The following is a 97,461-nucleotide window of genomic DNA, read 5'->3' on the forward strand; positions in this document are numbered from 1 at the left end:
GGTTTTAAAACAAGAATTTTAGCCAAAATAACAGCATTAACATTGGTTCAATATATCAATAAATTCATTTTTGATAGACCAATAAACAATATTAAAAATCAAATAATTTAATTACACCCAACGGGTTCTTTTTATAATAATTGTACTTATTTTGGTTCTATATTTACTAAGAAACCAAATCATCGGAGTGTTTTTCAACTTAAAAGAAAAGCAAACTATTGAAACTGTTTTAAAAAAATATAGTTCAAAGGTAAAAGTTTCATTAAAAAACAATTTTGAAATAAATAGTATCACCTTTGATCATTTTGAAATGGCAATTCTAGCATTTAAAAAAGAACAAGTTGTTGAGTTGTATGTTAGAAAAAATGAAACTGACAATTGGAAATTATTAAAAAAATATCCCTTTACGGCTTTCAGCGGAACAATGGGTCCAAAATTAAAAAATGGCGATAAACAAATCCCCGAAGGTATTTATAAAATGGAATATTTAAACCCAAATAGTTCGTATCACCTTTCTATCAAAGTAAATTACCCAAACACTTTTGACAAAGAAAAAGCCAATTTAGAGCAACGAACTGACTTAGGTGGCGATATCATGATACATGGAAAAAGTGTAACCATTGGTTGTATTCCTGTTGGCGATGATACTATTGAAGAAATTTTTGTTTTGGCTTCTAAAGCTAAAAATGTTAACTTCCCGATTATCATTGCACCACATGACTTTAGAACTAACAAGCTATTTCCTCAAATTGAAACTATTTCGTGGGAAAAAGAACTGTATACATCAATTTCAAAAGAACTAGCTAACTTTAAAATTTAAATTATTTTTTTAATTACTGATAATATTTTCTTAGTCACACTATCCACTCCAAACTCGAAACCACCAACTTTTCTCCTATTCTTTTTGCACATCTCAATAGTAATTCCTAATTTTAGGGAATTGTTAAAAATGCTATGACAGAAGTAGATTTAGATAAAGAAAAAAAAGCCATTGCTCAGGAGTACAAAGAGTTACTTCGCATTAGTTATCAAACCCTAACCGATGCCGATAAAAAAATCATTCGGAAAGCTTTTGACGTAGCCGTTGATGCACATAAAGACCAACGAAGAAAATCAGGTGAAGCCTATATTTTTCATCCTATAGGTGTGGCTAAAATTGTTGCTTCCGAAATTGGACTCGGCGCAACGAGCATTGCCGCTGCTTTGATGCATGATGTGGTGGAAGACACGGATATCACTTTGCAAGATATTGAAAGAATGTTCAATCCTAAAATCGCTCATTTAGTAGAAGGATTGACAAAAATTGCTCAAGTAAAAAAGGACATGAACATCTCGATGCAAGCGGAAAACTTCCGGAAAATGCTATTGACCTTGAATGACGATGTTCGTGTAATTCTTATAAAATTAGCTGATCGTTTGCACAATATGCAAACCATGGACTCCATGCCCGATTACAAACAAGTAAAAATTGCTTCTGAAACCTTATACATTTATGCTCCATTAGCGCATCGTTTGGGATTATACAACATAAAAACTAAATTAGAAGATTTAGGATTAAAATATACTGAACCCGAAGTTTATACAGAAATAGTAAGCAAAATTAAAGAAACCAAAGAAGAACAAGACGCTTACATTGCTACTATTTCGGATGTTTTAAAAAAGTCTTTGAATGAAGAAGGTGTTGACTATGTGATGAAAGGCCGACCAAAATCTATTTATTCCATACGACGAAAAATGGCGGCACAAAACGTGACTTTTGATGAAGTGTATGACAAATTTGCCTTGCGAATTATCTATAAATCTAATCTTCATGACGAAAAGTTTTTAGCCTGGAAAATCTATTCCATTGTAACCGACCATTATCGCCCAAGTCCAAGTCGCTTGCGTGATTGGATTTCATCACCAAAATCAACAGGTTATGAAGCCCTACACATCACGGTAATGGGACCAAAAGGACGATGGGTTGAAATTCAAGTGCGCAGTGAACGTATGGATGAAATTGCCGAAAAAGGATATGCGGCACATTATAAATACAAACAAGGTGCAACAGAAGAAAGTGGCTTAGACACGTGGCTCAACTTACTAAAAGAAGCATTAGAAAGTTCAGAAACCAATGCAGTAGATTTTGTAGAAGATTTCAAAATGAATCTTTATGCTAAGGAGATTTTCGTTTTTACACCTAAAGGAGAAATCAAATCTTTACCTAAAGGCGCCACTTCACTGGATTTTGCATTCAGTATTCATAGTGAAATAGGAATCAAAACACGTGGAACTCGGGTAAATGGAAAGTTAGTACCATTGAACCATGAATTAAAAAGTGGTGATCAAATAGAAATTATTACCTCTGTTCATCAAAAACCCACCATCAACTGGCTTGACTATGTAACGACTTCGAGGGCAAAGAATAAAATTAGAAACGTTCTTAACGAGGACACGAAGAAAATAGCTGAAGACGGCCGTGAACTTTTAACCCGAAAATTGAAACATTTAAAAATTACATTAAATGAAAATGTAATTAATGAAATGGTTAACTTTTTTAAACTGAAAACCAGTTTAGATTTATTTTACCGAGTAGGAATTGGCTCGATTGAAAATCAGCAGCTCAAAGATTTTGCCGCTCAAAAAAGCAATACTTTGATGAATTTCTTTAAAAGTAAAATCAAACGCTCGCCAAGCTCAAACCAAGAAGACATAAATAAACAAGAGCTCAACAAGAACTTTGATATGCTTGTTTTTGGTACAGAACAAGACAAGTTAGACTATAAATTATCGTCTTGCTGCAACCCTATTCCAGGAGATGATGTTTTTGGTTTTATCACTATTAACGAAGGAATAAAGGTTCATAAAAAAGACTGTCCTAATGCCATAACGCTGCAATCCAATTATGCCTATCGCATCATGCCAGCCAAGTGGATTGACTCTTCACAACAGGAGTTCAAAGCTATTTTGAAAATTACAGGCATGGATAGTTTGGGATTAACCAATGAATTGACCAAAGTTATTTCGAATAATATGCACGTTAATATTCAAAGTATTTCCTTGAGTGGCGAAGCAGGAATTTTTAATGGTCAAGTAGCGGTAGTAGTTCAAAATAACACCATTTTAAAAAAGCTGATTGACAATATTAAAAAAATTGATGGTGTTGATAAAGTAACAAGAGTATATACCAATTAGTTGCGGGTTGCGGATTATTGGAAAGAATAAAATGAAATTTAAAGTTAGAATTTTGACATATCAACACTTGGTGTAAAACTTTAAACTTTTAAACTTTTAAACCTTAAACAAAAAAATTACATTTGTCCTATGACACTAATTGCTACTGATAATTCAAAAAATCAAGAAACGGTAAAAAATGTTTTTACATTATATCTTGAAAACAATGGCCATAGAAAAACGCCAGAGCGTTATGCCATCTTACAAGAAATTTACGACAGCGAAGAACATTTTGATATTGAAAATTTGTATATCAAAATGAAGAATAAGAACTATCGGGTTTCTCGTGCCACGTTGTACAACACTATCGAACTTTTGTTGGATTGTGGATTAGTGCGCAAACACCAGTTTGGTCAAAATCAAGCGCATTATGAAAAATCGTATTTCGACAAGCAACACGACCACATCATCATGACTGACACAGGCGAAGTAATTGAGTTTTGTGACCCAAGAATTCAAACCATCAAACAAACTATTGAAGAAATTTTTGGAATAGAAATACACAATCATTCTTTATATTTTTATGCGACTAAAAAGCAATAGAAAATACAACAATACAACAAATACAAGACAACAAATACAACACACAATAAAATGACTGTAGATTTACTACTCGGATTACAATGGGGAGATGAAGGAAAAGGAAAAATAGTAGACGTACTTACTTCAAAATATGATATCATTGCTCGATTTCAAGGCGGACCAAACGCAGGACACACATTAGAATTTGATGGAATTAAGCACGTTTTGAGAACTATTCCATCTGGGATTTTTCATCGTAATAGTATTAATATCATTGGAAATGGGGTTGTGATTGACCCTGTAGTTTTCAAAAGTGAAATTGATGGTTTGGCCAAATTCAATCTAGATCTAAAATCAAAATTAATTATTTCGCGTAAAGCGCATCTAATATTGCCAACTCATCGTTTACTTGATGCCGCATCGGAAGCGTCAAAAGGAAAAGCAAAAATTGGTTCCACGCTAAAAGGAATTGGCCCAACTTATATGGACAAAACGGGTAGAAACGGACTTCGTGTAGGAGATATTGAATTGGCAGATTTCAAGGAACGTTACCGCACTTTGGCAGACAAACATGAAGCCATGATTGCCTTTTATGATGTAAATATTCAATATAATTTACCTGAATTAGAGTCGGAATTTTTTGAAGCCATTGAAGATTTGAAAAAACTACATTTTATTGACAGCGAAGAATATTTGGCTCAAGCTCAAAAAGCAGGAAAATCTATCCTTTGTGAAGGCGCACAAGGTTCGTTACTCGATGTTGATTTTGGAACTTATCCTTTTGTAACTTCTTCTAACACAACTGCTGCTGGTGCTTGTACAGGTTTAGGAATTGCACCCAACAAAATCAAAGAAGTATACGGAATTTTCAAAGCCTATACCACACGTGTAGGTTCGGGACCATTTCCTACTGAAGATTTTACCGAAGCCGGCGATTTAATGGCAAGTGTGGGGAATGAATTTGGAAGCGTTACAGGAAGAAAACGCCGTTGCGGTTGGTTGGATTTAGTGGCGTTGAAATATGCTATTCAAATTAATGGAGTAACCCAACTGATGATGATGAAAGGCGATGTCCTTTCGGGGTTTGCAACGTTGAAAGTTGCTACAGCTTATAACTACAAAGGAGAGGTAATCAAACACTTGCCCTACAATATTGAAGAAGAAAACGTAACTCCTATCTACACCGAACTTAAAGGATGGCAAGCTGATTTAACTGGCATGACAACTTATGAGACTTTACCAAAGGAACTTAAAGATTACATCGAATTCATTGAAAAAGAAGTCGAAGTTCCAATTAAAATTGTTTCAGTTGGACCCGATAGAAAACAAACGATAACTCGATGATTAATAAAGGCCAAACTAAAAAAGTTTGGCCTTTTACTCTTATTTTAAATCAATTTTATCAAGCAGCAATTGAAAGCTTTCCTCTTTTTTGTTTCCAATTAAGAAAGCCATTTCAGACAATCGTTCTCCATCATAGTTAGGAATATCCAACGTCCTTCCTCTGAATGAGGCATACATTTCAGAAATAGGAATTTCAATTGTCTGCCAATCGGTTGTGGTTTGAAATTCATAGATGTAGTTATAATAATCACGGCTATTGGCTTTTACTCTAAACTGGTATTTTTTACCATCTCCTTTTAAACGCAAGGTAAAGCTTTTTTTTCCTTTTAGCGAAAGTGGTTTCATATCGTGTCTTACAGAACAAAATCCGCCATAATTTTCCGTCGATACCGTGCCCTTGAACACACCATGACCCGAAGCATTGATTGTAAATCGGCTAGAAGACAAGCCACCCATAACACCATCGTCTACAATATTCCATGCGCTGTTATTAGTTTTGTCATTAAAATCAAAAAGCAATTCGGAATTCATCATACACGAAAATAAAAATAGTAGAAACATAGAACATAATTTAGAAGTCTAAAATTAACACGATTACTATTTTCACATTACAACTTTAACAAATTATAGTGAATAAATAACGATTGTTTAAGTGTTTAAAATTGTCAATCTAAATCATCTTTGCAACTAAAAAACCCATTTCAATAGAAATAGGTCTTTAAGGCTAAAATTGAATTTATAACTTAAAAATAAAACTTTCACTTGGTTTTATACTAAGCTTTATAGTCCCAATACCGTTTGCAACAATGAGCTGTGCCGTGCTTCCATAAAGTTGCTCTTCTAACGGGTATTGTCCTTCTTTCAAATTCCATTTTGCAATGATATCCGCAGGTACTTTCAACTCAATATTACTAGTCGTTACCCATGAAAAATTAACCACCACAATTAGTTTTTCGGTAGCACTGTACCGCACATAAGAATACAACCCAGGATCATAGTCTTTCGTTTCGTTCCGATTGATGGTTTGAATTTCTTGGTATTTGCCCATCAAAGCATCACTATTTAAAGTAAAATTGAGCAATCGAGAATAGAAATCGCGCAGGTCTTTTTCTTTTGGTGTTAATTGTCCACCATCAAATTTTCCACCATTCATCCAGCGTTGATGACTAGGAACGCCCACATAATCAAAAATTGACGTGCGAGTTGGTTTGCCAAAACCACCGTCTTCATGACCTGCTTCACCCACTTCTTGACCAAAATAAATCATCGTTGGCGAGGAACTAATTGTAGCAGAAAGCACTATCAAGGGTTTTCCTTTTTCGGGTGTACCGGCAAAATCTTTGCTAGCCAAGCGCTGCTCATCATGATTGTCTAAAAAGTGTAACATGTGGTGTTCAATATCCATCATGCTATTTTGAATATCAGAGAGTGGATCGGGCAACGCATTGCCTTGTATCACAGCTTTCAAATGGTCGTAGGTTTCTACTTTGTCATACAAATAATCCATTTTTCCCAGCTTGATGTAATTGCGATACTCTTTTGGGTTATAGACTTCTGCAAGTAAAAAAGCATTGGGATTTTTCATTTTGATGGCCGAGTTCATATAACTCCAAAACTCATGTGGCACCATTTCTGCCATGTCATATCTAAAACCGTCAACACCTTTTGCAATCCAATACAAAGCAATTTCACGGAACTTTTTCCAGGAATCGGGCACGTCTTTATCCTTCCAAAATGCAAAGTGTTCTTTATAATCTTTAGTGTCATAACCTGCTGGCAGTTCAGGAAAATCTTTGGTACCATCGGGTTTAATACCATAGTTTACTTTCACAGTTTCATACCAATCATTAATATCGGGTTTGGCTTCACGCGAACCATTGCCCGTCCATTTTGCAGGAAATTCAGCAAATTTGCCATCAGCCATCGGATGTTTTTCGCCACCAAGTGGTCTGTAACTGTCAGATGTTGGCACTTCAAAAGCTTTGCCTGGTATGTAATAAAAATTGTTGTCACGAGCATATTCCACCGAAGTATTATCATCGGCACCAAAATCTTTTACACCTTTTGGATTGCTCAAACTCTGATAATTGCGCGCAATATGATTAGGAACTATATCAATTATAACTTTCAGACCATTCTTATGCGAACGCGCAATAAGTGCTTCAAACTCTTCCAATCTTTTACTAACATCAACAGCCAAATCGGGATTAACATTGTAGTAATCCTTCACAGCATAAGGTGAACCTGCGCGACCTTTCACCACATCGGGGTCATCATTAGAAATACCATATTTAGTGTAATCTCTAATCACATCATGATGCGGAACGCCAGTGTACCAAATGTGGGTTACGCCCAATTTCTTAATTTCTTGTAACGCTTTGTCGGTAAAATCGTTGAATTTGCCCACGCCATTTTCTTCGATGGTTCCCCAAGGTTTGTTAGTAGAATTTTTATTACCAAACAATCTTGTAAAAACTTGATAAACAACAGCTTTTTTGGGTTGTGTAACCGCTTCGGTTTTATTCTTCATGGGCGTTTTTGATTTTTTTTGGGCAAATGTGATGCAGGAAAGGCAACTAAAAGCCACTACTATTAAAATTATTCTTTTCATAGGATATTCATTTGCCGATTTAGTCGACAACATGCTTTGACAAATATAAAGATTTGATTGAGAAATGGCGTAACATAAAATATTCTTAATAACGATTTTGGTTGTTGCTAATTTCCTAAATTTGACGAAAATTAAACCATTTGAAAAAGTTCCTTTTTTCCATCGGATTATTGTTTTTTATCTTGACACATCTTCAAGCACAAAAATCCTCCAAAATACACGTGGAATACTCCGATTTTGCAGACAGAAATCAGGATGAAGTTCCCGATGCGTTGCTTTTGCGTGGCAATGTTCGAGTAACCCACGAAGGGATTTTATTTACGTGTAATAAAGCCTATTTTTTTGAAAAAGAAAATTATTTAAAAGCATTTGGCGAAGTACAAATGGTGCAAGGCGACACGCTTTTCTTGAACAGTAAATATGCAGAATATAGTGGCGAAGTAAAAAAAGCATATGCGACAGGCAATGTCATTATGCGTTCTCCCGAGTCAACTTTGGTTACTGATACTATTAATTTTGATAGAAATACACAAGAAGCCTATTATAATTCATTGGGAGTAATTACCAATAAAGAGAACATTTTAAAAAGTAAAGCAGGGAAATATTATGCCAATGAAAAAAAGTTCAAATTCACCACAGCCGTTACCATTACCAATCCAAAATATGTGATCAAGTCCAATCATTTAGATTATTATACTAATTCGGGTCACTCCTATTTATTTGGTCCATCAACAATAACGAGTAAAGAAAATTTCATCTACACCGAAAAAGGGTTTTATGACACTAAGAAAAACTTATCTTATTTTAAAAAAAACTCCTATATAAAATACAAAGACCGACGCATTGAAGGTGATAGTTTATTTTATGACAGAAATAGAGAATATGCCTCGGCAACCAATAATGTAAAGATAACCGACACAATTAACAAAGGAATTATCAAAGGGCATTATGCCGAAATCTATCGAAATCTGAAAACGCAAAAAGACTCTATGATGATAACCAAAAGAGCGGTTGCCATCACACTTGTGGAAAACGATTCGATGTATATTCACGGAAAGCGGATGCTAATTACAGGTAAATCGGGCGAAAGAATTATTCGTGCCTATAATAATGTGCGTTTCTACAAAACAGACATGAGTGGAAAATGTGACTCAATCCATTCTGATCAAAAAACGGGTTTAACAAAAATGATTAAAAATCCTATTTTGTGGAACTACGATAATCAAATGACGGGTGATATCATGCATTTAATTTCTAATAAAGAAACCGAAAAACTCGACTCGCTCAAAGTGCTAAACAATTCGTTCATCATCTCGAAAGACACATTGAGCACAGGATATAATCAGGTTAAAGGTCAAAATCTGTACGGAAAATTTAAAGATAACAAGCTGAGAGAAGTGGATATTATCAAAAACACCGAAGTTATTTATTACATGCGGAACGACAACCAAGAATTGATAGGTATTAACAAAAGTGTAAGTAGCAAAATCAACATGGTTTTAGATAAAAACACTATCGAAACTATTACCACTTATAATCAAATCGATGGCGATATTTATCCAGAAACGGAATTACCCGAAAACGCAAGGAAATTGCGGGGTTTTATTTGGCGCGGCGATGAACGAATAAAAACCAAGGAAGATATTTTTTCTCCAGAAGAAAACGAACTCGAAGCTAAAATTCAAGAAAAAAGAAAAAAAGATAAAGAAAAAGATAACCAACCGTTACTTCCGAGCGCAGCAACCTTGAATTACGATAAGAAAAATCCAAAGCCCAAAGTAAAAAGTAAAGAAGTAAGTTCTAAACCTATGGTAAAATAATGGTTACGCAAATTTGCCCCAAATGCAAAAAAGACGCGTTCACCTGGCATGAAAGTGATGTCTTATCTAACTTTACTGTGTGGAGTTGTAATGCGTGTCCGCTTCAAATATTTGAAGACGATAGCGATGAGGAACCATGCGAACATTGTGGTGAAGTAACTAAAACTTTCCTACAAAGTCAAGAAGAGCAATTCAACTGGTGTGCCAATTGCAATGCTGTTACCAATTACCAAAAAAACGAATAAAACGATTGTCTATCAGTGGATAAAAAATGAAAGAAGATTTTTTAAAATATCAAGCACAAACCTCACCATATCCTCTTGGAATGAGTGTTTTTTATGCTTTGGGTTCTTATATTTATAGTTGCGATAGTAAAAAATATTTAGATTTTGTGGCAGGCGTTTCAGCTTGCTCATTAGGTCATCAACATCCAAGAGTAAATCAAGCCATCAAAGACCAATTGGATAAATATTCACACGTGATGGTGTATGGCGAATATGCGCAACATCCGGCAGTAGAATATTGCAAATTACTGGTTGAAAATTTACATCCGAGTTTAAATAAAGTGTACTTGGTCAATTCAGGAACCGAAGCTTGTGAAGGTGCATTAAAACTAGTTCGCCGTGTTACTGGAAGAAGTCAGTTAATTTCATGTCATAATGCATATCATGGCAATACCATGGGTTCGATGAGCGTTATGGGTTTTGAGGAACGCAAACAGGTTTTTCGACCATTAATTCCTGATGTTGACTTCATTACTTTTAACAACGAAGCCGATTTAGAAAAAATAACTACAAAAACAGCTGGAATAATTCTAGAAAGCATTCAAGGTGGTGCAGGATTTATTGAACCTCAGCATGATTTTTTAGCGAAAGTAAAAAAACGTTGCGAAGAAGTAGGCGCATTGATGATTGTTGACGAAATCCAACCAGGTTTTGGTAGAACCGGCAAACTGTTTGGCTACGAAAATTATAATGTTGTTCCCGATGTGGTTATCATCGGAAAAGGAATGGCAGGCGGAATGCCCGTTGGCGGATTTATTGCCAACAATAAATACATGGATTTACTCAGTCATGACCCAAAACTGGGACACATTACCACTTTTGGCGGTCATCCTGTCATTGCGGCAGCGTGTTTGGCTACTTTGCAAGAAATTCTTGAAAAAGATTATGCCGCGCAATCGTTGGCAAAAGAAAAACTATTCAGAGAACTTTTAGTCCATCCATTGATTAAGGAAGTTAGAGGAAAAGGATTGATGCTTGCTGCTATGACTGAAAGCGCAGACATTACAAACCAAGTTATTTTTAAATGTCAAGACAAAGGTTTAATACTTTTTTGGTTACTTTTTGAACCTAATGCCATCCGAATTACGCCACCATTAACTATTTCTGAGGATGAAATTAGAGAAGGTTGTGGCATTATTATTGAGGCTATGGATGAAGTAGTTAGGAGTGGGAAATTGGGAGATAGAAGTTGAAAATTTAAAGTTACTAACAAGTCGCGACCTTCAACCCGCAACTCGTATCTCGACACCCAATTAGTTGTTAATTAAATTGTTTACAACAATAAAATCAACAATTCAATAAAAGCCATCATTTAGCTACTTTTATTAAGGATAATTTTAAACCTACTATTATGCACTTGGATTATAACGAAGAAGACCAAAACTTATCCTTGTCGAAGTTTGAATCGATGTTGAAAACCAACAAAGTGTTTTTCTTTGACTCGGAGGAATTCGAAGATATCATTTTGCATTATCTTGATATGGGCAAAGCCACTTTGGCCAAAAAAGCATTGAAGTTAGGATTAGAACAACACCCAAAATCAACGGGATTAAAACTCGTTCAAGTTGAAATATTGGTTTATGATGATAAATTGGATCAAGCAGAAAAGTTGTTAAACGAACTATATGCGATCGAACCGACAAACGAAGAAATCTACATCCAAAAGGCTAGTATTTATTCAAAAAGAGATGAGCACGAAAAAGCTGTTGAATTTTTAAAAACCGCACTAAAATATACTGAAGACCTTGCTGGTGTCTACAACTTAATTGGAATGGAATACCTCTTTATGGATAGTTTAGAATTGGCAAAAGAAAACTTTATCAAATGTCTTGAGGAAGATATTGAAGACCAATCGGCTTTATATAATGTGGTGTATTGCTACGAATTTTTAGATCAAAATCTTGAAGCGATTGACTATCTAAAAACATATATCGATAAAAATCCATATAGTGAAATCGCTTGGCATCAAATGGGTAGATTATATTATGGCGTTAAAGACTATAAGAACGCAGTAGAAGCTTTTGATTATGCTACCTTAATAGATGATGAGTTTATTGGCGCTTTTATGGAAAAAGGGAAAGCTTTGGAACGATTAAAACGCTATGAGGAAGCCATTGAAAGCTATCAAACTACTATTGACTTAGATGATCCAACTTCCTATGCTTTACTTCGCATTGGTAAATGCCACGAAAAATTAGGTCGAAAAGCTGAAGCATTAAAATATTACAATAAAACAGTGCACGAAGACCCGCTTTTAGACAAAGGCTGGATTGCAATTACTGATTATTACATAGGTCAAAAAAGCTTTCAAAAAGCACTATATTTTGTCAATAAAGCATTAGCAATCGATGACCAAAATCGCTTGTATTGGAAACGATTTGGAGCAATAAATAAAGCCATCAACAATTATGAAGAAGCTGAGTTTGGCTACCGTAAAGCAGTCGAATATGGAGATATTCAGTTAGACACTTGGTTGTTTTGGGTAGATATGATGCATCAAATGGGTGAATACAATAATGCCATTTTAACTTTAATTCAAGCGTCGGAGTATTTCCCTGAAGAAGCCGAAATCGAATACCGTTTGGCTGGTTTACACTTATCGTTACACGAAGATGAAAAAGGAAATTTTCATCTAAGCAACGGACTTCGATTGAATGTAAAACACCTATCACTCTTAAAGGAAATGTTTCCAATGATTTGGGAGTTGAAATCAGTTCAAGAATTTATTTCGAAAAATAAAAAATAACATGAAAATAAAAATTTTATTAGCTAGCATTTTCTTTTTTGTTGTTTACAAAGCACAATCTATTGTATCAAATATTAGAAATGAAAAATCCGGAACAGAAATTTATTGGAAAACAAATCAAATTGTCAATAAGAAGACTGTTCTTATCGAAGAACAAACAAAAAACAACGATACCATAGTTTATACCGATAATAGCGTAACAGTAAAACCTGAATTTCCCGGAGGAAATGAGACCTTTAACGCTCATGTGAATATTTTTGTTAAAAAAGAAAATAATATAAAACATGATGTTTTTGTCAGCTTTATTGTTGAAAAAACTGGCGAAGTATCTAACATCAAAATCTTTAGAAGTGTCGATACAACTACCAGTGAAGAAACTGATAAAGAGATAATCGAAATAATAAAAAATTCTCCAAGATGGAAACCGGGCGAACTTTTAGGTAAAAAAGTTCGATGCATGGTTCCGTTATTTTTAACCATTGATGGAAAATATTAATAGACTGTATGGCCTTGTTGGAAAAAACATTTCCTATTCGTTTTCTAAAAAATATTTCACCGAAAAGTTTATCTCAGGTAATTTTGAAGGTTTTGTTTACGAAAATTTCGATATACAATCCATTGAAGAATTTCCAAAAATCATTACTGAAAATCCCGATTTAAAAGGACTGAACGTAACCATTCCATATAAAGAAGAAATAATTCCTTATCTAAATAAATTATCAAAAAAAGCAGCGCAAATTGGTGCCGTAAATGTTATACGTTTTACTAAAAAAGGTAAACTAAAAGGTTACAATTCAGATTATTATGGATTTAAGAAATCATTACAACCTTTATTGCAATCCCATCATAAAAAAGCGTTAATTCTCGGAACTGGTGGCGCAGCCAAAGCAGTGGCTTTTGCACTCAACGAACTCGGAATTATTTACACCTTTGTTTCTCGCCAAGATAAAGAAGGCATGATCGATTATGATAGAATAAACGCGACCACTTTTGATAACTATCATATTATTATCAATTGTACACCTTTGGGAACAAGTCCTGAAACAGCCGAATTTCCTCCACTTCCTTATAATTTCTTCACTAAAAAACATATCGCTTTTGACCTGATTTACAATCCGGAGGAAACACAATTTCTGAAAAAAGCTAAAAAAAATGGTGCGATAACAAAAAACGGTTATGAAATGTTGGTTTTTCAAGCAGAAAAAGCGTGGAAAATTTGGAATAAATAAGTAACCATGAACATCAAACTAATCGCCATAGGGAAAACCGATAACAAATCGTTACAAACTTTGATTGACGATTATACTAAACGTTTATCTTTTTACATCAAATTTGATTTGGAAATCATTCCTGATATAAAAAACGTAAAAAACTTATCGGAAAGCCAACAAAAAGAAAAAGAAGGCGAACTGATTTTAGCCAAACTGAATCCTACTGATCAATTGATTTTGTTAGACGAAAATGGAAATTCCTTTTCTAGTATCCAATTTGCTGATTATTTACAAAAGAAGATGAATTCGGGAGTAAAAACTCTGGTTTTTGTAATTGGTGGACCATACGGATTTAGTGAACAAGTCTACAAAAAATCAGCAGGAAAAATTTCATTATCTGCGATGACTTTTTCGCATCAAATGGTACGATTATTTTTTATTGAACAATTGTATCGAGGCTTTACCATTTTAAGAAACGAACCCTACCATCATCAATAAATATATTCCAAATTATTATTGATGACAATTCCTTTTTTGGTAATGGCCATTTGCTTCAAAAAGAATTCATATTCTATGTATTTCCCAAAAGACATTCCTTTATCAAAAGAAAAGAAAATCTTTGATTTATTGTCAACACTCAAATTATTGATAAAATCTCCTAGTTCATTCTTAGAAAAAACTTGATCTCTAAAGTGCACTAAATCATTTCTGTCTAAATAAAAATGTGTAACAAATACATCTGGCTTTTCGAGCTTGTATTTCACTTTTGTAAAGGGTAAAAAAGCTAAAGTTTTCTTTACTGTGTCCGTATAGGTAAAATAATTTTCGGAAGATTCGCTTTTATGCATACTTCCCTCCTTTTTATTCTGCAACTTCTTTATTTCTAAAATTACCTTTCGAAGTGGCAATCTTTTATCAATATTGAACAACCAATTGGTAGAACTTATCGTATTTTTTCTATTAACATCAACAATGGTGTCTTGTTCTTGTATTTTAAAAAAGAAATAAACAGGCGAATGATCTTTCACGTCTGCTAGAACGGTTTCTTTTGCCATAGGTAAAAGTACTTCTTTATCTTGGCAGGAAAACAGTAAACTACAAAATCCTAATAAAGCTATTTTTTTCATAATTGTGATACCAATTTTATACATTCGACAGCTTCTTTTACATCGTGAACTCTTAAAATAGAAGCGCCTTTTTGAAGTGCAATTGTGTTGAGGACAGAAGTTCCATTTAGAGCAAATTCTGGCGTGGTTTCTAACGTCTTGTAAATCATTGATTTTCTTGAAACACCAATTAATATCGGCAATTCTACCATTTGAAATAGTTCCAAATTATTCAAAACTTGAAAATTTTGTTCAAGCGTTTTTGCAAATCCAAAACCCGGATCAATTATTAAATCGTTGATGCCAAAACTACGAGCCAAAGCTACTTTCTCTGAAAAATAAAAAAGCATTTCTTTGGTAATATTTTCATAATGCGCCAGACTTTGCATCGTTTTTGGATTGCCCTTCATGTGCATCATAATGTACGGCACTTGGAGTTGAGCAACAGTTTCCATCATGTTTGCATCTAAACTTCCAGCAGCAATATCATTCACCATACAAGCGCCATTTTGTATTGCCTCTTTTGCAACATTGGCACGAAAAGTATCGACCGATATTAGTGTATCAGGAAAATTTTTCAAAACTAAATCTACTATCGGAATTAAACGGCTTATCTCTTCTTGTTCCGAAACAAATTCGGCACTAGGTTTGCTGGAATAGCCACCAATATCAATAAAAGTTGCACCTTCAACCAGCATTTTTTCTACTTGTGAAAGCACACTTTTTCCATCTTGGTATTTACCACCATCGTAAAAAGAATTGGGTGTAACATTTACTATTCCCATTACTTTTGGAACTGATAAATCAATAAGATTTCCTAAACAATTGATGGTCATTTTAATTCTTAACTGAGTTATAGGATTTTGTACTTTGTACTTCAATCTTTATTCTTTACTTTTGACACGACAGCATCAAGTAATCAAATAAAATGCTGTAAAATTTGATACAAATATACACTGAAATGAGTAATACTTCTCAAGAATATGACAAGGTTATCGCGATTTGTCGCGAACTTTATATCAATAAAATGAAAGATTATGGAAGTGCTTGGCGCATCTTGAGATTACCTTCATTAACCGACCAGATATTCATTAAAGCACAACGCATTAGAAGTTTACAACAAAACGAAATTCGAAAAGTAGACGAAGATGAAACAGGTGAATTCATTGGTATTATTAATTATGCAATCATGGCTTTAATTCAAATAGAACTTGGTGTTGTGGATCAACCTGATTTAGACGTAGTTTCAGCAATAACATTATACAACGAAAAAGTAGCATTGACCAAATCATTAATGGAAGTAAAAAATCACGATTATGGTGAAGCGTGGCGCGAAATGCGTGTGAGTTCACTAACTGATTTGATACTGCAAAAATTACTTCGTGTAAAACAAATTGAAGACAATAAAGGTAAAACTCTAGTATCAGAAGGTATTGACGCCAATTACCAAGACATGATAAACTATGCTATATTCGCATTGATTTTAATGAAATTTGGACAATAACACTTGTCCCAAAACCTCGGGATTGCTCAGGGTTACAAAAAAAATAAAGTATGACAACATCTAAAAACAACATTACTTGGGGAATTAGAATTCTAATTTCATTTTTGTTCTTGCTATCAGCAGTTGCAAAATTATATCCTTCGCCTTACTTCGCCATTTCCACTTTTGAAGTAAAACAATTGTATCCAATGGGATTTTCAGAGAGTTTTGCTCCGTATTTTTCAAGAATTCTTATTGGAATTGAGCTTGCATTGGGCATTTTAATTCTACAAAAAAACTTTCTACGAAGTTTAATTATTCCGTCAACAATACTGATTTTAGCGGTTTTTACAGCACATTTAACAATTGAAACCATACAAAATGGCGGTAATGCCGGAAATTGTGGCTGTTTTGGAAGTTTATTGCCAATGACGCCTATTGAAGCCATCATAAAAAATGTAATTGCTATGGTTTTTCTTGTTGGGCTATTTATCATTATGCAAAAAACGAATGAAAGAAAAGATAATTTTTGGGTACTGACTACCATAACTTTTGCATCAATTTTATTGTTATTCATGATTGCACCAATCCAACCAATAGAAAGTAAGTTTACCGTTTCTATGCCTGAAGAAACAATAAATGACACTCTTACGGAAACGAGTATTGATACTATCGCAGTTAAAAAAATAACAGATACAATAGAAAAAGTGAAAGTTGTTACTGAAATTGCAAAAGCAGAACCAACTGAACCCGAAAAAAAGAAATCAGGTTATGCGCAATATTTTTCATCAATAGATAAAGGTCGAAAAACCCTTTGTTTCTTTGTTCCTGGATGCGACCATTGTCGCGTTGCAGCAAAAGAGTTGACAGAATTGAAAAAAACAACAAAAAACTTTCCTGAAATTTCTATCATTTTTATGAATGAAGAAGCCGATTTAATTCCTGCTTTTTTCAAAGAAGCGGGTGCAGAGTATCCATATAAAATAATTGAAGTGATTCCTTTTTGGAATGTATTAGGCTCAAAAAGAGACACGCCTGGTATCAAATATCTGTGGAACGGGAATGAATTAAAATATTATGATGGTATTAACGCAAATAAATTTGATATCACTGATTATCAAAAACTAATAAATAAACCTTATTCTGAGTTAAAGAAATAACTTTTTTTTCCTACATTTATAAGTAATTAAGACTTTTCTATTATGATTAAATATATAATGTCAAAAAGTTTGTATCAACGAGCATTCATAGGGATTGTTGCCTGCATACTTATTTTTATTTTCGGCTATTTCGTTTTGAATCATATTTCAACTATGGAAGACCCACCGTTGGGTAATACTATTTATATTTTAATTGGCAGCGCTCTAACTTTTTTACCTGTTTTGGGCGTTATCTTAATTTTTAAATATTTATACGATACTAAAAAGAAAAAAGAAAGACGCTTACGTAGAAGAAAAAAGCACAGACTGTTCTTTTTAAAAGATACTACGAAGGGTCAAAATATTTAAATTAACATCTTGAATTTTATAAAAATGAAAAAAATAACACTATGTCTCGTTGTTGCGATTATCAGTCTATCATGTACTAATGCACAAAAAAAAGAGTTTTCAAAAGAAAGCTTATCAAAAAAAATGATTACACCAGCCAATACTGAAATCACATTTAAAGAAGTAGTAAAAAAACACCAAGGAAAAGTTACTGTAATCGAAGTTTGGGCTTCATGGTGCAGTGATTGCGTGAAAGCAATGCCCAAAGTAAAAGAAATGCAAGCTAATAACCCAAGTGTTGACTACGTTTTTATTTCTATGGATAAAGCTTTTGACAAATGGCAAGCCGGAATGGAAAAACACGAACTAAAAGGAGATCATTATTGGGTAACAGATGGAATGAAAGGCGAATTTGGAAAATCGATAGATTTAGACTGGATTCCTCGCTATATTATTTTGGATAAAAAGGGTGACATAATTACTTATAGAGCTATTGAAACAGATTTTGAACAAATTAATGAGACTTTAAAAAAATTAGAATAATGAGACAAAAAATTGTTGCTGGAAATTGGAAAATGCACAAAAATGCCGAAGAAACGGAAGATTTATTAAATGATTTAATTGATAAATTACCAAACGATATCGAGGCACAAATTATTGTAGCACCAACATTTGTAAACCTTTCATCGGCTGTTGATCATTTAGAATTTACCAATATTGGCGTTGCTGCACAAAATATGCATCAAAATGAAAGTGGCGCTTACACAGGTGAAATATCAGCAGCTATGTTAAAAAGTATTGGTGTAAATATTGTAATCCTCGGACATTCAGAACGTCGTGCCTATTTTCACGAAACAGATACCATTTTGGCACAAAAAGTAACCACTGCTTTAAAACACGATATGACTATAATATTTTGTTTTGGTGAAGAATTAAAAGACAGGCAAAACAAACAACACTTCAATGTAGTAGAAAATCAACTTCGCGATGGTTTATTCCATATTGAAAATAAAGATTGGGAACAAATTGTTTTAGCCTACGAACCGGTTTGGGCAATTGGAACGGGAGAAACTGCGTCGCCAGATCAAGCGCAAGAAATGCACGAATTTATCAGAGAAACTATCCGAAAAAGATTTGGAAGTGACGTTGCCGAAGATGTTTCTATTTTATATGGCGGAAGTGTCAAACCAGATAATGCCAAAGAAATATTCTCAAAACCCGATGTTGATGGTGGATTAATTGGTGGTGCAGCATTAAAAGCTGATGATTTTGCAGCCATCGTAAATTCGATTTAAGAAAAATCTCTTCAATAAAGAAACCTTTCATTAATTTGAAAGGTTTTTTTTATATATTTTATAAATAATACGCATTTCATCAATAATATTTGCTTTTAGTCGGACTAATATACTACTTTAGCAACTATAAATGTCAACAAATCAGATGAAAACAACCTGCACTATTTTATTCCTATGCTTATTCAGCATCGGCATGCGAGCCCAAATCGATATTCAAAAACGTTTCCAATCCGACTCACGGAAATACTACGTCTGGAATAATGAATATGAAAAATATGAACTTCAAGAAACCGAATATGAGAACTCTGTAATTGACATTCGAGAAATTGGGTCAAAAACAAATGGATACATCGTTATCTCGATGATTGATAACGGACAAAGTAGATTGCACCACGGTTCGATTTATAACTTTACTAAGGACAGCGAAACCGAAGGTTCGTGGTCGATAAAATCAAAGTTTATGAAAGCAAAACTTACGTATAATCCAAAAGATAACACCATCACGTATTTATATGATGCTGATAATAAACGCTATCTAAAATTGATGATTTTCAGTGTTGCACCTGATGAGTTACCAAATGCAAGTTTGAAAGCGATAGTGAAATCAGATTAAATTTCTCTTTATAATCTGCTTTTTGCAAGCTTTCGAATGTTACCTTTGCAAAAACAATTGTTGATGTCAAATAGTTATTTAGGGTATCATTTTTCAGTAGAACCCAAAGAGTTAGGATCAGAAATTCTCATTGCTGAATTGGGAGAGAAACCGTTTGAAAGTTTTATTGAAACCGATAATGGTTTTATTGCCTATATTCAAAAAGACCTTTGGACCGAAGATATGCTGAACGATATTTATCTTTTAACATCTCCAGAGTTTACCATTTCATACACTATTGAAGAAATAGAACAAGTGAACTGGAATGAAGAATGGGAAAAAAACTTTGAACCGATTGATGTAGATGGAAAATGCCATGTTCGTGCACCATTTCATCCTAAAACTGATGCTGAATTTGATATTGTTATAGAGCCCAAAATGAGTTTTGGAACAGGTCATCATGAAACTACTCACATGATGATACAACACCTTTTAGAAACCGATGTTAAGAATTTAAAAACACTCGATATGGGTTGTGGCACGGCAATTTTAGCTATTCTTGCCGAGATGAAAGGCGCACAACCGATCGATGCCATCGATATTGACAACTGGTGTTATCTAAACTCTATTGAAAATGCAGAACGCAATAATTGCCATAAAATTACTGTTTATGAAGGCGATGCCACTTTATTAAAAAATAAAAAATACGACTTGATTATTGCTAATATCAACCGAAACATATTGTTAAATGATATGCAACACTATGTGGAGTGTTTAAACAAAAATGGCATTCTTTTATTAAGTGGTTTTTATAACGAAGACATTCCGTTTATAGAGGCTTCTTGTACCGAAAAAGGACTAACTTTTGTTAAAAAATTTGAAAGAAACAATTGGGTTTCTTTAAAATATGTAAATTAGCTTTTGAATTTTTAGAATTTAAATCCTTTGCAAATGAGCACAATAGAAAAAATTAAAGAAGATTTTTTAGTTGAAGAACAAATCGGAATAAACAACGAGATAGTTTTGTTTAATGATGATGTAAACACATTTGACCACGTTATTGACACTTTAATTCGTGTTTGTAATCATACATCGGAACAGGCAGAACAGTGCGCAATTCTTGTTCATTATAAAGGAAAATGCACGGTAAAAACAGGAAGTTTTGATGAGTTAAAACCACAATGCACACAGTTATTGGAAGCCGGTTTAAGCGCGGAGATAGTTTAACAAGTTTATAATGTTTATAAAGTTTAATTTTGTTTGACTGAACACTAATCGCTGAATACTGAACACTAACCCTTAAACTTCCAGTCAAATTCGTCGTTATCTTTTATAATCGCTCCGATTTCTACTCGAATGACTACTCCAAATTCCGATTGAAGAATTAACCAATTACTTTCATTAAAATGATTCACAGTAGAATCAAAATCTTCTTGTTCCCATGACTTAAAAGGCAATTCGTTTTTTAACTCTTCTACATTTATCCCAACGACTTTTTTATCCAGAAGTGTTGCTTCGGGATTAGATGTAATGATATAACCCAAACGAAATCCTTCATCTTCATAAAACGTTAATCGTAACTTTTCCGCAAAGTACAGATAAATACAATTGCCGTCATCGTCATTAAACTGCTTGTTTGGTTTGCCATAAATAGCTTCAACATGGTTTTGTTTCATGCCAAAAAGCAATTTATCGATACCGTTTTTTGGATTAATTTTCATAGTTGTGATAATCTAATACTCAAATTTCCCAAACTCACTTTCAATAGTGAGCTTTTTAGTCTTGTTCTGATGACTATCAGAATCTATCGCTTCTACTCTACCTACAATGTGCGCATCCACACCAAAAGATTTTGAGATGGCAATAATATCATTGGCAATCTCATTGGGAACATACAATTCCATTCGGTGTCCGCAGTTGAAAACCTGATACATTTCTTTCCAATCTGTTGCTGATTGTTCCTGTATTAATTTAAACAAAGGTGGAATTGGAAATAAATTATCTTTTATCACATGAACATTATCTACAAAATGCAACACTTTTGTTTGTGCGCCACCAGAACAATGCACCATTCCGTGAATTTCGCTCGGAGTGTATTTATCAAGAATTGTTTTGATGATTGGTGCATAAGTCCGTGTTGGAGAAAGTACTAATTTTCCAGCGTCAATTGGAGCATTTTCAACTTCGTCAGTCAATTTCACCTTTCCAGAATACACCAAATTATTTGGCACAGAAGCATCAAAACTTTCAGGATATTTGGTAGCTAAATAATTGGCAAAAACATCATGCCTTGCCGATGTCAAACCATTACTTCCCATGCCACCGTTATATCCTTTTTCATATTTGGCTTGACCAAAAGAAGCTAAACCAACAATCACATCGCCAGCTTTGATATTGGCATTGTCAATCACTTTGCTGCGTTTCATTCGAGCGGTAACGGTGGAATCTACAATAATGGTTCGCACTAAATCACCCACATCCGCAGTTTCACCGCCAGTAGAATGAATGGTAACGCCAAAGGTTTTCAACTCAGCAATCAACTCTTCTGTTCCGTTGATAATGGCTGAAATCACTTCAGCTGGAATGAGGTTTTTATTTCTTCCAATGGTTGAGGAAAGCAAGATATTATCAGTAGCACCAACACATAATAAATCGTCGATATTCATAATCAATGCATCTTGTGCAATGCCTTTCCAAACCGATAAATCACCCGTTTCTTTCCAATACATATAAGCCAAAGACGATTTTGTTCCTGCGCCATCAGCATGCATAATGAGGCAATATTCATCATCATTGGTCAAATAATCGGGAACGATTTTACAAAAAGCTTTGGGGAATAATCCTTTATCGATGTTTTTGATGGCGTTGTGCACATCTTCTTTCGAAGCAGAAACGCCGCGAAGGTTGTAACGTTGGCTGTTATCAGAGCTCATTTTTAGTAGTAACTGCTATTAAAATCATACTTCTTGTTTTTTAAGATTTTCTCAGGACTATTAGTAGATAGTTATTTGCCAATAGGTTTCTGTTTGCTATCTGTTATTTGATTTTTTAAATATGATTTTAACTCTTCAAAACTCATATTTTGAGTTTCTGCACTTATTTTGTCTCTAATTTCACGCATCATTTTTACTGCATCAAATTTTTTTTCTATTTTTTTAGTCGTTTTCATTTTCAAAGTTTATTAAATCTTTTGGACTTCTAATTTCAATCATTTGATAACCTAATTTTAAATTTACTGAATTATATCCTTTTATTCTGTCTAAGTTCACAATATGTTTAAAATTCCAACTTGCTAAAACATCAACTTTACTAATTGTTGCTATCGCAATATGCCTGCAATCTTCCAAAGAAGTTTTCCCAACAACTTTTTCTTCAATATATCTGTTTGCAAGTTTAACGGCATCTTCGGTTAATTCTATTCTTTCAAATTTCTCGGTAGAATAATTATGGAGCAATTCCTTGACGTTTTTTGGTGCTCTTATTAATTCAACGTCAAGTAAATCCGAAATCACAAAAACAATCTCATTGTTTTCAAATCTTTTAAAAAAACTTCTTGTCGCATCTTTAAATTCTTCATCAAAATATCCGCCTATTACTGATGTATCTATGTATATCCTCTGCTTCACAAATACAAAAGTACATATAAAGTTTAAATTAATGATACTGATTATTGTTTAGTTAGAATGCAGATTTTTGAATTTAGTTTTCCAAAATTAAAATCTCCACTCTTCGGTTTTCATCGGCTTCGGTTTCGTTTCTTTCCGGAATTTTATGAACGGGTCTTGATGTTCCAAATCCTTTAAAAGTCATTCGCTTTCTATCGATTTTATTTCTAATCAAATAGGAATAGATAGCTTTAGCTCTTGCGGTAGAAACATCATTTATATCAGTATTAAATTGACAACAAATGTGTCCTTGAATTTCAATTTTTAACTTAGGATTTTCTTCCATGGCACAAAGTAAGTCATACAATGTAGATTGTGATTTGGGTACTATTCTAGCTGAATTATTAAAAAAATAAATATTAGGCAATTTTATGATTTCGCCCACTTTGGAATTTCTGATGAGCTTTGTCAACTCACTTTCAATGGGTTTTGATTGCTCTTCGCTATAAAAAATGGTGACTTTTCTATTCTCTGCTTGAATTTTTGATTGTTTGAAATCTTTTCCAAATGCTATCTTTTCTAGATTTTTATTGAATTTCAATCCGCTTTTTTCTAATAAATCTCGAACATTTTCGATGCGTCTTTCGGCTAATTTTTTGTTGTAATTTTTGGTATCAACACTATCACAATACCCTAAAAGTTTGACAATTTCAATATTCTTATTGGCAGCTATCCATTCGTTTGTAGCGAGAATAGAACTTTGGTTTGGAAAGTCCTTATTGAAATCAAAGAACACTTCAAATTGTTTTTGGCTTAACGATTTGATAGAAATCAGAAAAAAACATATGATGATTTTCAGTTTCATTGTTTAGCAACAATTAAAATTTCAACTCTACGATTAGCAGCGCGTTCTTTTTCATTTCTTTCGGGCAAACGATAAATTGGGTCATTGCTACCATATCCTTTAAAATTCATTCTGTTCACTGGAATTCCTTTTTTTGTCAAATATTTCAAAATAACAAGCGCTCTTCGGTAAGATAACTTGGTGTCATTAGGGTTTGGATTACAACAAATATGTCCGTGAATTTCTATTCTCAATTTTGGATTAGCTACCATAATTTGATATAACTCTTCCAAAATGGGTTCCGATTGTTGCATCACTTTTTCGGAATTGAAATAAAAACTGATGTTATTAATCCTAATCAAATCACCTTTTTTTGCCTTATCAAATTTTGATGCTAAAGTTGATTTTTCTTCAGCTACCAAGGTTGACAATTGCGTCAATTGAAAATCACTTTCAACAGTGACATCTTTCGGAATTATAACTTCTACTTCTGTATAAAAAACAACTACTTTCCTGTTTTCACTTTGATTTTTAGAATAGTCAAAATCTTTTCCAAACGCTTTCAATTCTACTTTATCGCTTATTTTGACAGCATTGTCTTTAAAAAAAGTAATCATGGTGTTTATCCTTCGCATGGCCAATTCTTTGTTATATTCACTATCATCAACACTATCGCAATAACCTAGAACTCGGATTATTTCAGCATTTTTATGCTCCAAAACCCACTGATTAATTTTAATTTGAGACAACTCATTGGGAACATCTTTATTAAAATCAAAGAAGACTTCCAGTTTGTTTTGACTGAAAACAGTAACCGAAAACAGGTAAAATAAACATAAAAGATAGTTCCGCATCATTAGTTTTGAACGATTAATATTTCAACTCTTCTATTAGCAGCGCGCTCTTTTTCATCCTTTTCGGGTAAAGGGAAAACGGGTTGTGTGCTTCCAAAACCTTTGTAGGACAATCGGCTTTTATCGATTTCATTTTGTATCAAAAAATTGTAAATGGCTTTGGCACGTTGGGTTGACAAATCAGTTCTATCCACTGGCATACAACATAAATGACCGTGAATTTCGATTTTCATTTGCGGATTTTTTTGTAAAACTAATAGCAATTCAAAAAGCTTTCCACGAGATTCATTGACAACCGCAAAAGTATTTATGACAAAATTGAGGTTTTCAATTTTCAGTTTTTCACCTGGCTTTGCTTCACTCACTTTCTTCATAAAAGCGCGATCAAGTTTAAATTCGGACTGGGTTCCATTGGGATTTTCAAAAACTAGTTTTTCGGGGTAAACTATTTCGGGTTTAGGTTCTTTGGGTATAATCTCGTTTTTTATTCCAAGGATTTCATCTTCTCTTGAAATGTCTTTTTCTAAAATGTAATAAATAGATACTTTTCTATTCTCCGCTTTGTTAGCCGATTGTGTAAAATTTTCACCAAAACTTCTCGATTTAAAATCTTCCCTAATCTTGACAAACTTTTTAACCTGATTAAAAATAAAATCAACTCTTTTTTTGGCAAGTGTATCATTAAAACCCGAAGTTCCATCTTCGTCAGTATAACCATTTATCGCTACAATTTTGGAATTTGCGTTTTCTAGAATCCACCTATTTAGCTTTGAAGTCTCGCTTGAATTTAAATCAAACTTATTGCTATCGAAGAACAAAACCATTTTTTCCTGAGCGGTAGAAGTGAAAACAGAAAACAAAAATAGAATGTAGGCAGAATAGATTTTCATACTAAAAAAATATAGGGAAAGTTACGCAAAATTTGTTTCTTACCATCTAAAAGCAAGACCATTTTAAATATATCATGGGAAATGTGGTACTTCGTTTAGATAGAAACAGTTATATTTGCTCACTAAAAATTATGCCAATGAAACAATTATTTATTTTATTTTGTTTGTTTTTAAGTAGTAATGGAATTGCACAAGCAGTGATTCAATCTATAAATTCAGGAAGTATTATCGGTGGTAGTGGTTCAATAGCTGTAGGTGAAATTGTTGTTGTTCCTCAAAATCAAACGCAATCCGCTTCGGGAATATTGGGTCTTTTATCGCAAGTAAATCAGACTTTAGAAGTGCCGCAATTAACTCTTAATGAAAAAATTGTAGTTTATCCTAATCCTACAATGGCTGCCATTTATTTTCAAACGAACACAAATCTTGTAGACGAAAAGGTCGCTGTTTACAACATGTCGGGGAAATTAATTTCAGAAAAGAACATTTCGACCGATAATTCTTTGGATTTATCACAACTTCCATCGGGTGTTTATCTTATTACATTTGCAAACCAAAAAATTGCATCTTTTAAAATAATTAAACGATAAAATTCAATCCCGAAATTTCGGGACAAAACTCAATTCAAGATTTAAATTCAATACAATAACTATATGAAAAAAATAATTACACTTAGCTTACTTTTTATCACTTTTTTATCATTTGCTCAAGTGCCACAAGGTATTTCTTATCAAGCCATTGCGCTTAATTCGTCGGGGAATCCGGTGATTAGTTCCAATGTTCAAGTAAGACTTTCGATACTAGATTCTTCGATTTCGGGAACGGTTTTATATTCAGAAACGCAACTGCGAACAACCAATGCACAAGGCTTATTTAATTTAGTAATTGGGCAAGGAACTGTTGTTTCTGGCGTGTTTAACACTATTAACTGGGCAACCAATGCTAAGTTTTTGAGAGTTGAAATGGATGCTACAGGTGGAACTAATTATGCTTTAGTTGGAACCACACAATTGCTGAGTGTTCCTTATGCATTGGCTGCCGACAGTTTGATTACTTCTCCAGGTGAAGGAATTACATTGGTTTCGCCAAATGGAACGCCTTATCAATTAACCGTTAGTGACAGCGGACAATTATCTTTACCTACAACTGGAAGTGCATCGCCAAGCACACCAAACAACTTTTTCATGTATGGAACGTTTAATTCGTTTAATCCAACAACAGCATTGTTAATGGCTAGTCTTAGTAGTGGTGGCAACTTAAATAGATTTGGTTACCGGTATTTAACAGCGGGTACAGAATTAAAGTTTTTAGCCACTAACACGGCAAGTTCTCCTATATATGGTGTTAATTTATCGAATAACCTTCAAGTAAATGGGGCAAGTTTTTTAGTAAATACTACAGGCTATTATTTAATTGATTTAGTGAATGGTTCTGGTCCAACTTATCCTTTAAATGATTTTTCATTGGGTCTAAGATCGCTAAGTCCAATAATAGACTACGATTTAACATCATCATTTATTAATAGCACCTATTCAGTAGCGACAAATACATTTATATTTAATCTTACTATATCCGCTAATAACAATGCCCGTTTCAAATTTGTTTATGATGACCCTAGAGGAAGTTTTCACGGCGATAATCTAGCAGATGGCACCCTCGAAAGTGACGGTACAGGGATAACTGTTACAAATACCGCAGCAGTGCCAAGAAATTACAGAGTAGAATTGACCATCAACTTTAATGGCTCAGCTACATACACGGTCACACCATTGTAACTGGGAAATATTGCACTAAAATCTCGCTCAATGAGCGGGATTTTTTTTTATTTGAATACCTGTAGTTCTATCCTTTCAACTTCATAATAATATCCAATTGCGCTTTCAGAATTTTGTTTTCTTCTTCAAGCTCGGTAATGCGTTGTTCTTGCGCTGATTTTTGCGTTTCGACATTGATATTTCTAAATTCTTCGGGCAACTGATTGGCCACTACTTGAAAAATATTGTATTTCATAGCATAACACAAATCAATCAATATATCAGTTTGAATGCTTTCGTTTCTATAGTATTTAAACATGGCACTCCCTTTTCTGCCAATGGCTGTTTGAATTTCAGAGTTGGATAAATTCAATTCTTTCATCAAATTTTTAATGATGACGCCTGTATTGATGCTGTGTTTACTTTTTTTCATTGCTTTAAAAAAATTTACTTCCCACAAAAATAATAAATTATAGGTTCAAATTTAGTAAAATTACACTTTAATGATGTTAAATATTACTTTTTACAAGTATAAAGATACTTTTTATATTTTATTAATTATTTACTAGTATTTAAAAGATACTTTTTACTATTTTGTAAACACTTTGTAGCTGTCCTAAGATACTTTGTAGCTGTCCGATGACGATTTGCAGGCATACGAAGATACTTTGTAGTTATTTAAAGATGCTTTTTAATTGTACGAAGCTACTTTATAGCTCTCCGAAGCTACTTTGTAGCTGTCTGAAGCTACTTTCAGGGCATAAAAACATATTCTGAATAAAAGTTACACCTTTTTACCTTAAAAAATCAATTTATAAAACAAAAAAAACCTGCTTTTATCAAGCAGGTTTAGTCTTTATTCTGGCTGTTTTCTATATTCTGAAAAAACTATCTCGTAAACAACAACTCTCTATATTTAGTTAACGTCCAAATTTCGTCATCCACCAAAAGTTCTAATTTATCACAGTGTTCTCTGATGACTTCAAAATAGGGTTTTACTTTATCGCAATACATTTCGGCCATTTTTTGAGCATCGGTTAAAGCATTGGCTTTTTTGCGAGCTTCGGTCATCGCTTCTACATTAGAATTGATGCCTTCAATGTGGAGTGAAATATCTTTGATTAAGGAAATTTGCTCTTTAGCTATTTTCTCAAAATCTTTTCCGAAGATTTCTTTTAATCCACGAACGTTTTCAATCAAGGTATTTTGATAACGAATAGCTGTTGGAATGACATGATTACGAGCTATATCGCCCAAAACTCTACCTTCAATTTGGATTTTCTTAGTGTATTCTTCCAATTCGATTTCGTAACGCGCTTCTACTTCAACGTGGTTCATTACGTTCAAATCTTTGAATAACTCTAATGCTTTTTTAGAAACTTTAGCTTTCAAAGCTGCTGGAGTTGTTTTATGATTACTCAAGCCACGCTTTTTAGCTTCTTTTTCCCATGCATCGCTATAACCGTCGCCTTCAAAAAGGATGTTTTTAGTTTCCTTGATATATTCTCTCAATACATTGAAAATGGCTTCGTCTTTTTTCAAATCGTTTTTCTCGATTAAAGCATCTACTTCTTTTTTGAACGCTTTCAATTGTTTGGCCACAATAGAATTGAGCGTTGTCATGGCATTAGCACAGTTTGCAGACGAACCAACGGCTCTGAACTCAAACTTATTTCCAGTGAAAGCAAACGGCGATGTTCTGTTTCTATCGGTATTATCCAACATCACATCTGGAATTTTACCTACAACGTTCAGTTTCAAATCGGTCTTTTCTTCTGGCGATAATTTTCCTTTAGAAACACCTTCTAATTCAGCTAACACTTTGGTCAATTGTGCTCCAATAAATACAGAAATTATGGCTGGTGGCGCTTCATTGGCACCCAATCTATGGTCATTACTTGCCGTTGCAATTGAAGCTCTTAATAATTCTTCATATTCATTTACCGCTTTAATAGTATTGATAAAGAAAGATAAAAATTGAAGGTTACTCATAGGCGTTTTTCCTGGCGAAAGTAAATTCACACCAGTATCTGTTGCCATCGACCAGTTATTGTGTTTCCCTGAACCATTCACTCCTTTAAAGGGTTTTTCGTGAAATAATACTTTAAAATCATGACGTTCGCCCACTTTTGACATTACATCCATTAACAGAGAATTGTGGTCAACCGCTAAATTAGTTTCCTCAAAAATTGGAGCCAGCTCAAATTGATTTGGCGCTACTTCATTGTGACGTGTTTTTACTGGAATTCCCAATAACATACATTCCTCTTCTAACTCTCGCATATAGTTCAAAGCACGAGAAGGAATAGAACCAAAATAATGGTCATCTAATTGTTGTCCTTTGGCAGAAGTGTGTCCAAGCAATGTTCTTCCTGTCATCACTAAATCAGGACGCGAATTAGCTAAAGATGCATCAACTAAAAAGTATTCTTGTTCCCAACCTAAAGTGGCAGTTACTTTTTTAACGTTTTTGTCAAAATATTTACAAACCTCAGTTGCCGCTTCATCCACTGCATTCAAGGCACGTAACAAAGGTGTTTTATAATCTAAAGCTTCACCAGTATATGAAATGAAAACCGTAGGAATACATAAAGTTGTTCCAAAAATAAATGCAGGAGAAGTTGGATCCCACGCAGTATAGCCACGAGCTTCAAAAGTGTTTCTAATTCCACCATTTGGAAAAGAAGAAGCGTCTGGCTCTTGTTGAACTAATTGTCCACCGCCAAATTTTTCTACCGGATCAGAACCATCATAAGAGGTTTCGAAGAAAGCGTCATGCTTTTCGGCAGTTGTTCCTGTTAATGGTTGAAACCAATGCGTATAGTGAGTTACGCCTTTGGACAAAGCCCATTCTTTCATACCCATTGCGATATAATCGGACAATTTTCTATCTATTTTTGTTCCGTGCTGCACCGCATCTTTTACTCCTTTATAAGCATCCGAAGTCAAAAATTGCTTCATGGCTTTATCGTTAAACACATTCGAACCAAAAAGTGCTGATTTTTTACCAGCTTCTTCAAATTTTACAGGTTTTCTACCTGCTGCATCTTTTAATGCTTGAAAACGTAAAGTTGACATAAAATTTTATTTTTTATAATTATACCCTATTATTTTGTTGCAAATATAGTATTAATTTTAATTTATATTAAATATACCCTATTTATTTAGGGGCAAAAATGATTTATTGACAATATTTGTGTGGTTTAAAAAATCACAACATTTGTTAATTATTACTATTTGAAAAACCAAACTGCTATATTTGCACGAATTAAATCAAACATCATGCTTGTCTGGATTGTCTTTTTGACCTTAATATTTTTATTTTTGGCGCTTGACTTGGGCGTTTTTAACAAAAACCCACATATAATAAAACCTAAAGAAGCCGGAATATGGACAGGTATATGGGTTACACTTTCGTTTGCCTTTTCATTTGTAGTCAAATGGATTTATGCCAATGGTTACATCGATAATCCAACAAATTTAACTCCAGCAGTAGCCACTTTAAAATTCATTACTGGCTACTTAATTGAGTTGTCATTAAGCATTGATAATATTTTTATTATTGCTGTAATTTTTGCTTCATTTAAAATTCCTCAAAAATACCAGCATCGTGTTTTATTTTGGGGAATCTTGGGTGCAATTGCCTTTAGAGGTTTGATGATTTATTTTGGTGTGATACTGATTAATAAATTCAGCTGGATGACCTATATTTTTGGTGCCTTTTTACTTTTTACCGCCATCAAAATGATATTCAAAGGCGAAGAAGAAGAATTCAATCCAAAAAAATCTTTTGTTTATAGAAATCTACGAAAGATAATTCCCATTACTTCTCATACAGATGGTGAGCACTTTTTTGTAAAGAGAAGGCATATCACGGCAGCTACACCTTTGTTTGTAGCTCTTATTGTAATTGAAGTTATGGATATGCTATTTGCACTAGATAGTGTACCAGCAATATTAGCTATAACATCTGATCCGTTTTTAGTTTTTAGTTCCAATATTTTTGCAATTTTAGGATTACGCTCTATGTACTTTTTCTTGGCTAATATGCTAGAAAAATTTAGTTATCTCGAATACAGTTTAATTGCCATTTTAACCTTTGTTGGAATAAAAATGTTGATTGTACACCATTACAAATTCCCCGAATGGATTTCATTAGGCTTTATTGCTTTATCGTTAACACTTGGCGTTCTGGTATCTTTATACAAAAGCAAAGAAAAGCAACTATAAGTTTTTTAGATAAGTTCTTCGCTTCCTGAAAACAACTGGCTCAAAATGTTTCCAAATATTGATAATTGCATGGTTATCTTCAAGATAAGGTGTATTATAACAGTATTGAATACCTTTATCTTTAAAAGCTTCATAATATTCATTAAAAACAATGGCGGTAACACCTCTACTTTGATAAACAGGATCAATACCAATTAAGTAAAATATGATATCCTTACTTTCCTTCCTTGCTTTCAATAAATGGTAAAAACCAAAAGGAAATAACTTTCCATTTGCTTTTTGCAAAGCCACAGCGTAACTAGGCATAACAATACTAAAGGCCACAATATTGTCGTTTTTATCTACAATGAATTTTATATACTCTGGATTGATAAAATTGATGTATTTTTTCTTGAAAAATTCTTTTTGTGCATCAGTAATAGCGACAAAAGAGGCAAGACTGGCATAGCTTTTATTGAATAAATCAAACATTTTGTCCACATAGGGCATAATGTCTTTTGTTTTAGAAAAGTTAACAGGCGTTAGCTCATATCGTTTTTTTATCAACTCATTAGCTTTTAAAAAAAACTCTGTTTTAACATTGCTAAAAGGAAACTTATTTTCATGAAATTCTTTTTCTTTTACATAACCCAACTTTTCTAAATGAGTGGCATAATAAGGATAATTATACCAAGTTATCATGGAACCTATTTCATCAAATCCTTCAACCATCACACCCACTTTGTCAAGATTAGAAAAGCCCATTGGCCCTTCTACATGGTCTAAATTATTCTTTTTACCTAGTTCATAAACTTTTTCTAATAGTGCTTTTGTAACTTCGATATCATCAATCACATCCCACCAACCAAAACGAACTTTCTTTTTTTGTTGGTCATTGACTTCGTTCCAATTAATGATTGCTGCTATTCTCCCAACGATTTGATTATCTTGATATGCTAAATAAAAATAGGCCTCAGCCGATTTAAAAACGGGATTTATTTCTTTATCAAAAGTTTGTAGTTCGTCATCAATTAAAGGCGGAACCCAGTGTGGATGATTTTTATATAATGCAAATGGGAATTTTATAAACTCCTTGAGAAGTCTTTTGGAATTGGCTTCAACTATGGTGATCATTATGGCTTTGGATTTTCGAGTTCTACTTCGTCTTTACGTTTTTTACCTTTGTCTGCTTTTGATTTTTTATCTTTCTTTTTGTCGTCTTTTTTATCGTTTTTAATTCGTTTGTAATTTGTTTCATAATTACTATCAAAACGCCATGAAAGTCCAAAACCTCCATATAAAATAGAGGGTGTGTCTTTAAAGTTTTTGGATAATGAAGCATCCAACTGAATATTTTCTCTTACTAAATAAGCGGCTCCAAATCTAAAAACAGTGTCGGCATAAAAATCGCTTTTATAGCCTTGAAACTCTAAAAAACCAGACCAACGCATATTAAAACCTCTAGTTAAAGTGGTAATTAATGCTAAAGTTGGAAAATCTGTCAGGTATCGATCAGCGATGATATTGGTAACAAAAACCCATTTGCTCCCAAAATGATTTTGAGTAATCAGCATCAATTTAGGACTAATAGCTGGATCAGTGTCAAAAGTATACGGATTTGTACCCAAGTTTAAATTAAAACCACCATAAACTGCCACAGCAGGTATAAATTGTTTCCAACTAAATTTGTGATTCGCTTTCCAGCTATATAAATTGGGCTTATCATTTGCTCTTAAAAAAGGATCATAAACCAAATATTTTGCTCCTAAAGTGAATTGCTTAAAACCACCGCGAGTATCCATAATCAAAGGTGAACTGTACCAATCATATTGATACTGCGACTCTAAATTAAATTCAAACTGATCAAAAAAAGCACCATATCTTACACTCAACTCATTTCCAAAACCATTCGCTTCATAGCGTTGTAACTGATGCTCTTCATTTATTCCATACAAACCAACTTCTGCTTGAATAACAGATTTTCCCACAGAAAACGCTGACATTGATCTTCCTGGTCTATTTGAATTAATAACATCGGTATACTGGGCATATTGATGGGCAGAACAAAGAAATAACCCAAAAATGAATAGTGTTTTTATTTTAAACATGGTCTAGTGGTTTACAGCGTATAATGTCTACCAAAAGTAATATAATTTATCATTTATTTAAGATGTAGAACCGAAAATTGCATTAAGGAATTTAGTATTTTTGACAAAAATTATCTCAGAGATGGAAACAGCATCAATGCCGGGTTTTTTAAAAACCATACTTTATATAATTGCTTTTTACTATATTTTCAAATTTTTAGCTCGTCTATTTTTACCTGTGATTGCCAAAAAAGTAGTTGAAAAAGCGTCTCAACAATACCAGCAGCAACAGCAAAACTACCAGCAGAAAAATAATACTCCAGCTGATACTTTTGAAAAACCCAAGGAAAAGAAAGTTGTTGGTGAATATATTGATTTCGAAGAAATAAAATAAATAGTATTCAGTGGTCAGAACTGAGTGTTCAATTTTATAACTTTTAAACTCATAGACCTTTCAACTTTTAAACTCCTCAACTTTTATATGAAAAAACTCGAAAAGTTTTATCCTCATTTAGCAGCCATTTTTGGCTTTGTAATAATTGCACTAGTCTATTTTTATCCAGTTCTACAAGGAAAAAAAATCTATCAATCAGATATTGTTCAATATACCGGAATGGCAAAAGAACAAAACGATTTTAGAGCCGAATATGACGCTGAACCCTATTGGACAAATTCTGGATTTGGTGGAATGCCAACCTATCAGCTTGGCGCCAAATATCCGAATGATTTTATTGGAATGCTTGATGATGCTTTGCGTTTTCTTCCGAGACCAGCTGATTATTTGTTTCTTTATTTCTTAGGGTTTTACGCCTTACTACTAGTCTTCCGTGTTGATCCTTTGAAAGCTTTTTTTGGAGCTTTAGCCTTTGGTTTTTCAACCTATTTGATAATAATTCTCGGCGTTGGACATAATGCCAAAGCGCATGCTATCGCTTACATGCCATTGGTTGTTGCTGGATTTATAGTTGTTTTTAAGAAGCATTACATTCACGGTGGAATTCTAACGATGCTTGCCGTAGCGTTGGAAATCAATGCCAATCACTTTCAAATGACCTATTATTTGTTGTTGTTTTTACTGGTGTTTTCGGTATATTTTTTATACAAATTATTCAAAGAAAAAGACTTAAAAGCATTGCCTAAAATCATTGGAACATTTGCCGTTGCAGTCGTTTTGGCTATTGGTGCCAATGCTACTAACTTATTGGCAACCAAAGAATATGCAGATTTTAGTACGAGAAGTAAAAACGAGCTAACTTTCAATCCTGATGGTTCAAAAGTTACGACCGATAATGCACTTTCACGAGAATACATCACAGAATATAGCTACGGAATTGCCGAAAGTTTCAATCTGATTGCGCCACGATTATTTGGTGGTTCCAATGCCGAAAATGTGGGAACAGACAGTCATTTATATGAATTTATTTCCAATCAAGGTGCATCGCCAAGCGAAGCTGCAGAATTTGCCGAAAACGTTCCAACCTATTGGGGAAATCAACCTATTGTTGCCGCGCCAGCTTATATTGGAGCAATTGTTTTCTTCTTAGCGGTTTTAGCATTATATCATGACAAACGAAAAATAAAATATGCTTTCGTTGCTGGTGCAGTTTTCTCATTGCTTCTTTCTTGGGGTAAAAATTTCCCAGCTTTAACAGACTTTTTCATTGATTATGTTCCAATGTATGACAAATTTAGAGCGGTTTCTTCCATACAAGTCATTTTAGAATTATGCGTTCCAGTTTTGGCCATTATGGGATTACAATCATTCATCAAAAATGAAGAAAATCGCAAAAAATCGTTGCTTTATGCGGCTGGAACTTCTATAGGGTTAGTGGTTTTACTATTCTTATGCAAAGGAATGTTCGAATTTACATCCGCTAACGACAACTATTATATCGAAGCTTATGGACGCGAAATGGGAACGGCATTTGTAGATGCTTTAAAACTCGACCGCGAAAGTTTATACAAAGCTGATTTATTGCGTTCTGGTTTCTTTATGTTGGTAGCTTTTGGATTGCTTTGGTTTTACTTAAAAGGAAAATTAGCACAAGGAAATACCATTATTTTGATTGGTATATTTATGGTAGCTGATTTATTTTTTGTGGCCAAAAATTATGTAAATGTTAAAGACTTCGTTAGTGCTCGGGAAATGAACGAACCATTTCAAGCTACCGAAACCGATTTGCAAATTCTTCAAGACACAACGCATTACCGCGTTTTTGAAGTGGCTGGAAACATGAGTAGCGCTAGAGCTTCTTATTTCCATAAATCGCTTGGTGGTTATCATGCCGCAAAACCAAAAAGAATACAACAACTATTTGATTATCAAATTGCCAAAAACAATAAAAATGTTTTGGATATGTTGAACATCAAATACATTATTCAAACCGACGAAAAAGGACAAGAATTTGCCACTATAAATCCTGATGCGAATGGAAATGCTTGGTTTGTTTCTTCAATTAAATCTGTTAAATCTGCTGATGAAGAAATGAAAGCATTGGATAAATTGGATACAAAAAATATTGCTGTAATGAATGCAATTGATGTTAATAATTTAAAATATGGACACAAACTTGGTTTTTATGAAAACTCTTCAATCAATCTTGTTTCATATCTTCCTAATAAAATTAAATATGTTAGTACTAGAAATGCTGACGGTTTTGCGGTTTTCTCTGAAATCTATTATAAAAATGGTTGGAAAGCAACAATCGATGGTAAAGAAGCACCAATTTATAGAGTGAATTACACACTTCGTGGACTGGAAATCCCAAAAGGAAAACACACCATCGAATTCAAATTTGAACCAGAAGTCGTAAAAACAGGAAGTACAATTGCTTTGTTTAGTTCCATTGGAATGTTATTATTGATTGTTGGTGGCGTTTATTTTGAGAGAAAAAAGAAGAAAGAGTAATTTAAAAGATAATTTTGTAGATTTGATTGTTATTTTAACAATATGAAGACGAAGATGACAACAAAATTAAATCATGCTAATCCATCGAAAATGGAAGCTCGCCATATTGCTGAGATTAGAAAGATGACACCTCAACAACGTTTTGAAAAACTGATGGCTATTATTGAAATTTCTTATCTTTTAAAAACTTCAAAAAAAATATCAAAATAATTAAATGAATAGTCAAATAGTTGAAATTTGGAAATACTTTTCATTGAATAATGTCAAATATTTAACTATTGGTGGATTTGCTGTAAACATGTATGGTTATGGACGAAATACTGGAGATATTGATATTTTTATTGAAGATTCAGATGAAAACAGAGAAAATTTAAGAGTTGCTTTAAAAAAAGCTGGAATAGGCGATTTTGAAAATATTAAAACGATGCAATTTATTCCTGGTTGGACTGATATTTCATTAAATTTCGATTTACGATTAGATTTGATGACCTCTGTAAAAGGATTAGAAAACAGCACTTTTAATGAACTTCTAGAAAAAGCTTATATAGCTGAAATTAGCGGTATTCCTGTTTATTTCCTAGATTATGAAAATCTGATTAAAGCAAAAAAAGCTGCAAATCGTCCTAAAGATATTTTAGATATTGAAGAATTAGAGAAAATCAATAAAAATTCTAATCCCTAATTGAAACCCAAAAAACTTTTAATCATTACCTATTATTGGCCACCAGCTGGTGGACCAGGCGTTCAGCGATGGTTAAAGTTTGTCAAATATTTACCTGATTTTAATATTCAACCAATCGTTTATATTCCCGAAAATCCAACCTACCCGATTATCGATAATGGTTTACAAAGCGAAGTTTCAGAGAAAGCAATTATTCTAAAAAAGAAAATTGTTGAACCGTATGGCTTTGCTTCTTTTTTAGGAAAAAATAAAACCAAAAAAATCAGTTCGGGGATTATTCCCAATCAAAAAAAACAATCGTTTGTAGAAAAAACATTGCTTTGGGTTCGAGGTAATATTTTCATTCCCGATGCGCGTTTTCTTTGGATAAAACCTTCGGTAAAGTATTTGAAAAAATACATTGAAGAAAACCAAATCGATACCATTGTCACTTCTGGTCCACCACATAGTTTGCATTTGATTGGTTTGCAATTAAAAAAAGAGTTGAACGTAAAATGGTTTGCCGACTTTCGTGATCCGTGGACAACGATTGGCTATCACAAAGCGTTGAAATTGTCGTCTTCTGCCGAGAAAAAGCACAAAGCATTAGAAAAAGAAGTGCTAACAACTGCTGATACTATAATAGTAACGAGTAAAACCACCAAAACGGAATTTCAAGCGATAACCTCTCAACCCATAGAAGTAATTACCAACGGTTATGATGTGGAAAAAGTTACCAAACAACCCTTGGACGAAAAATTCACTTTGGCACATATCGGTTCGTTTCTTTCAGAACGAAATCCTAGGATTTTGTGGAAAGCAATACAAGAATTAACCAAAGAAAATCCGGATTTTAAAGAAGATTTCCAATTGAAACTAATTGGCGCTGTCAGTCAGGAAGTTTTGGATACTATTTCGGAGTTTAAATTGAATGATTACGTTTTGAATTTGGGTTATGTTTCCCATCAAGAAGCAGTGGAACACCAACGAAAATCGCAAGTTTTATTGTTAATCGAAATCAATTCAAACGATACTAAAAGTATTATTCCCGGAAAATTATTCGAATATATGGTTTCCGAAAGACCAATTATTGCACTTGGTCCAGAAGGTTCAGATTTTGCCGAAATTATCACTTCCACCAATACCGGAGTTTTCTTTTTATATGACGAATTGGAACAATTAAAAGCGTTACTTTTGAAGTATTACAATTTATACAGAGAACAAAATTTAAAAGTGAATGCTGTTGGTTTACAGCAACATTCAAGAAAAAGTTTAACGGAACAATTGACGAAAATTATTTCTTAACTATGAAAATTAAAAGTTTATTTTTTAAAGTTCCTGAACCTAAACTAAAAACAATTAAAAATGTTACTGTCTATATTTCTGAAAAATACTCAGAAATAATTATTGCTCCTATTTTTAAAGATACTATTGGAGGTTATAGTTATGAACAAGAAGTTTGTGAAAAATTAGAGTTAAATACTTCTTATGAAAAAATTGGAGAAACAATAAAAGTAAACTTTAATAAATTCGATATAAAGGAAAATAAAAAGGAAAAGCATAACAAATCAGATTGGCCTGCTTTTAAATTAAGTCGAGAAAAAACAATAACTGGTTTCGAAAAATACTACAAACGCTTTTCTATTTCAGGTGTGAATGAATATAATACCATCTTAACAATTGAAACTATATCAAATAATTTGCACGAAATTGAATTAACAACATCAATATCTTTTCATTGTGACAATACAGAACTCGGAAAAAGAATTATGAAATTATTTAATTCGGAAGTTTGTTACAAATCTAATATTTAATATCTAATATTTAAATGGGCATCGTTATCAACCAATCCATCAAAAACACGGTCATTACCTATATCGGTTTTGCGATTGGTGCGGTAAACTCGTTGTACATGTATCCGCATTTTTTAGGAGAAGATTTTTACGGAATTACCACTTATATATTATCATCTGCCAATGTATTGTTTCCTTTGATGGCTTTTGGTATTCATAATACGTTGATTAAATTTTTCTCCGAATACAAAACCGAAAAAGAAAAAAAACAATTTCTCGGCTTTGTACTTTTACTGCCGTTATTGATAATCCTACCGATTTTTGCAATCAGCATACTAGGTTATGATAGCATTGCTTCTTTTTTATCCCGAAAAAATGCTATTGTTTACGACTATGTTTGGCAAATCCCAATCATCGCTTTGTGTATGGGCTATTTTGAGATTTTTTATGCTTGGGTAAAAGTACATATGCAATCGGTTTATGGAAATTTTCTCAAAGAAATTGGGTTACGAATATTGATTTCTATTTTTTTATTAAGTGTATATTTTCAAATTATAACCGTTGAACAATTCATCACTGCTACGATGTTTGCCTATTTGATAAGCATGCTATTAATGCTTTTTTATGCCAACAAAGTAAAGCCGATTTCATTTAGATTTAAAATACCAAACAACGCCAAAGCCATTTTAGTATATTCCAGTTTTATCATTTTATCAGGAAGTGTTGCCAACATGCTTTTGGATATCGACAAAACGATGCTGAACCAATACATCGAAATTAAAAATTTGTCTTACTACTCGGTCGCTATTTTTATTGCAACAGTAATTGCCGTTCCAAGTCGATCGATGCATCAAATCACCTACCCGATTACCGCCAAATTGATGATTGAAAACAAATACGACGAATTGAACGATTTGTATAAAAAGTCATCCATTACATTACAAATTGTTGGTGGACTGGTACTTGTTGGTATTTTAGTAAACATCAACCAAGTGTATCATTTACTGCCAAAAAATTATAGCGGTGGAATTCTGGTTGTTTTCTTGATTGGGATTTCTAAATATTTCGATTTGATTTTAGGAAACAACAATGCTATTATTTTCAATTCTAAATACTATCGTGCCATATTATTTTTAGGATTATTACTGGCGTTTTTTGCTATCACACTCAATATGATTTTTATTCCAAAATATGGCATAAATGGCGCAGCCATTGCAACATTAATTTCAATTACATTATATAGCATTGCCAAACTGCTTTTTGTGGTGTTAAAAATGAAACTCTATCCGTTTACTGTTAATAATATTTATGCTTTGCTAATAGGATTGCTTTGTTTCTTTGGGTTTTATTATTGGGAATTTCCATTTCATCCAATAATAAATATAATTCTGAAATCTATTTTAATTACTTTACTTTATGTCTTTCTTTCTTTTAAAGCTAATTTATCAGAAGACATAAATTCAGTAATCATAAAGACTTTGAAAATAATCAGGATGAACTAATAGTCATAGCAATGTTTATTTAAAATAAATACATTTTTATTGTTTATCAATAAATATTTATTATTTTTGCTCTATAATTTAAAAACTAAAAAACTAATTATGGAACTAAAAATCACTACAAAACATTTTTTAAAAATACTACATTTATTGTCTTGGATTATTTTTATTGGTCTTTGCATTGAAGCAGGAGGAATTTTATTTAATGCTTTTTTTACACTAATAATCAACGCTACTGCAGCGAAAAGTTTTTGGCAACAAATGGATTTATCAAATTTACTTGAGTTTGATAAAGGGTATTTTATGGTAACTACTTTACTTATGACTGTAGTTGCAATACTTAAAGCAATTTTATTTTATTTAATTGTGAAATTACTTCATGACAAAAAACTGAACCTTTTACAACCGTTTAATAATGACTTAAAACATTTTGTTGTTAACATTTCATATATAGCATTTGGAATAGCTCTTTTTTCCTATTTTGGTTCAAAACACAACCATTGGTTTTTAGAAAAAGGAATATCCATGCCCGATAACAATAGTATGGGATTTAGCGGTGCTGATGTTTGGCTATTTATGGGCATTATACTTTTAGTAATTGCACAAATTTTTAAAAGAGGAATTGAAATTCAATCTGAAAACGAATTAACAATATAAGTTATGGCCATAGTAGTAAACTTAGACGTTATGATGGCGAAACGAAAAATTTCGCTAAACGAACTTTCTGAAAGAGTTGATTTGACCTTATCCAATCTTTCTATTTTAAAAACAGGAAAAGCCAAAGCGATTCGATTTAGCACATTGGAAGCTATTTGCAAAGCATTAGATTGTCAGCCAGGTGATATTTTAGAATATGTTTCTTAATTATTTTGACTGGTCTTAAATAATCGATACAGATTATTTAGGACTAGTTATGTATTACCTAAAAAAAAATAGAGGCCTGAAGCAAAAATAAGTAAAGAAGCAACTTTACCATAATTATGAAAAGCGACCATTAAAATTTATTGGATAGTGATTTTCGATGAATCGTAGAAGTAATTAAAATAACACGCGAGTTCAAAAAAAAAATTTTACAAAGAATACTTTATTATTTTTATTGTAGCATAAAAAATTTACACCAAAAAAAAGATAATCATTTACTTTACAGCCATCTATCTTTCTTCTTAACTATTAAATATACAAGAACTTTTGCTCCTATAATTTGCCATAAAAACGAATATAATCATCGCTTTTTTTGTAAAGAAGACACTTTTCACTAATTAAAAGCAATTACTAATAATGAATAATTTTGAGTTTTTTTTGGAAGAAAAAATCGAATTCTCGATTAAAATTATCAGATTCTAAATAATATATTGTTTTTTGGTTCCTATGGTTAATTTTGTTCATTATTAAAATAATTTAAAAATTAAAATCTTATGAAAAATTTAAAAACACTTTTCGGATTACTTTTACTGTTGGTAGTAATGTGGTCATGTTCAAACGACGAAAATGCATCAACCAATAATCAATTGCGATTAAAAGCAAGCGCAACGTATTCTCCATCTGCGAATAGAAGCAATATTAATGCTTTAATGAACAATAATGTAGTTTTAAGTTCTTTTAAAATCAACATCAAAGAAATTGAATTTGAATTCGCAGAAATCAATGATAACGACAATGATGATAGCGATGACAATGGATTTTTTGATGGAGATGACGAATTTGAACTAAACGGACCATTTGAATTAGATTTATTAAATCAAAGTGAAACCATCACAACTGTTACTATTCCGAATGGAACTTATGAAGAAGTTGAGTTTTCTTTGGATAAAAGCAATAATAGTGCCTCATCTATGAACAATAAATCGATAGAAATCAGAGGAACAATTAACGGAACACCATTTATATTCTGGCATGACATTGAAGAAGAATTTGAAATCGATTATGAAGACGCTAATCAAAATTTAGTTATTAATAACAATTCGTTTGATTTAGTTTTTAATTTCGATTTAAATCAAGTGCTTAGCCAGGTTGATTTATCAAATGCTACTGATAATGATGGTGATGGAATTATTGAAATTAACCCCAATGATACTGACGGAAATCAATCTTTGGCAGACCTATTGAAAGATAAAATTGAAGACGCTTGCGATTTAGATGATTAATTTTTTTGAGACAAAAATTAGTTTAAAAGACCCCAAATCTTTTTAAATAAAAATCTACAAAGTCTCCAAATTTATTGTAAGAACCCCAAATCTTCCAAAAATCTACACTAAAAAGTCCCCAAATTAAAATCAAAAACACCCAAAAAGTAAATTACTTTTTGGGTGTTTTTTTTATAAATATAATTTGTTAAATACCCGCAATCGCTTTCAACTCGTTTACAAATCGAATGGCTAGAGCATCGGCTGTATCTTGTGTTGGTGCTTCGGTATAAATTCTAATAATTGGTTCAGTATTCGATTTTCTTAAATGAACCCATTCTGTTGGGAAATCAATTTTCACTCCATCAATCGTTGTGATATTCTCAGATTTGTAGGTTTCAGTTAAGGTGGCTAAAATTCCATCCACATCAATTTGCGGTGTTAATTCGATTTTATTTTTACTCATGTAATACTGGGGATAACTTGCTCTTAACTCTGCAACAGTCATATCTAAATTTGCTAAATGAGTTAAAAATAAAGCAACGCCTACCAAACTATCTCTACCATAATGTAATTCTGGATAAATAATTCCGCCGTTTCCTTCGCCACCAATAATGGCATTGGTTTTTTTCATCAATTCCACCACATTTACTTCTCCAACCGCACTAGCTTGATAACTTCCTTTATGTTTTTCGGTAATATCTCTTAATGCGCGAGACGAACTCATATTAGATACGGTATTTCCTGGTGTTTTGCTCAATACATAGTCGGCAACGGCAACCAAAGTATATTCTTCGCCAAACATTTCTCCATCATTAGAAATGAAGGCTAATCTATCAACATCGGGGTCAACTACAATTCCGAAATCGGCTTTTTCTTCAATAACTAATTTACAAATGTCACCCAAATGCTCTTTCAATGGTTCTGGATTGTGAGGAAAATGTCCGTTAGGTTCGCAATATAATTTCACACATTCCACTCCCATTTGTTCCAATAACTTCGGAATAATAATTCCACCAGAAGAATTCACACCATCAACTACTACTTTGAATTTTCTCTTGGCAACTGCTTCTGCGTCAACCAAAGGTAATTCTAAAACCTCATCAATATGAATATCCATATAAGCATCATTCATAGTTATTTCGCCTAAACTATCTACATCTGAAAAATCAAACGCTTCGTTTTCGGCAATTTGAAGTATTAATTCTCCTTCTTTCCCGCTTAAAAACTCTCCTTTTGCATTTAAAAGTTTCAAAGCATTCCACTGTTTTGGATTATGTGAAGCTGTTAAAATTATTCCTCCATCGGCTTGTTCCATAGGAACGGCAACTTCCACTGTTGGTGTTGTAGATAAACCTAAATCAATCACATCAATTCCTAAACCAACTAAAGTGTTCACTACTAAATTATGTATCATCGGTCCAGAAATTCGTGCATCGCGACCAATGACTACTTTGAGTTTTTCAGTTTTCAATCCTGCATTTCTAATTTTCAAAAAAGTCCCATAAGCCGAAGCAAACTTAACAGCATCTACAGGTGTTAAATTGTCTCCTACTTTTCCACCTATTGTGCCACGAATTCCTGAAATTGATTTGATTAATGTCATTTGTATCTTTTTTAGGTTTGTTTTTTATTTTTCACAAATATAATAGTTGCTTTTACGAAAAATAGAAATACGATATTTTTTTCTATATTTACTATCATATAATCGATGAAAGACCAAATCCAATTATTTTCAACATGAATTTCCTAGCACATATTTATTTATCAGGCAACAACGATTTACTAAAAATCGGCAATTTTATGGCAGATAGTATTCATGGACACGATTATAATAACTATCAAACCGAAATTAGAAAAGGAATATTGCTTCATCGTTCTATTGATAGTTTTACTGATATGCATCCTATTTATAGAAAAAGTAAACACCGTTTACATGAAAAGTATGGTCATTATTCAGGCGTGATTATGGATATTTTTTATGACCATTTCTTGGCTAAAAATTGGAAAATCTACTCAGATATTGAGCTAGAAGTTTATGCACAAAATTTCTATAAATTACTCCTGGACAATTACCAATTACTGACCGAAAAAGTTCAAGGAATGTTACCTTATATGATAGGAAGAAATTGGCTGGTGAGTTATGCTTCGACTGAAGGATTGGAAATGATACTATTCCAAATGGATCATCGAACTAAAAATCGAGTTGCCATGCACGAGTCCATAGTAGAGTTAAAGCAGTTTTACTTTGAATTTGAGCATGAGTTTACTTTGTTTTTTGCTGAATTAAAATTGCATTGCCAAGAGAAACTAACCCAGCTTTAATCTACCCCTTGAAATTGTGATTGAATTTGCATTTTCAAATTGTATTTTAGCATTTCAAATAGCGCAGATTTTATGCCGACAAATAAAGCATCTTATATAAAAATTATTCTTAGAACTATATTTAGAAGAATTGAGAATTTGATTTTTCTTTTAAAAGATAAACTCAGTGAACGCAATTTTATTTATATAGCAAGTATTTTCGTAGCTATTACATGTGCTTTTGCTGTAATTATACTTAAAAGTTTTGCTCACAATATATTTCTGTGGGCTAATGATATTAATAGTTTTCTAAAATTACCCTACATCAATAGCGTATTGCCTATTCTTGGAATTTTACTAACCGTTTTTGTAATTCGAAACTTTTTAAATAATCAATTAGATAAAGGAAGTTCAAAGGTGTTGTATGCTGTTGCAAAAAAAGGGGGCAAACTACCTAAAAAGCAAATGTATGCTCAAATCGTAACGAGTTCATTAACTGTTGGACTTGGCGGATCGGCAGGATTAGAAAGTCCCATTGTTATTACAGGTGCTGCTTTTGGTTCCAATTTTGCTCAAAAATATCATCTTTCTCAAAAGGATAGAATATTACTTTTGGCTTGTGGTGTAGCTGCGGGAATCGGTGCAGCGTTTAATGCGCCAATTGCTGGCGTTCTTTTTGCGATTGAAGTAGTACTTACAGACATTGCTATTTCGGCATTTATTCCGATTATATTGTCGGCGGCGACGGGTGCTTTAATTTCAAAAATTTCCTTGAGTAGTGATACCATTTTAAATTTTAATCAAACACTGCATTTTGATTATCACAACACACCCTATTATGTTTTGTTGGGAATATTAGCTGGCTTGACTTCGATTTATCATGCCCGAAATTTTCAAAAAGTAGAAAAGTTTTTTGGGACTTTTAAAAACAAAGGATATCGAAGAGCATTGTTTGGTTCTGTTATCTTAGCCATCATGATTTTCTTTTTTCCGACACTTTTTGGTGAAGGATATGAAAGTATAAAAACACTAACCACTTCTAATCCAGGTGTTTTACTAGACAATACGTTACTAGAACATTTTAAAAGTAACGAATGGATTTTACTACTATTTGTAGGTTTAACCATGCTCTTAAAATCTTTCGCAACAGGTCTTACGCTTGGAAGTGGCGGTAATGGTGGTAACTTTGCGCCGTCACTTTTTGTGGGTTCCTACCTTGGTTTTTTTGTTGCCAAATCGGTTAATCTATTAAACTTTACTCATCATTTGCCAATTGCTAATTTCACTATCGTAGGAATGGCAGGAATTTTAAGTGGATTGTTTCATGCGCCATTAACTGCAATTTTCCTCATTGGAGAAATAACAGGCGGATATGATTTGATGGTGCCGTTAATGATTGTATCGTCCATAAGTTTTGCTGTCTCAAAGAAGTTTGAAAAACATTCTATGGATGTCAAAGCATTGGCCGACAAAGGCGATGTTTTTACTAGTGACAAGGATAAAAACATTTTGCAAAGCATAGATTTTTATAACTTAGTGCAACAAAACTATAAAACTCTTAGCCTTGGAAGTTCTGTTGAAAATGTGGTCGAAATTTTTTCTACAACAGATCAAAAAGTAATTCCAATTGTAGATGAAAATAAATCATTACAGGGAATCGTTGATTTTGAAGAAGTAAAAGCTATAATTTTCAATCATTATCGTGTCAAATTTATGACTATCAAAGAAATTATTAGTCAACCAAAAGAGTTAGTACTTTTTGAAGACCAGCCGGAAAAAATTATAAAATTATTTGAAACCTCAAAAACAAGCATTTTACCAGTGATATATAAAGGTAAATTTTTTGGTTTTTTATCAAAAATTGATGTTTTAGAAAGCTACCGACAACGTCTTAAAGATATGACAATCGAATAAATTTATTATCGGATAGTAATTTAATTTTAATTATCCGATATTAAGTGTATCTTTGTGGTGTTATGTGGGAAATCAATACAAACTATAGAGATGAACTACAATCTACCTTTGAAAGATTGTACGACAAAATGGCTGTTTTAAAAAAAAGCAGACCATTACCAAACATCGCTTTACACAAAATTAAAGAGTCGCTAGCACTGGAGTGGACTTATAATTCTAATAGTATTGAAGGAAATACATTAACGCTTCGGGAAACTCAAATGGTCCTTCAAGAAGGAGTTACCATCAAAGGAAAATCATTAAGAGAACATTTTGAAGCCAAAAATCACGAAAAAGCCATTAATTACCTTCTAAAGTTGGTTAATGATGATTACATTTTGCGAAGTGTTGATATTTTATCATTGCATCAATTGGTTTTAAATTTAATTGAAGATGACTTTGCAGGACGATTGAGAAACGGTGGTGTGAGGATTACTGGAGCCAATTTTATACCGCCAAATGCTTCAAAAGTTGCTGACTTATTTGACCAATTAGTAGATTTTTGTAACAAAAATCCCTTGGATTTGAATGATATAGAATTGGCTACTATTTTTCATCATAAATTTGTTTGGATACATCCATTTTTTGATGGCAATGGAAGAACTGTTCGTTTAGTTATGAATTTATTATTAATGCGAAAAGGGTTTCCGCCTACAATTATTTTAAGTACAGATAGAAAGAAATATTATGAAGCACTCAACCAAGCAAATAATGGCAATTATCAAAAGTTAATGCTTTTGATGTGTCAAGCATTGGAAAGAACTTTGAATATTTATTTAAGTTCGCTTCCTGATAATGATTATGATTTTAGAGAAATTTCAAACATTGTTAGCGAACCAAATTCTCCATATGGTCAAGAATATATTTCGCTTTTAGCAAGACAAGGCAAAATTGATGCACATAAAGAAGGAAGAAATTGGTTTACAACAAAAAAAGCCATCGAAGACTATATAAACTCTAGACAAAGAAAGCGTTGATGCTACTTCAACGCTTTCTTTTAACAATAACTTTTGAAGTGTCTACTCAAAAATTGTATCTAAAACATTACCTTTGCGGTTCGCAAAAAAGGCTATGCTAGATACAGAAAATACAATTGAAGTTCTTGGTGCAAGAGTGCACAATCTGAAGAATATAGACATTACCATTCCGAGAGAAAAACTGGTAGTAATAACAGGTCTTTCAGGTTCGGGGAAATCGTCTTTGGCTTTTGATACTATATATGCCGAAGGACAACGTCGTTATATTGAAACCTTTTCAGCATACGCTCGTCAATTTCTTGGTGGATTAGAACGTCCTGATGTGGATAAAATTGATGGATTATCTCCCGTTATTGCTATCGAACAAAAAACCACTAGTAAAAGTCCTCGCTCTACCGTTGGCACCATTACAGAAATTTACGATTTTCTGCGCTTGTTATATGCAAGAGCTGGTGAAGCATACAGTTATGTATCAGGAGAAAAAATGGTTTCGTATTCTGATGACCAAATCAGAGAATTGATTATTCAAAATTTCAGTGGAAAACGCATCAATATTTTGGCTCCAATTATTCGAGCCAGAAAAGGACATTATGCTGAACTATTCCAACAAATAACCAAGCAAGGATTTCTGAAAGTTCGTGTAAATGGTGAAGTGCAAGATTTGCTTCCGGGAATGAAACTTGACCGATACAAAACTCATGATATAGAAATCGTTATTGACAGAATGGTGATTGATGCTACTGAAGATAATGAAAAACGCTTAGCCGAAAGTATCAAAACTGCTATGTATCATGGTGAAAATGTTTTGATGATTTTAGATCAAGACACGAATGAAGTGCGCTATTTCAGTCGAAATTTAATGTGTCCAACATCTGGAATATCCTATCAAAATCCGGAGCCAAATTTATTTTCTTTCAATTCCCCAAAAGGCGCATGCGAACATTGTAAAGGATTGGGAACTATAAACGAAATTAATCTGAAAAAGATAATTCCAAATTCAAAACTATCCATAAAAAACGGCGGTTTTGCTCCGTTGGGCGAATATAAAAGTTCATGGATTTTCAAACAATTGGAAATCATTGGCGAAAAATTTGGTTTCAAATTAACAGATGCCATTGAGACAATTTCTGCAGAAGCCATGCAAGTAATTTTACATGGTGGAAAAGAAAAATTTGCTGTCGAGTCGAAAACTTTGGGTATTACCAAAGAATATAAAATTGAGTTTGAAGGTATTTCTCATTTTATCAAAAACCAGTATGACGAAAGCAACTCTACTTCTATAAAGCGATGGGCAAAGGAATTTATGGACGAAATTGAATGTCCGGAGTGTCATGGTTCTCGTTTAAAAAAAGAAGCAATGTATTTCCGTATTTATGAAAAAAATATTTTTGAATTATCTATAATGGATATTTCAGATTTATCGGTTTGGTTTGAGGAATTGGACAAAAACCTGTCTGAGAAACAACAAATCATTGCTTCAGAAATTATAAAAGAAATAAAAGACCGGCTACGATTTCTAGTAAATGTGGGCTTGAATTATTTATCCATCAACAGAAGTTCAAAATCGCTTTCTGGTGGCGAAGCACAACGCATTCGATTGGCAACGCAAATTGGTTCACAATTGGTTGGTGTGTTATACATTTTGGATGAACCAAGTATTGGCTTGCACCAAAGAGATAACGAAAAACTCATTCATTCGCTTGAACAATTACGCGATATTGGCAACTCAGTTTTAGTAGTTGAACACGACAAAGACATGATTGAACGTGCTGATTATGTGATTGACATTGGACCAAAAGCTGGAAAGTTTGGCGGTGAAATCATTAGTAAAGGAACACCAGCAGAATTGCATAAAGAACATACCATGACAGCCATGTATCTTAATGGCGAAATGAAAATTGAAGTGCCCAAAAAACGTCGAGAAGGCAATGGAAAGTTTTTAAAACTAACTGGCGCAACAGGAAATAATTTGAAAAATGTTTCCATCGAATTGCCTTTAGGAAAACTGATTTGTGTAACTGGAGTTTCGGGAAGTGGAAAATCGACTTTAATAAATGAAACGCTCTATCCTATTTTGAATGCGTATTATTTTAATGGCGTAAAAAAACCGCAACCTTATAAAAAAATTGAAGGTTTGGAGCATATTGATAAAGTGATTGATATTGACCAAAGTCCAATAGGAAGAACGCCGCGTTCAAATCCGGCGACTTATACAGATGTTTTTTCAGAAATCAGAAGTTTGTATACAATGATGCCTGAGGCAATGATTCGTGGTTATAAAGCGGGAAGATTCAGCTTCAATGTTTCCGGTGGAAGATGTGAAACGTGCGAAGGTTCGGGTGTGCGAACTATTGAAATGAGCTTTTTACCTGATGTGTATGTCGAATGTGAAACGTGTCAAGGAAAGCGTTTTAATCGTGAAACATTAGAGATTCGATACAAAGGAAAATCCATTTCGGATGTGTTGAACATGACTGTAGATGAAGCGGTACCGTTTTTTGAAAACATACCAAAAATCTATCGAAAAGTAAAAACGATTCAAGATGTTGGTTTGGGTTACATCACTTTAGGTCAACAAAGTACCACGCTTTCTGGTGGTGAAGCACAGCGAATAAAATTAGCAACTGAATTGTCTAAAAAAGATACTGGAAACACGTTTTATATCATGGACGAACCTACAACGGGTTTGCATTTTGAAGATATTCGTGTTTTGATGGATGTAATTAATAAATTGGTGGATAAAGGCAATACGATTTTAATAATTGAGCACAATATGGACGTTATCAAACTCGCTGATTATATTATTGATATTGGTCTAGAAGGTGGAAAAGGTGGTGGCGAAGTGGTGGCAAAAGGTACGCCAGAAGAAATCATAAAGAATAAAAAAAGCTATACCGCTCAATTTTTGAAAAAAGAATTAAATTAGCAAGCCATTTTAGCCCAGATAGAGCCGGTATCCTCGCGTAGTTTACGGAGCGAGATAAAGGCGAAAGCTGGAAATAGCTCCAAAAAAAATAAAAGATAAAAATTATGACATTTGACCAAAACGAAGACGATAAAATTCAAGAAAAATTAAAACAAAAAACTTGGAACGAGATACGAACTAATGACTCTTGGGCAATTTTTAAAATTATGTCCGAGTTTGTAAATGGTTATGAAAGCATGGCGAGAATTGGTCCGTGTGTTTCTATTTTTGGTTCGGCTCGCACAAAACCAGATAATAAATACTATTTATTAGCAGAAAAAATTGCTTACAAAATTAGTAAAGCGGGTTATGGAGTAATTACTGGTGGTGGACCAGGAATTATGGAAGCAGGAAATAAAGGTGCTCATAATGGTGGTGGAACTTCGGTAGGATTGAATATCGAATTACCATTTGAACAACATTTTAATCCTTACATCGATAAAGATAAAAATCTGAATTTTGATTATTTCTTTGTGCGTAAAGTGATGTTTGTTAAATATTCGCAAGGATTTATCGTGATGCCTGGCGGTTTTGGAACTTTGGATGAACTGTTTGAAGCGATGACTTTGATACAAACTAAAAAAATTGGAAGATTTCCAATCATATTAGTTGGTTCTGAATATTGGTCTGGATTACTTGATTGGATTAAAAACACTATGATTGACAAAGAGAAAAACGCATCTCCTGAAGACATGAATTTGATAAAAATTGTTGATACGGAAGATGAAGTTGTTGAAGAGTTAGATCGATTCTATAAAAAGTATAATTTAAGTCCAAACTTCTAAATTAATTCCCATATTTGAAATTCCAAATTCCAAAATAATTGCTTTTTGGAGTCTGGAATTTAATTTTTAGTGTAACATCTATGTTTTTTAATTCCTTACACTTTGCTATTTTCCTTCCTATAGTATTCATACTGTATTGGACAATTGCAAGTAAATCTAAAAAACATCAAAATTATATATTGATTTTTGCCAGCTATTATTTCTACTCGTGCTGGGATTTTAAATTTTTATTTCTGCTCATTTTTTCTACTTTTTTATGTTATTTTTTGGCTATTCAAATAGAAAACAGCAAAACACTTTCTGCTAGAAAATTTTGGCTCTGGCTGTGCGTTTCAATGAATTTAGGTTTTCTCGGGATTTTTAAATATTATAATTTCTTTGCTACCTCTTTTTCTGAATTATTACAGTCCGTTGGTCTAAATTCAAGTCCGTTGTTATTGAAAGTAATTCTTCCCGTCGGAATTTCGTTTTACACTTTCCACGGATTATCCTATATTATTGACATTTATTACAAACGAATTGAAACAGAGAAAAACTTTGTCGATTATTCGTTGTTTGTAAGTTATTTTCCATTACTCGTCGCTGGTCCAATTGAAAGAGCGACCCATCTTTTACCTCAATTAAAAGAGAAACGAAAATTTAATTTTGAAAAAGCCAAAGAAGGAATCTATCAAATCATTTGGGGTTTGGTAAAGAAAGTTGTCATTGCCGACAGTTGTGCGAATTATGCCAACGCTATTTTTGATAATTACAATTCCATGAATTCTTTATCGTTGATTCTTGGCGCCGTTTACTTTGCCTTTCAAATTTATGGCGACTTTTCTGGTTATTCAGATATTGCATTGGGAACTTCAAAACTCTTTGGAATTGATTTACTAAAAAACTTCAACTATCCTTATTTCTCCAGAGATATAGCCGAGTTTTGGCGTAAATGGCACATTTCTTTAACCACTTGGTTTCGGGATTATTTATATATTCCGCTTGGTGGAAGCAAAGGTTCCAAATGGTTTAAAGTTAGAAATACATTTCTCATTTTTCTGGTTAGTGGTTTTTGGCATGGTGCCAATTGGACATTTATTGCCTGGGGACTCATTAATGCTTTGTATTTTATTCCGCTGTTGTTGCTAAAAAGAAATCGAAAAAATGTAGAAGATTTTAATTTAGGATTTAATTTTTCTTCGCTACAAATTATTTTCAATATCTTACTTACGTTTATCATCACCTGTTTTGCTTGGATATTTTTTAGAGCAAAAACCATTCAGGATGCTTTTCAATATATCAGACGACTATTTGAAAACGGCATTTTCTCGGAACAGTATTTTAGCATTCAACGATACAACCACGAACTTCTAACTTTACTCCTAGTTTTCGTTTTAGTAGAATGGAACAATAGAACAAGAAACGAACCTATTTCTGGAAAATACAGTTGGGTAAAATTGAGTTTGTGTTTGGCTGCAATTCTGGCACTGGGTGTTTTTTCGGATTACAAAGAATTTATTTATTTTCAATTTTAATGAAGCAGTTTATACAATTTATACTAAAAGCAATAGCGATACTCATTCTCACAATGGTATTGCTAGATGTTTTGTATACTACTGTTTATTTACAATCCAATTCAAGAAGTAAAATTGACTATTTATACAATTCCAAAGACAAAAAATACGACGTTGTTTTTCTTGGGTCTTCTAGAGTTAACAATCATTTTGTTCCGAGAATTTTCAATGACAACGGTTATAAAACGTTCAATTTTGGCATTACTCGTTCGCGTCTAGAAGAGTCTGCCTTGCAGCTAGAATTGATGATAGAACGCAATTACAAAATCAAAACGCTCCTACTTCAAGTTGATTTAAACATTAATTCTAATGATCATTCCGAAGCAATTCGCTCCTTGTTTATGCCCTATTTGCATCAATCAGAAACCATTAGAAACCATTACAAATCAATACCAGATTATAATAAACTGCTTTATATTCCGTTTTATCGATATATGAATTACGATGCAAGAATAGGATTCAGAGAAATGTTTTATTCGGCCATTCATAAAAAAACAAATGTTTTAGATAATGATGGATTTCATCCTTTGACGAAAGACGAAAGACCAATGGTTGCCGCAGATTTATCAAAATACTATCCGAAAAAAAATAAAGGGTATGAAAAAATTAAAGCACTTTGTAAAAAAAATAATATCAAGCTAATTGCGGTAACAACACCTATGTGTATGAGCACCATTAATCGAAATTATTTTAACCATATCCGAACCATTTATCCCGAAATTCATAACCTAGAAAATACCGTAACCGATGATAAATACTTCGCTACTTGCGGTCATATGAACGAAAAAGGCGCTAATGAATTTACAAAAATAGTTTTCAATACTTTTTTTAAACCCAAACACAATCCTTGAAAAAAATAAGATACATTTTACTGCTTTTTAGTGCTATAATCACTGCACAACATCATTCAAAATTGACTGTTGAAGTAGATAGCGAAAAAAAAGTATTGACTGTTTTTCAAGAACTTACCTTCTTTAATCAAACCAATGACACGTTAACTAATATTGTTTTAAACGATTGGATAAACGGCTATACCTCAAAAAATACACCCATGGCCAAGCGGTTTTCAGACGAGTTTGAACGCGGTTTTCATTTGGCAAAAGAAAAAGACAGAGGACGAACAAGCAACCTTACTGTGATTGACGAAAATAAAACGTTTTTAACCTATGAAAGAGATGAAAACTTTCCCGATGTCATACAAATTAGACTTCGAGAAAAAATTCTTCCCAATCAAAAAAAGTCATTTACCTTAACCTATTTTGTTAAAATTCCTAACGATCGATTTACCAAATATGGTTATGATGAAAAAGGCAAAATGAACTTGAAAAATTGTTTTTTAGTTCCGGCGCGCTACGAAAATAAAAGCTTCGTTAAATATGATAATTTGAATTTAGATGACGCTGCCAATGCCGTTTCTGATTATGATATTGATATTAAAATTGCCAGCCAATTTAATTTGTTTTCTGATTTAAATGAAAAAAGTAAAACCCAAGAAAATAATCAAAATCATTATTTTCTCAGCGGAAAAAACCGTTTGGGATTTAACCTATTGATTGATGAAGCAAAAGAATTTTCTGTATATAGAAATAAAGAGGTAGAAGTCGTTTCTAATTTAAAAGATAACAGGCTTAATGACGTTGAAAGAGCCATAGTCATTGATAAAATAGTGAACTATGTTGCCGAAAACTTGGGGAAATATCCTCATGAAAAAATCATGGTCACTCAAACTGATTATGATAGAAATCCTTTTTATGGATTGAACCAATTGCCTGTTTTTGTCAGTCCGTTTCCCGATGAGTTTTTATATGAAATAAAATTCATGAAAACCTATTTAAACAACTACTTGCATACTTCTTTGCAGCTTGACCCGCGAAAAGACAATTGGATTTTTGATGGCATTCAAGTTTATATTATGATGAAATATATCGAAGAATTTCATCCCAAAGCAAAAATGATGGGCAACATAGCAAAAGTAAAAATACTGAACAGCTATAATATGGTTAGTCTTGATTTTAATGGTCAATACAGCTACTTTTATATGTTGATGGCGCGTAAAAATTTAGACCAACCACTTGGTGATGCAAAAAATACGCTCATAAAATTTAATGAAAAAATAGCGTCAAAATATAGAGCAGGTTTAAGTTTAAGATATTTAGATAGTTATTTAGAGCAAGATATTGTTCAAAATAGTATTCAAGAATTCATTGCTATCAACCATAAAAAACAAACCACACGCAACGATTTTGAAACTATTTTGACCCAAAAAACCACTAAAAATATCGTTTGGTTCTTCGATAAAATAATTGACTCGCGCGATATTATTGATTTCAAATTTGAGAATGTAACCCGAACCAAAGACAGCATTAGTTTTTCGCTTAAAAATAAAACCACCACCAATGTTCCTATTCCCATTTATGGAATAAAAGATAAAAATATCGTTTTCAAGCAGTGGATTGATGTTTTTAAAAAAGATAGCATTCACACGATTGCAAGAAATGATGCCGAAAAAATTGTTATCAATTATAAAAATGAAGTACCCGAAATTAATTTAAGAAACAACTGGCGCTCACTAAAAGGATTTAAAGTAAACAATCGTCCCATAAAATTTAACTTTATGAAAGACTTGGAAGATCCATACTACAACCAAATATTATATGTGCCTACTTTAGAATACAATTTATATGATGGCTTTTTATTAGGCATGCGTTTTCACAACAAAACCATATTAGACAAACCTTTTATTTTTGATATCAATCCCACGTTATCTACCAAAACAATGTCTTTTTCTGGAAAAGGCAGTATGTATTTTAACCAATTCAATCGCGACTCTAATCTGTACAACATTCGCTATCAACTGAGCGGTCAATATTTGCAGTATGCGCCAAATGCTTATTATACAAGACTAAGTCCAGGAATTGTTTTTAATATCCGTCCCGATGATTTTAGAGACAATAGAAAAGAAGTTTTTATTGTAAAACAAATTTTAGTGGAACGAGAAGAGTCAGAATTTACAACCACGGCCAATACTCAAAACTATTCTATTTTTAATGCAAAATATTTCAACATAAAAACCGAAACTTCGAAACATTTTAACTTTCTGGCTGATTTACAATACGCTTCCACCTTCGGAAAATTGGCCACAGAAATTCAATACCGAAAACTATTTGATAATAATAAACAATTCAATTTACGCTTTTTTGCAGGAACCTTTATTTTCAACAACACCAGTACAGATTTCTTCGACTTTGGTCTCGATCGACCATCTGATTATTTATTTGAAAGTGGTTATTATGGACGTTCTGAAACCAGTGGTTTTTTTAGCCAACAATCTATTGTTTCCGATGGATTTTTTAAATCAAAATTAGAAACCCGTTTTGCCAACAGATGGATGATTACCACCAATACCAGTTACAGCATATGGAACTGGGTGGAAGTTTATGGAGACATCGGCTTTATTAAAAATTCAGGTATAAACCCAAATTTTGTCTATGATAGTGGCATTCGATTGAATATATTAACCGATTATTTTGAATTATTTTTTCCTGTATATTCCACAAATGGTTGGGAAATTGCACGACCTAATTACGAAGAAAGAATACGGTTTATCATCACTTTTAGTCCCAACACGCTAATGAGCCTTTTCACTAGAAAATGGTTTTAAAACATGTCCAACTTGGTTATTTATTGCATATTTCTTTATTTTTTTGATTAATTCCTATATAATTTTCAGTTAACACCTGTATTTAAACCCTATAATTACGGATAATCAAATTAGATTTTGGCGCCACAGTAGCGATATTAACTTCTTTTTAATTAAATTTGTTACTTTAAGATATCATTTTCAATTATGACAGAATCGCAAATCAAAACTGAAATTTCGTTTGAAGATTTCAAATCCGAAGTGTTAAACGATTATAAAATCGCAAGAATTAGCAGAGAATGTAGTCTTTTAGGAAGAAAAGAAGTGCTTACCGGAAAGGCAAAATTTGGAATTTTTGGCGATGGAAAAGAAGTACCACAGCTGGCTTTAGCCAAAGCATTTCGGAATGGCGATTTTCGTTCGGGTTACTATCGCGACCAAACCTTTATGATGGCTATCGGACAATTGTCTATTCAACAATTTTTTGCCGGATTATATGGTCATACGGATTTAGCGCATGACCCAATGAGTGCCGGAAGACAAATGGGCGGACACTTTGCCACCCATTCTTTAGACGAAAATGGAAATTGGAACAACTTGCTGGAACAGAAAAATTCAAGTGCCGATATCTCGCCAACTGCTGGACAAATGCCACGTTTGCTAGGTTTAGCACAAGCATCAAAAATATATAGAAACGTTACAGGTTTAGACCATTTTACTAATTTTTCTAACAATGGAAATGAAGTAGCATGGGGAACTATTGGAAACGCCTCTACCTCTGAAGGATTGTTTTTTGAAACGATTAATGCCGCTGGCGTTTTGCAAGTTCCAATGGTAATAAGTGTTTGGGATGACGACTATGGAATTTCAGTTCATGCCAAATACCAAACTACAAAAGAAAACATCTCTGAAATTTTAAATGGTTTTCAAAGAGATAACGAGAGTAACGGTTATGAAATTATACGAGTAAAAGGCTGGGATTATCCTGCTTTAGTGGAAGCTTATGAAAAAGCGTCAACCATTGCCCGCGAAGAACATGTGCCCGTTTTAATTCATGTACAAGAATTAACACAACCACAAGGTCATTCTACTTCGGGCTCTCATGAACGCTATAAAAATGAAGAACGATTGGCTTGGGAACGTGAATTTGATTGTTTGGCTCAAATGCGAACTTGGTTAGTTGATAATGATATAGCGACAAGCGAAGAATTAGATACCCTAGATGAAAATGCCAAAAAAGAAGTTTTAGATGCAAAAAAACTAGCATGGACTGCTTTTGTTACGCCGATGAAAGAAGAGCAACACGAATTGATTTCATTGTTAAAAACAATTGCGGAAACCAGTGCCAATAAAGCTTTTATTGACAATCTTACCAACGACTTAGCTGCCATTAAAGAACCTATTCGAAAAGAAATTTTATCGACGGCTCGAAAAGTATTGCGATTGCTAATTAATGAAAACGGTAAAAATCAACTAGCATCATGGATAACAAATTATGCTAACAAAATCCAACCCAAATTTAGTTCGCACTTATTTTCACAATCAAATGCAACGGTTTTAAAAAATAAAGAAGTAGCGCCAACCTATGATAATTCAGCAGAAGAAGTAGATGCACGTTTGATTTTAAGAGATAATTTTGATGCTATTTTTAGTAACTATCCAGAAGCAGTCATTTTTGGGGAAGATGCTGGAAATATTGGCGATGTTAATCAAGGTTTAGAAGGTATGCAAGAGAAATATGGCGAAATGCGTGTGGCTGATGCAGGAATTAGGGAAGCCACTATTTTGGGACAAGGAATTGGAATGGCGATGCGCGGTTTACGACCTATTGCCGAAATTCAATACCTGGATTATCTATTGTATGCTATCCAAATCATGAGCGATGATTTAGCCACACTACAATACCGCACACAAGGCAGACAAAAAGCGCCTTTGATCATTCGAACTCGTGGGCACAGACTAGAAGGCATTTGGCATTCGGGTTCACCTATGGGAATGATAATCAACGCTATTCGTGGCATTCATGTTTTAGTGCCAAGAAACATGACCAAAGCCGCTGGATTTTACAACACCTTATTGGAAAGTGACGAACCTGCATTGGTAGTGGAATGTTTAAACGGTTACCGATTAAAAGAAAAAATGCCCACCAATTTAGGTGAATTCAAAACGCCAATTGGTGTGGTAGAAACTATAAAACAAGGAACAGATATTACTATTGTTTCCTATGGTTCCACCATCCGGATTGTGGAACAAGCCGCTAAAGAATTACTAGAAATGGGCATTGATTGTGAGATTATTGACGCGCAGTCTCTATTGCCTTTTGATATCCATCACGACTGTGTAAAAAGTATTATCAAAACCAATCGGTTATTAGTGGTTGATGAAGACGTTCCTGGTGGCGCAAGTGCCTATCTTTTACAACAAATTATAGACGAGCAAAACGGTTATCACTACCTTGACAGTCAACCACAAACATTGGCATCAAAACCACATCGTCCTGCTTATGGCACTGATGGCGACTACTTCTCCAAACCATCAGTAGAAGATGTTTTTGAAAAAGTGTATGCCATTATGCATGAAGCTAAACCAGAAAGATATCCAAGTTTATATTAAAATTAAATGTTTTGATTAAAATCATCAAAATGCCTTTCAAGAAACTATTTTTTTACATTATTGGTGCTTTTACTCTACTCATTCCGGCGTTTTATAATGGCTATCCTTTAGTTTATTCAGATACGGGTTCGTATATCATCAATGGAATGGAATTGACTATCCCAAAAGATAGACCTATTATGTATGGGCTTTTCGTCCGTTTGTTTAGTTTTAACTTTTCGTTGTGGCCCGTTATTTTTGCGCAATCCTTAATCGTGTTTTATATTCTCTGGAGAATTTCTAAACTAGCTGTACCATCTATTTCCAAAAGATTCTTCCTCATTTCGATGGCATTATTTTCATGGTTCACGGGATTAGGTTGGTACACTAGCCAACTGATGCCCGATATTTTTACCAGTGTAACGCTTTGTCTTCTCGTGTTATTGCTGTTTAGGAAAAAGTACAATTTGTATGAAAATATTCTATTCGCTGTGCTATTACTCTTTTCCATCAATACACATTTCTCCAATTATCTCATCGCGATAGCAACAATTGCGATACTATTTTTAATAACCAGAAGCACAATTATTCCACAGGCTAACAAAGAAGTTTCGTTTCGACTTCCTCTTTTGGTAGCTATACTTGGTATTTTCATTGGTTCGATGACTAATTTTTGTATTGGAAATAGCTTTAAACTCAGCCAAAATAGCCATGTTTTTTTGATGGGAAAAATGCTTGATAGCGGCGTTTTAAAATCTTTCTTGGATGATAATTGTGCGACTAAAAAATATGAATTATGCGATTGTAAAGACTCATTGCCTGAAACCAGCCGAATGCTGCTTTGGGATAGTAACAGTCCGTTACAAAAAAAGGGAGATTGGAAAAATTCAGAAGATAGCTATAATCAAATTCTACTAGACATAGCCACCAGTCCAAAACACGCCTTTTTATTTTTATACAACGCTGCGTTTTCCTCGGTAACACAACTTTTTCAAAACGAAGTAGGTTCGGGAATTGTTTCCAATTGGTATAATGACCCAACAAGTCCGCCCTATCAAACCGTTTCCAAGTATTTTCCATTTGAATTAAATCAATACAAACAATCTAGGCAAAACACTAATTTGTGGGACCAAAATTTAGACCTAACACTCATCAATTTCGTTACTTTTTTGCTTCTAATTGCGGCAACTATTACCCTTTTAACACAGTTCTTCTTGAGTAAAAAAAGACTGCAATATGCTACAGAAACACAAATTATTTTTACTTCGCTACTGATAGGGATTGTAGTTAACGCCATAGTCACTGCATCGTTGGCTAACATTTACGACCGATTGCAGGCAAGAGTAAGTTGGGCTTTGATTTTTTGTCTTTTCCTATTGTTGGCACACTATAAAACTCGAATATTAAATACTATTTTAAAAAAATAAAATCATGCAACACATCATCGACCGATTCATAAGCTATGTCACTATTGATACGGAGTCAGATCCTAATTCTGAAACCACACCAAGCACCAAAAAGCAATTGGTTTTGGCTAAAAAATTGGTAGCCGAACTCAAAACCATCGGCATGACCGAAGTAACTATAGACAAAAATGGTTATGTCATGGCAACCTTGCCGTCAAATCTAGACCATCATGTGCCGACTATCGGTTTTGTTTCCCATTATGACACTACGCCCGATTTTACTGGAAAAGACGTAAAACCACAAATTATTGCTAATTATGATGGTGGCGATATCATTTTGAACAAGGAACATAATATTGTTTTATCGCCGAGTTATTTCAAAGATTTATTGCAATATAAAGGACAAACCTTGATTACTACAAACGGTTTGACACTGCTTGGTGCCGATGACAAAGCCGGCATTACCGAAATTGTTACCGCAATGGAATTTTTAATTCAAAATCCTGAAATCAGACACGGGAAAATTAGAGTTTGTTTCACACCCGATGAAGAAATAGGCCGTGGTGCTGATTTATTTGATGTTACAACATTTGGTGCCGAATGGGCATACACTATGGATGGAAGCCAGATTGGCGAACTAGAATATGAAAACTTTAATGCGGCTGGAGTGAAAATTACATTCAAAGGAAAATCAGTTCATCCCGGTTATGCCAAAGGAAAGATGATTAACTCGATGCTGATTGCCAATGATTTCATCAACGAGTTACCAAAAGGCGAAACACCACAAGAGACAAAAGGTTACGAAGGTTTTTTTCACGTAACTGGAATTTCTGGAAGTATTGAAGAGACCAAATTGGAATTAATCATTCGGGATCACGACCTAAAAAAATTCACCAAAAGAAAAGAGTTAGTTCATAAAATCACAAAGAAATTCAATAAAGAATATAAAAAGCAATTTGGTGAAGACATTGTAATTACGGAAATCAAAGACCAATATTACAATATGAAAGAGAAAGTAGTACCCGTGATGTTCATAGTTGATTTAGCAGAAAAAGCAATGAAATCATTAGGCATCAAACCTTTGATAAAACCTATTCGTGGTGGCACTGACGGCTGCAGATTATCCTATATGGGATTACCTTGTCCCAATATTTTTGCTGGCGGACACAACTTTCACGGAAAATACGAATACGTTCCAGTGGAAAGCATGCAAAAAGCTGTTGAAGTAATCGTAAAAATTGCGGAGCTAACAGCGACAACAGATTTTTATAAAAAGAAGAAAAAGAAATAAAACATAATGGTATAACTAACTGATAGTTATATAAATTTATTTCTTTTTAAGCTCCGCTATAATCTCTTTTAGTTCTTGTATTCTTTCCTCTTTCTCGGCAAGGCGAATATCTTTCTCGGTGATTATTTTATCTTTCTCGGCAATTATTTTATCTTTTTCTGAAATTATTATATCATTTTGTTCCTGGAGTTTTTCGGAAAGATGGTTAATAACTAAACCGTTATTACTGCCTTTTTTGTTATTTTGGGTTAAAATAATTTTATCATCCGACAAAAGTTAAAACATTTCCAATTCATATAAATTGGCGATGTTTTCTAATATATTAATGTCTGGTGTTGACTCATTACGTTCGTACCTACCATAGGTAGTTTTAGAAACGCCTATTTTTTCAGAAACAATATCGGGAGTGTAACCTTTTGAAGTTCGCAATGTCTTTAATTTCTCACCTATTTTCATAAAAAATCTTATTAGTTACGTACAAATATAAAAATAATTGAATAGTTTTGTCATAATTGATAAAAAGATTGCCAATTTTGATACTAAATATGCCTTTTTTGATTTTGTAGTTTGTTTGTTATTATTCAATTTTGGAAAGGTTTCAATAGTGAAACTAATAACAAATAAATTTTAAAAATATGAAAAAACTATTATGCATTGCTCTATTTAGCATGACAATTATGACTAATGCGGCAAATGAACTTTTACCAAAAAATGTTACAGGGGTAAAAATCGAGAATGACATTTCAAAAACAATTAAAACTGAAAATAGTAACACTGAAAACGAAACTATCGATGTTCTTGTAGATTGTGGAGAACAAGGAGATCAATTATACTCTCAGCTAATGCTAGCAGGTTCGGATCATAGAGATGCAAGATCAGAAAGAAGAGACTTTGTTAGAGCATGTAGAGGTGGCACTTGGGCTTGGCTAGGTGTTTGTATTGGATTTATTGGACATTGCGACTAGTTATAGAATTATTGCATAAATTTAAAGCTACTAAAATAAATAATTGTTTATAAAAACTTAAACTAAAAGAGATTGGTTTTTTATCAATCTCTTTTTTATAATTTTAATACAGTATGATGAATATAAAAACGTTGAACTTGCTTTTATTTTTTTTAATAGAAAGCAATATCGTAGTGGCACAAAGTGAAAAACAATATGTTACTGCTAAGGTTAGTTATGGTGTGACTATTCATTTAGATAAAAATAATGAAATTTATAAAATCCATGAGAAATTTTCACCTGGTCTTGTTGCTAGTGCAGAATTAGTAGATTCAGAAGTTGATTTCTCCTTAGTTTTTAGTGATTCTACATCAATTTTTTATATAGAAGAAAAATTATTTTCAGACAATAGAGCGGCTAGATTTGTATTTAGAAATGCAGGCTTTTATGGACGGATTAAACAGCAAAGCAATGATTATATCACAGAAGAATTGCAAGAAGATTTTGGAAAATTCTTAGTTTTGCGACCCTACCCAAAATGGGAACTGCACGACGAAACCAAAAAAATTGGAGATTATTTGTGTTTTAAAGCAACTACATTTAATACAGTTACCACTCCTCAAGGTAAAGTGTTTAAATATGATTTTACAGCATGGTACAGCCCACAACTTCCCTATAAGTTTGGACCTGCTGGCTATGGTAATTTGCCAGGTTTAATAATAGAATTGCAAGGAGATCGTTTCACCTATGGTGTTAAAAAAATACAATTTCATGAAGAAATAGAAAAAAAGGAAAACGAAATGCCTACGTTAAAAAAATTAAAACTTATTACTGAGAAAGAGTTTGAAACATTAGCCGCTATAGAGGAAAAGAAGAGGCAGAAAAATGATTAGAATTATAAGTATATTTCTTAAAAAAAAATTGAATTTTAAAAACCTAGTAGTTTGGTGCTGTATATTATTTAACACATTTATTTTGGCGCAAAATGATGCTGTGATTATAAGCGGTGTGGTTACAGACAACTTTCAACAGTCAATAACAAATGTAACTTTGATTGCCTTACCGAAGCAACAAAACCTGAAAGCTACCTACGCCATTACAGATACTAAAGGTTTTTATAAACTACAGTTAATAAAAGGAGCTTCTTATAATCTTAGTATTTCACATCTAGGGTATGGCTCAATGGACAGAGTCATTTTTTTTTTAGAAAATACTTCAAATTACAATATTACCTTAAACACTAAAAGTGAACCTTTAGATGAAGTTGTTATCAATTATAAATACCAACCTATTGAGAAAAGCAAAGACACTCTCACTTATAACTTAAAAGCATTCACAACGGGTAATGAGCTTAAAATGAAAGATGTACTAGAAAAATTACCGGGTGTAAAAGTAGATGACAACGTCATAAAAGTACAAGGCAAAACGGTGACAAAATTATTGATTGAGGGTAAGCCTTTTTTTGACGGGAGTACGAAATTGGCTATTGAGAACATTCCTGCGGATGTAATGGATAGAATTCAAATTATATCTGACTACAAAGATTCTGAATTATTAAGAAACTTAGCCGATAATGAGGACTTAGCTCTAAACGTTGTTTTAAAAGAAGATAAAAAAGATTTTGTTTTTGGAGATATAGAAGCGAGTTTAGGTCTTGATGAATTTTATAGTTTACATCCAGCTTTGTTTAAATATAACCCGAAGTCTAATATTAGTTTTATTGCCGATATTAATAACTATAATAAAAGCAGTTTAGATTTTGGTGATTTATCCCGATTGGTTGGTGGTTCTAGTAACTTGTTTAAAAAAAACGACTTGACCAATAATTTATTAAATGCTGCATCAAGTAATGATGAACGATTTGAGTCCCTCGCCAGGTTTTCTGCTTTAAATTTTCAACACGAATTAAACAAAAAATTTAAAGTTTCTGGTTACGCCATTTATTCAAACAATGATATTGTCAATAATTCGCTATCGATAAGAGAGTATTTGGGTTCGGATGAGTCTATTTTTGAAACTAGAAATGATTTTAGAGATACTGGTGATACTTCAGCCATTCTTAATCTAAAGATAGATTTTAATCCTAATGCAAAACAAAAATGGATGTATAACATCAATTATTTAAATAACACTTCTAATTCTACACAAGAATCTCTATCGACTTCAGAAAGCACAAGCGAATTTTTGACAAAAGCAGATGGTAAGGGTGGTAATTTCTCACACAATTTAGAAGGTTATTTAAAATTAAATGAGAATCATACAATTGGTGTGGGTTTACATCACAGCAGTACCAACTCAAATTCAACAGAAAATTGGTCTAGTGATACTATTTTTTTACAAGATTATTTACCACTAAATACAACAACTAATTATCTAATTAAACAGAGAGGAGATATTAGTGCTGAAAAATTTAATCTTATTTTAAAAGATTATTGGCTCGCAAATCGAAACTTTCACCTATTTTATAATGTAGGATATAATTACAAAAGCTCTATGATAAGAAGCAACATAAGTCAAGTCTTGTCAGATAATTCTATTCTCGATTTTAGCGAATTAAGCAATAATAATCCATTTACGCTTTCTGATTTAAATTTTGGTCTGGGAATTAAAACTAAATTAGAAAAATTTGAAATCATTTTGGATGCAAAACCACATTTTTTTAGTTTCAGTCGAGCTCAAATTAACAGCGCTAATTTTTTCATTTCACCCAAATTAAAAGTTAACTATCAAATAGATGATGACATAGATCTAGATTTTGATTATGACTTTACCAACAACTATTTAAACGATCTGAGTTACTTACAAAATATAAGAGTAACAGGGTTTAACTCGGTTCTTTTAGGCAATCCTAATCTTGAAGACGAACGTTCGCATAATTTTAGCCTTTTTTATAGCAACTATAAACATATTGATGATTATTTTATTGATGCTTCCGCAGATTATAGCATCAATAATCCTGTAAAGAATAATAGTGTAATTCAAACAGGTATAAATCAACTTAATATGCCTGTAATCCTTAATTTACCTCAAAACAATCTAAGTTTTAATACAGATTTTGGTTTTATATTTAATAAATCTAGTGTAGAATTTGGGATAGATTTAGATTGGTTAAAAGCCAATCAAATTATTAACGAAAAAGTAAATTTTATAAATACTTTTGATTATAACCTTAGTGGTAAATGGCTTTTAAAGTTTAATAAAAAAACACAACTAAGCTTAAAATATCGTCATTCGGGTTACCATGTAAATTCTGGTGAAAAATCTCAATCAACAGAAAATACATTTTCTCTAAATTTTGATAGTAAGTTTTTGAAGAATTTCATTTTTAAAACAGATTCCTCAACGCATATTGTTAATGATTTTAGCGAAAATACCCAAAATTATACTTTGCAAAACTTATATTTAGGATACTCTAAACCAAATAGTAAGCTTTCTTATAGTTTAAATTTTAGAAATATATACAACAATGGTGTTATCGTTAGAAACTCGTTCAGCAATAATTTACTATTATCAAATCAAATTTTTACAATTCCTCGAGTACTTTTATTTGAACTTAAATACAAATTTTAACCAAATTATTCAACTTTGAAAAGCACCTAATATTTGGCAACAATTCTCGTTGAGGAAGGAATCAATTTAAGTGGTGGACAAAAACAAATTATTGTACTGGCAAGGTTTTTTTTTAACCCAATTTTTAATTCTTGACGAAGCCACAGCTGATATGGACAGAAATACAGAAAACTTTACCATGAATTTATTTGAAAGTATAAAACCAAATTGTGCTATTTTCTTTATTTCTCATCGATTAAATGCTCTATGACAAATTGCTGATGTGATTTATGTTTTGGATAACAAAACCACTGCACATTATGGAATTCATAATGAGTTAATTCAAAGCAATAACTTTTAAAGTGATTATTGGAAAAGTTTTTAAAATTTTTTATGTGTTTTCTATCGATAGTGTGACGCTAAAAACACTAAAAAACCCCAAACTCCAATATTAAATAGAGTTTGGGGTTTTTAAAACTTGGTAATTTCGTACTTCTAAACCTCGTACTTCTAACCTCGTACTTCTAACCTCGTACTTCTAACCTCGTACTTTGTATTACGCTTTCTTATTCAACGCTGCTGTCAACTCTAATGAAATAGCTGAACGCTCCATTTTCAATTTTCCCGACATGGTTTCAATAACAACTGTAGTTTCTGCCAGTTCAGAAACTTTTCCATGCAAACCACTTTTCGTAATAATTTTGTCGCCTACTTTCAAAGCAGCTTCAAATTCTTTTTCTTGTTTGATTTTCTTTTGTTGCGGTCTAATCATAAAGAAATAGATGACCACGAACATTAAAATAAAAGGTAAAAATTGCGTTATTTGTTCCATAATAATTGATTATTTATTTAGTTGTTGTAGAAGTTTCGATATTGGCTCTAACGATAATAAATTTCTTTTGTTCTTTTATATTACAAGTTAAAGTAACTGATTTTGTGTTTTGTCCTGATTTTCCAGTAGTATCAAAAGACACTTTTATAGTACCACCATCTCCTGGCTTGATGGGAGTTTTAGGATATTCGGGAACAGTACAACCACAGGAACCTTTGGCGTCAGCAATGACCAAATCATTTTGGCCTGTATTGGTAAACTTAAAATCATAGCTTACTTTATCTCCTTGTGTAACGTTACCAAAATCATGTTCGTTTTTTTCGAAAGTAATTTCAGCCAATTCACCAGTAGTCGCGCTGCCATCAGTAGCGGTGTCTTTATTTTTACAAGCGGTTGTTACTAGCAGTAAAAGGGAAAAAAATAGTGCACTAGCTTTTGTTTTCATAACAGTATGTTTTACATCAAACCTCTTCCGGTTTTTAAAATTTTATTTTGAGTTTGAAATTCCTTTACTAAATTATCCAAAATTCCATTGATAAAAATACTACTTTTTGGCGTGGAATATTCTTTTGCCACTTCGAGATATTCATTGATGGTAACTTTCGTAGGTATGGAAGGAAACTTTAAAAATTCGCAAATAGCCATTTTTAAAATAATGGTATCAATTTCTGCAATTCGATCGGCATCCCAATTGGGTGTTTTATCGATGTATTCTTTGGCTAATTCTACTTCGTTCAAAACAGTTTTTCTAAACAATAAACTCACGAATTCTTTATCTTCTTCATCTTTGTACAACTTGGTCACTTTAAATTCTGATTGCTCTGAAATTTGAGTTAATTGTTTCAAAATTTGAGTATTTACTAGCGGAATATCATCTACCCAAGTCAGTTTATCGTCTTCAAGATAGTCATAAAGCTTTTCATTTGGCGCAATTAATTCCGAAAATAAGGCTACCACAAACTCTTTATCTTCGGCAAACGACGACTGCTTTTTGCTCATATACTTGCTATACAAATCGCTCTTTTTAATGGCATTTAACAAAATCAAAATATAGTCATCGTTCATTGACCAATTATTGATTTTCCGCTGCTCTAAAGCAATATTGAGCGAATTGCTCTCCTCTAGTAATTGAAGAACAGCATTAGTAACAAATTTTTTGTTGGGATTTTTTTCCTCGGGTGTAGCTAAATGCTTTTTGCTGGAGGTTTCTAAAAAAACAATTTCTTTTTTTCTGATTTCAATAAGCAACGAAAGCATAATTAAGTATAAATCGTAAATGCCATCTATACTTTGGCGTAAAAATTTTTCTTCTTTTACAATATCATCAGAACTTTTTTGATGCATGGCATAAATGGATTGCATCACTTTTACTCGAATATGTCTTCTATTTAACACCTGGTAAGAACTTTTAAAAATTAATAGCGCGAAAGAAATCTTTCGCGCTGCAAAAATAGTACTATTTTACATCCTACTATTATTTATTTGTGTTTTCTTTTTTACGTTGGTCAATTCTGTTTTGAGCAATTTGCATAGCGGCAGCTTGCGTTGTCAAATTATTTTGATCAGCAAAATTAAAAATCTCCAATGTAGTGTTATAGATATTTTCAGTTCTTCTCATGGCTTCTGCTTTATCATATTTTACAATTTCGCCATACACATTGATAATGCCACCAGCGTTGATTAAAAAATCTGGTGCATAAGTAATTCCTCTTTCTCTTAAAATCTGACCATGAACGGCTTCAACTGCCAGTTGATTGTTGGCCGCACCAGCAATTACTTTCGCTTTTATTCGATATACCGTATCGTCATTTATAGTTGCGCCTAAAGCACAGGGTGCATAAATATCAACATCTGCGCTGTACAAGTCACTTCCCATGAAAATTTTTGCACCATACTTGGCAACCATATTTTCCATTTTATCTTGATGAATATCGGACACAAAAACGATAGCGCCTTCTTTAGCCAAATAGCTAATTAAGGTTTCGCCTACATGACCTGTTCCTTGCACCAATACTTTTTTACCTGCTAAATTATCAGAACCAAACTGGTATTTTGCCGCTGCTTTCATCCCCATGTAAACGCCATAGGCAGTAACTGGTGATGGGTTTCCAGAACCACCTCTTGATTCTGAAATACCAGTTACAAAATTGGTTACTTCATGAATTCTGTCCATGTCTTCAGTAGTTGTACCTACGTCTTCTGCAGTAATATATTTTCCGCTTAACGAGTTGACAAATTGACCAAACTTAGTAATCATTTCGGGCGTTTTATCTAGTTTAGAGTCGCCAATGATAACCGCTTTTCCTCCACCAAGGTTTAATCCTGTGATGGCTGATTTATAAGTCATACCTCTAGACAATCGCAAAACGTCGTTTAAAGCTTCCCACTCATTGGCATAGTTCCACATTCTCGTGCCACCAAGTGCTGGACCCATTACTGTGTTATGAATTCCTATAATTGCTTTTAATCCTGTATCTTTGTCGTTGCAAAAAACTATTTGTTCATGATTATCAAATGAGAATTGCCCAAAAACGGGATCCATTTTTTTTAATTCAGCGGGCATAACAATTTCTGCAGTCATAGTGAGATACTTATTAAATTATTTACAAAAAACAAGTGCAAAAATAAATTATTATTTAATTAAACGCACAGATTTCGCTATAAATTAGTAATTTGTTAATAAAATTGACTTTTTTAAAGAATACTATAATTTTAATATAGATAATAACTTTAACAGTAAATAAGTATTTAAGCCCCATTTTTTCAAAAAAACATGAAAGAACTTCAATATTTAAATAAATACTTTATCAAATATAAATTTCATTTTCTACTTGGAATTTTAATAACTATTGCTGCACAAATTTTTTCGCTATTTACTCCTAAACTTGTCAGCAAATCATTTAAAGCTATTGAGGATTTTCATAAAAATGACCTTAGTAGCGCCATGATTAAAACAGAATTAATTCATAATATACTATGGATTGTAGGTACCACTTTAATCGCTGGAATTTTAACTTTCTTGATGCGTCAAACCTTAATAGTAATGTCGCGCCATGTTGAATTTGACCTAAAAAACGAAGTGTTTCGTCATTACGAAGTGTTAGATCAAAATTTCTACAAACGAAATAGAACAGGAGATTTAATGAGCCGCATTAGTGAAGACGTGGCCAAAGTGCGAATGTATGTTGGTCCTGCTGTGATGTATACCATCAATACTTTCATCCGGTTTACAGTGGTTATTATTTATATGTATAACGTATCGCCCTTGTTAACTTTGTATACGCTTTTACCCTTACCTATTCTCTCATTTATTATTTTCAAATTGAGCAAAGAAATCAATAAAAGAAGCAACATTTTTCAAGAATATCTATCAAAAATATCAAGTTTTACCCAAGAAATTTTTTCAGGCATTAGAGTAGTCAAAGCATATGCTTTAGAAAATCAATTTCAAAAAAACATAGAAGAATTGGCTCAAGAAAGCAAAACCAAAAGCATGAGCTTAGCTGGAGTACAATCACTTTTTGGACCATTGATGATTGCGTTAATTGGTGTGAGTAATTTGGTGGTGATTTATTTTGGAGGATTGATGTACATTGAAGGTTCCATAAAAAGTATTGGTACGATTGCCGAATTTATCTTGTATGTCAACATGTTAACATGGCCTGTAGCTTCTATTGGCTGGGTTTCGTCTTTAGTTCAAGAAGCAGAAGCGTCCCAAAAACGGATTAACGAATTCCTAAAAATTGAACCTGAAATTAAAAACAAAGTAACAGAAAATACGCCCATTCGCGGTGCCATCGAATTCAATAATGTTAGTTTTACTTATGAAGACACCGATATCACTGCTCTTAAAAATATTTCATTTACAATAAACGAAGGAGAAACTCTGGCTATTTTGGGTAAAACAGGTTCAGGAAAATCGAGTATTTTATCGCTGATTACTAGGTTATATGACATCAAAGAAGGACGTATTAGCATCGATGGCAAAAAAATAGACGAAATCAACCTCAACGACTTGCGCAGCAGTATTGGTATTGTGCCACAAGACGCTTTCCTCTTCTCTGACACTATTAAAAACAACATTAAATTTGGAAAAGAAAATGCCACCGATGAAGAAGTATTTGACGCTGCAAAAAAAGCCGTTGTTCACAATAATATTGTTCATTTTAAAAACAAATACGACACCATTTTGGGCGAAAGAGGCATCACACTTTCTGGTGGACAGAAACAACGGGTTTCTATTGCAAGAGCGATAATCAAAAATCCTCAAATACTACTTCTAGACGACTGTTTATCGGCTGTTGATACTGAAACCGAAGAACAAATTTTGAACAACTTACTTCAAATTTCTAAAGATAAAACTACAATTATTGTTAGCCACAGAGTTTCATCTGCTAAAAATGCGGATAAAATCATTATTCTCGACGAAGGAAAAATTATCCAAGAAGGTTCTCATAATCAATTAATAAACGAAGAAGGTTATTATGCCGAGCTTTATTTGAAACAACTTTCGGAAAAAGAATTAAATTAAATGTTGCTTGGTAACAAAAAATTTACCATTTTTGAACAATACAGAAACACAATTAATTGACCGAAAGAATATGAGAGAAAATGATATGTTAGAAAAAGATGAAATTTTTTCTAAAGTTTTAAGAGCAGGAAGAAGAACTTATTTCTTTGATGTAAGAGCCACAAAAGCAGATGATTATTATGTAACCATTACTGAAAGTAAAAAATTTACAGAAGAAGATGGTTCGTTTCATTTCAAAAAACACAAAATCTATTTGTACAAAGAAGATTTTGCAGCATTTACTGAAATATTAGGCGAAATGACATCGTATGTTTTAAATCAAAAAGGCGAAGAAGTAATTTCTGAAAGGCACCAAAAAGACTTCAAAAAAGAATATTATCAAGAAACTACAAGCGAAACTACCGCTTCTGAAAAAAGTTTTACCGATATCGATTTTGACGATATTTAAAATATAAATTTAACCGCAAAAGCCCAAAATAGTAATTTTTGGGCTTTTTTTTCAACATATCATTATGCAAAAAATTCTAGCGTTTCTAAACAAACACAGCATCATTATCAATTCGATTTGTATTGCTTTTTGGATTTACATCATTTATGAAAATTACAAAGTTGCCAAAGCCGAAAACTCAATGGATGAACGAAAAAGTTACTTTATAGTTCCAGTGCTTTTTATTCTATTATCCATTTTCAATATGTATATGGCACAAAAAAGAAAAAATAGACAGAACTAACCTATTCTCAGTCCATTTTCAACTTTTATATCCGAAGTCAACAAAACAATATCATTTTCTGCTCCAACAGAACCCAAAACCAAACATTCGCTCATAAATGTTCCAATTTGTTTCTTTGGAAAATTGACAACGGCTATAATTTGCTTTCCAACCAATTCTTCATTAGTATATCGTTTTGTGATTTGTGCTGAAGATTTTTTTTTTCCAATTGCCGAACCAAAATCAATCAACAATTGAAAAGCAGGTTTTCTAGCTTCGGGGAAATTATTTACTTCTAAAATGGTTCCAATACGCATTTCTACTCGTTCAAATTCTGACCATTGCAATGGCGTTTCAATTGCATTCATTTTATAATCTTTTTCTAATTAGTTTTTAACATAAAACCCAATACTTTTTTGTACATTTAGATTTTCTGATACAATATAGTAAACCTTTTTATGTTTTCAGTATGAAAATAGCCCTTTTCACCAATGAATTTCCGCCTAATATTTATGGTGGCGCAGGTGTTCACATCGATTTTTTAACCCACGAATTAAAGAAACTTGCCCAAGTGGAAGTTCGCTGTTTTGGCAATCAAAAAGAACAAACAAAACAACTCAATGTGCTAGGAATTCAGCCTTCGTTGAATGTAATGAATGACGAAAATAATCCGCACATTAAAATGTTTCAAAACTTGAGCCGCAATGTAGAAATGGCGCAACATACCTTAGAAGCTGATGTTATTCATTGTCATACTTGGTACACGCATTTGGCCGGAATTTTTTCGAGAGAATTAGTGCAATCGCCATTAATTTTAACCACGCACAGTTTAGAAACACATCGACCATGGAAAGTAGAACAACTCGGCAACGGATATTTTCTTTCCCGATGGATTGAAAATCATGCATACAATACCGCCGACGGGATTATTGCCGTAAGCGAACAAATGAAAACCGATGTGGTTGAAGCCTATGACGTTTCTCCCGAAAAAGTTACGGTAATTCATAACGGTATTAATCCTGAGTTTTATAAACCAACGTATGATAACAATTTATTAGTCGAATTAGGAATAAATCCAGCTGTTCCGTTTGTACTTTTCGTTGGGAGAATTACACGTCAAAAAGGAATTTCTCAACTAATAGAAGCGGCACAATATTTCGACAAAAACTGTCAAATTGTACTTTGTGCTGGTGCGCCAGACACACCCGAAATTGCAGCAGAAACCGAAGCATTAATTTCGAAACTGAAATCAAATCGTGATGGCGTAGTCTTGATTTCGGAAATGTTGCCTAGAGAAAAAATAAAAGTATTGTACAGCCATGCGCGCGTTTTTGCTTGTCCATCACTTTATGAACCGTTTGGGATTATCAATCTCGAAGCGATGTCGTGTGAAACGCCTGTGGTTGGAAGTGCTGTTGGCGGCATTCCTGAAATCATTGTTGAAGGTGAAACGGGTTATTTAATCGAATTAGAAAGTATTTCTCGAACCGATTTTAATCCAAAAAATCCTGAAGCATTTCAAAGAAATTTTGCCGAAAAAATTAATCGTTTATTAGCCGATGAAGATTTAGCGCAAGCAATGGGAAAAGCGGGGAGAAAACGAGTTTTGGAAAAATTTAGTTGGGAATCGATAGCAAAAACAACTTATAGTTATTATGAGGAAGTGATTGGTAGATTTGAGAAAGAAAAGGCGTAAAGAGTGATTAGTGAAGAGTGAAAAGTGATTAGTGAAAAGTGATTAGTGAAGAGTGAATAGTGAATGGTAAGAATTTAATGTTAAATAGTAAGAATACAACATTAAAAACTAAGAATACAACATTAAAAACTAAGAATACAACATTAAAAACTAAGAATATAACATTAAAAAGTAAGAATACAATTGTAAATTCATCGAATTTATGTTTCAAGATTACAAATTGATGTTTGAATATTATAAATTGATGATTAATTAGTGTCAATTTATTATGGAAGTTTGTTGATTGATGAACGACCATTTCAATTTAAGACTACCGAACGCAACCCGACTTGAACGGAGCTCTTTTTATCTTTTCTTTTTTTGAAAAGATAAAAAAGCGGGAGTGGAAGGCGGAATAGTTGCCCAAAAAATAAAAATAACAATGAGGATGAATTTTTTGTTCCTCGTAATGATATAGAAAATTATGAATAAATCAACTTTAGCCATTATTCTTGGCGGCGGACAAGGTTCAAGATTAGCGCCATTAACCGAAAGTCGTTCAAAACCAGCCGTTCCTATTGCTGGAAAATACCGTTTGGTTGACATTCCGATTTCTAATTGTATCAATTCCGATATTAAACGAATGTTTGTTTTGACGCAATTTAATTCGGCTTCGTTAAACCAACACATCAAAAATACCTATCATTTTAGCCATTTCAGTACGGCTTTTGTGGATATTCTCGCTGCTGAACAAACGCCTGATAATCCTACGTGGTTTCAAGGAACTGCCGATGCCGTTCGACAATGTATGACGCATTTTTTAAACCATGATTTTGATTATGCTTTGATACTTTCGGGCGATCAATTGTATCAAATGGATTTTAATGAAATGATTAAAGCGCATCATGATTCTGGTGCTTCGATTTCTATCGCTACATTGCCTGTAACGGCAAAAGAAGCTCCTGAATTTGGCATTTTGAAAACCGATGCGGAAAATTTTATTACGTCGTTTATTGAAAAACCAAAAGCGGATTTGTTACCTCAATGGACATCGGAAGTTAGTGAAGAATCCAAGGCGGAAGGCAAACACTATTTAGCTTCGATGGGAATTTATATCTTCAATCGGGATTTATTGGTAGAATTGATGAAAAATCAAGAAACGAAAGATTTCGGTAAAGAAATTATTCCGCAAGCTATTGGAAAACAAAAAATTCTGAGTTATCAATATGAAGGTTATTGGACTGATATTGGAAACATCGATTCGTTTTTTGAAGCTAATTTAGGTTTGACAGATGACATTCCGAAATTCAATTTATTTGATAATTCGAGTAAAATTTATACTCGTGCAAGGGTTTTGCCACCATCAAAAATTACGGGTGCTTCAACTATTGACAAATCGGTTATTGCCGAAGGTTGTATCATAAATGGTGTTACGGTAGAACATTCGGTTATTGGAATTAGAAGCCGAATTGGATATGGTTCAACCATTATAGATTCCTATCTTATGGGTAACGATTATTATCAAAATTTAGAAGAAATCAGAACCAATATTGAACAAGGAATTATTAATATCGGTATTGGTGAACGTTGTTTTATTAGCAATACCATCGTTGATAAAAATTGTAGAATTGGAAATGATGTTCGACTAAACGGAGGAAAACATTTAGAAGATACAAATACCAATTTATACACAATAAAAGATGGAATTATAGTTGTCAAAAAAGGCGCAATTTTACCCGATGGTTTTACAGTTTAAAAAAAAAAATGCCTCGAAAATTTCGAGGCATTTTATTTTTAGTGACTTTCAAATTTTTAGTCTATCATCAATAGGTAAATCTAAAAAATCAATAATTTCTACTTTTCCAAACTCTTTATATAATGGATTTAAAATAATATTATTTTCAAATGGAATAATTGAAGAAGGTACTTTTAAGGCAAAAAAATCTCTACTCTTTGCTAACTTTGAAAAAATTTCTGTTGTTTTGGATGAATAAGGATATTGATTCCAACGTTCAGGAAGTTTATCTAATGTGTCAACCAGAAACTCATCAGGAAATTCAATTTTGGCTACTAATATTTTCTTTGGTAAATTAGCTATGTTTTCTGAGTGAATATAATATTCTAATAGTGCTAAAGAAATATTCTCAGAACAGTAAACAGCACGAGTTCCCACTTGATTCCATCTACCGCCCACTTTTTCAGCACCAATACCTGTTAAAGTATCATCTTTATACTTTACATTTGCAACACGATAAACAATCATTAGCTATAAACGTTGTATTGTATTCTAACTATTTCGTTTTCTACTAATTCAAAACCAAAGCTACTGTCTAACAACTCGAAAGGTTTTTTATTCCCTAGAACTTTTGAAGGAGTTAAAAGCCATTCTTTAAAACTTTCAGGAGAATCAAAAACTTCATATCCGAGACCAAATAAACGAGATATTTCATAAATTCTCTCGGATGTTTCTCTTCCATAAACTTTCTTCTTTTGCATACTACTAATTGATGTAGGCAAAATAAATTCAAACTCCTTCTCTTTTGCGCCTATATTTTCAATTAATTGTTTCCAATCGTCTTTTTTAACACCTGATCTAATTCTATCAATTAATTCTAATTTAAAACCTGGAGCATCTTTCACATGATAAACAACCCAAGAAGGAGAAAATTTAACTAAAGTAGGTGTTGATTTAACTTTAGTTGAAACTTTGTCTTTAGAAACTTGTTTGGTTTTTGAGACAGTTGTCTTGGTATTCATAATTGTATTTTTACTTTATCAATAGCGTAAATTTACAATTTATTTTAAATCAAAATATAAAAGTTGGTAAAGTTTAATTAAAAAAAATCTCGTATCGTTTATCCGATACGAGATTTTTTTTAAACTAAGATATTAAATCAACTATGATTTTGGCATCACTACAGTATCAATAACATGAATTACACCATTTGAAGAGGTAATATCTACAGCGGTAATGGTAGATTTATTTCCTTTTTCATCTGTTAAGATAACATTTTTTCCAGAAAGTGATGCTACTAATTTTCCTCCTTGAACGGTAGTTAGAGTTACGCTTCCTTTTCCTTTGGTAATTGCTTCAACCACTGCTTTACTGTCTAAATTTCCTGCCACTACGTGGTAAGTTAAAATACCTTGTAAAGCCGCTTTGTTCTCTGGTTTTAGTAAAAACTCTACTGTTCCTTTTGGCAATTTTGCGAATGCATCATTCGTTGGAGCAAAAACTGTGAATGGTCCTTTGCTAGACAATACGTCGACCAATTCAGCTGCTTTTACGGCTGCTACAAGTGTTGTGTGATCTTTCGAACCTACAGCATTTTCTACTACTGTTTTAGAAGCTTGAGCTTGTATGCTAAAACTTCCTAATGTTGCCAATAATGCAACTGCTACTACTTTAATTGATTTCATAATTTTTTTTGTTTAATAATTTTTTATAAATGTTAAACAAATTTACTCGAATACTTGACAACAAAATTATGTTTAACAAAAATTTGTGTTGTGTTTTTCAATGAAAAAATCCCATCTCGTCAAATTTAACGTGATGGGATTATAAAACAAGGGAATTTATGTTTGCTTATTTAACGTCCATTAATTCCACATCAAAAACCAAAGTAGCGTCTGGTGGAATTACGCCTCCAGCACCAGAAGAACCATATCCTAAATAAGATGGAATAACAAAACGAGCTTTATCGCCTACTTTTAAAAGAGCAATGCCTTCATCCCAACCTTCAATAACATGACCTTTTCCTAATGGAAATTCGATTGGTTTTTTTCTAGGATACGATGAATCGAAAGTTTTACCATTTTCTAATTGACCGGTGTAATGCACTGAAACTGTTTTTCCTTTTTCAGCTTGTTTTCCGTTACCATTTTGGATTAATTTATAACGCAAACCGCTTTCTGTTTTTTCAAAACCTGCTGCTAATTTTTCCATGGCAGCTTCGGCTTGCTTTTTTGCTTCTTCAATTCTTTTTAATCGTGAACCTTCAAAAGTTCTAAATGCTTCGATAGCATTCCATTTTTGTGCTTCTTCACCAACTCTGACAATTTCAACAGTTTCTAGAACATCACCTTGAGCTACAGCATCAACAGCTTCTTGTCCTTCCACAACATGACCAAAAACAGTATGTTTGTTGTCTAACCAATTGGTTGGAACATGTGTAATAAAAAACTGTGAACCATTACTTGCTGGTCCAGAATTTGCCATTGATAAAACTCCTGGTCTATCGTGTTTTAACGAAGGATGAAATTCATCATCAAAGCTATAACCTGGTCCGCCAGTTCCAATCCCTTGAGGACAACCACCTTGAATCATAAAATCAGGAATTACTCGGTGAAATTTTAATCCATCATAATAAGGTTTACCCATTGGCTTTGCTGCATTCTCTAATTGACCTTCTGCTAAACCAACGAAGTTACCAACTGTTCCTGGTGTTAAATCGTGAGTTAGTTTTACTAAAATTGAACCTTTCGAGGTGTTGAATTTTGCGTATATTCCGTTTTCCATTTTTGTAACATTTTAAATTTTGGTGCAAATTTACTACTAAAATATAGAATGTAAAATTAGAAAAGTGGTAAACTTCATATCTTTGCCACATGCGAATAGACATTATCACCATATTACCCGATTTATTGCGAAGTCCTTTTGAAGGTTCAATCATGAAACGCGCTATCGAAAAAGGATTAGTAGAAGTTCATTTTCATAATTTAAGAGACTATACAACCAACAAACAAAAATCGGTTGACGATTATCCGTTTGGTGGTGGAGCTGGAATGGTAATGAATATTCAACCAATTGATGATTGTATTGCTCATTTAAAATCTCAAAGAAACTACGACGAAGTAATTTACATGTCACCTGATGGTGAAACTTTAAACCAGAAAATGGCAAACACAGCTTCGATGTATGAAAACATCATAATTCTTTGTGGACATTATAAAGGAGTTGACCAACGCGTGAGAGATCATTTGATTACTAAAGAAATATCCATTGGCGATTATGTCCTTTCTGGCGGAGAAATTGGTGCGATTGTTTTCTGTGATGCGATCATTCGATTAATTCCAGGTGTTTTATCAGATGAAACTTCGGCGTTGACGGATAGTTTTCAAGACGGATTACTTTCTGGACCAATTTATACAAGACCTGCAGATTATAAAGGTTGGAAAGTTCCAGAAGTTTTAACCAGCGGTCATTTTGCTAAAATTGAAAAATGGCGCGAAGATATGGCGTATGAACACACAAAAAATAGAAGACCTGATTTGTTAAACGAATAGTTTAATGAGGTTTAAAATTGTTTAAGCAACCCACAACTTTAAACTTTTTCTAAACTTTTAAACTTTTTCTAAACTTTTTTATTTAAGTTTGCACCCACATTTGACCAACCTCTGGCGAAAACCGTGAACGTTGCTCAGATTTTAACCATAATGTTTATAAAAATGGCAAATTTAGTAGATTTCGTTAATAACGAATTGTCAACAAAAAAAGATTTCCCTTCATTCGGAGCTGGTGATACCATCACAGTGTTTTACGAAATTAAAGAGGGTGAAAAAACAAGAACTCAGTTTTTTAAAGGAGTTGTTATTCAAAGAAAAGGTTCAGGAATTACTGAAACTTTTACTATTCGTAAAATGTCTGGTGCAGTTGGTGTAGAGCGTATCTTCCCAGTAAACATGCCCGCGTTACAGAAAGTGGAAGTGAATCAAAGAGGTAAAGTTAGAAGAGCTCGTATCTACTACTTTAGAGAACTTACTGGTAAAAAAGCTAAAATTAAAGAAAGAAGAAGATAATTCATTACTTTCTAATCATAAAAATGGTCCTCTTGTTAAAAATAAAACGAGAGGACTTTTTTTATGATAAAAATTCACGTTATAAATTATGATATTCCTATTTAAAAAACCTTTAAATGACAATTTCATAAATCAATCGATTTAGCTGCAGTATTAAAAGAAATTGCTATCCTATTTTTTATATTTGCATCCGCTAAATAATTAATTAACAAACAACATGGCAAAAATAAAAGTGGCTAATCCAGTAGTAGAGTTGGATGGCGATGAAATGACACGAATTATCTGGAGCTTTATCAAAGAGCAATTAATTCTCCCTTACCTTGATTTAGATATCAAATATTATGATTTAGGGATAGAAAACAGAGAAGCTACTAAAGATCAAGTGACAGTAGACTCCGCTGAAGCTATAAAAAAATACAATGTTGGTATCAAGTGTGCCACCATCACACCCGATGAAGAACGAGTAAAAGAGTTTAATCTTTCCAAAATGTGGAAATCACCAAACGGTACAATCCGTAATATCGTTGGAGGAACTGTTTTTCGTGAACCCATAATTATGAGTAATGTACCAAGATATGTACAAGGATGGACTAAACCTATCGTTATTGGACGTCACGCTTTTGGTGACCAATATAAAGCAACAGATACTGTTATTAAAGGAAAAGGGAAACTTACGATGAGTTTTACTAACGAAGCTGGTGAAACTAAAACTTGGGATGTTTATGACTTTGAAGGCGACGGCGTAGCTATGGCAATGTATAATACCGACGAAAGTATCTATGGTTTTGCTCATTCTTCTTTTCAAATGGCATTAACCAAAAAATGGCCGTTGTATCTTTCTACTAAAAACACCATTTTAAAAGCATACGACGGGCGATTCAAAGATATTTTTGAAGAGGTGTATCAAACTACTTACAAAGCAGATTTTGAAACAAACGGAATGATTTACGAACACCGCTTAATCGATGATATGGTTGCTTCGTGCATGAAATGGAATGGCGGATTTGTGTGGGCTTGTAAAAATTATGATGGCGATGTGCAGTCAGATACGGTAGCACAAGGATTTGGTTCGTTAGGATTAATGACTTCTGTATTAGTAACTCCCGATGGAAAAACAGTTGAAGCCGAAGCTGCTCACGGAACAGTAACCCGTCATTACAGAGAACATCAAAAAGGAAAAGCTACTTCTACCAATCCTATTGCGTCAATTTTCGCTTGGACAAGAGGTTTGGAGCACAGAGGTAAATTAGACGGAAATCAAGCATTGATTGATTTTTGTCTAGCTTTAGAGCAAGTTTGTATTGAAACAGTAGAAAGTGGAAAAATGACTAAAGACTTAGCGATGCTGGTAAAACCTGAAGGATTAACAAATGCTGACTATCTCACAACAGAAGGATTTTTAGCAGCCATTAAAAAAAATTTGGAAGCCAAATTAGGATAGGATATTATTCAAATTACTTAAAAAAAGCGTCCCGAAATTCGAGACGCTTTTTTTATTGCTTTTGTAATTCTCCATCCGTTTTCAGAACAATCATCTTTGCTTTTACGCCTGTGGTTAAATTCCATTTATTGGTGGTTATCATTCCTTTCTTCTCATCGTAAATGACGAATTGAGCGGTATTGGGACCAGACTCTCCTTGGTTCAAGGCTTCGATTTCAATTTTATTAAAACCTTCGTTTAAGTCAAGGTATATTTCTTTATAATCCACATCTAATAAAATAGCATTAACAGCTACTTTGTCATTAAGCCATATTCTCACAACATCTCCATCGGGTGCTTCGTGGTCGCGACACGCGATACTGATAATTTTTGTTCCTGTTTTAAATTCACCAAGGAAACTATCACTTTTAAACTTCTCAAGAATTTGCCCATCGCCTTTGTTCATTCTATCAGTATAAATTTTTGATGGATTTTCAAACTTTTCTTTTTCCATAATACTTGGCTCATTTTCGGGAGCTTTGCGTATCAGCGAAACACCACCCAACAATTTATCTTTCTTATCGAAAATACTGGGATATTTGATCTCTTTAGAAGATGTAGGAGCAACTTGTCCTGAACTGTTCGAAACAGGCGCAATCTTAAGCGTCTTTTTGGGTAATTCAAATTGAGAAAAACCCTTAAAAAAACAAAGTAAAAAAACAATAAAAGAGACTGAGAATTTCATTTTTTAGTTCTAAATCGTTGTAAAAATATCGATAATCATTGAATAAAATATTTATTATTAACCAAAGCTTAACAATTTATCACGTTGGTTAATACGATATTTGCCGACATATGTTTAAATATTTCAAAATCAGTTCGTAAATGCCTAAAAATATCACCTTACTTCTATTTATCATTTATTGCCATTTATCTTTTTCGCAAGAGAAAGTTACCTTAAGCGGAACCATTTCAGATAGCAAAAATAATGAAACACTAATTGGTGTTACTCTTTTTATTCCAGAAATAAAAGCAGTTGCTATTACTAACGAATATGGATTTTATTCAATAACTATACCAAAAGGAAACTACACGCTACAAGTATCTTATTTAGGTTATGAAAATTTAGTTGAAAATATCACGCTAGATAATTCTATCAAAAAAAACTTCTTTCTTACTGAAAATTCGCAACAGCTAGAAGAAGTTGTCATATCGGATAATAAAAAGCGTGCGGATATCAGAAAGCCCGAAATGAGCGTAAATAAACTTTCGATGCAAACGGTAAAAGAGTTGCCAGTTGTTCTAGGTGAAGTAGATATTATTAAAACTATTTTGACATTACCAGGCGTTACCAACGCTGGTGAAGGACAATCTGGTTTTAATGTGCGTGGCGGAAGTGCTGATCAAAATTTAATTTTACTTGATGAAGCTACGATTTATAATTCGTCGCACCTTTTTGGTTTGTTTTCTGTTTTTAATGCCGATGCCATCAAGGATTTAAAACTCTATAAAGGCGGAATTCCAGCACGATTTGGTGGAAGGCTTTCGTCAGTATTAGATATTTATCAGAAAGAAGGTAATAAAAAAGGATTTCATATGAACGGTGGTATTGGATTAATTTCAAGCCGACTTTTAGCCGAAGGTCCAATTAACAAGGGAAAAGGTTCGTTTCTTGTTGCGGGAAGAGGTTCGTATGCTCATTTGTTTTTAAAACTAGTCGACAACCCAAACTCAGCCTATTTTTATGACTTAAATACTAAGCTGAGTTACGAGCTCAACTCAAAAAACAATCTTTTCGTTTCGGGATATTTTGGAAGAGATGTTTTTAATATTAACGACAGTTTTGTGAACACTTATGGAAATACCGTAGTAAATGTTCGATGGAACCATTTATTTTCAGAAAAATTATTCTCTAATCTATCAATGATATATAGTGATTATTACTACGGATTAACTTTAGATTTTGTTGGTTTCAACTGGGATAGTGGCATTCGAAACTACAATTTTAAATACGATTTTAAACATTACTTAACGGATAAAACAAAGCTAAGTTATGGTGTAAATGCTAATTATTATGATTTTAATCCTGGTAAAATCGAACCAATTGATGATAATTCAAGTATAATTGAACTCCAATTAGATAAAAAATATGCATTCGAACCTGCACTCTACTTTGATGTTGAGCAAAAGATAACTTCTAACTTTTCTGTTAATTATGGTTTACGATATAGCATGTTTTACCGTTTAGGACAACAAACATTGAACGTATACGAAAATAATCAAGCCGTAATATGGAATAACGATTTCAAAATTTACGAAAAAGCAACGCCTATTGGTACTCGTTTTTATGGACGAAATGAAGTTATTGCCAGTTTTGACAATTTTGAACCCCGATTTGCGATGTCCTATTCGTTCAACGACAATCAATCGGTAAAAGCGAGTTATAATAGAATGGCACAGTATTTACATTTGATTTCAAACACACAATCGCCAACACCACTTGATGTTTGGGCGCCAAGCGGTAATTTCTTAAAACCTCAAACACTCGACCAAGTTGCCATTGGTTATTTTCAAAATTTAAATGATGACAAATATTCATTAGAAGTAGAAGCTTTTTATAAAAAAATATATAACCGCGTAGACTATATTGACGGTGCTGATTTGATTGCCAACAATGCTATTGAACAGGTAATTTTAAACGGAAATGCGCGAGCCTATGGTTTAGAAGTTTTATTTAGAAAAAACGAAGGCAAACTTACCGGTTGGGTTTCCTATACTTTATCAAGAGCAGAACAGCAAACACCTGGAAGAACTGCTGAAGAAACTGGTATTAATAATGGAAACTGGTATAAAACTGGTTTTGACAAAACCCATAACTTAGCCGTTGTTTCGACCTATGAATTAAATCAAAAGTGGAAATTTGGTTCTATTTTTACTTTACAAACAGGTCAACCCGTAACTTTTCCGAATGGAAAATACGAATATCAAGGTATTCTTATACCTAGTTACGGCGCGAGAAATGAAGATAATCTTCCTACCTATCATCATTTAGATATTTCAGCAACCTATACGCCAAAACCTGATAAGAAAAAAGGATGGCAAGGCGAATGGGTTTTTAGTATCTACAACGTTTATGGCAGAGAAAATGCGGCTTCTATTACTTTTAGACAAAACACCGATACCGCCACAAATGAAGCAGTGCGATTATCTATTTTTGGTGTTGTGCCTAGTGTTACTTACAATTTTAAATTTTAAATCATGAAATCAAATAGTAGTACTATAGTTTTTTTGTTAAGTTCATATAAAAAACACCTAAAAACCAATTTTTCTGTTGTGGGTAAAAAAATATTCTTTTTAGTGTCATTTCTTTCCATTTTAACTTTTACTAGTTGTGAAGAAGTAGTTACTGTAGATCTAGATACAGCGGCACCAAGACTGGTTATAGATGCTTCATTAAATTGGGAAAAAGGCACAGATGGTAGCCAGCAAACAATTAGGTTGTCAACTACTACTGGATTTTATAGCAATGTTATCCCAAGTGTTTCGGGTGCAACTGTAATTGTTACAAACAGTGCTAACACAGTGTTTAACTTTATTGAAGAAGTGCCAAACTCGGGGCAATACATCTGTAATAATTTTGTTCCGGTTATTAACGAAAATTATGTGTTAACGGTTACGTATGCAGGACAAACCTACACAGCTATAGAAAAAATGATATCCGTTCCTGAAATTACTACGGTAACACAAAGAAATGATGCTGGCTTTAGTGCGGATGAAATTGAAATAAAAATCTTTTTTCAAGATAATGCTGCGGAAATCAATTCCTACATGACCAAATTTATAACGCCAGTAAACGCATTTCCAGAATTTGAAGTTTTTGATGACCGTTTTACACAAGGTAACGAAATGTTTGGATTATATACTAATGAAGATTTAAAGACCGGCGATACGCTTGAGTTTACACTGTATGGCATTTCTACTCAATACTATAACTATATGAATATACTTCTTGGCATTACGGGAACAAATGGTGGAAGTCCTTTTCAAACACCACCAGCTACTGTCAGAGGAAATATAGTTAATCAAACTAACGAGTCCAATTATTGTTTAGGGTTTTTCAGGCTTTGTGAAATTGACACTTTGACTTATACGGTTTTATAAGAGTGGGAAGTTGGGAAGAAATTATTGAAATTAGATTTTATATCCTTTATATCGCTCATCTAAATTCATATTTCTATCTTCGTATGTCAAACTTCTAAACTCGTAATTCTATATGTCTTCACACCATATTGTTCGCGACGATCAAGAACCTGCATTAATCATTGCCAATGGCGACGCTTGTTCTGCTGAATTATTGGGACAATTATTAGAATGGTCTCCTCTAGTTATTGTTTTGGACTCAGCTATGGAACGCGTTTTAGAATTAGGGATTAAAGTAGATGTTTTATTAGGTGATTTTGACCGCGGTTTTGACGCTAACTATTATAAAGAACAACAATATCCGCTAGAAATTGTTCATACGCCTAATCAGGACAAAACAGATTTGGAAAAAGCCTTTGATTATTTAATCGAAAAAGGACACCGCGCGGCAAACGTAATTTGGGCCACAGGAAAACGCGCCGATCACACCATCACCAATTTAACCAATATTGTGGCCTACCGAAATTTACTGAAAGTAGTACTTCTTGATGATCATTCCAAAGTGTTTTTACTGCAGAATCAATTTGAAAAATGGTACACCGCCAATACCATTCTGTCCTTAATTCCGATAGGAAAAGTTACCGGAATTACAACTCAAAATCTGTTTTACTCTTTACATAATGAAGATCTCATTATAGGTTATCGAACTGGAAGTAGCAATCATGTCATTGAAGACGGATTGGTCAAAATTTCGCACGAGACTGGCGATTTATTATTAATGGAATGTTGGGATTAAGTTTGTAAATTTGCATTCCTCATTTTCATAAGCACAAATGAAATTCCAAGTCATATCAGAATATAAACCCACTGGCGACCAACCACAAGCTATTGAAAAATTGGCCAAAGGCATCGTTGATGGCGATAAATACCAAACACTACTTGGTGTTACTGGTTCGGGGAAAACGTTTACAGTAGCCAATGTGATTGAAAAAGTCGAAAAACCTACTTTGGTTTTGGCACACAATAAAACCTTAGCAGCGCAATTATATTCTGAATTTAAGCAGTTTTTTCCAAATAATTCGGTGCAGTATTTTGTTTCCTATTATGATTATTATCAACCTGAAGCCTACATTCCTGTTACTGGAACCTATATTGAAAAAGATTTATCCATCAATGACGAGTTAGAAAAGCTAAGGCTGAGCACTACTTCTGCCCTACTTTCTGGCCGAAGAGATGTCTTAGTTGTTGCGTCGGTTTCATGTTTATATGGTATTGGAAATCCGGTGGAATTTCAAAAAAATGTGATTTCTATTGCAAAAAGTCAAATTATTTCTAGAACAAAGTTATTGCATCGCTTAGTACAAAGTTTATACTCTAGAACCGAAGCTGAATTTACTCCAGGAACTTTCCGAATAAAAGGCGACACAGTAGAGATATTTCCTAGTTATGCCGATGAACCGTTTCGCATTCATTTTTTTGGCGATGAAATTGAGGAAATTGAAGCTTTTGACCCTAAGACTGCCAAAGTTTTTGAGCGTTACGAAAAACTCAATATCTATCCCGCTAACATGTTTGTGACTTCGCCCGATGTGTTACAAGCCGCCATTTGGGACATTCAACAAGACTTGGTGAAACAAGTAGATTATTTCAAAGAAATTGGCAAACATCTTGAAGCCAAACGACTAGAAGAGCGCACCAATTTTGACCTGGAAATGATAAAGGAATTGGGCTATTGCTCTGGGATTGAAAATTATTCTCGCTATTTAGATAGGCGTTTACCTGGCACAAGACCTTTCTGTTTGCTCGATTATTTTCCCGATGATTTTTTAATGGTAGTCGACGAAAGTCACGTAACGATTTCTCAAGTTCATGCCATGTATGGCGGTGATAGAAGTAGAAAAGAAAATTTAGTAGAATATGGTTTTAGATTACCTGCTGCAATGGACAATCGTCCGCTGAAATTTGAGGAATTTGAAAGCATGCAAAATCAGGTCATTTATGTATCGGCAACGCCTGCCGATTATGAATTACAAAAAAGCGAAGGTATTTATGTGGAACAAGTGATTCGACCCACAGGATTATTAGATCCCATTATCGAAGTGCGTCCAAGTTTGAACCAAATAGATGATTTGATAGAAGAAATTCAGGTGCGTTGTGAAGCCGATGAACGCGTTTTAGTAACTACTTTAACCAAAAGAATGGCAGAAGAATTGCAGAAGTATTTAACCAAAGTAGCTATTCGATGTCGCTACATTCACAGTGATGTGGACACTTTAGAACGGGTTGAAATCATGCAAGATTTGCGCAAAGGACTGTTTGATGTATTAATTGGTGTCAACCTTTTACGCGAAGGATTGGATTTACCCGAAGTATCGCTCGTTGCAATTTTAGATGCTGATAAAGAAGGATTTTTGAGAAGCCATCGTTCATTAACTCAAACAGTTGGTCGTGCTGCAAGAAACGTAAATGGAAAAGCCATTTTATATGCTGATAAAATGACTAATAGTATGCAAAAAACGATAGATGAAACTAATTATCGTCGGGAAAAACAAATGGCCTATAATACGCTACACGGATTGGAACCGAAAGCACTAAATAAAAGTTTGGGCAATGCTTTGAGCAATAATTCTGTTTCTACACAATACTATGAAGATAAAGTAGCAAAAGCCGCTGAACCCGAAAGTTTGTATTTATCTAAACCCGAAATAGAAAAGAAAATCCGTGAAGCGCGAAAAGCCATGGAAAAAGCTGCCAAAGAGTTAGACTTTATGCAAGCGGCAAAATATCGGGATGAAATAAAAGCGTTGCAAGATAAAATACAATAAAACTTGGGCTCTATTTTTTTTGTCAAAATAATTGAAAATATAGCTTACCTTATTTATCGAAAACTTCTAAAAGCACTTTACTTTCTGTAGCGTTGGGCTGTGTTATTTTTAATAATTGTGATAGTGTTGGTGCGATTTGGGTAATCTCTTTTTTATCGTGTGATTCTCCTTTTTTAATATTCCAACCATAAAAAATAAGTGGTACATGAGTATCATAACTATAAGTTGTTCCGTGGGAAGTTCCGGTTGGACCATATTGTATAAAACCAGGTTTGTCGAGAATAACTAAATCGCCGTTTTGAGTAACGTCATACCCTTTGGCAATGAAATTTAAATAGTAATCACTTCCAGGATTACTCAAAATTTCTTCTTCGGTGTACACTTTTTTTACATGGTTTTGTGTCATCAGAAAATCTTTAAATGCTTGTTTTACCGTGGTTAAGTTTAGTCCTTTGGCTTTTAATTTTTCTTTATTAAAATATAAGTTGAAGCTACTGTAGTTAAGCACTAAATCTTCGCCATAAGTATCGATAGAGAATTTTTTTAGGTTCGATCTGATTTCTTTTGGTTCCACATTGGTTACTTCATATTTATTATCTTTTAAGTATTGTGCGTTTTCGGCACCAGCATGATCGGCAGTTAAAAAGACCAAGTAATTTCCTTTGCCTACATTTTTATCTAAATAATTGAGAAAATCGGCAATGGTATTGTCCAAGCGCAGATAGGTATCTTGCAATTCAATAGAACGTGGTCCAAGAATGTGTCCGACATAATCTGTAGAGGAAAAACTTACTGCCAAAAAATCAGTGATGTTATCCTTGCCTAGTGCTTCTTTTTCGATGGCTAGTTTAGCAAAATCGGCTAGATAATCGTTACCGAAAGGCGTTACTCTTAAGACACCTGCATCGTTTTTATCGTACATGGCTTTTAAATCATATGGAAAAACAGGTTTGTCTACTTTGTATAGTTTTCCTTCGTAGGGATTGTCATCTGGTTGACTTTCATCGTAAGTTGCTGTGGGTTTTAACAAGTTCCATCCTTTGTTTATATAGTTCATGTAGGTTTTTTGGTTGTTAAAATCAGTGACCCAATCAGGGAGTTTTTCGCCATAGAAAGTGCTTGAAATAAAATTGCCTGTTTTACTGTACCAAAATGCCCAATTGGCAAAATGCCCCGCAGGCAATATCGCACCTCGGTCTTTTATACTGATGCCAATTACTTTTCCTTTAAAATTGGTTGACAAGCGCAACTCATCAGTAATGGTAGTGGTTTGTAGATTTCGTGGTGACATTTCGCCTTCGTCTTTTGAGCCGTTTCCGATGGTTTTTACTGCGGCATCATCGGTGCAATAGACTTCTTTTCCTTCTTTTCTGCTGAACCATTCGTTGCTTACAATGCCGTGCATGGAAGGTGTTGTTCCTGTATAAATAGTGGCATGTCCTGGTGCGGTATAGGTAGGTAAGAAATTGTAATGCATGTTATAAAACGTGTATCCTTCGTTCATTAAACGTTTGAAGCCGTTTTCGGAAAAGTCGCTTTGAAAACGATAGAGGTATTCGGTTTTCATTTGGTCTACTACAATTCCTACGACTAGCTTTGGTCGTTGTTGTGCCGTTAATGATAACGATAGAAAAAAAGAAAATAGAGGAAGTAACTTTTTCATGGGATTTAATTTTAGACAAAAGTACTAATTCGTAATGAGAAGTGTTTAAAAAAACAAATGCGTACCAACTACTGTACGCATTTGAACAAAATCACAATTAACAACAATCAAAAAAAACTATTTCAAAATCATAAAAGTACATCTTCGGTTTGTAGCGTGTTCTTCCTCTGTACAATCATTATTGGGACAAATAATTAAGGGTTTGGACTCGCCATAACCTACAGACTTTAATCGTTTTCTTGGAATTCCGTTATCTACTAAATATTCGAGTGCAGAAGCGGCTCTTTTATTAGACAATCTTAAATTATACATTTCAGAGGCACGCGTATCCGTGTGTGAACCAATTAAAATTTCCATATAAGGGTATTTCTTTAACAGCCCTACTAATACATCGAGCACTTGTGCCGCTTGTGGTTTTATATTCCATTTATCTAAATCGAAATAGATATTTTCAAGTTCAATAAGTACAGTTCCATCATCTTTCATATTGATTATGTCTTCCGCATCATAGTAGGACTCTACTTTCATCTGCAAATCGAGGTATACTTTACCACTTTGACTGGTATCGAAAATAGCTTCGGCAGGAATATAAAAATCTTTGAAAGCCATTATTTTATATTTCTTGTTAGGCTCTGTATTAAAGGTGAAATTTCCATCTTTATCCACTACCACTTCTTCGAGCAAGTTTTCATCCTGGTCATATAATTTTACTGTTGCACCCGGTAAAAGCTCGAGCGATTTTTTGTCTCTTACTTCACCTTCTACTAGATATTGTAACTTATTATCTTCTCTAATAAAAGTGTATAAGTTATCATCGCCTGTTCTGTTGGAAGCGAAATAGCCTTTGTCCTTTTCTTCATCGAGAATAAAGCTGAAATCATCCATTTCGCTGTTGATAGTTGACCCTAAATTTAACGGCTTGTCAAACTCGGTTTCGCTTAACTTTAAACTCATGAAAATGTCTAAGTTTCCATTACCTTGATGTCCATCAGAAGCGAAATATAGTGTGCCATTTTGGGTTACGAAAGGGAATTGTTCCCGATGTATTGTATTGATTGTAGGGCCAAGATTACGGGGTTGACTGAAGGTTCCGTCTTCTAAAATATCGACCACAAAAATATCCATCGACCCAATAGTTCCTTTCATATCACTGGCAAAGAAAAGTTGTTTTCCATCTTTTGTTAAGAAAGGATGCTCTACAGAATATTCATCACTTGAAAAAGGAAGCATCGTGATGTTTGTCCATTGCCCCTCTTTGTACTCGGCTTTATAAATCTTGATGGTTGCTATTCTTTCCTCACCAATTTTAACTTGTTTATCGCCCGTTCTATTGAAGTACATTGTTTTTCCATCGGCACTAAAAGTAGCTGAGCTTTCGTGATTTTTACTATTAATAATCTCTGGAAACGGTTCTATTTTTTCTAATTGGCCTTTATCATTTACGGTTGCAGAAAATAAATCAAGATAGGGTCTTTCGTTCCATCCATAGGCTTTACTTTCGGCATTTCTTACTGATGCAAATGTTACTTTATCTCCAAAAAAGGAAATCCCGAAATCGCCATTAGTTTTATTTTTTGACATCATTTCGAGCTTGAAACTGTCTGGTGTATTTCGGGTAACGTTCTTCATGAACTTGGGCGTGTTTTGCTCAAATCCTAAATATTCTGACATGATAGCATCGCCTTTTTCAAAATCTTTAGTGCCTTTCAAGGCATTAGCATATCTGAAAAAAACTTCTTTGTTGAGACTATCTTTATAGGTGAAAAATAATTGTCCGTAAGCTCGCACTGCATTAGTCATCTGGAAATTGTAGTAATAAGAATCACCCAAGTTTTGTAGCACTTCTTTTGATTGACCTAATTGTTCATAGGCAACCGCGGCTTTTACATAGGCTTTTTTTGCAAATAAATTATTGGCTTGTTTAACCGTAGCTTTTTTCTGGGCAACAAGGGTAGTTATACTGCAAAAAATAAAAAATAGGTATAAACTTTTTTTCATCATATCCATGTTAAAAGAATCGTGGTGACTTATCATATCCTTTCTTTGAAAGCTTAGACAAGTCGAAATCATATAGAATAAACAACTCGTGCGAACCAGTATTAAAATTTCGAAGATTGGTGAGTGTGTAATCATAGGCATATCCTATTCGTAGTGCTGGCGTAACGTATACACTAGCTAAACCACTAACCGAGTCGTCAATTCTGTACCCAATACCAGCTTCAAATTTATTATTGATTAAAACATTGGTTGTTAAATCTAAAGAAATTGGCGCACCAGCTACTCCTTTTGCCATGAAGGCAGGTTTGACTTTTAAATTATCATTGCCGTTGATTGTAAAAACATAGCCACTGGTTAAAAAATAATGTATTGCTTCTACTCCAGTTGTAGTAATTCCGTTTGTGCTTTCTATCTGTTTGGTGGTTAGTAAATTTGGAGCAGAAAAACCTACATAATAATTAGAGCCAAACAAATAAGCTCCAGCACCTACATTAGGAAAAACTCGACTTATATTATTTTGAAATGTAGGATCCGGCAATGGATCTGTAAATTGAAATCCACTAAAATTGGTATCAAAAAGTGTGACACCACCTTTAATTCCGAATGATAATTTTGTTTCTTCCGAAAGTTGTAACACGTAGGCAAAATCAACAAAAATATTGTTTTGATTCACTACATCACCAATTTCGTCGTGAACAAATGAAATTCCCATTTCCACTTTTTTAGAGAGGGTTTTGCGTGCAAAAAAAGATTGAGTGGTTGGCGCACCTTCTAAACCTACCCACTGTGCTCTGTAAAATCCTCCTACGTTAATAACATCAGGCGTTTCAGTGGCATAAGCAGGGTTTATCACACCCATATTATACATATAATGAGTAAATTGCGGATCTTGTTGTGCGCGCAAAAAAGTGACACAGAACACCAGAAGTAATGCTGTAAAATATATTGACTTTTTATGTTTCATAAATGTACTCATTGCTATTTTACCTGTTTAAATATACTCTGCCTTGAACATCTTTTCTTGCTCCATCATTGAAATAGAGAATATAGAAATAAACTCCTGTAGGCAATAGATTATTACCTAATGTAACACCACCCGCAGTTGCTGTTCCGTCCCAATTTGGAGTATTTCTATTTCCTGTGTAAATCAAACTTCCATATCGGTTATAGATTTCTAATTTGAAATTTGGATATAAAATGACAAGATTTGGAATTTCGAAGGTGTCATTAATTCCATCGTTGTTTGGCGAAAAACCATCAGGAATTATGATATCACAAATCGTTAAATCAACAGTAACAGGGAGACGAATGCTTTCGCAACCAGTAGCGGATATTACTGCTGCATAATATGTGGTTCCATTTATCAATAAGTCAGATGCACTGTATGCTGTTCCTCCTGTCAATGCATCGTACCAAATTACTGTTGGCGTTCCCACAATATTTGCAGATAAGTCGGCAATAGTTGGCGCAGGAATCGTCGTTCCACAAAAAAGCTCACCTCTATCAATTAACACAGGTGCTGGGTCTGATACGACATTGAAGTTACCAAGAAGTGCAGTTACACTATTTAATCCACAAGTATTACTTGTCGAAGTTAAGTCGATGATTTGAACTGTAGTCTGTCCATTATTTACTAAGCTAACTCCAGGAATAGTAAATGTTGTTCCACCATTTGTAAACGTTACCGAAATAGTCGCCGTTCCTGAATTTGCACCTGATAACAGGTATGTTAATGAATAAGTTCCATCAGGCAAATTACTAATTCCGGCTATGGTTACATTAGTATCAGAATTAGGACAAGTATCCTGAGCTGAAACTGTGGCTGTGCTTGCATTTGGAATTGCATCAATCGTCAAAGCAACAGTAGCATTTTCAGTAGTGTTTGTACAACCAGAAGGTGCAATAATTCCTATAACTGTCAACGTGTAATTTCCTGCTGATGTAAATACTGAACTTGGAATAGTAAACTGCCCGACTCCACTTGTTATTGTTACATCTCCTGAATTTCCTGTCGTAGGTGTTGCTCCAGGAATAGAATAATTAAATTGATAAACACCATCAGTAAGATTGATAGCATTAGATATAGTTACAATAACATTACCTCCAAAACAAATTGCTATTGAATTCAAATTAAGACTATCGATATCAGCAAGTGGTCTAACAATAATTTGTGTCGTGACGTTAACTAATGTATTGGAACAATTGGTTACTGTGTTAAGAATATTTGTAAAAGAAATAACTGTTGTTCCAACATTTAGTAGCGAGGCGCTTGGCACAGTAAAACTTCCAATTCCGGCAGTGATAGTAACGGTTACAGATTGTCCTGATAATGTGTTACTTCCTAATAAATCGTAGCTCAAAGTGTAAACTCCATCTGCCAATCCGTTTAAATTAATAACTGCAGACGAACCTATACAAGTTGGGGATGTTGAAACATTAATCGAAGTTAATTGGGGATTTGGTAAAATTGCAAACTGAACAACTTCAGTATCAGTTCCACAAGAATTTGTAACTGTGTAAGTATAACTATAGGTTCCAGCAGGGAAACTGATAATAGTTATTGGAGAAGTAACTACCGTAGAACTGCTATCTGTCCAAACCCCATTGACATCTTCTCCACTTAGTAAAGAATTCAAATCTAAAACTCCCGTTGATGGACAAATAGAAACTATTCCAGTAAATGTTCCAGCAGTTAAGGGTGCAACTACTTCAAAATTAGTATTTGCATCTTCAATTATGTTAGAACAACCTGTGGTGGTAATTATGCTACTAATAGTAATCGTATAATTCCCAACTGCAGCAAAAACAGAAGCAGGAATAGTGAACTGACCAATTCCACCCGTAATTGTCACATCTCCAGAGTTTCCAGTAGTTGGAGTTCCTGTTGGAATACTATAATTAAATTGATAAACTCCATCTGGAAGATTCGTTGCATTAGAAATGACAACTGTAGCTGCACTTCCAATACAAACTGTGGCTACCGCAATATTGGTATTGTCGATTTGAACTATCGGATTAATAACAATTACTCCGCTAACATTATTTAAAGTAACTTGACAAGTGTTCGTAGTATCTTGGATAGTATTAAAAGTAATCGTGGTTGTGCCTGTATTAGGAACATTAGCTGTTGGAATAGTAAAGCTCCCATTTCCGCCAGAAATTGATACTGTTACGTTCTCATTCGTAAGTGTGTTACTTCCAGTTAAATCATAATTTAATGTATAAGTTCCATCTACCATTCCTGATAAATTAACTGTTACATCTAAACCAATACAAATTGGAGAAATAGTAATATTTGAAGAAGCTACTACTGGACTTGGTAATACTGTAAATGATACATCTTGATTATCCTGACCACATGAATTTGTTACCGAATAAGCATAGGTATAAGTTCCGGCAGCAAAGCTGCTAATATCTACTGGTGTTATTGCTGACCATGTGCCACCAGCATCTTGCCCTGTCAATAAAGTATTCAAATCTATGGTTCCAACTGATGTACAAACTGGAGCAATAGTAACTGCATTACCTGCATTTGGTAAAGGATTTACAATAACTGTTACCACAGCTGTATCTGAAACACAAGGTGAAACTCCACCACTGGCTGTATAGGTGAAATTATAAGATCCTGGCAGAACCAATGAAGGATTAAAAAATGTTCCTGATAAAGCTCCTGTAGCATTATCATCACTAAATGTTCCTAAATCTTGAGTTCCGTCCAATCCATTTAATAAATTTAGAGATGTAGAATTAACACAGGTAGACAAAGTTCCATCAATTCCTGCATTTGGCGATTGTTCTACTGTAATAGTTACTGTTGCAGAGTCAGGAGTACACCCAAAACCGCCAAGAACAGTGTAGGTAAAGATATCTGAAACACCAACTGCAGGATTAAATATATTTGATACTATAACATTGGCAGAGTTTGTCCATACTCCACCTACTTGTGGGGTTCCTCCTAACAATGTGAATAAATCAACGGGAGCATCATTAGAACAAATTATTGGAGGTGTTGTACTTATTCCCGCATCTGGAGAAGGAGATAATGAAACAGCAATAACTGCCTGATCATTCGAACAAGGTAAATTTCCAGTTAAGGTGTATGTATAATTTCCGATTGGATCAACTGCCGGATTGAAAATACCTGAGACTACTACATTTGATGGATTGGTCCAAACTCCTCCTGATTGGGCAGAAACTCCTAATTGTTGAAATAAATCATAAGGTGCTACATTTTCACATATTGAAAACGAGCCAGAAACTCCGGCTTCTGGACCCAACGTTATTGAAACCGTAATTTGAGCTTCATCATCAACACAGGGTGCAATTCCTAAAACCGTGTAGGTGTAAACTCCGTTAACAGCTGTTGCTGGGTTCAAAATATTAGTAACTATCGCATTAGATGGATCTCTCCAAACTCCACCTGTTTGAGCATTAGCTCCAAGCAAAGGAAACATATCTACTGGATTCTCATTTGAACAGATTGGTAAGTTCGCATCATTTCCTGCATTTGGTTCAGGTCGTACCGTTAAGGTAACCGTTTGCGTTAGTGCATTGGTACAACTTGGTGTGCTTGTGGTGGTGATGCTTACTAAGGTTACTGTAGTGTTGGCTGTGTAGGTTCCTGATACTGTCGCTGTTCCTGACGCATCTAATACTATGGTTTGATTGGCACTACCATTGATGGTAAACGTTACTGTAGCATTGGGTGTGCCTGTAAATGTTAGTGTGGAACTTGTATTCGAACAAACCGTGGCAGGACTGAAACTCGCTGTAGCGGTTGGATTGATTACGGTTAGGGTTATCGTTGTGTTTAGGGCTTGGGTACAACTTGGTGTGCCTGCGGTGGTGATGCTTACTAAGGTTACTGTAGTGTTGGCTGTGTAGGTTCCTGATACTGTCGCTGTTCCTGACGCATCTAATACTATGGTTTGATTGGCACTACCATTGATGGTAAACGTTACTGTAGCA

Annotated in this window: 89 protein-coding genes and 1 pseudogene; 58 read left to right on the top strand and 32 right to left on the bottom strand. The window is 33.5% G+C overall.

Annotation, left to right across the window (positions count from 1 at the left end; translation table 11 throughout):
* The 5 genes and pseudogenes from WFZ85_RS11085 to WFZ85_RS11105 all read left to right on the top strand — a co-directional run.
* Positions 1-111, top strand: a pseudogene (locus WFZ85_RS11085) (IS982 family transposase); the annotation flags it as partial.
* A gap of 40 nt (positions 112-151) precedes the next feature.
* Entirely contained in the window at positions 152-820 is a 669-nt protein-coding gene (locus WFZ85_RS11090) for a L,D-transpeptidase family protein (RefSeq protein WP_342696360.1), read from the top strand.
* Positions 821-954: 134 nt separating this feature from the next.
* Positions 955-3,174 carry a RelA/SpoT family protein gene (locus tag WFZ85_RS11095; RefSeq protein WP_342696361.1) on the top strand — a complete coding sequence of 740 codons (2,220 nt, stop codon included), beginning with the start codon at positions 955-957 and terminating at the stop codon, positions 3,172-3,174.
* Positions 3,175-3,303: 129 nt separating this feature from the next.
* A complete protein-coding gene (locus WFZ85_RS11100; protein ID WP_342696362.1) occupies positions 3,304-3,756 on the top strand; it encodes a Fur family transcriptional regulator in 453 nt (150 codons plus the stop codon).
* Positions 3,757-3,807: 51 nt separating this feature from the next.
* Positions 3,808-5,079 (top strand): adenylosuccinate synthase, encoded by a 1,272-nt coding sequence (locus WFZ85_RS11105; RefSeq protein ID WP_342696363.1) that lies wholly within the window; start codon positions 3,808-3,810, stop codon positions 5,077-5,079.
* Between the two features lie 39 nt (positions 5,080-5,118).
* Here the strand turns inward: WFZ85_RS11105 and WFZ85_RS11110 are convergent, their stop codons facing one another.
* Together WFZ85_RS11110 and WFZ85_RS11115 are read right to left on the bottom strand one after the other, a co-directional pair.
* Complete coding sequence (locus WFZ85_RS11110; protein WP_342696364.1) at positions 5,119-5,640, bottom strand: CIA30 family protein; 522 nt, start codon at positions 5,638-5,640, stop codon at positions 5,119-5,121.
* 175 nt (positions 5,641-5,815) lie between these two features.
* A complete protein-coding gene (locus tag WFZ85_RS11115) occupies positions 5,816-7,690 on the bottom strand; it encodes an alpha-amylase family protein (RefSeq protein ID WP_413789738.1) in 1,875 nt (624 codons plus the stop codon).
* 140 nt (positions 7,691-7,830) lie between these two features.
* On the opposite strand from WFZ85_RS11115, the gene WFZ85_RS11120 reads away from it, so the two are divergent.
* The 7 genes from WFZ85_RS11120 (at position 7,831) to rlmH (ending at position 14,249) form a co-directional block, all read left to right on the top strand.
* Entirely contained in the window at positions 7,831-9,510 is a 1,680-nt protein-coding gene (locus tag WFZ85_RS11120; RefSeq protein WP_342696365.1) for an OstA-like protein, read from the top strand.
* Complete coding sequence (locus WFZ85_RS11125) at positions 9,510-9,755, top strand: hypothetical protein (RefSeq protein ID WP_342696366.1); 246 nt, start codon at positions 9,510-9,512, stop codon at positions 9,753-9,755. The genes WFZ85_RS11120 and WFZ85_RS11125 overlap by 1 nt, the downstream gene beginning before the upstream one ends.
* Positions 9,756-9,781: 26 nt before the next feature.
* On the top strand, positions 9,782-10,987 hold the full coding sequence (locus WFZ85_RS11130; RefSeq protein ID WP_342696367.1) for an aspartate aminotransferase family protein: 1,206 nt from the start codon (positions 9,782-9,784) through the stop codon (positions 10,985-10,987).
* A 158-nt stretch (positions 10,988-11,145) separates the two neighbouring features.
* Complete coding sequence (locus WFZ85_RS11135) at positions 11,146-12,540, top strand: tetratricopeptide repeat protein (protein ID WP_342696368.1); 1,395 nt, start codon at positions 11,146-11,148, stop codon at positions 12,538-12,540.
* 1 nt (position 12,541) lies between these two features.
* Positions 12,542-13,036: an energy transducer TonB gene (locus WFZ85_RS11140; protein ID WP_342696369.1), complete on the top strand. Its 495-nt coding sequence runs from the start codon at positions 12,542-12,544 to the stop codon at positions 13,034-13,036.
* A complete protein-coding gene (locus WFZ85_RS11145) occupies positions 13,023-13,769 on the top strand; it encodes a shikimate dehydrogenase family protein (protein WP_342696370.1) in 747 nt (248 codons plus the stop codon). Before WFZ85_RS11140 ends, WFZ85_RS11145 begins: the two co-directional genes overlap by 14 nt.
* Positions 13,770-13,775: 6 nt before the next feature.
* The gene (rlmH, locus tag WFZ85_RS11150; protein ID WP_342696371.1) at positions 13,776-14,249 is read left to right on the top strand and encodes a 23S rRNA (pseudouridine(1915)-N(3))-methyltransferase RlmH; all 474 of its coding nucleotides are present in this window, start codon (positions 13,776-13,778) and stop codon (positions 14,247-14,249) included.
* On the opposite strand, the gene WFZ85_RS11155 is transcribed toward rlmH, so the two are convergent.
* Entirely contained in the window at positions 14,243-14,878 is a 636-nt protein-coding gene (locus WFZ85_RS11155) for a hypothetical protein (RefSeq protein WP_342696372.1), read from the bottom strand. The genes rlmH and WFZ85_RS11155 overlap by 7 nt on opposite strands.
* Positions 14,875-15,693 carry a dihydropteroate synthase gene (gene folP / locus WFZ85_RS11160; RefSeq protein ID WP_342696445.1) on the bottom strand — a complete coding sequence of 273 codons (819 nt, stop codon included), beginning with the start codon at positions 15,691-15,693 and terminating at the stop codon, positions 14,875-14,877. The genes WFZ85_RS11155 and folP overlap by 4 nt, the downstream gene beginning before the upstream one ends.
* Before the next feature lie 125 nt (positions 15,694-15,818).
* Here folP and WFZ85_RS11165 point away from each other — a divergent pair, with 125 nt between their 5' ends.
* From WFZ85_RS11165 to WFZ85_RS11195, 7 genes are all read left to right on the top strand, one after another.
* Positions 15,819-16,361, top strand: a complete 543-nt coding sequence (locus tag WFZ85_RS11165) for a DUF1599 domain-containing protein (protein WP_342696446.1) — start codon at positions 15,819-15,821, stop codon at positions 16,359-16,361.
* Between the two features lie 50 nt (positions 16,362-16,411).
* Positions 16,412-17,500, top strand: coding sequence for a MauE/DoxX family redox-associated membrane protein (locus WFZ85_RS11170; protein ID WP_342696373.1), 1,089 nt, complete (start codon positions 16,412-16,414; stop codon positions 17,498-17,500).
* A 372-nt stretch (positions 17,501-17,872) separates the two neighbouring features.
* On the top strand, positions 17,873-18,370 hold the full coding sequence (locus WFZ85_RS11175) for a TlpA family protein disulfide reductase (protein WP_342696374.1): 498 nt from the start codon (positions 17,873-17,875) through the stop codon (positions 18,368-18,370).
* On the top strand, positions 18,370-19,122 hold the full coding sequence (gene tpiA, locus WFZ85_RS11180) for a triose-phosphate isomerase (RefSeq protein ID WP_342696375.1): 753 nt from the start codon (positions 18,370-18,372) through the stop codon (positions 19,120-19,122). Before WFZ85_RS11175 ends, tpiA begins: the two co-directional genes overlap by 1 nt.
* Positions 19,123-19,252: 130 nt before the next feature.
* Positions 19,253-19,735, top strand: a complete 483-nt coding sequence (locus tag WFZ85_RS11185; RefSeq protein WP_342696376.1) for a hypothetical protein — start codon at positions 19,253-19,255, stop codon at positions 19,733-19,735.
* A 63-nt stretch (positions 19,736-19,798) separates the two neighbouring features.
* Positions 19,799-20,632, top strand: a complete 834-nt coding sequence (gene prmA / locus WFZ85_RS11190) for a 50S ribosomal protein L11 methyltransferase (RefSeq protein ID WP_342696377.1) — start codon at positions 19,799-19,801, stop codon at positions 20,630-20,632.
* Positions 20,633-20,665: 33 nt separating this feature from the next.
* Positions 20,666-20,941, top strand: a complete 276-nt coding sequence (locus tag WFZ85_RS11195) for an ATP-dependent Clp protease adaptor ClpS (protein WP_342696378.1) — start codon at positions 20,666-20,668, stop codon at positions 20,939-20,941.
* 65 nt (positions 20,942-21,006) lie between these two features.
* On the opposite strand, the gene WFZ85_RS11200 is transcribed toward WFZ85_RS11195, so the two are convergent.
* The 7 genes from WFZ85_RS11200 to WFZ85_RS11230 form a co-directional block, all read right to left on the bottom strand.
* Positions 21,007-21,435 carry a hypothetical protein gene (locus tag WFZ85_RS11200; RefSeq protein ID WP_342696379.1) on the bottom strand — a complete coding sequence of 143 codons (429 nt, stop codon included), beginning with the start codon at positions 21,433-21,435 and terminating at the stop codon, positions 21,007-21,009.
* A 12-nt stretch (positions 21,436-21,447) separates the two neighbouring features.
* Positions 21,448-22,647: an AIR synthase related protein gene (locus tag WFZ85_RS11205; protein ID WP_342696380.1), complete on the bottom strand. Its 1,200-nt coding sequence runs from the start codon at positions 22,645-22,647 to the stop codon at positions 21,448-21,450.
* A gap of 71 nt (positions 22,648-22,718) precedes the next feature.
* Positions 22,719-22,883, bottom strand: a complete 165-nt coding sequence (locus WFZ85_RS11210) for a hypothetical protein (RefSeq protein WP_342696381.1) — start codon at positions 22,881-22,883, stop codon at positions 22,719-22,721.
* Positions 22,870-23,340 carry a PIN domain-containing protein gene (locus WFZ85_RS11215; protein ID WP_342696382.1) on the bottom strand — a complete coding sequence of 157 codons (471 nt, stop codon included), beginning with the start codon at positions 23,338-23,340 and terminating at the stop codon, positions 22,870-22,872. Before WFZ85_RS11215 ends, WFZ85_RS11210 begins: the two co-directional genes overlap by 14 nt.
* A gap of 73 nt (positions 23,341-23,413) precedes the next feature.
* Positions 23,414-24,184 carry an OmpA family protein gene (locus WFZ85_RS11220; protein WP_342696383.1) on the bottom strand — a complete coding sequence of 257 codons (771 nt, stop codon included), beginning with the start codon at positions 24,182-24,184 and terminating at the stop codon, positions 23,414-23,416.
* Entirely contained in the window at positions 24,181-25,020 is an 840-nt protein-coding gene (locus WFZ85_RS11225; protein ID WP_342696384.1) for an OmpA family protein, read from the bottom strand. The genes WFZ85_RS11220 and WFZ85_RS11225 overlap by 4 nt, the downstream gene beginning before the upstream one ends.
* Positions 25,020-25,907, bottom strand: a complete 888-nt coding sequence (locus tag WFZ85_RS11230; RefSeq protein WP_342696385.1) for an OmpA family protein — start codon at positions 25,905-25,907, stop codon at positions 25,020-25,022. Before WFZ85_RS11230 ends, WFZ85_RS11225 begins: the two co-directional genes overlap by 1 nt.
* 137 nt (positions 25,908-26,044) lie before the next feature.
* On the opposite strand from WFZ85_RS11230, the gene WFZ85_RS11235 reads away from it, so the two are divergent.
* Both WFZ85_RS11235 and WFZ85_RS11240 read left to right on the top strand, forming a co-directional pair.
* Complete coding sequence (locus tag WFZ85_RS11235) at positions 26,045-26,497, top strand: T9SS type A sorting domain-containing protein (RefSeq protein WP_342696386.1); 453 nt, start codon at positions 26,045-26,047, stop codon at positions 26,495-26,497.
* 63 nt (positions 26,498-26,560) lie between these two features.
* Positions 26,561-27,682: a cadherin repeat domain-containing protein gene (locus WFZ85_RS11240; RefSeq protein WP_342696387.1), complete on the top strand. Its 1,122-nt coding sequence runs from the start codon at positions 26,561-26,563 to the stop codon at positions 27,680-27,682.
* 67 nt (positions 27,683-27,749) lie between these two features.
* Here the strand turns inward: WFZ85_RS11240 and WFZ85_RS11245 are convergent, their stop codons facing one another.
* Both WFZ85_RS11245 and WFZ85_RS11250 read right to left on the bottom strand, forming a co-directional pair.
* On the bottom strand, positions 27,750-28,094 hold the full coding sequence (locus tag WFZ85_RS11245) for a hypothetical protein (RefSeq protein WP_342696388.1): 345 nt from the start codon (positions 28,092-28,094) through the stop codon (positions 27,750-27,752).
* A gap of 455 nt (positions 28,095-28,549) precedes the next feature.
* Positions 28,550-30,739, bottom strand: coding sequence for a glutamine synthetase III family protein (locus WFZ85_RS11250; RefSeq protein ID WP_342696389.1), 2,190 nt, complete (start codon positions 30,737-30,739; stop codon positions 28,550-28,552).
* A 204-nt stretch (positions 30,740-30,943) separates the two neighbouring features.
* Between WFZ85_RS11250 and WFZ85_RS11255 the strand changes: the two genes are divergently transcribed.
* Positions 30,944-31,891 carry a TerC family protein gene (locus WFZ85_RS11255; protein WP_342696390.1) on the top strand — a complete coding sequence of 316 codons (948 nt, stop codon included), beginning with the start codon at positions 30,944-30,946 and terminating at the stop codon, positions 31,889-31,891.
* Here the strand turns inward: WFZ85_RS11255 and WFZ85_RS11260 are convergent.
* Together WFZ85_RS11260 and WFZ85_RS11265 are read right to left on the bottom strand one after the other, a co-directional pair.
* On the bottom strand, positions 31,886-33,004 hold the full coding sequence (locus WFZ85_RS11260) for a GTP cyclohydrolase (RefSeq protein WP_342696391.1): 1,119 nt from the start codon (positions 33,002-33,004) through the stop codon (positions 31,886-31,888). The two genes, WFZ85_RS11255 and WFZ85_RS11260, sit on opposite strands and share 6 nt — an antisense overlap.
* Positions 33,004-33,978, bottom strand: a complete 975-nt coding sequence (locus WFZ85_RS11265; protein ID WP_342696392.1) for a transporter — start codon at positions 33,976-33,978, stop codon at positions 33,004-33,006. The genes WFZ85_RS11260 and WFZ85_RS11265 overlap by 1 nt, the downstream gene beginning before the upstream one ends.
* 100 nt (positions 33,979-34,078) lie before the next feature.
* Here WFZ85_RS11265 and WFZ85_RS11270 point away from each other — a divergent pair, with 100 nt between their 5' ends.
* The 10 genes from WFZ85_RS11270 (at position 34,079) to WFZ85_RS11315 (ending at position 42,962) form a co-directional block, all read left to right on the top strand.
* Positions 34,079-34,351, top strand: coding sequence for a DUF4834 domain-containing protein (locus WFZ85_RS11270; protein WP_342696393.1), 273 nt, complete (start codon positions 34,079-34,081; stop codon positions 34,349-34,351).
* Positions 34,352-34,438: 87 nt separating this feature from the next.
* Positions 34,439-36,865, top strand: coding sequence for a YfhO family protein (locus WFZ85_RS11275; protein WP_342696394.1), 2,427 nt, complete (start codon positions 34,439-34,441; stop codon positions 36,863-36,865).
* A 42-nt stretch (positions 36,866-36,907) separates the two neighbouring features.
* Complete coding sequence (locus WFZ85_RS11280) at positions 36,908-37,075, top strand: hypothetical protein (protein ID WP_342696395.1); 168 nt, start codon at positions 36,908-36,910, stop codon at positions 37,073-37,075.
* A gap of 4 nt (positions 37,076-37,079) precedes the next feature.
* Positions 37,080-37,547 carry a nucleotidyltransferase gene (locus WFZ85_RS11285; protein WP_342696396.1) on the top strand — a complete coding sequence of 156 codons (468 nt, stop codon included), beginning with the start codon at positions 37,080-37,082 and terminating at the stop codon, positions 37,545-37,547.
* Positions 37,548-38,831 carry a glycosyltransferase family 4 protein gene (locus WFZ85_RS11290; RefSeq protein ID WP_342696397.1) on the top strand — a complete coding sequence of 428 codons (1,284 nt, stop codon included), beginning with the start codon at positions 37,548-37,550 and terminating at the stop codon, positions 38,829-38,831.
* A 2-nt stretch (positions 38,832-38,833) separates the two neighbouring features.
* Entirely contained in the window at positions 38,834-39,340 is a 507-nt protein-coding gene (locus WFZ85_RS11295; protein WP_342696398.1) for a hypothetical protein, read from the top strand.
* Positions 39,341-39,354: 14 nt separating this feature from the next.
* Positions 39,355-40,821 carry a lipopolysaccharide biosynthesis protein gene (locus WFZ85_RS11300; protein WP_342696399.1) on the top strand — a complete coding sequence of 489 codons (1,467 nt, stop codon included), beginning with the start codon at positions 39,355-39,357 and terminating at the stop codon, positions 40,819-40,821.
* A gap of 99 nt (positions 40,822-40,920) precedes the next feature.
* Positions 40,921-41,475: a DUF2975 domain-containing protein gene (locus tag WFZ85_RS11305; RefSeq protein ID WP_342696400.1), complete on the top strand. Its 555-nt coding sequence runs from the start codon at positions 40,921-40,923 to the stop codon at positions 41,473-41,475.
* A gap of 3 nt (positions 41,476-41,478) precedes the next feature.
* Positions 41,479-41,682 (top strand): helix-turn-helix domain-containing protein, encoded by a 204-nt coding sequence (locus tag WFZ85_RS11310; protein WP_342696401.1) that lies wholly within the window; start codon positions 41,479-41,481, stop codon positions 41,680-41,682.
* A 551-nt stretch (positions 41,683-42,233) separates the two neighbouring features.
* Complete coding sequence (locus tag WFZ85_RS11315) at positions 42,234-42,962, top strand: hypothetical protein (protein ID WP_342696402.1); 729 nt, start codon at positions 42,234-42,236, stop codon at positions 42,960-42,962.
* Positions 42,963-43,149: 187 nt separating this feature from the next.
* On the opposite strand, the gene glmM is transcribed toward WFZ85_RS11315, so the two are convergent.
* Positions 43,150-44,547 (bottom strand): phosphoglucosamine mutase, encoded by a 1,398-nt coding sequence (glmM, locus tag WFZ85_RS11320; protein WP_342696403.1) that lies wholly within the window; start codon positions 44,545-44,547, stop codon positions 43,150-43,152.
* A gap of 134 nt (positions 44,548-44,681) precedes the next feature.
* Here glmM and WFZ85_RS11325 point away from each other — a divergent pair, with 134 nt between their 5' ends.
* The 11 genes from WFZ85_RS11325 (at position 44,682) to pepT (ending at position 62,407) form a co-directional block, all read left to right on the top strand.
* Entirely contained in the window at positions 44,682-45,266 is a 585-nt protein-coding gene (locus tag WFZ85_RS11325; RefSeq protein WP_342696404.1) for an acyl carrier protein phosphodiesterase, read from the top strand.
* A gap of 72 nt (positions 45,267-45,338) precedes the next feature.
* Positions 45,339-47,159 (top strand): chloride channel protein, encoded by a 1,821-nt coding sequence (locus WFZ85_RS11330; RefSeq protein ID WP_342696405.1) that lies wholly within the window; start codon positions 45,339-45,341, stop codon positions 47,157-47,159.
* Positions 47,160-47,221: 62 nt separating this feature from the next.
* On the top strand, positions 47,222-48,175 hold the full coding sequence (locus WFZ85_RS11335) for a Fic family protein (protein WP_342696406.1): 954 nt from the start codon (positions 47,222-47,224) through the stop codon (positions 48,173-48,175).
* A 94-nt stretch (positions 48,176-48,269) separates the two neighbouring features.
* On the top strand, positions 48,270-51,101 hold the full coding sequence (gene uvrA / locus WFZ85_RS11340) for an excinuclease ABC subunit UvrA (RefSeq protein WP_342696407.1): 2,832 nt from the start codon (positions 48,270-48,272) through the stop codon (positions 51,099-51,101).
* A gap of 104 nt (positions 51,102-51,205) precedes the next feature.
* Positions 51,206-51,925: an LOG family protein gene (locus WFZ85_RS11345; RefSeq protein ID WP_342696408.1), complete on the top strand. Its 720-nt coding sequence runs from the start codon at positions 51,206-51,208 to the stop codon at positions 51,923-51,925.
* 80 nt (positions 51,926-52,005) lie between these two features.
* Entirely contained in the window at positions 52,006-53,439 is a 1,434-nt protein-coding gene (locus WFZ85_RS11350) for an MBOAT family O-acyltransferase (RefSeq protein WP_342696409.1), read from the top strand.
* A complete protein-coding gene (locus WFZ85_RS11355) occupies positions 53,439-54,329 on the top strand; it encodes a hypothetical protein (protein WP_342696410.1) in 891 nt (296 codons plus the stop codon). The genes WFZ85_RS11350 and WFZ85_RS11355 overlap by 1 nt, the downstream gene beginning before the upstream one ends.
* On the top strand, positions 54,326-57,139 hold the full coding sequence (locus WFZ85_RS11360) for a gluzincin family metallopeptidase (RefSeq protein ID WP_342696411.1): 2,814 nt from the start codon (positions 54,326-54,328) through the stop codon (positions 57,137-57,139). The genes WFZ85_RS11355 and WFZ85_RS11360 overlap by 4 nt, the downstream gene beginning before the upstream one ends.
* A 186-nt stretch (positions 57,140-57,325) precedes the next feature.
* Positions 57,326-59,731, top strand: coding sequence for an alpha-ketoacid dehydrogenase subunit alpha/beta (locus WFZ85_RS11365; protein ID WP_342696412.1), 2,406 nt, complete (start codon positions 57,326-57,328; stop codon positions 59,729-59,731).
* Between the two features lie 11 nt (positions 59,732-59,742).
* Positions 59,743-61,137: a hypothetical protein gene (locus WFZ85_RS11370; RefSeq protein ID WP_342696413.1), complete on the top strand. Its 1,395-nt coding sequence runs from the start codon at positions 59,743-59,745 to the stop codon at positions 61,135-61,137.
* 4 nt (positions 61,138-61,141) lie between these two features.
* Positions 61,142-62,407 carry a peptidase T gene (pepT, locus tag WFZ85_RS11375; protein WP_342696414.1) on the top strand — a complete coding sequence of 422 codons (1,266 nt, stop codon included), beginning with the start codon at positions 61,142-61,144 and terminating at the stop codon, positions 62,405-62,407.
* 36 nt (positions 62,408-62,443) lie between these two features.
* On the opposite strand, the gene WFZ85_RS11380 is transcribed toward pepT, so the two are convergent.
* Positions 62,444-62,680 carry a hypothetical protein gene (locus tag WFZ85_RS11380; protein ID WP_342696415.1) on the bottom strand — a complete coding sequence of 79 codons (237 nt, stop codon included), beginning with the start codon at positions 62,678-62,680 and terminating at the stop codon, positions 62,444-62,446.
* Between the two features lie 3 nt (positions 62,681-62,683).
* Positions 62,684-62,863, bottom strand: coding sequence for a helix-turn-helix domain-containing protein (locus WFZ85_RS11385; RefSeq protein WP_342696416.1), 180 nt, complete (start codon positions 62,861-62,863; stop codon positions 62,684-62,686).
* Between the two features lie 179 nt (positions 62,864-63,042).
* Between WFZ85_RS11385 and WFZ85_RS11390 the strand changes: the two genes are divergently transcribed.
* From WFZ85_RS11390 to WFZ85_RS11400, 3 genes are all read left to right on the top strand, one after another.
* Entirely contained in the window at positions 63,043-63,372 is a 330-nt protein-coding gene (locus WFZ85_RS11390; RefSeq protein WP_342696417.1) for a hypothetical protein, read from the top strand.
* Positions 63,373-63,485: 113 nt separating this feature from the next.
* On the top strand, positions 63,486-64,244 hold the full coding sequence (locus WFZ85_RS11395) for a GLPGLI family protein (RefSeq protein WP_342696418.1): 759 nt from the start codon (positions 63,486-63,488) through the stop codon (positions 64,242-64,244).
* Positions 64,237-66,921, top strand: coding sequence for a carboxypeptidase-like regulatory domain-containing protein (locus WFZ85_RS11400; RefSeq protein ID WP_342696419.1), 2,685 nt, complete (start codon positions 64,237-64,239; stop codon positions 66,919-66,921). The genes WFZ85_RS11395 and WFZ85_RS11400 overlap by 8 nt, the downstream gene beginning before the upstream one ends.
* A 535-nt stretch (positions 66,922-67,456) precedes the next feature.
* Here WFZ85_RS11400 and yajC read toward each other — a convergent pair.
* The 4 genes from yajC to WFZ85_RS11420 form a co-directional block, all read right to left on the bottom strand.
* Complete coding sequence (gene yajC, locus WFZ85_RS11405) at positions 67,457-67,732, bottom strand: preprotein translocase subunit YajC (protein ID WP_342696420.1); 276 nt, start codon at positions 67,730-67,732, stop codon at positions 67,457-67,459.
* A gap of 13 nt (positions 67,733-67,745) precedes the next feature.
* The gene (locus tag WFZ85_RS11410; protein ID WP_342696421.1) at positions 67,746-68,177 is read right to left on the bottom strand and encodes a DUF1573 domain-containing protein; all 432 of its coding nucleotides are present in this window, start codon (positions 68,175-68,177) and stop codon (positions 67,746-67,748) included.
* A gap of 11 nt (positions 68,178-68,188) precedes the next feature.
* Positions 68,189-69,094 (bottom strand): transcription antitermination factor NusB, encoded by a 906-nt coding sequence (gene nusB / locus WFZ85_RS11415; protein WP_342696447.1) that lies wholly within the window; start codon positions 69,092-69,094, stop codon positions 68,189-68,191.
* Positions 69,095-69,206: 112 nt separating this feature from the next.
* A complete protein-coding gene (locus tag WFZ85_RS11420; protein WP_342696422.1) occupies positions 69,207-70,313 on the bottom strand; it encodes a Glu/Leu/Phe/Val family dehydrogenase in 1,107 nt (368 codons plus the stop codon).
* Positions 70,314-70,505: 192 nt separating this feature from the next.
* Between WFZ85_RS11420 and WFZ85_RS11425 the strand changes: the two genes are divergently transcribed.
* The 3 genes from WFZ85_RS11425 (at position 70,506) to WFZ85_RS11435 (ending at position 72,994) form a co-directional block, all read left to right on the top strand.
* A complete protein-coding gene (locus tag WFZ85_RS11425; protein ID WP_342696423.1) occupies positions 70,506-72,263 on the top strand; it encodes an ABC transporter ATP-binding protein in 1,758 nt (585 codons plus the stop codon).
* 70 nt (positions 72,264-72,333) lie between these two features.
* The gene (locus WFZ85_RS11430; protein WP_169523297.1) at positions 72,334-72,711 is read left to right on the top strand and encodes a PUR family DNA/RNA-binding protein; all 378 of its coding nucleotides are present in this window, start codon (positions 72,334-72,336) and stop codon (positions 72,709-72,711) included.
* Between the two features lie 64 nt (positions 72,712-72,775).
* The gene (locus tag WFZ85_RS11435) at positions 72,776-72,994 is read left to right on the top strand and encodes a hypothetical protein (RefSeq protein ID WP_342696424.1); all 219 of its coding nucleotides are present in this window, start codon (positions 72,776-72,778) and stop codon (positions 72,992-72,994) included.
* On the opposite strand, the gene WFZ85_RS11440 is transcribed toward WFZ85_RS11435, so the two are convergent.
* Positions 72,991-73,341: a tRNA-binding protein gene (locus WFZ85_RS11440; protein ID WP_342696425.1), complete on the bottom strand. Its 351-nt coding sequence runs from the start codon at positions 73,339-73,341 to the stop codon at positions 72,991-72,993. The genes WFZ85_RS11435 and WFZ85_RS11440 overlap by 4 nt on opposite strands.
* Before the next feature lie 101 nt (positions 73,342-73,442).
* Between WFZ85_RS11440 and glgA the strand changes: the two genes are divergently transcribed.
* Both glgA and WFZ85_RS11450 read left to right on the top strand, forming a co-directional pair.
* Entirely contained in the window at positions 73,443-74,669 is a 1,227-nt protein-coding gene (gene glgA, locus WFZ85_RS11445) for a glycogen synthase (RefSeq protein WP_342696426.1), read from the top strand.
* Positions 74,670-75,132: 463 nt separating this feature from the next.
* The gene (locus WFZ85_RS11450; RefSeq protein WP_342696427.1) at positions 75,133-76,404 is read left to right on the top strand and encodes a glucose-1-phosphate adenylyltransferase; all 1,272 of its coding nucleotides are present in this window, start codon (positions 75,133-75,135) and stop codon (positions 76,402-76,404) included.
* Positions 76,405-76,452: 48 nt separating this feature from the next.
* Here WFZ85_RS11450 and WFZ85_RS11455 read toward each other — a convergent pair whose 3' ends face one another.
* From WFZ85_RS11455 to WFZ85_RS11470, 4 genes are all read right to left on the bottom strand, one after another.
* A complete protein-coding gene (locus WFZ85_RS11455; RefSeq protein WP_342696428.1) occupies positions 76,453-76,911 on the bottom strand; it encodes an RES family NAD+ phosphorylase in 459 nt (152 codons plus the stop codon).
* Complete coding sequence (locus tag WFZ85_RS11460; RefSeq protein ID WP_342696429.1) at positions 76,911-77,405, bottom strand: antitoxin Xre/MbcA/ParS toxin-binding domain-containing protein; 495 nt, start codon at positions 77,403-77,405, stop codon at positions 76,911-76,913. Before WFZ85_RS11460 ends, WFZ85_RS11455 begins: the two co-directional genes overlap by 1 nt.
* A 141-nt stretch (positions 77,406-77,546) precedes the next feature.
* Positions 77,547-78,068 (bottom strand): fasciclin domain-containing protein, encoded by a 522-nt coding sequence (locus WFZ85_RS11465; RefSeq protein WP_342696430.1) that lies wholly within the window; start codon positions 78,066-78,068, stop codon positions 77,547-77,549.
* Positions 78,069-78,234: 166 nt separating this feature from the next.
* Positions 78,235-79,167: a peptidylprolyl isomerase gene (locus WFZ85_RS11470; protein ID WP_342696431.1), complete on the bottom strand. Its 933-nt coding sequence runs from the start codon at positions 79,165-79,167 to the stop codon at positions 78,235-78,237.
* A gap of 89 nt (positions 79,168-79,256) precedes the next feature.
* Between WFZ85_RS11470 and trmD the strand changes: the two genes are divergently transcribed.
* From trmD to WFZ85_RS11485, 3 genes are all read left to right on the top strand, one after another.
* Complete coding sequence (trmD, locus tag WFZ85_RS11475; RefSeq protein WP_342696432.1) at positions 79,257-79,934, top strand: tRNA (guanosine(37)-N1)-methyltransferase TrmD; 678 nt, start codon at positions 79,257-79,259, stop codon at positions 79,932-79,934.
* A gap of 162 nt (positions 79,935-80,096) precedes the next feature.
* On the top strand, positions 80,097-80,447 hold the full coding sequence (gene rplS / locus WFZ85_RS11480; protein ID WP_342696433.1) for a 50S ribosomal protein L19: 351 nt from the start codon (positions 80,097-80,099) through the stop codon (positions 80,445-80,447).
* Between the two features lie 217 nt (positions 80,448-80,664).
* Complete coding sequence (locus WFZ85_RS11485; RefSeq protein WP_342696434.1) at positions 80,665-81,888, top strand: NADP-dependent isocitrate dehydrogenase; 1,224 nt, start codon at positions 80,665-80,667, stop codon at positions 81,886-81,888.
* A 52-nt stretch (positions 81,889-81,940) separates the two neighbouring features.
* Here the strand turns inward: WFZ85_RS11485 and WFZ85_RS11490 are convergent, their stop codons facing one another.
* Entirely contained in the window at positions 81,941-82,612 is a 672-nt protein-coding gene (locus tag WFZ85_RS11490) for a hypothetical protein (RefSeq protein ID WP_342696435.1), read from the bottom strand.
* 140 nt (positions 82,613-82,752) lie between these two features.
* On the opposite strand from WFZ85_RS11490, the gene WFZ85_RS11495 reads away from it, so the two are divergent.
* From WFZ85_RS11495 to uvrB, 4 genes are all read left to right on the top strand, one after another.
* A complete protein-coding gene (locus tag WFZ85_RS11495; protein WP_342696436.1) occupies positions 82,753-85,122 on the top strand; it encodes a TonB-dependent receptor in 2,370 nt (789 codons plus the stop codon).
* Positions 85,123-85,125: 3 nt separating this feature from the next.
* The gene (locus WFZ85_RS11500; RefSeq protein WP_342696437.1) at positions 85,126-86,028 is read left to right on the top strand and encodes a DUF4249 family protein; all 903 of its coding nucleotides are present in this window, start codon (positions 85,126-85,128) and stop codon (positions 86,026-86,028) included.
* 112 nt (positions 86,029-86,140) lie between these two features.
* On the top strand, positions 86,141-86,803 hold the full coding sequence (locus WFZ85_RS11505; protein ID WP_342696438.1) for a thiamine diphosphokinase: 663 nt from the start codon (positions 86,141-86,143) through the stop codon (positions 86,801-86,803).
* A 37-nt stretch (positions 86,804-86,840) separates the two neighbouring features.
* Complete coding sequence (gene uvrB, locus WFZ85_RS11510) at positions 86,841-88,832, top strand: excinuclease ABC subunit UvrB (RefSeq protein WP_342696439.1); 1,992 nt, start codon at positions 86,841-86,843, stop codon at positions 88,830-88,832.
* A 49-nt stretch (positions 88,833-88,881) separates the two neighbouring features.
* Here the strand turns inward: uvrB and pafA are convergent, their stop codons facing one another.
* The 4 genes from pafA to WFZ85_RS11530 form a co-directional block, all read right to left on the bottom strand.
* Positions 88,882-90,495, bottom strand: coding sequence for an alkaline phosphatase PafA (gene pafA / locus WFZ85_RS11515; protein WP_342696440.1), 1,614 nt, complete (start codon positions 90,493-90,495; stop codon positions 88,882-88,884).
* Between the two features lie 117 nt (positions 90,496-90,612).
* Positions 90,613-92,529 carry an OmpA family protein gene (locus WFZ85_RS11520; protein ID WP_342696441.1) on the bottom strand — a complete coding sequence of 639 codons (1,917 nt, stop codon included), beginning with the start codon at positions 92,527-92,529 and terminating at the stop codon, positions 90,613-90,615.
* On the bottom strand, positions 92,504-93,457 hold the full coding sequence (locus WFZ85_RS11525) for a PorP/SprF family type IX secretion system membrane protein (RefSeq protein ID WP_342696442.1): 954 nt from the start codon (positions 93,455-93,457) through the stop codon (positions 92,504-92,506). Before WFZ85_RS11525 ends, WFZ85_RS11520 begins: the two co-directional genes overlap by 26 nt.
* 19 nt (positions 93,458-93,476) lie before the next feature.
* Positions 93,477-97,461: T9SS type B sorting domain-containing protein (locus tag WFZ85_RS11530; RefSeq protein WP_342696443.1), on the bottom strand; the 3,985-nt coding region annotated here is incomplete at its 5' end.

Origin of the sequence: Flavobacterium aureirubrum (genome assembly GCF_038739835.1) — a bacterium.
GTDB lineage: Bacteria > Bacteroidota > Bacteroidia > Flavobacteriales > Flavobacteriaceae > Flavobacterium > Flavobacterium aureirubrum.

Excerpts from the sequence above, each read along its gene's own strand:
- WFZ85_RS11410 (WP_342696421.1), bottom strand. The coding sequence starts at position 68,177 with ATGAAAACAAAAGCTAGTGCACTATTTTTTTCCCTTTTACTGCTAGTA.
- WFZ85_RS11355 (WP_342696410.1), top strand. The coding sequence starts at position 53,439 with ATGAAGCAGTTTATACAATTTATACTAAAAGCAATAGCGATACTCATT.
- uvrB (WP_342696439.1), top strand. The coding sequence starts at position 86,841 with ATGAAATTCCAAGTCATATCAGAATATAAACCCACTGGCGACCAACCA.
- WFZ85_RS11115 (WP_413789738.1), bottom strand. The coding sequence starts at position 7,690 with ATGAAAAGAATAATTTTAATAGTAGTGGCTTTTAGTTGCCTTTCCTGC.
- WFZ85_RS11385 (WP_342696416.1), bottom strand. The coding sequence starts at position 62,863 with ATGAAAATAGGTGAGAAATTAAAGACATTGCGAACTTCAAAAGGTTAC.
- WFZ85_RS11170 (WP_342696373.1), top strand. The coding sequence starts at position 16,412 with ATGACAACATCTAAAAACAACATTACTTGGGGAATTAGAATTCTAATT.
- WFZ85_RS11260 (WP_342696391.1), bottom strand. The coding sequence starts at position 33,004 with ATGATCACCATAGTTGAAGCCAATTCCAAAAGACTTCTCAAGGAGTTT.
- rplS (WP_342696433.1), top strand. The coding sequence starts at position 80,097 with ATGGCAAATTTAGTAGATTTCGTTAATAACGAATTGTCAACAAAAAAA.
- trmD (WP_342696432.1), top strand. The coding sequence starts at position 79,257 with ATGCGAATAGACATTATCACCATATTACCCGATTTATTGCGAAGTCCT.
- WFZ85_RS11225 (WP_342696384.1), bottom strand. The coding sequence starts at position 25,020 with ATGATGCGGAACTATCTTTTATGTTTATTTTACCTGTTTTCGGTTACT.
- WFZ85_RS11485 (WP_342696434.1), top strand. The coding sequence starts at position 80,665 with ATGGCAAAAATAAAAGTGGCTAATCCAGTAGTAGAGTTGGATGGCGAT.
- WFZ85_RS11100 (WP_342696362.1), top strand. The coding sequence starts at position 3,304 with ATGACACTAATTGCTACTGATAATTCAAAAAATCAAGAAACGGTAAAA.
- WFZ85_RS11105 (WP_342696363.1), top strand. The coding sequence starts at position 3,808 with ATGACTGTAGATTTACTACTCGGATTACAATGGGGAGATGAAGGAAAA.
- WFZ85_RS11230 (WP_342696385.1), bottom strand. The coding sequence starts at position 25,907 with ATGAAAATCTATTCTGCCTACATTCTATTTTTGTTTTCTGTTTTCACT.
- yajC (WP_342696420.1), bottom strand. The coding sequence starts at position 67,732 with ATGGAACAAATAACGCAATTTTTACCTTTTATTTTAATGTTCGTGGTC.
- WFZ85_RS11505 (WP_342696438.1), top strand. The coding sequence starts at position 86,141 with ATGTCTTCACACCATATTGTTCGCGACGATCAAGAACCTGCATTAATC.
- WFZ85_RS11295 (WP_342696398.1), top strand. The coding sequence starts at position 38,834 with ATGAAAATTAAAAGTTTATTTTTTAAAGTTCCTGAACCTAAACTAAAA.
- WFZ85_RS11145 (WP_342696370.1), top strand. The coding sequence starts at position 13,023 with ATGGAAAATATTAATAGACTGTATGGCCTTGTTGGAAAAAACATTTCC.
- WFZ85_RS11205 (WP_342696380.1), bottom strand. The coding sequence starts at position 22,647 with ATGAGCTCTGATAACAGCCAACGTTACAACCTTCGCGGCGTTTCTGCT.
- WFZ85_RS11490 (WP_342696435.1), bottom strand. The coding sequence starts at position 82,612 with ATGAAATTCTCAGTCTCTTTTATTGTTTTTTTACTTTGTTTTTTTAAG.
- WFZ85_RS11390 (WP_342696417.1), top strand. The coding sequence starts at position 63,043 with ATGAAAAAACTATTATGCATTGCTCTATTTAGCATGACAATTATGACT.
- WFZ85_RS11460 (WP_342696429.1), bottom strand. The coding sequence starts at position 77,405 with ATGAATACCAAGACAACTGTCTCAAAAACCAAACAAGTTTCTAAAGAC.
- WFZ85_RS11110 (WP_342696364.1), bottom strand. The coding sequence starts at position 5,640 with ATGTTTCTACTATTTTTATTTTCGTGTATGATGAATTCCGAATTGCTT.
- WFZ85_RS11435 (WP_342696424.1), top strand. The coding sequence starts at position 72,776 with ATGCAAAAAATTCTAGCGTTTCTAAACAAACACAGCATCATTATCAAT.
- WFZ85_RS11365 (WP_342696412.1), top strand. The coding sequence starts at position 57,326 with ATGACAGAATCGCAAATCAAAACTGAAATTTCGTTTGAAGATTTCAAA.
- WFZ85_RS11125 (WP_342696366.1), top strand. The coding sequence starts at position 9,510 with ATGGTTACGCAAATTTGCCCCAAATGCAAAAAAGACGCGTTCACCTGG.
- WFZ85_RS11130 (WP_342696367.1), top strand. The coding sequence starts at position 9,782 with ATGAAAGAAGATTTTTTAAAATATCAAGCACAAACCTCACCATATCCT.
- WFZ85_RS11185 (WP_342696376.1), top strand. The coding sequence starts at position 19,253 with ATGTCAACAAATCAGATGAAAACAACCTGCACTATTTTATTCCTATGC.
- nusB (WP_342696447.1), bottom strand. The coding sequence starts at position 69,094 with ATGCAATCCATTTATGCCATGCATCAAAAAAGTTCTGATGATATTGTA.
- WFZ85_RS11520 (WP_342696441.1), bottom strand. The coding sequence starts at position 92,529 with ATGATAAGTCACCACGATTCTTTTAACATGGATATGATGAAAAAAAGT.
- WFZ85_RS11440 (WP_342696425.1), bottom strand. The coding sequence starts at position 73,341 with ATGAATGCAATTGAAACGCCATTGCAATGGTCAGAATTTGAACGAGTA.
- WFZ85_RS11420 (WP_342696422.1), bottom strand. The coding sequence starts at position 70,313 with ATGACTGCAGAAATTGTTATGCCCGCTGAATTAAAAAAAATGGATCCC.
- WFZ85_RS11325 (WP_342696404.1), top strand. The coding sequence starts at position 44,682 with ATGAATTTCCTAGCACATATTTATTTATCAGGCAACAACGATTTACTA.
- uvrA (WP_342696407.1), top strand. The coding sequence starts at position 48,270 with ATGCTAGATACAGAAAATACAATTGAAGTTCTTGGTGCAAGAGTGCAC.
- WFZ85_RS11315 (WP_342696402.1), top strand. The coding sequence starts at position 42,234 with ATGAAAAATTTAAAAACACTTTTCGGATTACTTTTACTGTTGGTAGTA.
- WFZ85_RS11275 (WP_342696394.1), top strand. The coding sequence starts at position 34,439 with ATGAAAAAACTCGAAAAGTTTTATCCTCATTTAGCAGCCATTTTTGGC.
- WFZ85_RS11200 (WP_342696379.1), bottom strand. The coding sequence starts at position 21,435 with ATGAAAATTAATCCAAAAAACGGTATCGATAAATTGCTTTTTGGCATG.
- WFZ85_RS11500 (WP_342696437.1), top strand. The coding sequence starts at position 85,126 with ATGAAATCAAATAGTAGTACTATAGTTTTTTTGTTAAGTTCATATAAA.
- pepT (WP_342696414.1), top strand. The coding sequence starts at position 61,142 with ATGCAACACATCATCGACCGATTCATAAGCTATGTCACTATTGATACG.
- WFZ85_RS11195 (WP_342696378.1), top strand. The coding sequence starts at position 20,666 with ATGAGCACAATAGAAAAAATTAAAGAAGATTTTTTAGTTGAAGAACAA.
- folP (WP_342696445.1), bottom strand. The coding sequence starts at position 15,693 with ATGACCATCAATTGTTTAGGAAATCTTATTGATTTATCAGTTCCAAAA.
- WFZ85_RS11335 (WP_342696406.1), top strand. The coding sequence starts at position 47,222 with ATGTGGGAAATCAATACAAACTATAGAGATGAACTACAATCTACCTTT.
- WFZ85_RS11165 (WP_342696446.1), top strand. The coding sequence starts at position 15,819 with ATGAGTAATACTTCTCAAGAATATGACAAGGTTATCGCGATTTGTCGC.
- rlmH (WP_342696371.1), top strand. The coding sequence starts at position 13,776 with ATGAACATCAAACTAATCGCCATAGGGAAAACCGATAACAAATCGTTA.
- WFZ85_RS11305 (WP_342696400.1), top strand. The coding sequence starts at position 40,921 with ATGGAACTAAAAATCACTACAAAACATTTTTTAAAAATACTACATTTA.
- WFZ85_RS11400 (WP_342696419.1), top strand. The coding sequence starts at position 64,237 with ATGATTAGAATTATAAGTATATTTCTTAAAAAAAAATTGAATTTTAAA.
- WFZ85_RS11455 (WP_342696428.1), bottom strand. The coding sequence starts at position 76,911 with ATGATTGTTTATCGTGTTGCAAATGTAAAGTATAAAGATGATACTTTA.
- WFZ85_RS11350 (WP_342696409.1), top strand. The coding sequence starts at position 52,006 with ATGTTTTTTAATTCCTTACACTTTGCTATTTTCCTTCCTATAGTATTC.
- WFZ85_RS11155 (WP_342696372.1), bottom strand. The coding sequence starts at position 14,878 with ATGAAAAAAATAGCTTTATTAGGATTTTGTAGTTTACTGTTTTCCTGC.
- WFZ85_RS11280 (WP_342696395.1), top strand. The coding sequence starts at position 36,908 with ATGAAGACGAAGATGACAACAAAATTAAATCATGCTAATCCATCGAAA.
- WFZ85_RS11265 (WP_342696392.1), bottom strand. The coding sequence starts at position 33,978 with ATGTTTAAAATAAAAACACTATTCATTTTTGGGTTATTTCTTTGTTCT.
- WFZ85_RS11470 (WP_342696431.1), bottom strand. The coding sequence starts at position 79,167 with ATGGAAAACGGAATATACGCAAAATTCAACACCTCGAAAGGTTCAATT.
- WFZ85_RS11245 (WP_342696388.1), bottom strand. The coding sequence starts at position 28,094 with ATGAAAAAAAGTAAACACAGCATCAATACAGGCGTCATCATTAAAAAT.
- WFZ85_RS11330 (WP_342696405.1), top strand. The coding sequence starts at position 45,339 with ATGCCGACAAATAAAGCATCTTATATAAAAATTATTCTTAGAACTATA.
- WFZ85_RS11255 (WP_342696390.1), top strand. The coding sequence starts at position 30,944 with ATGCTTGTCTGGATTGTCTTTTTGACCTTAATATTTTTATTTTTGGCG.
- glmM (WP_342696403.1), bottom strand. The coding sequence starts at position 44,547 with ATGACATTAATCAAATCAATTTCAGGAATTCGTGGCACAATAGGTGGA.
- WFZ85_RS11450 (WP_342696427.1), top strand. The coding sequence starts at position 75,133 with ATGAATAAATCAACTTTAGCCATTATTCTTGGCGGCGGACAAGGTTCA.
- WFZ85_RS11250 (WP_342696389.1), bottom strand. The coding sequence starts at position 30,739 with ATGTCAACTTTACGTTTTCAAGCATTAAAAGATGCAGCAGGTAGAAAA.
- pafA (WP_342696440.1), bottom strand. The coding sequence starts at position 90,495 with ATGAAAAAGTTACTTCCTCTATTTTCTTTTTTTCTATCGTTATCATTA.
- WFZ85_RS11465 (WP_342696430.1), bottom strand. The coding sequence starts at position 78,068 with ATGAAATCAATTAAAGTAGTAGCAGTTGCATTATTGGCAACATTAGGA.
- WFZ85_RS11235 (WP_342696386.1), top strand. The coding sequence starts at position 26,045 with ATGAAACAATTATTTATTTTATTTTGTTTGTTTTTAAGTAGTAATGGA.
- prmA (WP_342696377.1), top strand. The coding sequence starts at position 19,799 with ATGTCAAATAGTTATTTAGGGTATCATTTTTCAGTAGAACCCAAAGAG.
- WFZ85_RS11175 (WP_342696374.1), top strand. The coding sequence starts at position 17,873 with ATGAAAAAAATAACACTATGTCTCGTTGTTGCGATTATCAGTCTATCA.
- WFZ85_RS11310 (WP_342696401.1), top strand. The coding sequence starts at position 41,479 with ATGGCCATAGTAGTAAACTTAGACGTTATGATGGCGAAACGAAAAATT.
- WFZ85_RS11095 (WP_342696361.1), top strand. The coding sequence starts at position 955 with ATGACAGAAGTAGATTTAGATAAAGAAAAAAAAGCCATTGCTCAGGAG.
- WFZ85_RS11210 (WP_342696381.1), bottom strand. The coding sequence starts at position 22,883 with ATGAAAACGACTAAAAAAATAGAAAAAAAATTTGATGCAGTAAAAATG.
- WFZ85_RS11525 (WP_342696442.1), bottom strand. The coding sequence starts at position 93,457 with ATGAAACATAAAAAGTCAATATATTTTACAGCATTACTTCTGGTGTTC.
- WFZ85_RS11495 (WP_342696436.1), top strand. The coding sequence starts at position 82,753 with ATGCCTAAAAATATCACCTTACTTCTATTTATCATTTATTGCCATTTA.
- WFZ85_RS11300 (WP_342696399.1), top strand. The coding sequence starts at position 39,355 with ATGGGCATCGTTATCAACCAATCCATCAAAAACACGGTCATTACCTAT.
- WFZ85_RS11285 (WP_342696396.1), top strand. The coding sequence starts at position 37,080 with ATGAATAGTCAAATAGTTGAAATTTGGAAATACTTTTCATTGAATAAT.
- WFZ85_RS11430 (WP_169523297.1), top strand. The coding sequence starts at position 72,334 with ATGAGAGAAAATGATATGTTAGAAAAAGATGAAATTTTTTCTAAAGTT.
- WFZ85_RS11240 (WP_342696387.1), top strand. The coding sequence starts at position 26,561 with ATGAAAAAAATAATTACACTTAGCTTACTTTTTATCACTTTTTTATCA.
- WFZ85_RS11345 (WP_342696408.1), top strand. The coding sequence starts at position 51,206 with ATGACATTTGACCAAAACGAAGACGATAAAATTCAAGAAAAATTAAAA.
- WFZ85_RS11425 (WP_342696423.1), top strand. The coding sequence starts at position 70,506 with ATGAAAGAACTTCAATATTTAAATAAATACTTTATCAAATATAAATTT.
- tpiA (WP_342696375.1), top strand. The coding sequence starts at position 18,370 with ATGAGACAAAAAATTGTTGCTGGAAATTGGAAAATGCACAAAAATGCC.
- WFZ85_RS11220 (WP_342696383.1), bottom strand. The coding sequence starts at position 24,184 with ATGAAACTGAAAATCATCATATGTTTTTTTCTGATTTCTATCAAATCG.
- glgA (WP_342696426.1), top strand. The coding sequence starts at position 73,443 with ATGAAAATAGCCCTTTTCACCAATGAATTTCCGCCTAATATTTATGGT.
- WFZ85_RS11135 (WP_342696368.1), top strand. The coding sequence starts at position 11,146 with ATGCACTTGGATTATAACGAAGAAGACCAAAACTTATCCTTGTCGAAG.
- WFZ85_RS11140 (WP_342696369.1), top strand. The coding sequence starts at position 12,542 with ATGAAAATAAAAATTTTATTAGCTAGCATTTTCTTTTTTGTTGTTTAC.
- WFZ85_RS11395 (WP_342696418.1), top strand. The coding sequence starts at position 63,486 with ATGATGAATATAAAAACGTTGAACTTGCTTTTATTTTTTTTAATAGAA.